This window comes from Streptomyces katrae (assembly GCF_000717655.1).
Classification (GTDB): domain Bacteria; phylum Actinomycetota; class Actinomycetes; order Streptomycetales; family Streptomycetaceae; genus Streptomyces; species Streptomyces katrae_B.
In genome coordinates, this window is the sequence record NZ_JNZY01000006.1 from 1 (window position 1) to 115343 (window position 115343).

The 115343-nt window shown below is 71.3% G+C and carries 84 protein-coding genes and 1 pseudogene (1 of these 85 running past the window's edge); 51 read left to right on the top strand and 34 right to left on the bottom strand.

Features of this window, described 5'->3' with window-relative positions; all coding sequences use genetic code 11:
- The 11 genes from IF09_RS0109135 to IF09_RS0109185 form a co-directional block, all read left to right on the top strand.
- Nucleotides 1-1530, top strand: a 1530-nt coding sequence (locus IF09_RS0109135) for a type I polyketide synthase (protein WP_030293805.1), incomplete at its 5' end; no start/stop codon positions are given.
- Nucleotides 1531-1581: 51 nt separating this feature from the next.
- Complete coding sequence (locus tag IF09_RS46865) at nucleotides 1582-12075, top strand: type I polyketide synthase (protein ID WP_030293807.1); 10494 nt, start codon at nucleotides 1582-1584, stop codon at nucleotides 12073-12075.
- Nucleotides 12033-12866, top strand: a complete 834-nt coding sequence (locus IF09_RS0109145; RefSeq protein WP_199920419.1) for an arylamine N-acetyltransferase — start codon at nucleotides 12033-12035, stop codon at nucleotides 12864-12866. Before IF09_RS46865 ends, IF09_RS0109145 begins: the two co-directional genes overlap by 43 nt.
- Before the next feature lie 79 nt (nucleotides 12867-12945).
- Complete coding sequence (locus tag IF09_RS0109150) at nucleotides 12946-14289, top strand: NAD(P)/FAD-dependent oxidoreductase (RefSeq protein ID WP_030293811.1); 1344 nt, start codon at nucleotides 12946-12948, stop codon at nucleotides 14287-14289.
- A gap of 7 nt (nucleotides 14290-14296) precedes the next feature.
- Nucleotides 14297-15370, top strand: coding sequence for a 3-dehydroquinate synthase family protein (locus IF09_RS0109155; protein WP_030293813.1), 1074 nt, complete (start codon nucleotides 14297-14299; stop codon nucleotides 15368-15370).
- Nucleotides 15367-16659 (top strand): 3-deoxy-7-phosphoheptulonate synthase, encoded by a 1293-nt coding sequence (locus IF09_RS0109160; protein ID WP_051832280.1) that lies wholly within the window; start codon nucleotides 15367-15369, stop codon nucleotides 16657-16659. The genes IF09_RS0109155 and IF09_RS0109160 overlap by 4 nt, the downstream gene beginning before the upstream one ends.
- Nucleotides 16656-17477 (top strand): shikimate dehydrogenase family protein, encoded by an 822-nt coding sequence (locus IF09_RS0109165; protein ID WP_030293815.1) that lies wholly within the window; start codon nucleotides 16656-16658, stop codon nucleotides 17475-17477. The genes IF09_RS0109160 and IF09_RS0109165 overlap by 4 nt, the downstream gene beginning before the upstream one ends.
- 231 nt (nucleotides 17478-17708) lie before the next feature.
- Nucleotides 17709-18869, top strand: a complete 1161-nt coding sequence (gene rifK, locus IF09_RS0109170) for a 3-amino-5-hydroxybenzoate synthase (protein ID WP_030293816.1) — start codon at nucleotides 17709-17711, stop codon at nucleotides 18867-18869.
- Nucleotides 18866-19948 (top strand): Gfo/Idh/MocA family protein, encoded by a 1083-nt coding sequence (locus IF09_RS0109175; RefSeq protein WP_030293818.1) that lies wholly within the window; start codon nucleotides 18866-18868, stop codon nucleotides 19946-19948. Before rifK ends, IF09_RS0109175 begins: the two co-directional genes overlap by 4 nt.
- 164 nt (nucleotides 19949-20112) lie before the next feature.
- Nucleotides 20113-20745, top strand: coding sequence for an HAD-IA family hydrolase (locus tag IF09_RS0109180; RefSeq protein WP_037634462.1), 633 nt, complete (start codon nucleotides 20113-20115; stop codon nucleotides 20743-20745).
- A gap of 15 nt (nucleotides 20746-20760) precedes the next feature.
- On the top strand, nucleotides 20761-21660 hold the full coding sequence (locus IF09_RS0109185; RefSeq protein ID WP_030293822.1) for an ROK family protein: 900 nt from the start codon (nucleotides 20761-20763) through the stop codon (nucleotides 21658-21660).
- Nucleotides 21661-21674: 14 nt separating this feature from the next.
- Here the strand turns inward: IF09_RS0109185 and IF09_RS0109190 are convergent, their stop codons facing one another.
- Complete coding sequence (locus tag IF09_RS0109190; protein ID WP_030293823.1) at nucleotides 21675-23312, bottom strand: bifunctional 3-(3-hydroxy-phenyl)propionate/3-hydroxycinnamic acid hydroxylase; 1638 nt, start codon at nucleotides 23310-23312, stop codon at nucleotides 21675-21677.
- Between the two features lie 231 nt (nucleotides 23313-23543).
- Nucleotides 23544-23741: a ferredoxin gene (locus IF09_RS0109195; protein WP_030293825.1), complete on the bottom strand. Its 198-nt coding sequence runs from the start codon at nucleotides 23739-23741 to the stop codon at nucleotides 23544-23546.
- A gap of 244 nt (nucleotides 23742-23985) precedes the next feature.
- Between IF09_RS0109195 and IF09_RS0109200 the strand changes: the two genes are divergently transcribed.
- Together IF09_RS0109200 and IF09_RS0109205 are read left to right on the top strand one after the other, a co-directional pair.
- Nucleotides 23986-24774, top strand: coding sequence for a thioesterase II family protein (locus IF09_RS0109200; RefSeq protein ID WP_030293827.1), 789 nt, complete (start codon nucleotides 23986-23988; stop codon nucleotides 24772-24774).
- A 149-nt stretch (nucleotides 24775-24923) separates the two neighbouring features.
- Complete coding sequence (locus IF09_RS0109205) at nucleotides 24924-25784, top strand: metallophosphoesterase family protein (protein ID WP_030293828.1); 861 nt, start codon at nucleotides 24924-24926, stop codon at nucleotides 25782-25784.
- 29 nt (nucleotides 25785-25813) lie between these two features.
- On the opposite strand, the gene IF09_RS0109210 is transcribed toward IF09_RS0109205, so the two are convergent.
- A complete protein-coding gene (locus tag IF09_RS0109210) occupies nucleotides 25814-27130 on the bottom strand; it encodes a LuxR C-terminal-related transcriptional regulator (protein WP_051832283.1) in 1317 nt (438 codons plus the stop codon).
- A gap of 409 nt (nucleotides 27131-27539) precedes the next feature.
- Here IF09_RS0109210 and IF09_RS0109215 point away from each other — a divergent pair, with 409 nt between their 5' ends.
- A complete protein-coding gene (locus IF09_RS0109215; RefSeq protein ID WP_030293833.1) occupies nucleotides 27540-27986 on the top strand; it encodes a type II 3-dehydroquinate dehydratase in 447 nt (148 codons plus the stop codon).
- 21 nt (nucleotides 27987-28007) lie between these two features.
- Here IF09_RS0109215 and IF09_RS0109220 read toward each other — a convergent pair whose 3' ends face one another.
- A complete protein-coding gene (locus tag IF09_RS0109220) occupies nucleotides 28008-28805 on the bottom strand; it encodes a VOC family protein (protein ID WP_030293834.1) in 798 nt (265 codons plus the stop codon).
- A gap of 174 nt (nucleotides 28806-28979) precedes the next feature.
- On the opposite strand from IF09_RS0109220, the gene IF09_RS0109225 reads away from it, so the two are divergent.
- A complete protein-coding gene (locus IF09_RS0109225) occupies nucleotides 28980-29834 on the top strand; it encodes a sulfurtransferase (protein ID WP_030293837.1) in 855 nt (284 codons plus the stop codon).
- Between the two features lie 164 nt (nucleotides 29835-29998).
- Here IF09_RS0109225 and sepH read toward each other — a convergent pair whose 3' ends face one another.
- Nucleotides 29999-31015, bottom strand: a complete 1017-nt coding sequence (gene sepH, locus IF09_RS0109230; protein ID WP_037634499.1) for a septation protein SepH — start codon at nucleotides 31013-31015, stop codon at nucleotides 29999-30001.
- Between the two features lie 537 nt (nucleotides 31016-31552).
- Between sepH and IF09_RS0109235 the strand changes: the two genes are divergently transcribed.
- Nucleotides 31553-32392, top strand: coding sequence for a hypothetical protein (locus IF09_RS0109235; protein ID WP_051832285.1), 840 nt, complete (start codon nucleotides 31553-31555; stop codon nucleotides 32390-32392).
- A gap of 34 nt (nucleotides 32393-32426) precedes the next feature.
- On the opposite strand, the gene IF09_RS0109240 is transcribed toward IF09_RS0109235, so the two are convergent.
- Nucleotides 32427-33764: a D-arabinono-1,4-lactone oxidase gene (locus IF09_RS0109240; RefSeq protein WP_030293843.1), complete on the bottom strand. Its 1338-nt coding sequence runs from the start codon at nucleotides 33762-33764 to the stop codon at nucleotides 32427-32429.
- The gene (locus IF09_RS0109245; protein ID WP_030293845.1) at nucleotides 33706-34971 is read right to left on the bottom strand and encodes an MFS transporter; all 1266 of its coding nucleotides are present in this window, start codon (nucleotides 34969-34971) and stop codon (nucleotides 33706-33708) included. The genes IF09_RS0109240 and IF09_RS0109245 overlap by 59 nt, the downstream gene beginning before the upstream one ends.
- 173 nt (nucleotides 34972-35144) lie before the next feature.
- Between IF09_RS0109245 and IF09_RS0109250 the strand changes: the two genes are divergently transcribed.
- Together IF09_RS0109250 and IF09_RS0109255 are read left to right on the top strand one after the other, a co-directional pair.
- Complete coding sequence (locus IF09_RS0109250) at nucleotides 35145-36314, top strand: ferrochelatase (RefSeq protein WP_030293847.1); 1170 nt, start codon at nucleotides 35145-35147, stop codon at nucleotides 36312-36314.
- A 77-nt stretch (nucleotides 36315-36391) separates the two neighbouring features.
- Nucleotides 36392-37195, top strand: a complete 804-nt coding sequence (locus tag IF09_RS0109255) for an inositol monophosphatase family protein (protein ID WP_418953030.1) — start codon at nucleotides 36392-36394, stop codon at nucleotides 37193-37195.
- A gap of 99 nt (nucleotides 37196-37294) precedes the next feature.
- Here the strand turns inward: IF09_RS0109255 and IF09_RS46305 are convergent, their stop codons facing one another.
- Complete coding sequence (locus IF09_RS46305; RefSeq protein WP_199920421.1) at nucleotides 37295-37462, bottom strand: hypothetical protein; 168 nt, start codon at nucleotides 37460-37462, stop codon at nucleotides 37295-37297.
- Between the two features lie 244 nt (nucleotides 37463-37706).
- On the opposite strand from IF09_RS46305, the gene IF09_RS0109265 reads away from it, so the two are divergent.
- The 4 genes from IF09_RS0109265 (at nucleotide 37707) to IF09_RS0109280 (ending at nucleotide 41233) form a co-directional block, all read left to right on the top strand.
- On the top strand, nucleotides 37707-38360 hold the full coding sequence (locus IF09_RS0109265) for a response regulator transcription factor (RefSeq protein ID WP_030154340.1): 654 nt from the start codon (nucleotides 37707-37709) through the stop codon (nucleotides 38358-38360).
- A 5-nt stretch (nucleotides 38361-38365) separates the two neighbouring features.
- Entirely contained in the window at nucleotides 38366-39610 is a 1245-nt protein-coding gene (locus IF09_RS0109270) for a sensor histidine kinase (protein ID WP_030293851.1), read from the top strand.
- A 384-nt stretch (nucleotides 39611-39994) separates the two neighbouring features.
- Entirely contained in the window at nucleotides 39995-40291 is a 297-nt protein-coding gene (locus IF09_RS0109275; protein ID WP_030154344.1) for a DUF4193 domain-containing protein, read from the top strand.
- A gap of 12 nt (nucleotides 40292-40303) precedes the next feature.
- Nucleotides 40304-41233, top strand: a complete 930-nt coding sequence (locus tag IF09_RS0109280) for a hypothetical protein (protein WP_030293853.1) — start codon at nucleotides 40304-40306, stop codon at nucleotides 41231-41233.
- Nucleotides 41234-41275: 42 nt separating this feature from the next.
- Here IF09_RS0109280 and IF09_RS0109285 read toward each other — a convergent pair whose 3' ends face one another.
- On the bottom strand, nucleotides 41276-41731 hold the full coding sequence (locus IF09_RS0109285; RefSeq protein ID WP_030293855.1) for a DUF3093 domain-containing protein: 456 nt from the start codon (nucleotides 41729-41731) through the stop codon (nucleotides 41276-41278).
- A 58-nt stretch (nucleotides 41732-41789) separates the two neighbouring features.
- On the opposite strand from IF09_RS0109285, the gene IF09_RS0109290 reads away from it, so the two are divergent.
- The 7 genes from IF09_RS0109290 (at nucleotide 41790) to IF09_RS0109320 (ending at nucleotide 48437) form a co-directional block, all read left to right on the top strand.
- Nucleotides 41790-42374: a PaaI family thioesterase gene (locus IF09_RS0109290; protein WP_030293857.1), complete on the top strand. Its 585-nt coding sequence runs from the start codon at nucleotides 41790-41792 to the stop codon at nucleotides 42372-42374.
- On the top strand, nucleotides 42374-42910 hold the full coding sequence (gene dut, locus IF09_RS0109295) for a dUTP diphosphatase (protein ID WP_030293860.1): 537 nt from the start codon (nucleotides 42374-42376) through the stop codon (nucleotides 42908-42910). Before IF09_RS0109290 ends, dut begins: the two co-directional genes overlap by 1 nt.
- Before the next feature lies 1 nt (nucleotide 42911).
- Complete coding sequence (locus IF09_RS0109300) at nucleotides 42912-43691, top strand: DUF3710 domain-containing protein (protein ID WP_030293862.1); 780 nt, start codon at nucleotides 42912-42914, stop codon at nucleotides 43689-43691.
- A 178-nt stretch (nucleotides 43692-43869) separates the two neighbouring features.
- Entirely contained in the window at nucleotides 43870-46554 is a 2685-nt protein-coding gene (locus tag IF09_RS0109305) for a sensor histidine kinase (RefSeq protein ID WP_078613152.1), read from the top strand.
- Complete coding sequence (locus tag IF09_RS0109310) at nucleotides 46551-47237, top strand: response regulator (protein ID WP_030293869.1); 687 nt, start codon at nucleotides 46551-46553, stop codon at nucleotides 47235-47237. Before IF09_RS0109305 ends, IF09_RS0109310 begins: the two co-directional genes overlap by 4 nt.
- Nucleotides 47238-47261: 24 nt before the next feature.
- Nucleotides 47262-47681 (top strand): OB-fold nucleic acid binding domain-containing protein, encoded by a 420-nt coding sequence (locus IF09_RS0109315; protein WP_078613153.1) that lies wholly within the window; start codon nucleotides 47262-47264, stop codon nucleotides 47679-47681.
- Between the two features lie 3 nt (nucleotides 47682-47684).
- On the top strand, nucleotides 47685-48437 hold the full coding sequence (locus tag IF09_RS0109320; protein WP_030293872.1) for a DUF3159 domain-containing protein: 753 nt from the start codon (nucleotides 47685-47687) through the stop codon (nucleotides 48435-48437).
- A gap of 100 nt (nucleotides 48438-48537) precedes the next feature.
- Here IF09_RS0109320 and IF09_RS0109325 read toward each other — a convergent pair whose 3' ends face one another.
- Entirely contained in the window at nucleotides 48538-49200 is a 663-nt protein-coding gene (locus IF09_RS0109325) for a potassium channel family protein (RefSeq protein WP_030293874.1), read from the bottom strand.
- Nucleotides 49197-49865, bottom strand: coding sequence for a potassium channel family protein (locus IF09_RS0109330; RefSeq protein WP_030293876.1), 669 nt, complete (start codon nucleotides 49863-49865; stop codon nucleotides 49197-49199). Before IF09_RS0109330 ends, IF09_RS0109325 begins: the two co-directional genes overlap by 4 nt.
- A gap of 197 nt (nucleotides 49866-50062) precedes the next feature.
- On the opposite strand from IF09_RS0109330, the gene IF09_RS0109335 reads away from it, so the two are divergent.
- Together IF09_RS0109335 and IF09_RS0109340 are read left to right on the top strand one after the other, a co-directional pair.
- Nucleotides 50063-52111, top strand: coding sequence for an APC family permease (locus IF09_RS0109335; protein WP_030293877.1), 2049 nt, complete (start codon nucleotides 50063-50065; stop codon nucleotides 52109-52111).
- A 104-nt stretch (nucleotides 52112-52215) separates the two neighbouring features.
- On the top strand, nucleotides 52216-53547 hold the full coding sequence (locus IF09_RS0109340; protein ID WP_030293879.1) for a class I SAM-dependent RNA methyltransferase: 1332 nt from the start codon (nucleotides 52216-52218) through the stop codon (nucleotides 53545-53547).
- Nucleotides 53548-53959: 412 nt separating this feature from the next.
- Here the strand turns inward: IF09_RS0109340 and IF09_RS0109345 are convergent, their stop codons facing one another.
- Both IF09_RS0109345 and IF09_RS0109350 read right to left on the bottom strand, forming a co-directional pair.
- Nucleotides 53960-55408, bottom strand: coding sequence for a nucleobase:cation symporter-2 family protein (locus IF09_RS0109345; RefSeq protein ID WP_078613154.1), 1449 nt, complete (start codon nucleotides 55406-55408; stop codon nucleotides 53960-53962).
- A 340-nt stretch (nucleotides 55409-55748) separates the two neighbouring features.
- A complete protein-coding gene (locus tag IF09_RS0109350; RefSeq protein ID WP_051832287.1) occupies nucleotides 55749-56468 on the bottom strand; it encodes a helix-turn-helix domain-containing protein in 720 nt (239 codons plus the stop codon).
- Nucleotides 56469-56848: 380 nt separating this feature from the next.
- On the opposite strand from IF09_RS0109350, the gene IF09_RS0109355 reads away from it, so the two are divergent.
- The 3 genes from IF09_RS0109355 to IF09_RS0109365 all read left to right on the top strand — a co-directional run bounded on the left by IF09_RS0109355 (nucleotide 56849) and on the right by IF09_RS0109365 (nucleotide 61089).
- The gene (locus IF09_RS0109355; RefSeq protein WP_051832289.1) at nucleotides 56849-58300 is read left to right on the top strand and encodes a nucleobase:cation symporter-2 family protein; all 1452 of its coding nucleotides are present in this window, start codon (nucleotides 56849-56851) and stop codon (nucleotides 58298-58300) included.
- A gap of 578 nt (nucleotides 58301-58878) precedes the next feature.
- Nucleotides 58879-59355, top strand: a complete 477-nt coding sequence (locus IF09_RS42755; protein WP_158709938.1) for an ATP-binding protein — start codon at nucleotides 58879-58881, stop codon at nucleotides 59353-59355.
- Between the two features lie 690 nt (nucleotides 59356-60045).
- Entirely contained in the window at nucleotides 60046-61089 is a 1044-nt protein-coding gene (locus IF09_RS0109365; protein ID WP_030293887.1) for a beta family protein, read from the top strand.
- Nucleotides 61090-61590: 501 nt separating this feature from the next.
- Here IF09_RS0109365 and IF09_RS46870 read toward each other — a convergent pair.
- Nucleotides 61591-61962 (bottom strand): annotated as a pseudogene (locus IF09_RS46870) (AAA domain-containing protein); the annotation flags it as partial.
- 150 nt (nucleotides 61963-62112) lie between these two features.
- Between IF09_RS46870 and IF09_RS0109375 the strand changes: the two are divergent.
- A complete protein-coding gene (locus tag IF09_RS0109375) occupies nucleotides 62113-63552 on the top strand; it encodes a hypothetical protein (protein ID WP_158709939.1) in 1440 nt (479 codons plus the stop codon).
- Between the two features lie 46 nt (nucleotides 63553-63598).
- On the opposite strand, the gene IF09_RS0109380 is transcribed toward IF09_RS0109375, so the two are convergent.
- From IF09_RS0109380 to IF09_RS0109415, 8 genes are all read right to left on the bottom strand, one after another.
- Nucleotides 63599-65758 (bottom strand): DEAD/DEAH box helicase, encoded by a 2160-nt coding sequence (locus tag IF09_RS0109380; RefSeq protein ID WP_030293893.1) that lies wholly within the window; start codon nucleotides 65756-65758, stop codon nucleotides 63599-63601.
- A complete protein-coding gene (brxD, locus tag IF09_RS0109385) occupies nucleotides 65758-67092 on the bottom strand; it encodes a BREX system ATP-binding protein BrxD (RefSeq protein WP_030293895.1) in 1335 nt (444 codons plus the stop codon). The genes IF09_RS0109380 and brxD overlap by 1 nt, the downstream gene beginning before the upstream one ends.
- A gap of 38 nt (nucleotides 67093-67130) precedes the next feature.
- Complete coding sequence (locus IF09_RS0109390; RefSeq protein WP_051832291.1) at nucleotides 67131-68879, bottom strand: AIPR family protein; 1749 nt, start codon at nucleotides 68877-68879, stop codon at nucleotides 67131-67133.
- A gap of 40 nt (nucleotides 68880-68919) precedes the next feature.
- Nucleotides 68920-71838: a BREX-2 system phosphatase PglZ gene (gene pglZ / locus IF09_RS0109395; RefSeq protein ID WP_030293899.1), complete on the bottom strand. Its 2919-nt coding sequence runs from the start codon at nucleotides 71836-71838 to the stop codon at nucleotides 68920-68922.
- A complete protein-coding gene (pglY, locus tag IF09_RS0109400; RefSeq protein WP_030293901.1) occupies nucleotides 71835-75737 on the bottom strand; it encodes a BREX-2 system ATPase PglY in 3903 nt (1300 codons plus the stop codon). Before pglY ends, pglZ begins: the two co-directional genes overlap by 4 nt.
- A gap of 125 nt (nucleotides 75738-75862) precedes the next feature.
- Complete coding sequence (locus IF09_RS0109405) at nucleotides 75863-77734, bottom strand: DUF2075 domain-containing protein (protein ID WP_030293903.1); 1872 nt, start codon at nucleotides 77732-77734, stop codon at nucleotides 75863-75865.
- Between the two features lie 186 nt (nucleotides 77735-77920).
- Nucleotides 77921-78148 (bottom strand): hypothetical protein, encoded by a 228-nt coding sequence (locus tag IF09_RS0109410; protein ID WP_030293905.1) that lies wholly within the window; start codon nucleotides 78146-78148, stop codon nucleotides 77921-77923.
- The gene (locus tag IF09_RS0109415; RefSeq protein ID WP_030293907.1) at nucleotides 78145-78471 is read right to left on the bottom strand and encodes a hypothetical protein; all 327 of its coding nucleotides are present in this window, start codon (nucleotides 78469-78471) and stop codon (nucleotides 78145-78147) included. The genes IF09_RS0109410 and IF09_RS0109415 overlap by 4 nt, the downstream gene beginning before the upstream one ends.
- A 198-nt stretch (nucleotides 78472-78669) precedes the next feature.
- Here IF09_RS0109415 and IF09_RS0109420 point away from each other — a divergent pair, with 198 nt between their 5' ends.
- A complete protein-coding gene (locus IF09_RS0109420) occupies nucleotides 78670-79512 on the top strand; it encodes a helix-turn-helix domain-containing protein (RefSeq protein ID WP_030293908.1) in 843 nt (280 codons plus the stop codon).
- Nucleotides 79494-79703, top strand: coding sequence for a DUF397 domain-containing protein (locus IF09_RS0109425; protein WP_030293910.1), 210 nt, complete (start codon nucleotides 79494-79496; stop codon nucleotides 79701-79703). Before IF09_RS0109420 ends, IF09_RS0109425 begins: the two co-directional genes overlap by 19 nt.
- 62 nt (nucleotides 79704-79765) lie before the next feature.
- Here the strand turns inward: IF09_RS0109425 and pglX are convergent, their stop codons facing one another.
- The 6 genes from pglX to IF09_RS0109455 all read right to left on the bottom strand — a co-directional run bounded on the left by pglX (nucleotide 79766) and on the right by IF09_RS0109455 (nucleotide 94379).
- On the bottom strand, nucleotides 79766-83377 hold the full coding sequence (pglX, locus tag IF09_RS0109430) for a BREX-2 system adenine-specific DNA-methyltransferase PglX (RefSeq protein ID WP_030293912.1): 3612 nt from the start codon (nucleotides 83375-83377) through the stop codon (nucleotides 79766-79768).
- On the bottom strand, nucleotides 83374-88041 hold the full coding sequence (pglW, locus tag IF09_RS0109435; RefSeq protein WP_030293914.1) for a BREX system serine/threonine kinase PglW: 4668 nt from the start codon (nucleotides 88039-88041) through the stop codon (nucleotides 83374-83376). The genes pglX and pglW overlap by 4 nt, the downstream gene beginning before the upstream one ends.
- A gap of 426 nt (nucleotides 88042-88467) precedes the next feature.
- Nucleotides 88468-90684, bottom strand: coding sequence for a protein kinase domain-containing protein (locus tag IF09_RS0109440; protein ID WP_051832293.1), 2217 nt, complete (start codon nucleotides 90682-90684; stop codon nucleotides 88468-88470).
- Between the two features lie 5 nt (nucleotides 90685-90689).
- Complete coding sequence (locus IF09_RS0109445) at nucleotides 90690-91640, bottom strand: serine/threonine protein kinase (RefSeq protein ID WP_051832295.1); 951 nt, start codon at nucleotides 91638-91640, stop codon at nucleotides 90690-90692.
- A gap of 131 nt (nucleotides 91641-91771) precedes the next feature.
- Complete coding sequence (locus IF09_RS0109450; RefSeq protein WP_030293918.1) at nucleotides 91772-93877, bottom strand: serine/threonine-protein kinase; 2106 nt, start codon at nucleotides 93875-93877, stop codon at nucleotides 91772-91774.
- A gap of 46 nt (nucleotides 93878-93923) precedes the next feature.
- Nucleotides 93924-94379, bottom strand: a complete 456-nt coding sequence (locus IF09_RS0109455) for an Lrp/AsnC family transcriptional regulator (protein ID WP_030293919.1) — start codon at nucleotides 94377-94379, stop codon at nucleotides 93924-93926.
- 132 nt (nucleotides 94380-94511) lie between these two features.
- Between IF09_RS0109455 and IF09_RS0109460 the strand changes: the two genes are divergently transcribed.
- On the top strand, nucleotides 94512-95516 hold the full coding sequence (locus tag IF09_RS0109460) for an asparaginase (protein WP_030293920.1): 1005 nt from the start codon (nucleotides 94512-94514) through the stop codon (nucleotides 95514-95516).
- Nucleotides 95517-95631: 115 nt separating this feature from the next.
- Here IF09_RS0109460 and meaB read toward each other — a convergent pair whose 3' ends face one another.
- The 3 genes from meaB to IF09_RS0109475 are packed head-to-tail and all read right to left on the bottom strand — an operon-like array spanning nucleotide 95632 to nucleotide 100721.
- A complete protein-coding gene (gene meaB / locus IF09_RS0109465; RefSeq protein ID WP_030293922.1) occupies nucleotides 95632-96624 on the bottom strand; it encodes a methylmalonyl Co-A mutase-associated GTPase MeaB in 993 nt (330 codons plus the stop codon).
- A gap of 9 nt (nucleotides 96625-96633) precedes the next feature.
- Entirely contained in the window at nucleotides 96634-98838 is a 2205-nt protein-coding gene (scpA, locus tag IF09_RS0109470; protein WP_030293924.1) for a methylmalonyl-CoA mutase, read from the bottom strand.
- Nucleotides 98835-100721 (bottom strand): methylmalonyl-CoA mutase family protein, encoded by a 1887-nt coding sequence (locus IF09_RS0109475; protein ID WP_030293925.1) that lies wholly within the window; start codon nucleotides 100719-100721, stop codon nucleotides 98835-98837. Before IF09_RS0109475 ends, scpA begins: the two co-directional genes overlap by 4 nt.
- 789 nt (nucleotides 100722-101510) lie before the next feature.
- Between IF09_RS0109475 and IF09_RS0109480 the strand changes: the two genes are divergently transcribed.
- The 6 genes from IF09_RS0109480 (at nucleotide 101511) to IF09_RS0109505 (ending at nucleotide 107297) form a co-directional block, all read left to right on the top strand.
- Entirely contained in the window at nucleotides 101511-102446 is a 936-nt protein-coding gene (locus IF09_RS0109480; protein WP_030293927.1) for a TauD/TfdA dioxygenase family protein, read from the top strand.
- Between the two features lie 78 nt (nucleotides 102447-102524).
- Nucleotides 102525-103088, top strand: a complete 564-nt coding sequence (gene ssuE / locus IF09_RS0109485; protein WP_030293929.1) for an NADPH-dependent FMN reductase — start codon at nucleotides 102525-102527, stop codon at nucleotides 103086-103088.
- 40 nt (nucleotides 103089-103128) lie between these two features.
- Nucleotides 103129-104160: an ABC transporter substrate-binding protein gene (locus IF09_RS0109490; protein WP_030293930.1), complete on the top strand. Its 1032-nt coding sequence runs from the start codon at nucleotides 103129-103131 to the stop codon at nucleotides 104158-104160.
- 5 nt (nucleotides 104161-104165) lie between these two features.
- Entirely contained in the window at nucleotides 104166-105008 is an 843-nt protein-coding gene (locus IF09_RS0109495; protein WP_030293932.1) for an ABC transporter ATP-binding protein, read from the top strand.
- Complete coding sequence (locus IF09_RS0109500; RefSeq protein ID WP_030293933.1) at nucleotides 105005-105934, top strand: ABC transporter permease; 930 nt, start codon at nucleotides 105005-105007, stop codon at nucleotides 105932-105934. Before IF09_RS0109495 ends, IF09_RS0109500 begins: the two co-directional genes overlap by 4 nt.
- A gap of 31 nt (nucleotides 105935-105965) precedes the next feature.
- Nucleotides 105966-107297 carry an LLM class flavin-dependent oxidoreductase gene (locus IF09_RS0109505; RefSeq protein ID WP_030293935.1) on the top strand — a complete coding sequence of 444 codons (1332 nt, stop codon included), beginning with the start codon at nucleotides 105966-105968 and terminating at the stop codon, nucleotides 107295-107297.
- A 63-nt stretch (nucleotides 107298-107360) separates the two neighbouring features.
- Here IF09_RS0109505 and IF09_RS0109510 read toward each other — a convergent pair whose 3' ends face one another.
- Complete coding sequence (locus IF09_RS0109510; protein ID WP_030293936.1) at nucleotides 107361-108281, bottom strand: NADP-dependent oxidoreductase; 921 nt, start codon at nucleotides 108279-108281, stop codon at nucleotides 107361-107363.
- 36 nt (nucleotides 108282-108317) lie between these two features.
- The gene (locus tag IF09_RS0109515; protein ID WP_030293938.1) at nucleotides 108318-109031 is read right to left on the bottom strand and encodes a DUF2470 domain-containing protein; all 714 of its coding nucleotides are present in this window, start codon (nucleotides 109029-109031) and stop codon (nucleotides 108318-108320) included.
- 162 nt (nucleotides 109032-109193) lie between these two features.
- Between IF09_RS0109515 and IF09_RS0109520 the strand changes: the two genes are divergently transcribed.
- The 4 genes from IF09_RS0109520 (at nucleotide 109194) to IF09_RS0109535 (ending at nucleotide 111957) form a co-directional block, all read left to right on the top strand.
- Nucleotides 109194-109589, top strand: coding sequence for a cell division protein SepF (locus tag IF09_RS0109520; protein WP_030293940.1), 396 nt, complete (start codon nucleotides 109194-109196; stop codon nucleotides 109587-109589).
- Between the two features lie 67 nt (nucleotides 109590-109656).
- Nucleotides 109657-110973, top strand: a complete 1317-nt coding sequence (locus IF09_RS0109525) for a biotin transporter BioY (RefSeq protein ID WP_078613156.1) — start codon at nucleotides 109657-109659, stop codon at nucleotides 110971-110973.
- Nucleotides 110970-111350: a nucleotide pyrophosphohydrolase gene (locus IF09_RS0109530; protein ID WP_030293944.1), complete on the top strand. Its 381-nt coding sequence runs from the start codon at nucleotides 110970-110972 to the stop codon at nucleotides 111348-111350. The genes IF09_RS0109525 and IF09_RS0109530 overlap by 4 nt, the downstream gene beginning before the upstream one ends.
- 121 nt (nucleotides 111351-111471) lie before the next feature.
- Nucleotides 111472-111957 carry a DUF6099 family protein gene (locus IF09_RS0109535; RefSeq protein ID WP_030293946.1) on the top strand — a complete coding sequence of 162 codons (486 nt, stop codon included), beginning with the start codon at nucleotides 111472-111474 and terminating at the stop codon, nucleotides 111955-111957.
- A gap of 71 nt (nucleotides 111958-112028) precedes the next feature.
- Here the strand turns inward: IF09_RS0109535 and IF09_RS0109540 are convergent, their stop codons facing one another.
- Complete coding sequence (locus IF09_RS0109540) at nucleotides 112029-112304, bottom strand: hypothetical protein (protein ID WP_063607346.1); 276 nt, start codon at nucleotides 112302-112304, stop codon at nucleotides 112029-112031.
- Between the two features lie 231 nt (nucleotides 112305-112535).
- Here IF09_RS0109540 and IF09_RS0109545 point away from each other — a divergent pair, with 231 nt between their 5' ends.
- From IF09_RS0109545 to IF09_RS0109555, 3 genes are all read left to right on the top strand, one after another.
- Entirely contained in the window at nucleotides 112536-113459 is a 924-nt protein-coding gene (locus IF09_RS0109545) for an LLM class F420-dependent oxidoreductase (RefSeq protein ID WP_030293949.1), read from the top strand.
- A 16-nt stretch (nucleotides 113460-113475) separates the two neighbouring features.
- Nucleotides 113476-114411, top strand: a complete 936-nt coding sequence (gene mmuM, locus IF09_RS0109550) for a homocysteine S-methyltransferase (RefSeq protein ID WP_030293951.1) — start codon at nucleotides 113476-113478, stop codon at nucleotides 114409-114411.
- A 316-nt stretch (nucleotides 114412-114727) separates the two neighbouring features.
- A protein-coding gene (locus tag IF09_RS0109555) for a 3' terminal RNA ribose 2'-O-methyltransferase Hen1 (protein ID WP_030293952.1) crosses the window boundary here: on the top strand, nucleotides 114728-115343 show its start. Its footprint extends 848 nt past the window's final position; only the first 616 of its 1464 coding nucleotides appear in the window; it begins with the start codon at nucleotides 114728-114730; the stop codon falls past the right edge of the window.

Sequence of the window (115343 nt, forward strand, 5' to 3'; positions counted from 1 at the left end):
CGTGCCGCCCAGGCCGAGAACCCCGACCGGATCGTCCTGGTGGACACCGACCCCGCTGCCGAAGACGCCGCGGAGCTGGTGCTGGGTGCGGTGCTGGCCGGCCGTGAGCCGCAGATCGCGGTGCGTGGAACCACCTTCTCCGTGCCCCGGCTGGCCCGTACCACCGGTGAAGTCCCGGACGGTCCGGCGGTCTTCGGGCCGGAGGGAACCGTCCTGGTCTCCGGTGGCGGTTCGTTGGGCGAGCTGATCACCCGGCACCTGGTCTCCCGGCATGGCGTGCGGCACCTGGTGCTGGCGAGCCGCCGGGGTCCGGCGGCCGAAGGCGTGCAGGAGCTGGTCGCCGAACTCACCGAACAGGGTGCGACGGTCACGGTGGCGGCCTGCGACATGTCCGACCGCGGCCAGGTCGAGGCCCTGCTGGCATCGGTGCCGGCCGAGCACCGCCTGACCGGTGTCGTGCACACCGCCGGCGTATTCGACTCCGGCCTGATCGATGCGCTGACCCCGGAGCGGCTGGCGGGCCTGTTCGCGCCGAAGGTGGACGCGGTGCGGCACCTCGACGAACTGACCCGGGGCCTGGACCTCGACGCCTTCGTCGTCTACTCCTCCGCCTCGTCCGTCTTCATGGGCGCGGGCAGCAGCGGGTACGCGGCGGCCAATGCCTTCCTGGACGGGCTGATGGACACCCGCCGGGCGGCCGGTCTGCCCGGGCTGTCGCTCGCCTGGGGCACGTGGGAGTACGCCACCAACATGACCACGCACCTCACCATCGACGACCAGGTGCGCATGAGCCGGCGCGCGAGCCGTGACGGAGTCGTGGCGCTCAAGCCCGCAGAGGGCATGGAGCTGTTCGACGCCGCCGTGGCGTCCGCACAGTCGCTGCTGGTACCGGTGAAGCTGGACCTGCGGGGCGTGCGCGCAGGCGCAGCGGCCCGTGGCGGCGTGCCCCACCTGCTGCGCGGCCTGGTGCCGACAGGCCGGCAGCAGGCGCGAGCGGGGTCCGCGAGGGAAGGCGATCTGGCCCGTCGGATCGCGGGGCTCGCAGAAGCGGAGCAGGAGGCTCTGCTCCTCGACCTGGTGCGTGGTCAGGCCGCGCTCGTGCTCGGGCACACCGGGCCGGAGGGCGTCCGGGCGGAGACGGCGTTCAAGGACGTCGGGTTCGACTCGCTGACGTCGGTGGAACTGCGCAACCGGATGCGTGAGGCGACCGGTCTGAAGCTTCCGGCCACGCTGGTCTTCGACTACCCGACCCCGCTGACCCTCGCCCGCCACCTGCGCGACGAGCTCGGCATGAGCGAGGACGCGCTCTCCCGCGTGAACGCAAAGATCGAAGACGTCGAGGCGCTGATCAGTGGCCTGATGCTCGATGAATCCATGAAATCCAGTATCGCGCTTCGCCTTCAGGGCTTGGTGGCCAGGTGCAACGGAGTGCTCGAGGACGTGGACGCTTCCACGGTGGCGGAGCAGTTGGAATCCGCGTCCGCCGATGAGGTCCTCGCATTCATTGACGGTGAATTCGGACTCATCTGAAAAACAGGTCATGGCATCGCGGTTCCATCAAACTTCGTAAGGATTCAGAGAATGGCCACGGACGAAAAACTCCTCGAGTACCTGAAGCGCGTCACGACCGAGTTGCACCACCTGAAGAAGCAGGGCTCGAGCCACGCTGACGAGCCGATCGCCATCGTGGGCATGGCGTGCCGCTTGCCGGGTGGCGTCGCGGGGCCGGAGGACTTGTGGCAGTTGGTGTCCGAGGGCCGGGACGCCGTCTCCGGGTTCCCCGAGGACCGCGGCTGGGACCTGGAGGGCCTGTTCGATCCGGACCCCGACCACGCGGGTACGTCATACACCGACCAGGGCGGCTTCCTGCACGGGGCCGGCCAGTTCGACGCGGGATTCTTCGGGATCTCGCCGCGTGAGGCGCTGGCGATGGACCCGCAGCAGCGGCTGCTGCTGGAGACCTCCTGGGAGGCACTCGAAGGGGCCGGCATCGACCCGGTCTCGCTGAAGGGCACCGACGTCGGGGTGTTCTCCGGCGTGTGCAGTCAGGGCTACGGGGCCGGCGCCGGTGCGATCGCGCCGGAGCTGGAGAGTTTCACGGGCACGGGGGTGGCGCCGAGTGTGGCGTCGGGCCGAGTGTCGTACGTGTTCGGTTTCGAGGGTCCTGCGGTCACGGTGGACACGGCCTGCTCCTCGTCGCTGGTGGCGATGCACCTTGCGGCCCAGGCGCTGCGGCAGGGCGAGTGCTCGGTGGCGCTGGCCGGCGGCGCGATGGTGATGTCGACGCCTGGCACGTTCGTCGCGTTCTCCCGGCAGCGGGGCATGGCCACGGACGGCCGGTGCAAGGCGTACGCGGACGGCGCCAATGGAATGGGTCTGGCCGAGGGCGCCGGCGTGGTGGTGCTGGAGCGGCTGTCGGTGGCGCGGGAGCGCGGCCACCGGGTGCTGGCCGTCCTGCGTGCCAGTGCCGTCAACCAGGACGGCGCCTCGAACGGTCTGACCGCGCCGAACGGACCGTCGCAGCAGCGGGTGATCCGCAAGGCGCTGGCCAGCGCCGGGCTCGTCTCGGCGGACGTCGACGTGGTGGAGGGTCACGGGACCGGTACGGCCCTGGGCGACCCGATCGAGGCGCAGGCGCTGCTGGCCACCTACGGCCAGGGCCGCGACGCGGACCGGCCGCTGTGGCTGGGCTCGCTGAAGTCGAACATCGGTCACACGCAGGCGGCTGCCGGTGTGGCCAGCGTGATCAAGATGGTGCAGGCGCTGCGCCACGGTGTCATGCCCCCCACCCTGCACGTGAACAAGCCCTCGACCGAGGTGGACTGGACGGCAGGTGCCGTCGAGCTGCTGACCGAGGCCCGCGAGTGGCCGCAGACCGGCCGGACCCGCCGGGCCGGCGTCTCCTCGTTCGGCATCAGTGGCACGAACGCCCACCTGATCCTCGAGGAGGCGCCGCAGGAGGAGGCGGAGCCCGACACGGAAGAGGCGCAGCCTGCCGGTGCGGTGCCGCTGGTGGTGTCGGCGCGCAGCGCCGGGTCGCTTTCGGGCCAGGCCGGTCGGCTGGCCTCCTACCTTGAGTCCGGTGCCGGTGGAGCCTCGCTGGCGTCGGTGGCCCGGGCGCTGGTGTCGGACCGCGCCGTCTTCGGTGACCGTGCGGTCGTGGTGGCCGACTCCGCCGAGGAGGCGCTGACCCGGCTGGAAGCACTCGCTCAGGGGGAGAACGCGGCCGGAGTCGTGGCCGGCCGTGCCGCTGCGGCGCCGGGCAGGACCGTGTGGGTGTTCCCGGGCCAGGGCTCGCAGCGGGTGGGAATGGGCCGGGAGCTGTACGCCCGGTACCCGCTCTTCGCGCAGGCGCTGGACGAGGCGTGCGAGCAGCTGGACGCGCGGCTGGCCGGGTGGGTCGACCATCCGGTACGCGACGTGGTTCTGGGCAGGGTGCCGGGCGGTGCTGCCCTTCTGGACCAGACGGTGTTCACACAGGCGGGGCTGTTCGCGTTCGAGAGCGCTCTGTTCCGGCTCGTGGAGTCCTGGGGTGTGCGGCCCGACGTGGTGATCGGGCATTCGGTCGGCGAGATCACCGCCGCATATGCGGCGGGGGCCCTGTCGCTGCAGGATGCGGCGCGGGTCGTCGCGGCCCGGGGCCGGCTGATGCAGGCGCTGCCGCAGGGCGGGGCGATGGTCGCCGTGGCTGCCACCGAGGAGGAGGTCGCCGGGCTGCTGGGCGAGGGCGTGGAGGTCGCGGCGGTCAACGGCCCGTCCTCGGTGGTGCTCTCCGGTGAGGAGGACGCGGTCCTCGCGGCAGCCGGCCGGTTGCGGGAGCAGGGACGCAAGACGAAGCGGCTGGCGGTGTCACACGCCTTCCATTCGCTGCGGATGGAGCCGATGCTGGCCGAGTTCGCCGCCGAGCTGGCCGACGTGGCGTGGCAGCCGCCGGTGATTCCGGTGGTCTCGAACGTGACCGGGCGGCTGGCCGGGCCCGATGAGCTCGCCGACCCGCAGTACTGGGCCGGGCACGTGCGCCGGCCGGTGCGGTTCGCCGAGGGGATCGCGGCCGCGGTGGAGTACGGCGGCACGCTGTTCGTGGAGATGGGTCCGGGCGCGGCCCTGACCGGCCTCGTCGAGGAGACGGCCACCGCCGCAGCCGCCGACGTGGCATGCGTCGCGGCCCTGCGCGACGGCCGCCCGGAAGAGCAGACCCTGCTGACGTCGGTGGCCGAGCTGTTCGTCCGCGGTGTGGCCGTGGACTGGAGCCGTGTGCTGGGGCGGACGGCGAAGCCCGGGCGGGTGGCCCTGCCCACGTATGCCTTCGACCACCAGCACTACTGGCTGAGGGACTCCGGGTCGGCGACGGATGCGACGTCGCTGGGCCAGGCGGCGGCCGATCACCCGCTGCTGGGCGCGGTGGTGCAGTTGCCGCAGTCCGACGGTCTGGTCTTCACCTCGCGGCTTTCGCTGCGGTCCCACCCCTGGCTCGCCGATCACGCGGTGAGCGGCGTCGTGCTGGTCCCGGGCACCGGGCTGGTGGAGCTGGCCGTCCGGGCCGGCGACGAGGCCGGCTGCGGCGTGCTGGAAGAGCTGGTGATCGAGGCGCCGCTCGTGGTGCCCGAGCACGGCGGCGTACGGGTGCAGGTCGCGGTCGGCGCACCGGGCGAGAACGGTTCGCGCACGGTGGAGGTGTACTCCCAGCGTGAGGACACCGCCGGCGACGGTGGCGCGGACGTATGGACGCGGCACGCCACCGGCATGCTCGCGGCCGCGGGCCGGCCGGCCGGCGGCGGCACCGGGTTCGACTTCGCCGCCTGGCCGCCGCCCGGCGCGCAGCCGGTGGACATGGTCCCCGGCGAGTTCTACGGCGACCTGGTCGAGCGCGGTTACGGTTACGGGCCGGCGTTCCAGGGGCTGCGGGCCGTGTGGCGGCGCGGCGAGGAACTCTTCGCCGAGGTGGCCCTGCCCGAGGAGCAGAGCAAGGACGCCGACCGGTTCGGACTCCACCCCGCGCTGCTCGACGCGGCCCTGCACACCGGGATGTTCGGCGCCCCGGCGGATGCCCCGGCGCAGGAGACCGCAGAGGCGGTGCTGCCGTTCGCGTGGAACGGGCTGGCGCTGCACGCCGCGGGTGCCTCGGTGCTGCGGGTTCGGCTGGTGCCCGGCGGGCCCGGCGCGGTGTCGCTGCAGGCGGCGGACGAGACCGGCGGCCTGGTGGTGACCCTGGACTCGCTGGTGTCGCGTCCGGTGTCCGCCGAACAGTTGGGCGCCGCGGCGGACACCGCGGTCGCCAACGCGCTGTTCCAGGTGGAGTGGACCGAACTGCCTCCGGCTCCGGGGGCGCAGGCTCCACCTGCGTGGGCACCGGTGGCCACCGCCGACGAGGTGGCGGCCCTGGCCGGCGGCGCAGTAGTCCCGGCCGCGGCCGTCCTGGAGGCCGTCGGCGGTTCCGGCGAGGATGCCGTGCTGGCGCTGACCTCCCGCGTGCTGGAGGCCGTACAGGCGTGGCTGGCCGGGACCGGGCTGGAGGAGTCGCGCCTGGTGGTCGTGACCCGGGGCGCGGTGCCCGCCGGTGACGGCGCGGTGACCGACCCCGCGGGCGCCGCCGTGTGGGGTCTGGTGCGGGTCGCCCAGGTCGAGAACCCCGACCGGATCGTACTGATCGACACCGACCCGGCGTCCGGCGACGGAGCGGGAGCCGTGCTGGGCGCGGTGCTGGCCGGCGGCGAACCCCAGGTCGCGGTGCGTGGCACGGCCCTCTTCGCCCCGCGGCTCGCCCGTACCAACGGTCAAGTCCCAGAGGCTCCGGCAGTGTTCGCGCCGGAGGGAACCGTCCTGATCACGGGTGGCACCGGCTCGCTGGGTGCTCTGGTGGCCCGGCACCTCGTCTCCCGGCACGGCGTACGGCATCTCCTGCTGGCCAGCCGTCGCGGCCCGGCCGCCGACGGAGTGGAGCAGCTGGTCGCCGAGCTGACCGGGCAGGGCGCCGCGGTCTCCGTGATGGCCTGTGATGTGGCCGACCGTGGCCAGGTCGAGGCGCTGCTGGCGTCCGTGCCGGCCGAGCACCGGCTGACCGGTGTGGTGCACACCGCCGGTGTGCTCGACGACGGGGTCATCGGGGCGTTGACCCCGGAGCGCTTGGCGGGGGTGTTCGCGCCCAAGGTGGACGCGGTACGGCACCTCGACGAGCTGACCCGGGGCCTGGACCTCGCCGCCTTCGTCGTCTTCTCGTCCGCCTCGGGCGTGTTCGGCTCGGCCGGCCAGGGCAACTACGCGGCGGCGAACGCCTTCCTGGACGGGCTGATGGCCAACCGCCGGGCGGCAGGCGTGCCCGGTCTGTCGCTGGCCTGGGGCCTGTGGGAGCAGACCACCGGCATGACCGCCGACCTCAGCACCGTCGACCAGGCGCGTATGAGCCGTGGCGGTGCGCTGGCGATATCGGCAGTGGAGGGCATGGAGCTGTTCGACGCCGCCGTGGTGTCCGGACAGGCGCTGCTGGTGCCGATCAAGCTCGATCTGCGGGGCGCCCGTGCCGGCGCGGCGGCCGGTGGCGGTGTGCCGCACCTGCTGCGCGGCCTGGTCCGCGCGGGCCGACAGCAGGCGCGCGCCGGATCCACCGGCGACGGCGGCCTGGCCCACCGGCTGGCCGGGCTCGCCGCGGAGGAGCAGGAGGCCCTGCTCCTCGACCTGGTGCGTGCTCAGGCCGCGGTCGTGCTCGGGCACAGCGGGTCGGGCGCAGTCCGGCCGGAGATGGCGTTCAAGGACGCCGGGTTCGACTCGCTCACGTCGGTGGAACTGCGGAACCGGGTGCGTGAGGCGACCGGCCTGAAGCTTCCGGCGACGCTGGTCTTCGACTACCCGACCCCGCTGGCCCTCGCCCGCTACCTGCGCGAGGAGTTCGGGGACGCGGAGGCCGGTACCCCCGCCTCGGCCGTGGCCGTCGTCGCGGATCCCGACGAAGCGATCGCCATCGTCGGTATGGCGTGCCGGCTGCCGGGCGGCGTGGCGGGTCCCGAGGACCTGTGGCGCCTGGTCCACGAGGGCCGTGAGGGCATGTCCTCCTTCCCCGACGACCGGGGCTGGGACCTGGACGGCCTGTTCGACCCGGACCCCGACAGCGCGGGTACCTCGTACACGAGCCAGGGCGGCTTCGTACGCGGCGCAGGGCTGTTCGACGCGGGGTTCTTCGGGATCTCGCCGCGTGAGGCGCTGGCGATGGACCCGCAGCAGCGGCTGCTGCTGGAGACCTCCTGGGAGGCGCTGGAGGGGGTCGGCATCGACCCGTTCGCGCTGAAGGGCACCGACGTCGGCGTGTTCTCCGGCGTGTCCAGCCAGGGCTACGGGGCGGGCGTGGTCGCGCCGGAGCTGGAGGGCTTCGCGAGCACGGGCACGGCGGCCAGTGTGGCCTCGGGCCGCGTGTCGTACGTGTTCGGCTTCGAGGGCCCCGCGGTCACGGTGGACACGGCCTGCTCGTCGTCCCTCGTGGCGATGCACCTGGCCGCGCAGGCGCTGCGGCAGGGCGAGTGCTCCATGGCACTGGCCGGCGGCGCGACCGTAATGGCGACACCCGTCTCCTTCGTGGAGTTCTCCCGGCAGCGGGGCCTGGCCGGGGACGGCCGGTGCAAGGCGTTCGCGGACGGCGCGGACGGTACGGGCTGGGCCGAGGGCGTGGGCCTCGTCGTACTCGAGCGGCTGTCGGTGGCGCGTGAGCGCGGGCACCAGGTGCTGGCCGTACTGCGTGGCAGCGCGGTCAACCAGGACGGCGCGTCGAACGGCCTCACGGCACCGAACGGCCCCTCGCAGCAGCGGGTGATCCGCAAGGCCCTGGCCAGCGCCGGACTTTCCCCGTCCGACGTGGACGTGGTCGAGGGGCACGGTACGGGAACCGCTCTGGGCGACCCGATCGAGGCGCAGGCGCTGCTGGCGACGTACGGCAAGGGCCGGGACGCGGAACAGCCGCTGTGGCTGGGCTCGCTCAAGTCGAACATCGGTCACACGCAGGCGGCTGCGGGAGTGGCCAGTGTGATCAAGATGGTGCAGGCGCTGCGCCACGGCGTCATGCCCCCCACCCTGCATGTGGATGCGCCCACGAGCCAGGTGGACTGGTCCGAGGGTGCCGTCGAGCTGCTGACCGAGGCCCGCGAGTGGCCGCAGAACGGTCATCCGCGCCGGGCCGGTGTGTCCTCGTTCGGTATCAGCGGGACGAATGCGCACCTGATCCTGGAGGAAGCGCCCGCCGAAGTGGCGCAGCCCGTCCCGGCAGAGGCGCAGCAGCCGCCGGCGTCCGTTGGTGTGGTGCCGTTGGTGGTGTCGGCGCGGAGCGCCGGTTCGCTCGCGGGCCAGGCCGGGCGGCTGGCGTCGTTCGTGGAGAGCAGCGAAGGGGTGTCGCCGGCGGAAGTGGCCCGAGCGCTGGTTTCGGACCGGGCCGTCTTCGGTGAGCGTGCGGTCGTGGTGGCCGGCACGGGTGACGAGGCGCTGGCCGGTCTGCGCGCGCTGGCGCGGGGCGAGAGCACGGCCGGTGTCGTGATCGGCAGTGCCGGCTCGGCGGCCCCGGGCAAGGTCGTGTGGGTGTTCCCCGGCCAGGGCTCGCAGTGGGCCGGCATGGGCCGGGAACTCCTCGACTCCTCGCCGGTCTTCGCCGAGCGGATCGCGCAGTGCGCTGCCGCACTCGAGCCGTGGATCGACTGGTCTCTGATCGACGTGCTGCGCGGCGAGACCGAGCCCGAACTGCTGGAGCGGGTCGACGTACTCCAGCCGGCGAGCTTCGCCGTGATGGTCGGTCTGGCGGCGGTCTGGGCTTCCGCCGGCGTCAGGCCCGATGCGGTGCTCGGTCACTCCCAGGGTGAGATCGCCGCCGCGTGTGTGGCGGGGGCGCTCTCCCTCGAAGACGCGGCACGCGTGGTGACGCTGCGTAGCCGGGCCATTGCCGAGGAGCTGGCCGGCCGCGGCGGTATGGCGTCGGTCGCACTGAACGTCGACGACGCGGTTGCGTGGCTGGAGCCGTGGGCGGACCGTATCGAGGTCGCTGCGGTCAACGGCCCGACCTCCGTGGTGATCGCCGGTGACGCCGAGGCACTGGATGAAGCGCTGGACGCGCTGGCCGGTGAAGGCGTTCGGGCACGTCGGATCGCGGTGGACTACGCTTCGCACACCCGGCATGTGGAAGCGATCCGCGACACGCTCGCCGAAACCCTGGCCGGCGTCACCGCGCAGGCCCCGACGGTGTCGTTCTACTCCACGGTGACCGGTACGTGGGTGTCGGACGCCGACGTCCTGGACGGCGCGTACTGGTACCGCAACCTGCGCGGCCAGGTGGGCTTCGGTCCCGCCGTGGCCGACCTGCTCGAGCAGGGCCACGGGGTGTTCGTCGAGGTCAGCGCCCACCCGGTGCTGGTCCAGCCGATCACCGAGACCGTCGACGCCACCGACACTGATGGCGTGGTGACCGGCTCGCTGCGGCGGGAAGACGGCGGCCTGCGACGGCTGCTGGCCTCGATGGCCGAGCTGTTCGTACGCGGCGTGGCCGTCGACTGGAGCAGTCTCCTGCCGACCCGGGCCGGGTCCGCGCGACTGGCCCTGCCGACCTACGCCTTCGACCACCGGCACTACTGGATCCAGTCGACCGGGTCGGCCACCGACGCGGCGTCGCTGGGACTCGCCGGGGTCGATCACCCGCTGCTGGGTGCGGTGATGCACCTGCCGCAGTCCGACGGTCTGGTCTTCAGCTCGCGGCTGTCGCTGAAGTCGCACCCCTGGCTGGCCGATCACGCCGTGGACGGTGTGGTCATCGTCCCCGGTACCGGGCTGGTGGAGCTGGCCGTCCGGGCCGGCGACGAGGCCGGATGCGTGGTGCTGGAGGAGCTCGTGATCGAGGCGCCGCTGGTGGTGCCGGACCATGGCGGAGTCCGCGTACAGGTCGCCGTCGGCGGACCGGGCGAGACCGGCTCGCGGACCGTGGAGGTCTACTCCCAGCGCGAGGACGCTCCCGGTGACGGCGTGTGGACGCGGCACGCCTCCGGCGTGCTGTCCACCACGGTCCAGCCGGGTGGCGGCGGCACCGGGTTCGACTTCGCCGCCTGGCCGCCGGCCGGCGCGCAGCCGGTGGACATCAGCGGCGGCTACGACCTGATCGCCCAGGTGGGGTACGGATACGGCCCGACGTTCCAGGCCGTACGGGCGGTGTGGCGGCGCGGCGAGGAACTCTTCGCCGAGGTCGCCCTCCCCGAGGAGCAGCGCAAGGATGCCGGCAGGTTCGGCATCCACCCCGCGCTGCTCGACGCGGCCCTGCACTCGCCGCTGCTCAATGCCGCGGCGGAGCCCGGGTCGGCCGACGGCGACGCCGTACGAGAGACCGGTGAACAGGAACTGCGTCTGCCGTTCGCGTGGAACGGGCTGGCCCTGCACGCGGCCGGTGCCTCGGTGCTGCGCGTGCGCCTCGCACAGCCCGAGCGCGACGCACTGTCGCTGGAGGCGGCGGACGAGGCGGGCCGCCTGGTGGTGACGATGGACTCCCTGGTGTCCCGGGCGGTGTCCGCCGAGCAGTTGGAGACCGCGGCGGGCACGGCGCGTACCGACTCGCTGTTCCGCGTGGAGTGGACCGAACTGCCCCACGCCCAGGGGGCGGAGCCTTCGCCGTCGTGGCTGCCGGTCGACACCGCGGAACAGGTGGCGACGCTGGCCTACGACGTGCTGTCGGGGGCGGCCGCCGCCCCGGCGCTGGCCGTCCTGGAAGCCGCCACCGGCGGGACCGGGGGTGCCGCGGGCGAGGATGCGGTGCTGGGCCTGGCCACCCGGGTGCTGGATGTGCTGCAGTGCTGGCTGGGCGGGGCCGGGCTGGAGGAGTCGCGGCTGCTGGTCGTGACCCGGGGTGCGGTGCCCGCCGGTGACGGTGCGGTGACCGACCCGGCCGGATCGGCGGTGTGGGGTCTGGTGCGTGCCGCCCAGGCCGAGAACCCCGACCGGATCATCCTGGTGGACACCGACCCCGCTGCCGATGAGGGCGCGGAGCCGGTACTGGGTGCGGTGCTGGCCTGCGGGGAGCCGCAGCTCGCGGTGCGCGAAGGGACCCTGTTCGTGCCCCGGCTCGCCCGTACCACCGGTCACGCCGCAGACGCTCCCGCTGTCTTCGGCCCGGAGGGGACCGTCCTGGTCTCCGGCGCCGGGTCCTTGGGCGGCCTGGTCGCCCGGCACCTGGTCTCCCGGCACGGCGTACGGCATCTGATGCTGGCCAGCCGTCGGGGTCCGGATGCCGAAGGCGTGCAGGAGCTGGTCGCCGACCTCACGGAGCAGGGCGCTGCGGTGACGGTGGTGGCCTGTGACATGTCCGACCGTGGCCAGGTCGAGGCGCTGCTGGCGTCGGTGCCGGCCGAGCACCGCCTGGCCGGCGTCGTGCACACCGCCGGCGTGACGGACGACGGGGTGATCGGAACACTGACCCCGGAGCGGCTGGCGAGGGTGTTCGCACCCAAGGTGGATGCGGTGCGGCACCTGGACGAGCTGACCCGGGGCCTGGAGCTCGAGGCGTTCATCGACGACATCGTCAAGGCGCGGCTCAACCGTCGTGGCGGTCTGCAGGCCATGTCGCCGGCGGAGGGCATGGAACTGTTCGACGCCGCAGTCCGCTCCGGTCAGGCTCTGCTGGTCCCGGCCAAGCTGGACCTGCGCGGTGTCCGGGCCGGTTCGGCGGCCGGGGGCGGCGTACCGCACATGCTGCGCAGCCTGGTCCGGGCGGGCCGGCAGCAGGCGCAGGCGGCGGACACCGCCGACGAGGGCCGCAAGCTGTACGACCGGCTGGCCACGCTGACCGCCGCCGAACAGAAGAAGGTCCTGCTCGACCTGGTGCGGGCCCAGGTGGCCGCTGTACTGGGCTACAGCGCGACGTACCACTTCGAAGCGGACCAGGGGCTCTTCGAGATCGGCTTCGACTCCCTCACCGCCATCGAGCTTCGCAACCGGCTCCGCAACATCACCGAAACGAAGCTCTCTCCGAACCTCGTCTTCGACTATCCGACGCCGGGAATGCTCGCCGCGTACCTGCACGAGCTGACGTGCGGCGAACGGGCCGCGAATCCAGTAGCGATCTCCGTCTGAAAGAGGGTGATGATATGTTCGACGTGGACAAATATCTGCAGCGGATCGGCTGCGGCGGAGAAACCGGTGTGGACCTCGCGACGCTGCGAAAGCTGCACAAGAATCACCTCATGGCGATTCCGTACAACGGCATCACCGAGGAATACCGCGACGGAGTACACCTCGTCGACATCGACGAGGACGCCACCTTCGAGACGACGATCGTCAACGGGCAGGGCGGCACGTGTTTCCAGCTGAACCGCCTTTTCTTCCGGCTTCTCCGTGAGCTGGGCTACGACGTCACGCTGATGGCGGCGAGGACCGCCGAAGGCCAGGACGCCTTCGGGCTCGACGTCGAGCACATGTTCAGCCGTGTCGCCCTGAACGGCAACGAGTGGCTGGTGGACGTCGGATACCCCGGCCCGTCCTTCATCGAGCCGTTGCAGATCTCCGACGCGGTACAGAACCAATACGGGTGCCAGTACCGGCTGGTCGAGAGCGGATCGGAGATCGCTCTGCAGCGCCGTGGAGCGGTCACCCGGTGGAGTGTCGTCTACACCTTCACGATGGAATCCCGGCAGTGGACCGACTGGAAGGAAATGGAGGACCTCCTCCGGGACATCCTTTCGCAGCCGCGGTCGAACGACGGCCAGGAAATCCTGTGCGGCCGGAGTTTCGAGAACGGCCAGGCAGTACTCAAGGGGCGACGGTACCTGACGGTCCGTGACGGCCGTGAGCAGGCCCGCACGATCACGGACGACGACGAGCACCGGATGCTGATCGCCGGCGTTCTGTCCGGTCAGCTCGGCTGAATTCGCACCATCCATCACCCCCGTACGGCAATTCATCGCGGGTGAAACATGAACGAGTTGGAATCAGAAGGGGAATGTGATGACGAACGACACCGCTGACGTGGTTGTGATCGGTGGAGGACCGGCCGGCGCGGTCAGCGCCCTGGTGCTCGCCAAGCAGGGGCACTCCGTGGTGCTGCTGGAGCGGGACGAGTTCCCCCGGTTCCACATAGGCGAGTCCCTGCTCCCCTACATGATGGGCCTGTTCGACCAGATCGGCCTGCGCGAGACGGTCGAGGCCCAGGGCTACGTCCCCAAGTTCGGCGGCGAGTTCATCGACCCGACGGAGAAGAAGTTCTTCGAGGGCGTCTTCCGCGCGGACTTCACCAAGCAGGGTGAAGGCCGGTTCCCCCGCGCGTTCCAGGTCGAGCGCGCCAGGTTCGACAAGATGCTCACCGAGCAGGCCGCCGAGGCCGGGGCGAAGGTCCTCTTCGGCGCGAACGTGAACGAGCTGCTCATGGACGGCGACCGCATGGTCGGCGTCCGCTACGAGCGCGAGGGCGAGACCCACGAGGTGCGTTCGTCCTACGTGATCGACGCGAGCGGTCGGGCGGGCCGGATCGCCAACCGATTCGGATTGCGCAAGACCCTCGAGAAGCTCCGCATGGTGGCCGTGTTCCGCCACTACGACGGACTCGACGAGAGCAACAACCTCGGTGTCGAGGGCGACATCCAGGTCGGCGCCCACGACGACGGCTGGGTCTGGGCGATCCCGCTGTCCACCGACAGCATCAGCGTGGGCACGGTCATGCCGCGCGATGCGCTGCGCGCGTCGACGCCGGAGAAGGCGTTCGAGGAGCACGTGGCCAGGATTCCGCGGATCACCGCGCGACTGACCGGAACCCGTCCCACCACGGACCTCAAGGTCGAGACCGACTACTGCTACCACTCGGACACCGTCACCGGGCCGGGCTGGGTCATGGTCGGAGACGCCGGCTGCTTCGGCGACCCGATGTTCTCCGGTGGTGTGCTGGTGGCGACGACCACCGCCGTCCGTGCCGCCGAGACGATCGGTGCTGCGCTGAAGGACCCCGCGCAGGAGGACCACCTGATCGACAAGTACGCGAGCTTCTTCAAGACCGGGTACGACACCTACATCCGGCTCATCCACGCCTACTACGACGGCGAGCTGGTGGCCATGGCCGCCGACGCCGCGCGCTCCACGGACCGGGACACCCTGGAGAGGTACCTCGTCCGGCTGATCGGCGGCGACTTCTGGAGCGAGCACAACTCGGTCGCCCAGGAGATGCGCAAGCGCACGGAGTGGGACACGTTCGAGCCGTTCCGGCGGGTCTTCGGCTGCCCGGTGTACCCCGAGCTGGACGAGGCCGACCGCAAGGAGCGGGCCGAGGCGCGCGTCCGCAGGGCGACGGCGGGTCGGTAGGGACGTCATGGCTTCCATTCCTCTGCGCCTCAGAGATCATTCGTACGACGTCCTCATCGGCCCGGGGGTGCGCACGTCGCTTGCCGAGGTCATCCGACGGCTGGGCGCCGGGCGGGCCGTCGTCGTGTCGGCCCGCCCGGAGGAATGGGTGCCGGACACCGGTGTGGAGACCCTGCTGCTGCCGGCCCGGGACGGCGAGCAGGACAAGACCCTCACCACGGTGGAGGCGCTGTGCGGTGAGTTCGTACGGTTCGGGCTCACCCGGTCCGACGTCGTCGTCTCCTGTGGCGGTGGCACGACCACCGACGTGGTCGGGCTGGCGGCAGCGCTCTACCACCGGGGCGTGCCCGTGGTCCACCTGCCCACGACGCTGCTCGCCCAGGTGGATGCCAGCGTCGGAGGGAAGACGGCCGTGAACCTGCCGGCCGGCAAGAACCTGGTCGGCGCGTACTGGCAGCCCAGTGCGGTGCTCTGCGACACGGAGTACCTGTCGACCCTGCCGCGGCGCGAGCTGCTCAACGGTCTCGGCGAGATCGCCCGCTGCCACTTCATCGGCGCGGCCGACCTGCGCGGGCTGTCGCTGGAGGAGCAGATCACCGCCAGCGTGAGTCTCAAGGCCCGCATCGTGGAGACCGACGAGCGGGACGCGGGACTACGGCACACGCTCAACTACGGCCACACGCTGGGCCATGCGCTGGAGAAGGCGACCGACTTCGCGCTGCGCCACGGCGAGGGGGTGGCCATCGGAACGGTCTTCGCGGGGCGGCTCGCCGGCGCCCTGGGCCGTATCGACCAGGCGAGGGTGGAGGAGCACCAGGACGTCGTCCGGTCCTACGGTCTCCCCACCGCCCTGCCCGTCGAGGCCGAGCCCGCGGCCCTCATCGATCTGATGCGACACGACAAGAAGGCGATGAACGGACTCTCGTTCGTCCTGGACGGCCCGAACGGCGCGGAACTGGTGAGCGACGTACCGCACGAGGTGGTCGCGCGCGTGCTGGACCGGATGCCCCGAGCGCGCCTGGCCGATCTGGTCGGCGGCGCCGCGCTCGAAGCCTCCACGACCGATGCGGCTCAGAAATGACACGTGCAACTCAGTGGCCGGCCGATCTCGACGGACCGGCCGGCACCGCCCGGCCGGTGGACCGCCGGCTGTTCGACAGGCTGGAGGCGGCGCTCGCCAGGCCGGCCGCGCAGCAGCCGGTCTGGGCAGACCCGGAGCGGGCGAGGGACGCGGTGGCACTGCTGAGCCGCGCCGAGCCGATCGTGACGCCGGCCGAGACGGCACGGCTGCGCAGCCGGCTCGCCGCGGTCGCGCGCGGCGAGGCGTTCCTGCTCCAGGGCGGTGACTGCGCCGAAACGTTCGCGGCGAACACCGAAGCCCATGTGCGCGCCAATCTGTGGACGCTCGTGGACATGGCGGCCGTGCTCGCCCGCCGCACCGGACTGCCCGTCGTCAAGGTCGCCCGTATGGCCGGCCAGTACGCCAAGCCCCGATCCCAGGCCGTCGACGCACTGGGGCTGCCCGTCTACCGCGGCGACATGGTCAACTCCGCCGAGCCCACGCTCGCGGCCCGGACACCCGATCCCCACCGGATGCTGCGGGCCCACGCCGAGGCCGCGCGCGCAATGGCCCTGGTACGCACCTTCGGCGACAACGGCGACGGCAACGGCGACAGCGACATCTACGTCAGTCACGAGGCACTCCTGCTCGACTACGAGCGGTCCTTGCTCCGCGTGGACACCAGCGGGCCCGAGCCCCGGCTGGCCAGTGGCCTGGGGCATTTCCTGTGGATCGGCGAGCGCACCCGCCAGCTCGACGGCGCGCACATCGCGTTCGCGGAACTGCTGTCCAACCCCATCGGACTCAAGATCGGTCCGGGCACGAGCCCGGAGACGGCCGCCGCGTACGTGCGGCGACTCGACCCGCACCGTGAGCCCGGCCGGCTGACGCTGGTCAGCCGCATGGGACACCGGCAGGTCCGGGACGTCCTGCCGCCGATCGTCGCGGAGGTCGCCGCCTCCGGCCACCAGGTGATCTGGCAGTGCGACCCGATGCACGGCAATACGTACACGTCGGCGAACGGATACAAGACACGCAATCTCCGGCACATCATCGACGAGATGGCCGGATTCTTCGAAGTCCACCGGCGCCTGGGCACCCACCCCGGCGGAATTCACATCGAAGCGACGGGGGACGACGTCACGGAATGTCTCGGCGGCGCCTCCGGGATAACGGAAGCCGACCTGCCCGCCCGCTACCACACGGCCTGCGACCCCCGCCTCAATGCGGAGCAGTCGATGGAACTCGCATTCTCCGTTCCGGAGATGGCGGCGGCCGGCATCACCGACCTCGAAGCGGTGCTGCGATGACCGGCAGTCCTCCCGGAACGCCGCCCATCAAAGGCACCACCCGGCTGTACGCCGTGCTGGGGGATCCCATCGCCCAGGTCCAGGCGCCCGGGCTGATGAATCCGCTCTTCGCGCGCCTGCGGAGGGACGCGGTGCTCGTTCCGGTGCACGCGCGGCCGGAGCACCTCGAGCAGATCGTGCGCGGGCTGCAGCGCGTGGAGAACCTCGACGGCATGTTCGTCACGGTGCCCCACAAGGTCGCCGTCCGCCGGCTGGCCGACCGCTGCGGCCCGACCGTGGACATCGTCGGCAGCGCGAACGTGCTGCGACGGGAGGCCGACGGCAGCTGGCTCGCGGAGAACTTCGACGGATCGGGCTTCGTGTCGGGCCTCGTCGGGGCCGGGCACGACCCGCACGGCAGACGGGTGGCGCTCGTCGGCGCGGGCGGTGCCGGCAGCGCGGTCGCCGCGGCGCTGCTGACGGCCGGTGTCGACCGGTTGTCCGTGTACGACACGGACACCGCGAAGCTCGGTGCGCTCGTCACCCGCCTCGGCGCACACTGGCTGGGCCGGGTCCGCGCCTTGACCGGACCGCAGCTGGGCGACATCTGCATCGACATCGCGGTGAACGCCACACCACTCGGCATGCGTGCGGACGATCCGCTTCCGTTCCCTCTGGACTCCCTGCCGCCGGGCTGCGTGGTGGCCGACATCGTCATGAAACCCCGCGAGACGCGGCTCCTGCGTGAAGCAGCCGCACTGGGCCACCCCGTCCATCACGGAATTCACATGCTCGAGGGGCAACTGAATTCCTATCGAGTCTTCTTCGACTTGCACTGAACACAGGGCACGACTACCGAATCTAGGGATGCGGTGTCGCAGACTGAGCTCTATTTTGGACTTGTAATTCAGCCTATTTCTGACTGCACATGACGCTGCACGGGGCGGAGTGTGCGCCTCTTCCGCGATCTCGACGGCGACTGCTCGTGTGCGCGCGTCTTCCTCCGTAGCAGCACAGTGCCCCGCCCACTTCGCACCTCGCGTCGAGTCAGATCCATTCCTTGGAGAAACATGAACGTGCGACAGGCGCCGGAATTCCCCCAGTGGCCGCAGTATGACGAGAACGAGCGCGAAGGACTCGTCCGCGCACTCGAGCAGGGCCAGTGGTGGCGGATGGGCGGAAGCGAAGTCGATTCCTTCGAGCAGGAGTTCGCCGAGCACCACGGCGCCGCCCACGCCCTCGCGGTCACGAACGGAACCCACGCACTCGAACTCGCCCTCCAGGTCATGGGCGTCGGCCCGGGCTCCGAAGTCATCGTCCCGGCCTTCACCTTCATCTCGTCCTCCCAGGCGGCTCAGCGCCTCGGCGCGGTCGCCGTCCCGGTGGACGTCGACGAGCACACGTACAACATCGACGTGGCGGCGGCCGCCGCCGCCGTGACCTCGCGGACCCGGGCGATCATGCCGGTGCACATGGCCGGCTTCCTCGCGGACATGGACGCACTCGCCAAGCTCTCCGCCAACACGGGCGTCCCGCTGCTCCAGGACGCCGCGCACGCGCACGGCGCCCGCTGGCAGGGCAAGCGCGTCGGCGAGCTCGGCTCGGTCGCCGCGTTCAGCTTCCAGAACGGCAAGCTGATGACCGCCGGTGAGGGCGGCGCCGTGCTGTTCCCGGACACGGAGATGTACGAGACCGCCTTCCTGCGGCACAGCTGTGGGCGGCCCCGGACCGACCGCCGGTACATGCACGCGATCGCCGGCTCCAACCTGCGGCTCAACGAGTTCTCCGCGTCGGTGCTCCGGGCCCAGCTGCGCCGCCTGGACGGCCAGATCGCCACGCGTCATGAGCGCTGGGCCCTGCTGTCCCGCCTGCTCGAGTCGATCGACGGGGTGGTCCCGCAGCGCGCCGACGAGCGCACCGACGTCCCCTCGCACTACATGGCGATGTTCCGGGTGCCCGGCATCGGCGAGGAGAACCGCAACGCCCTGGTCGACAGGCTCGTGGAGGCCGGCCTGCCGGCGTTCGCCGGGTTCCGCGCGATCTACCGCACCGACGCCTTCTGGGAGATCGGCGCACCGGACGCCACCCCGGACGAGCTCGCCGAGCGCTGCCCCAACTCCGAGGCCATCAGCCAGGACTGCATCTGGCTGCACCACCGCACGCTGCTCGCCTCCGAGGAAGACATGCACCTCACGGCCGCGATCATCGCCGACGCTGTGAGCGCCGTATGAGCGTCCGGGTGGCCATCGTCGGGCTCGGCTGGGCGGGGCGCGAGCTGTGGCTCCCCCTGCTGAGCGAGCACGGGGACTTCGAAGTCGTGGCCGTCGCCGACACCGAACCGGCGGCGCGTGAGGCGTTCGGCGTGGTGCCGGGCATTCCCGTCCACACGACGGTGGACACGCTCACCGCCCAGTCGGTCGACCTCGCCGTGGTCGCCGTACCCAACTTCATGCATGCCGAGGTGGCCGCGGCCCTGCTCGGCAAGGGCATCTCCGTCTTCCTCGAGAAGCCGGTGTGCCTGACCTCCGCCGAGGCCGACATGCTGGCAGCCGCCGAACGCAGCGGCGGCGCCATGCTGCTGGCCGGCAGCGCGGCCCCCTACCGCAGCGATGTGGGCGCCCTGGCGCGCCTGGTGCCCGACCTGGGCCACATCCGGCACGTCGACCTGTCGTGGGTCCGGGCGCGCGGGATCCCCAAGGCCGGCGGCTGGTTCACCCAGCGCAGCAAGGCCGGCGGCGGAGTGCTGTTCGACCTCGGATGGCACCTGCTCGACACGCTCGCCTCCCTGCTCGGTCCCGCCCGCTTCGCAGAGGTCGTCGGCGTGACGGCGAACGACTTCGTCAACGTCGGTTCCTGGAGCGCGGCATGGCGGCACGACCAGCCCGTCGCCGACGCCGCCGGTGACGTAGAGGACACCGCCCGGGGCTTCTTCGTCCGCGAGGACGGTGTCTCCGTCGCCCTGCACGCCAGCTGGGCGTCGCACGAGGCGCGGGACGTGTCCCGGATCCAGGTGGTGGGCAGCGAGGGAACCGCCGAGCTGAGGTGCACCTTCGGCTTCAGCCCCAACCGCCAGCCCCGGCCGGTGCTGACGCTGACCCGTGAAGGCACCACCACGTCGGTACCGGTGCCGGACGAGCCGATCGGCAACGAGTACCGGCGGCAGTTGTGCCGCCTCGCCGGCTTCCTGGGGGATCCGGGCAACCGCGGCAGGGCCATCGGCGAGGCCCGTACGACGGTCCGCGTCATCGAGGACTTCTACGCGTCGGCCCGCTCCGTCCGCACCGGCCATGCCGTGGCCGCCTACCGCTAGACGGCGCGGAGGACCGGCGGAAGGCCGGCGGAAGGCCGGCGGAAGACCAGTGGGACCTCGGTTCCAAGAGAACGAGCAGACGTACGGGATGGCATGACGTGACAGTTTCAATGGCAGGGACACCGGCGACGGCGACACAGACGCGCCGGTCGGTCAGGCGCGGCGTGATCTTCGACCTGGACGGGGTCATCGTCGACAGCTTCGCGGTGATGGAGGAAGCCTTCGCCATCGCGTACAAGGAGGTCGTCGGGGAGGGCCAGGCACCGTTCGAGGAGTACCGGCGTCACCAGGGGCGCTACTTCCCGGACATCATGCGGATCATGGGCCTCCCGCTGGAGATGGAGGAGCCCTTCGTCCGCGAGAGCTACCGGCTCGCGCACCAGGTGCCGGTCTTCGAGGGCATCGCCGAGCTGCTGGCGACCCTGCGGTCGCGCCGGTTCAAGCTCGCGGTGGCCACCGGCAAGAGCGGGCCGCGGGCGCGGTCCCTGCTCGAACAGCTGGGTCTGCTCCACTTCTTCGACCACGTGATCGGCTCGGACGAGGTCGCCCACCCGAAGCCCGCCCCGGACATCGTGGTGCGCGCTCTCGAGCTGCTGGAGCTGCCGGCCGAGGAGGCGATCATGATCGGTGACGCACCGACCGACATAGCCAGCGCCCACGGCGCCGGCGTGGCCTCGGTCGCCGCGCTCTGGGCCGATGTGGACGACGAGGACGCCCTGCTGGGCGCTCTGCCGGGCGCCGTGCTCTATCGCCCGGACGAACTGCTGGCGCTGTGCCCGTCCGTACCCCGCGGCTGAGGGTCGTCCAAGGGCATGGAGAGGGCACATCACCTCGGTGTCGACATCGGGGGCACCAAGGTCGCCTTCCGGGTGGAGGCCGGCGCGGAGTGCGTCGACGAGTCCGCCTTCCGGTGGGGCCCGCGGCACAGCGCCGACCGGGACCTGGCCCGGCTCGCCCACCACGTGGAGCAACTACGGGCCAGACTCGGAGTACCGCTCCGCGCGGTGGGCGTCGCGATGCCCGGCACCGTCGATCCGGCCGGCCGGGTCACCGCCTGGCCCAGCCGGCCGGAGTGGAACGGGCTCGACCTGGACGCGTCACTGCGCGCGCTGTTCCCCGAAGCGGCCGTCGCCCGCGCGGACGACGGTGACCTCGGTGCGCTCGCGGAGGCCCGGGCGTCGGGCTGCGACGACCTGCTCTACCTCGGGGTGGGCACCGGCATCGGCGGCGGTCTCGTCCTGCAAGGGGCGCTGTGCCCCGGGCTCGGCCGGGGCTCCTTCGAGATCGGGCACGTGATCGTCGCGATGGGCGGCGCGCAGTGTGTCTGCGGCCGCCGGGGATGCCTGCAGGCGATCGCCTCCGGGCCGGCCACCCTGGGCCGCGCGGCCGTTCTGCGGGGAGAGCCCGTCCCCTTCGAGGAACTGCGGCGGGCACTGCATGAAGGGGCGCCGTGGGCGGTCACCGCGGTCGAGGAGACCTCCCGGGCCCTGGCCGCCGCGGTGGCCGGCGTCCAGGAACTGGTCCATCCCCGACTCGCCCTGATCGGCGGCGGCTTCGCGGCCGGTCTTCCCGAGCTCGTCGGCCTGGTGTCGGGCCACCTGGCCGAGCTGGCCCGCCCGGGCCAACCCCCGCTGCCGGTGGAACCGGCAGCGCTGGGGGGCCTTTCCTCGTTGCGCGGCGCGGTGGCGCTCGCCCGCCTGGCCGCGCCCTGAGTGCGTACGACCCGTCAGCCGGCCGGGTGCGGTGCACCGGCCGGCACCGCGGCACGCAACTGGTCCCGCAGGTCGTCGACCAGTGCTTCGGTGCCGGCCGGGCCGCTCGCGGCACCGAAGACGTGGTGGTCCGGACGGACGAGCAGCGAAGTCGCCCCGAACCGCGTCAGATACGGCCCGTAGACCTCGTCCGTGTCCACCACGCCGACCACCGCCGGACCGTGCTCGTCGGATGCCCGTCCGGGCGGCAGCAGCCGCACCACATGGGCTCCGAGGCCGGCGAGGAAGGACAGCCGCTCCTCGTCGAGCACGGTGTGCGGGTCGTCGGTGGTCAGCAGGACGAAACCACGCCCGACGACGTCGTCGAACAGCCCGACGGGACCCTGGCGTGCCACGCGTCCCTGCGGTACGACGGCGCCCGCGGGCGCCTCGACCGCCCCGGCCCCCGGCCGCCGGTGCAACAGCCCGCCCGAGAGCGCCTTCGCCGGCTCCGGTCGGCCCGCCGGCTTGCCGCGCCGGTTGGCGAGCACCGTGGCATCCCGCTCGGCGGCGGCCGCCGGGTCCGTCACACAGATCACCCGGCCCAGCTGGACCGACGCCAGGATCGCCTCCTTGGCCTGTGCGCGGCGCTCCTGCGTGTAGCTGTCCAGTACGGACTCGTCCGCGAGGCCGCGGAGCGTCAGGTCCAGCTTCCACGCCAGGTTGACGACGTCCCGGATGCCGGAGCACATGCCCTGCCCGGCGAAGGGCGGCATGAGATGGGCCGCGTCGCCGGCCAGCAGGACACGGCCCACGCGCCACTGGTCGGCCCAACGGGCCTGGAAGATGTACGTGGTGCTGCGCAGCAGGGTGGCCGTGTCGGGGGTGACGCCGAACGGCGCCAGCAGCCGCCAGGCCGTCTCGTCCCGGTTGAGCTCGGCGGTGCTCTCGCCGGGCAGGCGCATGAACTCCCAGCGCCGGCGCCCGGGGCCGCTGGCCACCACGGTCGTGGGCCGGGCCGGATCACAGATCTGCACGTTGGTGGGGGTGAACTCGCGCGGCTGGCGCAGTTCGACGTCGCAGAGCAGCCACTCGTAGGAGAACCCGAGGTCGGTCACGGACACGTCGAGGTGGTCGCGCACGAAGCTGTTGGCTCCGTCGCACCCCACGACCCACCGCGCGGAGAGGACGCGTGTCGCGTCGTCGTCGGTGGTCGCCGTCACCTCCACGCTTTCCCCGCCGTCGGTGATCTTCACGACCTCGTGCCCGCGCAGCACCGTGATGCCGGGAAGTGCCGCCGCCCTGGCGGCGATCAGCTCCTCCAGGGCCGGCTGGTGCATCGTGTTGGCGTCCGGCCAGCCGTACGGTCCGGACGTCGTGAACTCGATGTCCAGCAGCGCCGCGCCGGAGGGGGTCTGCCACTGGTAGCCGTTGGCCGGCTCCGTGACCCGGCCCAGCTCCGGGCCGATCCCGGTGGCCGCAAGGAGCCGCGCGGTCTCCCCGTCGAAGCTGGTCGCCCGGGGAAGCCGGTACGGCCGGGCGCGGCGCTCGAGCACGGTCACCCGCCAGCCGCGTTGGGCGAGCAGCACCGAGAGCGTGGCACCGATCGGCCCGTTGCCCACGATGACGACGTCCGTGTCCGTCGGATTGGCGTACGTGTCGTGAGTTCGCATGGTTGGCATCGTGCCCCTCATCGCATGCTGTGGGCAGATCAGCGCGCACTTCGAAAAACGGCGTCAAGGAAGACTTCACAGGTCCGCGCTGTTTGAAGGGCTGAATTCCGCCACGCCGGAAAATTGCCAGAATGGTAATCAGGCCGTTCGGGGCGTGTCAAGGAGCAGGAAAACCTATCAGGTCGGGGGATGTCCAGTCGGCGATTTCTGCGCTAAGCAGGCCCGCCCGGCTCATTCCACCAGCGAGATGGCCCGGCCCGGACAGACGTAGGAAGCCTCCCGGGCCTTCTGCGCCAGGAGTTCACTCTCGAGCTCGGAAATCAGCACGACGACCGTGCCGTCATCCTCGTTCTGGTCGAACAGCTCCGGCTCGGTGAACATGCATTGACCTGCACCGATGCACTTGTCGACGTCCGCGATGATCTTCATGGTGATTGCCTCCTGCGCGTTCGGGAAACCACAGCCTGACACATGCCGGGGCGCCTTCGAAGCGGAGCGCGTCATTTTCCGGAGGCGCTATCAGATCGAGGGATGTCCGGCCGGTCGCGCCTGCCCTACCCTCCAGAACGAAGATAAAAATCTCGGGATCGCACGGTTCCCACCGTCGATCGTTGGTCGGTCCGCGGTGGGGCAGCAGCGCGCCAAGGGTGATTCCTGAAAGGAATTTATTTCCGTGCCTCAGTCAGCGGAGCAATTCGAAAAATGGGTACGCCGAACTCATCCGGCGCCGGACAGTGAAGTCCGCCTCGTATGCCTGCCGCACGCAGGAGGATCGGCGAGCTTCTACTTCCCGTTGTCCAAGGCGCTCGCTCCCGCGGTGGAGGTGCTGGCGATCCAGTACCCGGGGCGGCAGGACCGCCGCCACGAGCCGAACATCCCCAGCATCCCCGACCTGGCGGACCAGATCTTCGCGGCCGTGCGCCATCTCGACGATCTGCCCCTGGCGTTGTTCGGGCACAGCATGGGCGCCGTTCTCGCCTACGAGCTCGCGCTGCGCATGCAGGACGCCGGCCTCCCCTCGCCCGTGCGCTTCTTCGCGTCCGGCCGGCGGGCCCCCTCCCGCTACCGCGACGACGTGGTCCACCTGGGGTCGGACGCACAGATGGTGGCCGAGCTCCGCAAGTTGAGCGGAACCGACGCGGCCATGCTGGCCGACCCGGAACTGCTGGAAATGATCATGCCGGCCATCCGCAGCGACTACCGTGCTGTCGAAACGTACCGGTACGAACCCGGCCGGAAGCTGGACTGTCCGGTGACGGTGCTCACCGGAGACAGCGATCACCGGGTCTCGATCGACGAAGCGGCGTCCTGGGAAGCGCACACCACCGGCCCGACGGAGCTCCACGTGTTCCCCGGAGGTCACTTCTTCCTCGCCGATCAAAACGAGGCCGTGACCGGACTGGTGGCGGAGAGACTGCTCCGCCGGAGCGTACCCGTCGCCGCCCTCGATCGCAGGGCTTGACCGGCACTCGACGAGTGCCAGGAGGAGAGAAACATGACTTCCAGTTCGCCGCAGCACGCGGCCGCCGTCCCCGCGCGGACGGCTGCGTGCGCGAAGCAGGCGGATAGCTCCCTCCTGGCACCCGTCGTGTGCACCGAAGAGGAGGCGGGATGACCGGGAAAGCCGGTGGTACGGGCGGGGGACGGTTGCTGGCCATCAGCGACCTCCACCTCAACCACGCCGAGAACCGCGCCCTGGTCGAGCGGATGACACCGGACTCGCAGGACGACTGGCTGCTGGTCGCCGGGGACGTGGGCGAGAACGTGGCCGACATCCGCTGGTGCCTGGAAACCCTCGCGAGCCGCTTCCGCAAGGTCGTCTGGGTCCCCGGCAACCACGAACTGTGGACCCACCCGAGCGACTCCCTCACCCTGCGCGGTGTCGCCCGCTACGAGCACCTGGTCGAGCTGTGCCGCGAACTGGGCGTCACGACGCCCGAGGACCCCTACCCGATCTGGGAGGGGCCGGACGGCCCCGTGGCCGTGGCACCGCTGTTCCTGCTGTACGACTACTCCTTCCTGCCGGCCGGCTGCACCACCAAGGAGGAGGGACTGGCCTACGCGCACAGCACCGGAGTCATCTGCAACGACGAGTACGTCCTGCACCCCGACCCCTACCCGAGCCGCGAGGCCTGGTGCCGGGCCCGGGTCGCCGAGACCGAGCGCAGGCTCGCCGAACTCCCCGACGGCCTGCCCACCGTCCTCGTCAACCACTACCCGCTCGACCGGCACCCGACGGACGTCCTCTGGTACCCGGAGTTCGCCATGTGGTGCGGGACCGGACTGACAGCCGACTGGCACCGCAGGTTCAACGTGGCCGCCATGGTCTACGGCCATCTCCACATTCCGCGGACCACGTACCACGAGGGCGTCCGCTTCGAAGAGGTGTCCGTGGGATATCCCCGCGAGTGGCGCAAGCGCCAGGGCCCGCCGGGGAGGCTGCGCCGGATACTGCCCGTGGAGGCCGGGTGACCGGGTGACCGCGTGACCGGCGTCGGACGTCAGCCGACCTGAGCGAGCTCGGGAGCGGCACTGGAGATACGGCTCCACGTCCGCGTCAGTTCCACACGGGAGGCCACGTTCATCTTGCGGAAGATCTTCTTCAGATGGAACGCCACGGTGTGACCCGAGATGAACAGGTGTTCGCCGACCTGGGAGTTGGTGAACCCCTGGCTCACCAGCTCGGCCACCGCGGCCTCGGTGACGGTGAGGGAGCCGGCGCTCACACCGTCCTGGCCGGCGTACTGCGGATAGCGGCCGCGGCGCACACCGAGCGAGCGGAGCTTGCTCACGACCCTGCGGGCATCCCGCGGGGCCGCGGAATGCGCATACCCTTCCACCGCCCGTTCGAGGATCTCGACGGCCCGGTCCCGCTCCTGGCCCAGCTCGGAGAGGAGAGTCCCGGCATCCTCGTAGGCGGACGCGCCGGCCCACAGGTCCAGATGCGCTTCGGCCGCAGCGATGACCCGTTCGGGGTTCTCCTCCAGCAGCCCGTCGGCGTGCACCGCCGCCGCCTCTATCGACCGGAGCCCGCGGTTGCGGGCGGCGAGCCCGGCAGCCTCGGAGGCCGCCCGCTCGGCGAGGGATTCGTCGCCCAGCTTCCGAGCGGTCCGGACGAGCCAGGCGGCAGCGGCCGGCTGCGAGGCCAGGAGCTCCAGGATGAGCTGGTCGTCCGTGATGATGCCCGCGATGAGATGAGCAGCACTCTTCGCGCCACCCTGTACTTCCAGGAACTGGGCCGCGGCCCAGGCGCACTGACTGGGCCTGTCGACCGTCCGGCCGAGAAGGGCGTCCTGCCGCAGCTGATCGACGAAGTCCAGGCTGACGCTCATGTTGCCCTGGCGCAGGGCGCTCAGTGCCAGCATGGTGTGCGCGTCGGGAAGCAGGGAGTTGAGGTCGGCCTGCTGCGCCCTGCGCACGCCCCTGCCCGCCAGATCGGCAGCGGAGTCGACATCCCCCCGGTTGAACGCGAGTTCTGCCGCACAGATCAGCGAAGCCGCCACCAGTCCGCCGGTTTCCCCGGCGCGGGCCGTCAGTTCCTCCACGCCGGCGAGCACCCGTGCCCCGGAGGCGAGTTCGCGGACCCGGACGAGCAGGACGGAATGCCAGACCATGGCCGGCCCCACGCAATGGCCCGCGCATTCGGGGTCGGTCCGGGCGGCCAGGGCCGCCAGGCGAATCGCCTCGACGAGTTCGCCGCGCGACCAGGCGGAAAACGAGAGCTCGGACCACCTGACCGTCTCGCAGGAGTTGCTCTCGCAGGTGCGCATGACGGAAAAAACCGGGGGCGTCTGCAGGCGAATCAGAGAGTCGAGCATCACATCTCCTGTCATCGGATCATCAGTCGCGCCGCTTCGTCCGAGTGGTGGCGGTGGACGTGCCAGTCATGATTCAGCACCGCGCTCCGGGGGGCCGGAGTGCTCCAGCCGGGCTCAAGTGCAGATCAAGACAGCTGCCGGAAGGCAGAAGTTCGGTTGACGAGGCGCGCGCAGCCCCGGTGAACGGAGGCTGCCGCCCACCACGGGCTCTCCCGTCCTGCGCGCCCCGGAGCGTCCTCGGACCGGGCGCACACGGCATCGAGCCGGTCCCCAGCGGTCCTCATGCCGCGGTCCCCGCAGGGACTATCAATTCTGATGATGGCGGACCGCGAAGGGCGCCGACAGTATGGGAGTCGTTCCGGAGCCCTCCGGTGCGGTGAACGGCGTGGAATGAATGGCAGGTGTCCCCTTGAGTGTCGTTCTTCTCTTGAACGGTCCCAACCTGGGCATTCTGGGACGACGCGAGCCGGAGATATACGGCACGGACACGCTCGCCGACATCGAAGCGGCGGTCGCCCGGGAAGTGAGCGTCAAGGGGTGGGAGGTCCTCTCCGTCCAGCACGACTCGGAGGGCGACCTCGTCGGCGCCCTTCACAGGCATTCCGACAGCACGGTCGGGGCGATCGTCAATCCGGGTGCCCTGATGATCGCCGGGTGGAGTCTGCGTGACGCGCTGGCGAGCTATTCACCGCCGTGGATCGAGGTGCACCTCAGCAACGTATGGGCCCGCGAACAGTTCCGGCACGAGTCGGTGATCGCCCCTCTGGCGAGCGGTGTCGTGGTCGGCCTGGGCGCTTACGGCTACCGCCTCGCCGCCCAGGCGCTGATGCACCTGTCCGAGGCGAAGCCCTCGTAGCCCGCAGACGAGGGCCGCCGGTCAGTGGCCGTTGCCGGGACGCGACTCCAGGAGGGTGAAGACCGCGCCCTCCGGATCGGTGACCGTGGCCACCCTGCCGGCCAGCCCCTCCCGGGGCGGCTGGACGACGCGCCCGCCGAGCCGGCGGACCAGGGCCGTGGCCGTGTCGGCGTCCTCGACCTCGAAGTACGTCATCCAGTGCGGGCCCCGGTCGTGCGGGAGCGAGCGCCCGACCCCGTGCACCGCGGCGACCGGACGCCCGTCCAGCAGCAGCGTCACGTAGTCGAAGTCCGCGGAGGCCGTGCCGTGCGTCTCGGCCTCGTGGCCGAAGACGTGCTCGTAGAACTTGCCGACGGTCGACGTGTCCTGCGTGACCAGTTCGTTCCAGACCGGCGTGCCGGGGACCCCGGGCTGCCGGGTCCCGATCTGTTCCTCGGCCTGCCAGAGGCCGAAGATCGCCCCCAGCGGGTCGGAGCAGATCGCCAGGCGCCCCGCGGCGCCCGCGTCCAGCGGGCCCACCGCCACCGTGCCGCCGCAGGAGCGGATCGTCTCGGCCGTGGAGTCCGCGTCGTCGGTGGCGAAGTACGTCGTCCAGGCCACCGGAAGATGCCGGTCCGGCGGCATCTCCCCGATGCCGGCCACCTCCTGGCCGTCGAGCAGCGCGCGGACGTACGGGCCGAACGGCTGGGGGCCGGGCTCGTACTCCCAGCCGAACAGATCGGTGTAGAAGGCCTCGGTGGTCCCGAGGCCGTGCACCATCAGACTCGACCAGCACGGTGTGCCGGGCGGGCGCCGCGTTGCTTCCGGTGCCTCGGTCATGTCAGCCGTCTCCTCGTCGTCGCTCATCCCGGACCAGATGCTTCCACTCCGGGGGGTCCGGCGCGCCCCGACCGGCCGGGTTTCGCCGGAGCGGGGAGAGATGACCGAATCAGGGCGGCCTGTCGATGTCGGGCTTGTTACACGGGCTGCGGAGCGGGGAGGAAGATGGGCCGTATGACTGCGAACTCCACGACTTCCGCGATCCTCTCCGCGTCCGAACTGAGGGACGAGCTGGCCGGTTCCCGGCCGCCGGTGCTGCTGGACATCCGCTGGCAGCTGGGTGGCCCGAACCTGCGGTCCGAGTACGAGGCCGGACACCTGCCGGGTGCGGTGTACGTGGACCTCGACCGCGAACTGGCAGGTCCGCCGGGGGCGGGCGGCCGGCACCCGCTGCCGCAGCCGGAGGAGTTCGGGGCGGTGATGCGCAGGGCCGGGGTCTCGGCGGACGTCCCGGTGGTCGTGTACGACGGAGGCCAGGGGTGGGCCGCCGCCCGGGCGTGGTGGCTGCTGCGCTGGACGGGTCACACGGACGTGCGGGTACTGGACGGGGGACTGGCCGCATGGACGGCGGCGGGCGGGCCGGTGACGGCTGACGCGGTGACCGTGGAGGAGGGTGATTTCAAGCCAAACCCGGGGGCGGTGGGGCTACTGGACGCGGACGCCGCGGCGGCGCTCGCGCGGAGCGGGATCCTGCTGGACGCGCGGGCGGGGGAGCGGTACCGGGGCGAGGTCGAGCCGATCGACCGGGTCGGCGGGCACATTCCGGGAGCGGTGTCGGCGCCGACGACGGAGAACGTGGGCGCGGACGGGCGGTTCCTGGCGGCGGATGCGCTGCGCGCCAGGTTCGCCGGGCTGGGTGTCTCCGGCGAGGCGCCGGTCGGGGTCTACTGCGGTTCGGGGGTCTCGGGGGCGCACGAGGTACTGGCGCTCGAGGTGGCGGGCGTCCCGGCCGCCCTGTACGCAGGCAGCTGGTCGGAATGGTCTGCGGACCCGACCCGCCCCGTGGCCACGGGACCGAACCCCCAGTAGCCGGCCGGCCCGGGTGCCGAACCGGCCCCGGGCGGGAAATCCGGCCGGGCCGCACCCACCGGCCCGCCGGCGTTCGAGGCGCGGGGCCTGGGGTGAGTCCCGGAAGAAAGCCGGGCGCGGCCGGGGCCCGCTTGCGCAGGGGCGGCGCAGCCGGGCCGGGGCGGCTACTCCTGTTTCTTGCGGCGCGTGCCGAAGACGATCTCGTCCCAGCTCGGGACCGCCGCCCGGCGGCCCGGGCGGACGCCGTCGGCCTCCGCCTGGCGGTCCGTGGTGCCCGTCAGGCGGTCCCGGTGGCCCGCCACGGTCCGCGGCATCAGGACGTCCGCGTACGCGGCGCCGGCACCGGCGCTCGCCGAAGCCGCCGGGGGCTCCTCCGCCTCCGGTTCCTCCGACGGCGGCTCGGGGCGTTCCGGGACCACCAGGTCGCCGCGGAAGCTCGGCACCGCCTCCAGCAGGCTCGTCAGCGTGTCCCGCTCCTCCTCCGGCTCCGGAGCCGGAGTGACCGGGCGGTCGAGCTGGCGGTCGAGCGCGCGGTCCAGCGGCCGGTCCCGCGGCAGCCGCGCGATCCTCGGCACGAACGGAAAGCTCGGCTCCGGCGTCGCCGGAAGGTCGTCCGCCTCGCCGATCAGGGAGCGGGCCTCGTCGTCCACGGCCACGACCAGCCGGCGCGGCGGGTCGTACGTCCAGCTGGCCGAATGCGGTTCGCCCGCGACCCGGTAGACCAGCAGGACCTCCCAGGTGCCGTCGTCACGGCGCCAGGAGTCCCACTGCACGGACTCCTTCTCGGCCCCGCGCAGCGTGAGCCGCTCCTGCACGGCCTCGCCGAGCTGGGGTCCGGTGTTCTCGCCGGGGCGGCGTACGGGGGTCTTGCGGGCCCGCTCGGCCATGAACGCGCGCTCGGCCAGCACCGGGCCCTCGAAGCGGCGTACGCGGTCGACGGGGATGCCGGCGAGTTGAGCGACCTCCTCAGCGGAGGCACCGGCCCGTATGCGGGCCTGGATGTCGCGGGGGCGGAGGTGGCTCTCCACCTCGATCTCGATCTGGTTCAGGCGCGCGCGGTCGTTGCGCACGGCAGCGCGCAGCCGCTCGTCGATCGGAAGCGTGTACTCCGTGCTGTCCGCAGCCTTGAGCACCAGTCGTGTGCCGTCATTTGAGACGGCCACGACACGCAGTTCGGGCATGGGGACCTCCCGGGTGGTGCCTGCCGACGTCACGTGCGTCGCTGCTTCCGCTAGTCGAGTGTGGCCTGCCCGGGTGCAGCCTGCCACAACCTTGCCGAGTTCAACCGGCGTGTCGGGCATGCGCCCTTGATCGCCGTTATGGCACGGTTACCTGTTGGGCACACACAGTGACCGAACGGTTACTGTGCGCAGCAGGAACCCGTGCAATGCCGCGGGATCACCGGTCTCGAGTGCCGTTTCTCCATCAGTCGGCCCCCTCTCCCGAGTCCGGACATCCGTAAGGAAGGACGGCCCCAGGGCTCGCCACAGTACTCCATTCGGGCCACCTGGGTGGACCGCCGCGCCGCCGAACTTGTCGGGGGCGGCGGGAGTTGGGCTGCCCTGAATCGGGCCGGACCTGCGACCGCGTCCGTTTTCGAGTGTCTTGCTTCACAGAATCCCCAGAAACGGAACTATCCCTTTCGCCCGGCGGTCGGTAACTGCTGAGAGCGGTGAAGCGCGAGAGGTCGCGAGAGGCAGCACACGCAGGGGATGAGGATGGGTCAGAAGGCCGCGCCGGCAGCCGAACCGGGGTCCGGGACGGAGGGGACGGCGGGGACGGACGGGACGGACGGGACGGAAAAGAAGAAGCTCGATCTGAGCGTGGCCCAGATCGCGGGTTCCTCCCTCGCCACCGTCGCGGCGGCCCTGCTCGCCTCGCAGCTCGGCGTCTACGGGACCATCCTCGGCGCCGGCGTGGTGAGCGTGGTCGCCACCGCCGGCGGCCCCGTCATCCAGCACCTCTTCAAGCGCACCGGTGACCAGCTTCGCGAGAGCGCCCGTCCCAGGGCCCGTCAGGTCCCGGTGCCCCGCGGGGAGGAGGGGGCCGACGGCACCCTGCTGCTCCGTGCGGTTCCGCCCTGCGAGGAGTTCGGCGAGGCCACCGTGCACGGCACCCGCGTACGGGGCTGGAAGCGCACGGCGGTGGCCTCGGGCGTGGCCTTCGCCATCACGCTCGGCGGCCTCGGCGCGTACGAGGCCCTCTCCGGTACGGCGATCAGCCAGGGCGGCGGAACCATCTGGTCCGGCGGCACGCGCAAGGTGGACGACGAACGGCCCGCCGGCCCCGGGAAGGAACCCGGCACCGGCGGGAAGGGCGGCGGAGCCTCCGAGTCCGGGACCTCCCCGAGCCCTTCGGCTCCGCACGGCGGCCGCGGCCCGGGCGAGAGCCCCGGCCCCGGGCCGTCGACCCCGGACTCCTCGGGCTCCCCGGGCCCGGACTCCGGGCGCCCGACGCCGAGTCCGAGCCCGCCGACGCCGAGCCCGAAGCCCACCCCGACCCCGACGCCCACACCCACGCCCACCCCGGGCGGAACGGGAAAGCCGGACTCCCCATGAGCGCCGGGCGCTGAGCGCTGAGCAGGGGCAGGGGCTAGTCGCCCAGCACCCGCCGCAGGTAGTCGTTCCCGAACAGCCGCTCCGGGTCCAGCCGGTCCCGCAGCGCGGTGAACTCGCCGAAGCGCGGGTAGACGCGGGCGAAGTACTCCGCGTCCCGCGTGTGCACCTTGCCCCAGTGCGGCCGTCCGCCGTGCGCGGTGAAGATCCGCTCGGCGGCCGTGAAGTAGGCCTGGTACGGGGTGCCCTTGTACATGTGCACCGCGATGTACGCGGTCTCCCGCCCCGAGGCCGTCGACAGCGCGATGTCGTCCGCCGGAGCCGTGCGCACCTCCACAGGGAAGCTGATCCGCAGCCCGGAGCGGTCGACCGTCGCCTTGAGCTCCCGCAGCGCCTCGACGACCTGCTCGCGTGGGAGGGCGTACTCCATCTCCACGAAGCGCACCCGGCGCGGGCTGGTGAACACCTTGTACGGGATGTCCGTGTAGGTGCGCGCGGACAGGGCGCGGCTCGCGATCCGGGCGATGGAGGGGATGGTGGCCGGGACCGCGCGGCCCAGCGAGTTGACGGCCTGGAAGAGGCCGTTGGACAGCAGTTCGTCCTCGACCCAGGCGCTCACCGCTCCGGGCGGGGCGGCGGGGCCCTGACTGCGGTTGTTGCGCTTGGTGTTGCAGTTGCCGGTGTGCGGGAACCAGTAGAACTCGAAGTGCTCGTTCTCCGCGAAGTGCTGCTCGAACTCTGCAGTCACGCGGTCGAAGCCCATGGGCTCCTCACGGGCGGTCAGGAAGAAGATCGGCTCCACGGCGAACGTGATCGCCGTGACGATGCCGAGGGCTCCGATGCCGATCCGGGCGGCCGCGAAGACCTCCGGATTCTCCTTCTCGGAGCAGGTGAGCACGCGGCCGTCCGCCGTGACCAGCTCCAGACCGCGGATCTGGGCGGCGATGGAGGCGGAGTCCCGGCCGGTGCCGTGGGTGCCGGTGCTGGTGGCGCCGGAGACCGTCTGCTCCATGATGTCGCCCATGTTCGTGAGCGACAGGCCCTCCCGGGCCAGGGCCTGGTTGAGGTCCTTGAGCACGGTGCCCGCGGCCACCGTCACGGTGCCGGCGGTCCGGTCGATCTCCCGGATCCCGGCCAGCGCCTGCGGGCGTACGAGCAACCCGTCGGTGGCGGCGGCCGCGGTGAAGGAGTGGCCGCTGCCGACCGCCTTCACCTTCAGCCCGTCCTCGGCGGCCCGGCGGACCGCCTCCTGAAGCTCCCCGACCGAGGCCGGGGTCACCACCCGGGCGGGTGCGGCCGTGACGTTGCCCGCCCAGTTATGCCACGCGCCCGCCGTCGCCGGCCCGTTCTTCCCTGCTGCTGTCGCCGTCCCCATCGCTAGAGGGCTCCTCCCCTTGCGCCGGCCTCGTCAGCCGGCGATAACCCGCGAACGCCACCGCCGCCGCGGCGGTCCCCGCCGAGACCGAGACGACGAACCCGCGCTGAGCCCCGGCCGCGTCGATGACCAGACCGGTCACGGAGGAGCCGACCGCGATACCGACGGCGAGGCCGGTGGTGATCCACGTCATGCCCTCGGTGAGCTTCGCGCGTGGTACGTGCGCCTCGATCAGGGCCATCGTGGTGATCATCGTGGGAGCGATGGCGAGGCCCGAGACGAAGAGCGCCACGGCCAGAAACGGAAGGCTCCCGGCCAGTAGGAGGGGGATCATACTCACGGCCATCGCACAGATGCCCAGTACCCACCTGCGTTCGGTCCGGCCCTTGAGATGGAGCAGGCCGAAGACGATGCCGGCCAGACAGGATCCGGCCGCCCAGATGGCCAGGATGAAACTGGCGGCGGACTTCTGGCCCTGCTCCTCGGCGAAGGCCAGGGTGGACACGTCGATGGACCCGAAGATCGCGCCGGTCGCCACGAACGTGGCCGTCAGCACCTGCAGGCCGGGGGAGCGCAGCGCGGAGGTCCGGTCGCCGTCCTGGCTGCGGGGGTGCGGCGGCGGCTCAGTGCCGCGCTGCGCGGTGAGCAGCCAGACGCCGACGAGCAGGCAGCCGGCCGCGATCACCGGCCCGGCTTCCGGGAACCAGGTCGTGGACAGCCCGATGGCCAGGATCGGGCCGAAGATGAAGCAGACCTCGTCCACCACGGACTCGAAGGAGTACGCGGTGTGCAGCTCGCGCGGGGCGTCGTGGTAGAGCACGGTCCAGCGGGCGCGGATCATCGAGCCGACGCTCGGAACGCAGCCCGCGACGGCCGCGAAGACGAAGAGGGTCCAGTCGGGGAGGCCGTTCGCCGCGGCCAGCACCAAGGCGATGACGGAGGCGACGGAGATCAGGGTCGCGGGGCGCAGCACCCGCCGCTGCCCGTACTGGTCCACCAGCCGGGACACCTGCGGGCCGATGAAGGCCGCGGCCAGGGCCAGGGTGCCGGTGAGGGCGCTGGCCATCGCGTAACGCCCCGTGATCTCGGAGATCATCGTGAGGATGCCGACGCCCACCATGGATATCGGCAGCCGGCCTATGAGGCCGGCGGCACTGAAGGCCTTGGTGCCGGGCGCTGCGAAGATCGCGCGGTAGGGACTGGGCAAGGGCTCTCCGTAAGGGACGTCATGGGCCCATACAGGTTACGACCGCCGACAGGGCACCCGCACGGGGAAAGAATCGAACACTAGAACTTAGGGTTACCTTACCTGTGTCGAGGTGTGGGACGCCCGGCCGGGCCGGTTCCCCGGCGCGGACGCCGGGTGGCAGGATTCGAACCATGTCAGACCAGCTCCGCGCCGCCGCCCCGCCCTCGGCCGAAGGCCTCGCCGGCCCGTACGACGCCCTCCTGCTGCTCTCCTTCGGCGGCCCCGAGGGGCCCGACGACGTCGTGCCGTTCCTGGAGAACGTCACGCGCGGGCGCGGCATCCCGCGCGAGCGGCTGAAGGAGGTCGGGCAGCACTACTTCGGCTTCGGCGGGGTCAGCCCGATCAACGGGCAGAACCGCGAGCTGCTGGACGCGCTGCGCAAGGACTTCGCCGAGCACGGACTGGACCTGCCCGTGTACTGGGGCAACCGGAACTGGGCCCCGTACCTCACCGACGTGATGCGGGAGATGGCCGCCGACGGGCGCCGCCGGATCGCGGTGCTCGCGACCAGCGCGTACGCCTCGTACTCGGGCTGCCGCCAGTACCGCGAGAACCTCGCGGACGCGCTGGCGGCGCTGGCCGAGGAGGGCGTCGCCGAGCTGCCGAAGGTCGACAAGCTGCGGCACTACTTCAACCACCCCGGCTTCGTCCGGCCGATGATCGACGGGGTGCTCGCCGCGCTGGAGTCGCTGCCGCAGGAGGTGCGCGCCGGCGCGCACCTGGCCTTCACCACGCACTCGATCCCCGTCGCGGCCGCGGACACCTCCGGCCCGGTCGAGGAGCACACCGCCGACGGCGAGGGCGGGGCCTACGTCAGGCAGCACCTGGACGTGGCGCAGGTGATCGCGGCCGCGGTGCGGGCCGAGACGGGCACGGAGCTGCCCTGGGAGCTCGTCTACCAGTCGCGCAGCGGCGCCCCGCACATCCCGTGGCTGGAGCCGGACATCTGCGACCACCTGGAGGCCCTGCACGGCGCCGGGGCGCCCGCGGTGGTGATGGTGCCGATCGGGTTCGTCTCGGACCACATGGAGGTCCTGTACGACCTCGACACGGAGGCCACGGCGAAGGCGGCGGAGCTCGGGCTTCCGGTCGCCCGGTCGGCCACGGTCGGGGCCGACCCGCGGTTCGCGGCGGCGGTACGCGAACTGGTGCTGGAGCGCGCCGCGGCGGAGCGGGGCGAGCCGGTGGAGCGGTGCGCGCTCGGGCTGCTCGGGCCCAGCCACGATCTGTGCGCGGTGGGCTGCTGCCCGGCGCGCGGCCCCCGGCCGGCGGCCGCGGGCGTCGACAGCCCGTACGCCTAGGGTGTGTCTCGAAGTAGTCCCGTCCGCCCGTGCCGGCCGGACGGGAGTTCGACGGCACCCCCCAGGAAAGGGCGAGCGTGATCTCCGAACAGCTGAAGGCCGAACTGCTGGACGTGGGCCTGGACGCCGCCCGGCAGGCCGGGGAGCTGCTGCGGGACGGCCGGCCGGCCGATCTCGCGGTGGCGGCGACGAAGAGCAGCCCGATCGACGTGGTGACCGAGATGGACATCGCGGCGGAGAAGCTGATCACCGGCATCCTCGCGCGGCGCCGGCCCGAGGACGGGCTGCTGGGCGAGGAGGGCGCGGACAGTCCCGGGACGAGCGGGGTCCGGTGGGTCGTGGACCCGCTGGACGGCACCGTCAACTACCTGTACGGGCTGCCGAGCTGGAGCGTGTCGATCGCCGCCGAGTACGAGGGCAGGACCGTCGTCGGGGTCGTGGCGGCCCCGATGCGGGGCGAGACGTACCACGCGGTGCTCGGCGGCGGGGCCTGGCTGGGGAAGGTCCGGCTGGCCTGCCGGGCGGCCGCTCCGCTGGACCAGGCGCTGGTCGCGACCGGGTTCGCGTACCTCCAGGCGCGCAAGGAGCAGCAGGCGGACGTCGCGCAGCGGGTGATCCCGAAGGTGCGGGACGTCCGGCGGGCCGGATCGGCGGCGCTGGACCTCAGCGACGTGGCCGCCGGGCGGCTGGACGCCTACTACGAGCGGGGGCTCAACCCCTGGGACCTGGCCGCGGGCGAGCTGATCGCCCGGGAGGCCGGGGCGCTCACGGGCGGGCGGCCCGGCCGGCCCGCTTCGGGGGAGCTGGCGCTCGCCGCCACCCCGGCGGTCTTCGCCTCGCTGCAGCCGCTGCTGGAAGAGGCCGGGGCCTGGCACGACTGAAGGGCCGCACCACGACGGACGGGCCGGGCAACAGGGAACCCCGGCTGCCGCGTGCGGTCGCCGGGGTTCGGGTCGGACTGGTGGGGTCAGGGAGGTACGTCAGCAGGCGGAGACGGGGACTCCGTGCTCCGCGGCGAGGCGCTGGAGATCTTCCAGTTCCGCCTGCTCCACTTCCACGAGGAAGTCGTCGCCCGTCTCGCGGGCCTGGTTGAGGTCCGACTGCGTGGCCCGGATGCGCTGCAGGAGACCCGCGGTGAATGCGTCCATGGTGGGTTCGCCCCCTCTTCGTGGGTCGGCGGCGGCACGTGGCAGTCCGCCGTCAGGGAGTGGTTGGGGTGTGCTGACGTCCTCCCCGGCACCCTGGGCCCAGAAACCTCGAGAGACGAGGGAATCCACACTTCCGGCCCGCGCAGGCCCCCGAGCGACGCCTTACAGCCGGTTTACGGCCGAAACGTGCAGGATGGACGACGCAATACACGTGTGCCCTCAGGGCTCGATGGAAGGAAACGACGTGCGCGTACTCGTCGTCGAGGACGAGCAGCTGCTCGCCGATGCGGTGGCCACCGGGCTGCGCCGGGAGGCCATGGCCGTGGACGTCGTGTACGACGGCGCTGCGGCCCTGGAGCGCGTCGGGGTGAACGACTACGACGTGGTCGTGCTCGACCGGGACCTTCCGCTCGTGCACGGTGACGACGTCTGCCGCAAGATCGTCGAGCTCGGCATGCCCACCCGCGTGCTGATGCTGACGGCGTCCGGAGACGTGAGCGACCGGGTGGAGGGCCTGGAGCTGGGCGCGGACGACTACCTGCCCAAGCCCTTCGCGTTCAGCGAGCTGACCGCCCGCGTGCGCGCCCTGGGGCGGCGCACCACCGTGGCCCTGCCCCCCGTACTGGAGCGGGCCGGCATCAAGCTGGACCCGAACCGGCGGGAGGTGTTCCGTGAGGGCAGGGAGGTACAGCTGGCGCCCAAGGAGTTCGCGGTGCTGGAGGTCCTCATGCGGAGCGAGGGGACCGTCGTCTCCGCCGAGCAGCTGCTGGAGAAGGCATGGGACGAGAACACCGACCCCTTCACGAACGTGGTGCGGGTGACGGTCATGACCCTGCGGCGCAAGCTCGGGGAGCCGCCGGTCATCGTGACCGTGCCTGGCTCCGGATACCGGATCTGACGCGGGTGGCGGCGACCCCGGCACCACCGACGGTGCCGCCGAGACCGACCTGGGACCCCGGCCAGCCCGAGGGTCCCTTCCCTTGGCTGCGACCGACCATCCGCATACGCCTCACGCTGCTGTACGGCGGGATGTTCCTGATCGCGGGCATCCTGCTGCTGTCGATCATCTACCTGCTGGCGGCGCAGGCGCTGCGCGAGGGCAACGGACTGCCGTTCAAGATCGTGGGCGGTACGGACATCCAGGTCACCAGCACCTGCCCCGGCGTGGTCGGCAAGGGCCAGATGTACGACCAGTTCAACGCCGCGATCAACACCTGCATCCTGGAGCAGCGCAGGCACGCCCTGGACGACCTGCTCAGCCGGTCGCTGATGGCCCTGCTCGGCCTCAGCATCATCGCGTTCGCCTTCGGCTACGCCATGGCCGGCCGGGTGCTCATGCCGCTCGGCAAGATCACCCGGACCGCCCGCCGGGTGGTCGGGTCCGACCTGACCCGGCGGATCGAGCTGGACGGGCCGGACGACGAGCTCAAGGAGCTCGCCGATACGTTCGACGAGATGCTCGACCGGCTCGAGCGGGCCTTCACGGCCCAGCAGCGGTTCGTCGCGAACGCCTCGCACGAGCTGCGCACCCCGCTGGCGATCAACCGGACGCTGCTGGAGGTGCACCTGTCGGATCCGGGTGCGCCGGTGGAGCTCCAGCAGCTGGGCAAGACGCTGCTGGCCACCAACGAGCGCAGCGAGCAGCTCGTCGAGGGCCTCTTGCTGCTCGCGCGCAGCGACAACCAGATAGTCGAGCGCAAGCCCGTGGACATGGCCGAGGTCGCCTCGCGCGCCATCGACCAGGCGCGCGGGGAGGCGGCGGCGAAGGGCGTGGAGATCCGCGGCGAGCGGGCGCTCGCGGTGGTCCAGGGCAACGGCGTCCTGCTGGAGCGGATCGCGCTCAACCTGGTGCAGAACGCCGTCCGGTACAACGTGCCGGAGGACGGCTGGGTCGAGGTCACCACGGAGTCCCAGCACGGCCAGGCGGTCCTCCTCGTATCGAACACGGGTCCCGTCGTTCCCGCGTACGAGGTGGACAACCTCTTCGAGCCCTTCAGACGGCTGCGTACGGAGCGCACGGGCAGTGACAAGGGTGTGGGGCTCGGTCTGTCGATCGCGCGCTCCGTGGCGCGCGCCCACGGCGGGCGGATCTCGGCGACGCCCCGCGAGGGCGGTGGCCTCGTGATGCGTGTCACTTTGCCCCTCTGACGCCCCTCGCAGTTTGTTCGCTGTTGGCTGAATAACCGGAGGGCGGAGAGGATGGCGGCTGTGTGATCGATCACATTGTCGAGTGTTGGGTCATGTGCGTTCAGTGACCCCGGAAGAGGCCGGAAAGCCCGGGAAGTCCGGGTTTCCCGCCCCTCGAACGGCGGGAAATACACGGGGTGGCGTTTGTGCAAGACGGCCCCCGGACCGTGTACGGTCCCGGTCGTCATCCCAGCCAATCGCTCCTTCAGGTGGGCGGCTGGGTGTCGATTGAGTAACAGACCTTGATGTGAGGCAAAATCTCCGCCTCAGGTCGGGCACAAGTCCGGCCTCTCGCGCGTTACGTGCGCTGAGACACCGCTAAATCCCAGAGGGGGAGAGCGAAAAATGGCAACGGACTACGACACCCCACGCAAGACCGACGACGACGTCGACAACGACAGCATTGAAGAGCTGAAGGCCCGGCGCAACGAGAAGTCGTCCTCGAGCGTCGACGTCGACGACTTCGACGCGGCGGAGGGCATGGAGCTCCCCGGCGCGGACCTCTCCAACGAGGAACTGGCCGTCCGTGTTCTGCCCAAGCAGGCCGATGAGTTCACCTGCATGAGCTGCTTCCTGGTGCACCACCGCAGCCAGCTGGCACGAGAGAAGAACGGTCAGCCGATCTGCCGCGACTGCGACTGAGAGGCGTCGGCCGTGACCGGCTCGACACCGTTCCGGAAGCGCCGCTTCCGGAAAGCTGGTGATCCGGCGGAGACGCAGGCGGGAGCCACGGGCCCGGAAACGGGCCCAGGAGCCCCCGGCGTAGCCGACGTGTCCTCCGGCGCCGCCGCGGCGGTGCCGTCGGCCACAGAGTCCGACGAGGCGGCCCGGCGCAGGTCCGGGGCTCGTCGGCTGCAAGCGGTCAAGAGTGTCAAGAGTGGTGTGCGCAAGGGCGGCGAATATGTCAGGGCCGCCGTCCTGCACATCGCGGACCGCATCATCGAGAACGCACCGCGCGTTCCGGTTCGGGACCTCGCGACCCTGCGCGCGCAGTTCCCGGGCCTCGGTCCCGATCAGCTTGCCGACAAGCTGATCGCGGGCGCCTCGTACGGCACCTCCACCGTGGGCGCGGGCATCGGAGCCGCGGCCATGCTGCCGGTGCCGCCCGCGATGCCGGCCGAACTGGCCGCCGAGGTCACCGGAGTCGCGATGATCGAGCTGAAGCTCATCGCGGAGCTCCACGAGGTGTACGGCCTGCGGGCCCCCGGCAACCTCAAGGAGCGCAGCCTCGCCTACCTGACCTCGTGGACGGAGGAGCGCGGGGTGGACCTGACGAAGCCGACGACGCTGAACATCGCGCTCGGCGGTCAGATGAAGCGCGAACTGCGCCAACAGATCCTGAAGCGGACGTTCCGCAACCTGCCGAACCTGATGCCCTTCATGGTGGGCGCCGCCGTCGGCGCGGTCATGAACCGCCGGGACACCCGCAAACTCGCCGAGAAGGTCCGTGCCGACCTGCGGAGCCGAGCCGTGGCCTGGGACTCGCTGCCGCAGCTCCCGCCCCTTGAGCAGCCCTCCGAGCCCCTTCCCGAGGCCACCAGGGCCATGCTCGAAGGGCCTGCCGGCGACCCGCCCCCGATCTGACCCGCGGCCCGGCCGCGGATCCGGCGCCCGGCCCCGGTCCGGTCAGCCCTTGGCCGACCGGATCGCCGAGGCCAGGGCCTGCGGCTCGCGGGTGGAGACGTACGCGTACGGGGTCGGGTCCTCGGGATCGGTGATCGGGATGCGCACCGCCGTCGGGACGTAGCTGCGCAGCAGCATGAAGGCGCGCGTGTCCGCCTTGTACGTGCGCCAGGCGCGCGCCTCCTCCGGCTCCAGCACCTCGGGCTCGCCCAGGGCCGCCACCGGGATCCGGGCCTCGCCGGCCGCCAGCGCACCGTTCACCACGCGCACGCGCGCGGAGCCGTACGAACTCACCAGCATCCCCGCCAGCGCGGTGCCCCCGACCAGCCCCGCCAGCAGCGGCAGCGTGCCCAGCGGCAGCAGCATCAACGCGCACGCGAGACCGATGAGTACGGCGATGGCCCACCACGAGCGGGGGGCGGTCAGACGTTCGTCGTGGTGCGCGGGGGAGAGCTGCATGGCACCAAGCCTGCCACGAGGCGACCCACGGGTAGCGGCGCGGGTAAGGTCAGCGGCTGTGAGTGGACGAAACACAACGTTGACGCCCCCGGCCGATGCCGCCGCGCCGGTCCGGCACCCCGACGCCCCGGCACCCGGCGAGCTGCTCGGTGCGCACTACGAGCACTGCTTCGGCTGTGGCGAGGGCCAGCCCCACGGACTCCACCTGGAGGCCCGTGCGGGTGAGGGCGTGCGCGTCACCGCCGAGTTCACCGTCAAGCCCGCCCATCAGGGCGCACCCGGCCTCGCCCACGGCGGCGTGCTCGCCACCGCCCTCGACGAGACGCTGGGCTCCCTGAACTGGCTGCTGCGCGTCATCGCGGTGACGGGACGGCTGGAGACGGACTTCGTACGGCCGGTGCCCGTGGACACCGTGCTGTACCTGGAGGCCGAGGTGACCGCCGTCGCCGGACGCAAGATCTACTCCACCGCGGTCGGCCGGATAGGCGGGCCCGAGGGCCCGGTCGCCGTGCGCGCAGAAGCGCTCTTCATCGAGGTGAAGGTCGACCACTTCATCGACAACGGTCGGCCCGAGGAGATCCGGGCGGCGATGTCCGACCCGGACCAGGTCAGGCGCGCACGCGCCTTCGAGGTGAACCCCTGATGTCTGACAGCAACCACGCGCCCGTCGACGTGCTGATCCGCCGCGTCGACCCCGAGGTGCCCCTGCCCGCCTACGGCCACCCCGGCGACGCCGGCTGCGACCTGGTGACCACCGAGGCGGCCGTGCTGGAGCCCGGCGAGCGCACCGTACTGCCCACGGGCGTGTCCATCGCCCTGCCCGACGGGTACGCGGCGTTCGTGCACCCGCGCTCGGGCCTGGCCGCCCGCTGCGGGCTCGCGCTCGTGAATGCCCCGGGGACGGTGGATGCCGGGTACCGTGGGGAGATCAAGGTGATCGTGGTCAATCTCGACCCGCGCGAGAGCGTCCGGTTCGAGCGCTTCGACCGCATTGCCCAGCTGGTTGTCCAGAGGGTCGAGAAGGTGCGCTTCCACGAGGTGGCGGAACTTCCCGGCTCGGCCCGGGCCGAGGGGGGTTTCGGCTCCACCGGCGGTCATGCGGCCGTGGCCGGATCCGGCGCTGGTCAGCAGGGTGGGAATGGCTACGCTTCGGTCGTATCCGACCGGGAAGGACAGTGACGTGTTCGGACGTCGCAAGAAGAACGACTCCGCCAAGGACGGCGGCGCGGCCGAGCAGGTCGTGGACGGCGTGGCTGCCGATGAACAGGACGGCGGCGAGGAGCAGGACTCCGCGCCCCGCAGGGTGAATCTGCCGCCCGCCCCGCGGCCCGACGGCCCCTGGGACGTCTCCGAGGTGCCCGGTGCGCCGGAGGAGGGTCGCGTCGACCTGGGCGGCATTCTCGTACCGGGTGTCGAGGGCATGGAGCTGCGCGTCGAGGTCGCCGGTGACGCGATCGTCGCCGCGACGGTCGTCCTCGGCGACAGCGCCGTACAGCTGCAGGCCTTCGCGGCGCCCAAGAAGGAAGGCATCTGGGGCGAGGTCCGCGAGGAGATCGCCACGGGCATCACCCAGCAGGGCGGCATCATCGACGAGGTCGAGGGTCCGCTGGGCTGGGAGCTGCGCGCCCAGGTGCCCGTACCCATGCCCGACGGCCAGACCGGCGCCCAGCTGGTCCGCTTCGTCGGCGTCGACGGCCCGCGCTGGTTCCTGCGGGGCGTCATCTCCGGCCAGGGCGCCGTGCGCCCCGAGTCGGCGGGCGTGCTCGAGCAGATCTTCCGGGAGACCGTCATCGTGCGCGGCGACGGCCCGATGGCCCCGCGCGACCCGATCGTGCTGAAGCTGCCGAACGACGCGCAGATGGTGCCGGACGGCGTGCAGACCGAGGACCAGGAGGGCTCCCGCTTCTCCGGCGGCATGGGCCAGCTGGAGCAGGGTCCGACGATCACCGAGGTCCGCTGACCCGGCGGACCCCCGGCTGATTCCCGGGCGCGCCTCTCGGCGACACTTTCAGGCCGCGGGCCGTACTCCTTCGGGGTACGGCCCGCTGTCGTACCCGCGGGTGTCAGGGATCCGTCAAGGATGGGCGGACGGCCGGGAAAAGTGCGTGATCGGCGGAAACGTCCCGGAGAATGGGCGCATGGGACGCGGCACGCTACGGATCTACCTCGGCGCGGCACCCGGTGTGGGCAAGACGTACGCGATGCTCTCCGAGGGCCACCGCCGGGTGGAGCGGGGCGGCGACTGCGTCGTCGGCTTCGTCGAGCACCACGGGCGGCCGCGCACCGAGGTGATGCTGCACGGGCTGGAACAGGTGCCGCGCCAGGAGCTCAGGTACCGGGGCGCCGCCTTCACCGAGATGGACGTGGACGCCGTACTGGCGCGCCGGCCGGCCGTAGCGCTCGTGGACGAGCTCGCGCACACCAACGTGCCCGGCTCGCGCAACGCCAAGCGCTGGCAGGACGCCGAGGAGCTGCTGCAGGCGGGCATCGACGTCGTGTCCACCGTGAACATCCAGCACCTGGAGTCGCTCGGTGACGTGGTGGAGACCATCACCGGCGTGCGGCAGCGGGAGACCGTGCCGGACGAGGTGGTGCGGCGGGCCGGCCAGATCGAGCTCGTCGACATGTCCCCGCAGGCGCTGCGCCGGCGGATGGCGCACGGGAACATCTACCGGTCCGACAAGGTCGACGCGGCCCTGTCGAACTACTTCCGGCCCGGCAACCTCACCGCCCTGCGGGAGCTGGCGCTCCTGTGGGTGGCCGACCGGGCCGACGAGTACCTCCAGCAGTACCGGGGCGAGCACGGCATCCGCTCCACCTGGCAGGCCCGCGAGCGGATCGCCGTCGGGCTCACGGGCGGGCCCGAGGGCCGTACGCTCATCCGCCGCGCCTCCCGGATGGCCGCCAAGGGGTCCGGCAGCGAGATCCTGGCCGTCTACATCGCCCGCAGCGACGGGCTGACCGCGGCCTCACCGAAGGAGCTCGCGGTCCAGCGGACGCTGGTCGAAGATCTTGGCGGAACGTTCCACCATGTGATCGGCGACGACATCCCCGACGCGCTGCTCGCATTCGCCCGCGGGGTCAACGCCACCCAGATCGTGCTCGGCTCCAGCCGCCGCAAGGCCTGGCAGTACGTCTTCGGCCCGGGCGTCGGCGCCACCGTGGCCCGCGACTCGGGCCCCGACCTCGACGTGCACATCGTCACGCACGAGGAGGTCGCCCGGGGCCGCGGCCTGCCCGTGGTCCGTTCGGCGGCCCGGCTCGGACGGACCCGGATCATCGCCGGCTGGGTCGTCGGGATGCTCTTCCCCGTCCTGCTGGCCGTGCTGCTCACGCACGTGAACGCCGACCCGGGCCTGGCCAACGAGATGCTGCTGTTCCTCTCGCTGACCGTGGCCGCCGCGCTGCTGGGCGGGCTCTCGCCGGCGCTGGCCTCGGCGGCCTTCGGCTCGCTGCTGCTGAACTACTTCTTCGCCCCGCCCGTGCACCGGTTCACCATCTCCGACCCGAAGAACATCGTGGCCATCGCCGTCTTCTTCGGGGTGGCCGTCTCCGTGGCCTCGGTGGTGGACCTGGCCGCCCGGCGCACCCACCAGGCCGCACGGCTGCGCGCCGAGTCCGAGATCCTCTCCTTCCTGGCCGGCAGCGTCCTGCGCGGCGAGACCACGCTGGACGCGCTGCTGGAGCGGGTGCGCGAGACCTTCGCCATGGAGTCCGTGGCCCTGCTGGAGCGCGCGAGCGACGTCGATCCCTGGCAGCCGGCCGGCAGCGTCGGCCCGAGTCCGGTCGGCCGCCCCGAGGACGCCGATGTGGACATGCCCATCGGGGACCACATGGCGCTGGCCCTGTCCGGCCGGGTGCTGCCCGCCGAGGACCGCCGCGTGCTCGGTGCGTTCGCCGCGCAGGCAGCCGTGGTCCTGGACCGGCAGCGGCTGGTCGGGGAGGCCGAGGAGGCCCGCCGGCTGGCGGAGGGCAACCGGATCCGGACCGCGCTGCTGGCCGCCGTCAGCCATGACCTCCGTACGCCGCTGGCCTCCATCAAGGCCTCGGTGTCGTCCCTGCGCTCCGACGACGTGGACTGGTCCGAGGAGGACCGGGCCGAGCTCCTCGAGGGCATCGAGGACGGCGCCGACCGGCTCGACCACCTGGTGGGCAACCTGCTCGACATGTCCCGGCTCCAGACCGGCACCGTGACCCCGCTGGTCCGGGAGATCGACCTCGACGAGGTGGTCCCGATGGCGCTGGGCGGCGTACCGGAGGACAGCGTGGTGCTGGACGTCCCGGAGACGCTGCCGATGGTGGCAGTGGACCCGGGTCTGCTGGAGCGCACCGTGGCCAACGTGGTGGAGAACGCCGTCAAGTACAGCCCGGCCGGGGAGCCGGTGGTGGTCGCCGCCAGCTTCCTCGGCGACCGGGTCGAGGTGCGCGTCGTGGACCGCGGGTCCGGGGTGCCCGACGAGGCCAAGGACCGGATCTTCGCCCCCTTCCAGCGGCACGGGGACGCCCCGCGAGGCGCCGGGGTGGGCCTCGGCCTCGCGGTGGCCCGGGGCTTCGCCGAGGCCATGGACGGCACCCTGGCGGCCGAGGACACCCCGGGCGGCGGACTGACGATGGTGCTCACGCTGCGGGCCGTGACGCGCGACAGTGGGCCGGCGGAAGGCGCGGCGGAAGGCGCGGCGGACGGCGCGGCGGACGGCGAAGGACGCGCCGCCGTGCCGGAGACGGCCGGCGACCCGCCCGATGGCCGCCGTACCCCCGGCGCCGCCGACGGCAGCGACCTCTTGGATCTCGACCCGATACGACAGAAGGCAGGACCTCAATGACCCGGGTGCTCGTGGTGGACGACGAGCCGCAGATCGTCCGAGCCCTCGTGATCAATCTGAAGGCACGCAAGTACGAGGTCGACGCCGCCGCGGACGGGGCCGGAGCCCTGGAGCTGGCGGCCGCCCGCCACCCCGACGTGGTCGTCCTCGACCTGGGCCTGCCCGACATGGACGGCGTCGAGGTGATCAGGGGCCTGCGCGGCTGGACCAGGGTGCCGATCCTGGTCCTCTCCGCCCGGCACAGCTCCGACGAGAAGGTCGAGGCCCTCGACGCCGGGGCCGATGACTACGTCACCAAGCCCTTCGGCATGGACGAGCTGCTCGCGCGGCTGCGCGCCGCCGTCCGCCGGGCCGAGCCGTCCGCGGGCGCCGGCGAGGACGGGGTGATCGTGGAGACCGGCGGCTTCACGGTGGACCTGGCGGCGAAGAAGGCCGTGCGCGAAGGGCGCGACGTACGGCTCACGCCCACCGAATGGCACCTGCTGGAGGTGCTCGTCCGCAACGGCGGCAAGCTCGTCAGCCAGAGGCAGCTCCTCCAGGAGGTCTGGGGGCCCTCGTACGGCACGGAGACGAACTACCTGCGCGTCTACATGGCGCAGCTGCGGCGCAAACTGGAGGCGGACCCCTCGCACCCGCGGCACTTCATCACGGAGCCGGGCATGGGATACCGCTTCGAGCGGTAGCGGGGGCGCCGGTACGCTTCCTGTATGAGTGCTGAACCGCGTCCCGAGAAGTCCGCCAAGCCGGTCAGGCCGGCGGGCCGGTTCCGGCGGATGATAGAGCGGCTGTCCACCTCGCAGGAGGAGCTGCATTCGGCGGAGCTGCAAGAGGACGCAGAAGCCGCGGGGTGCACGCGGATCTGCGACTCCCACGACCGCCAGATAGTCAAGGTGACGGGCACCCTGCGTACCGTCACCCTCCGGCCGCGTGCGGGGGTGCCCGCCCTGGAGGCGGAGCTCTTCGACGGCTCGGCCGGGCTGGACGTGGTCTGGCTCGGTCGTCGCTCGATCGTGGGAATCGAACCCGGCCGGCGCATGATCGCCTCCGGGCGGATCTCGATGAGCCACGGCCGCCGGGTCCTCTTCAACCCGAAGTACGAACTCCGACCGCTCGGACAGGAGCACTGACCGGTGACGTCATTCGACAAACCGACCACCCCGGACCCCGAGGGCGGGCCGTCCCCCGATCCGGCCTCAGACCAGGCGGCCGTGACCCAGGCGGCGCTCTTCGACGCCTTCGGCGGAGTCCGGGGCACCGTGGAGACGATGCTCCCCGGGCTGCTCTTCGTGATGATCTACACGGTCAACAAGGACGTGAAGATGTCCGCGATCGCGGCGGGCGCGGTCGCGGTCCTGCTCGTGATCGTGCGGCTGCTGCGCAAGGACACCGTGAAGCACGCCTTCAGCGGGGTCTTCGGCGTGGGGGTCGGCGTGGCCTTCGCCCTGTTCACCGGTACCGCCAAGGGCTTCTACCTGCCCGGCATGATCTACGGCGCCGGGCTGGGCGTGGCCTTCACGGTGTCCGCGCTCGTGGGGTTCCCGCTGCTGGGCGTGATCCTGGGCCCGGTGTTCAAGGAGAACCTGTCCTGGCGCACCCGCAACCCCGGGCGCAAGAAGGCGTACACGAAGGCCAGTCTGGCCTGGGGCCTCATCTTCCTCGCCAAGTACGCGATCCTCTTCCCGCTGTACTGGTGGGGCGACGCGACGCAGCTGGGCTGGGTGCTCATCGCGCTGAAGCTGCCCCCGATGGTGCTCGCGGTGTACTTCACGTGGGTGTTCCTGGCGAAGGCACCGCCGCCGATCGACGTGATCGCGGAGTGGGAGGCCAAGGACGCTGCCGCCGAGGCCGCCAAGGCCGCTGCCGCCCGGGAACGCGGGGCCTGACCGCGCCCCGTCCGCTACCGGGTTCCTCCCGCCGTGACGCGAAAGGGGCGGGGCCGGCCATCCGATGGCCGGCCCCGCCCCTTCGTCGTGTCGCGTGCGGTCAGCGACGGGCCTGGAGGAGTTCTTCCAGCTGTTCCTCGCGGGCCTGGGCGGCCACGAAGAGCAGTTCGTCGCCCGGCTCGAGCGTCTCCTCCCCGTGCGGGGTCAGGACCCGGTTGCCGCGGATGATCGTGACGAGCGAGGTGTCCTCGGGCCAGGTGATCTCGCTGATCTGGGTGCCGGCGACCGAGGAGTCGGCGGGCAGGGTCAGCTCGACGAGGTTGGCGTCGCCGTGGCTGAAGCGGAGCAGCCGCACCAGGTCGCCGACGCTGACGGCCTCCTCGACCAGGGCCGACATCAGACGCGGCGTGGAGACCGCGACGTCGACGCCCCAGGACTCGTTGAAGAGCCACTCGTTCTTCGGGTTGTTCACGCGCGCCACGACCCGGGGGACCCCGTACTCGGTCTTGGCCAGGAGGGAGACGACCAGGTTGACCTTGTCGTCGCCCGTGGCGGCGATGACCACGTTGCAGCGCTGCAGCGCTGCCTCGTCGAGCGAGGTGATCTCGCAGGCGTCGGCCAGCAGCCACTCGGCCTGGGGCACCCGCTCCACGGAGATGGCGGTCGGCGCCTTGTCGACGAGCAGCACCTCGTGCCCGTTCTCCAGCAGCTCGCCCGCGATGGAACGGCCCACCGCGCCGGCCCCGGCGATCGCGACCCTCATGCGTGTGCCTCCTCGGGGCCTTCGGCGAAGGCCGCCTCGACCTTGTCGATCTCGTCCGTACGCATCATCACGTGGACGAGGTCGCCCTCCTGCAGCACCGTCTGGGACGTCGGCAGCATGGCCTCGCCCAGTCGGGTGAGGAAGGCCACGCGGACACCCGTCTCGTCCTGCAGCTTGCTGACCTTGTGCCCGATCCAGGCGGCGGAGGTGTGCACCTCGGCGAGCTGGACCCCGCCGCTCGGGTCGCGCCACAGCGGCTCGGCCCCGGACGGCAGCAGCCGGCGCAGCATCTGGTCGGCGGTCCACCGCACGGTGGCCACGGTCGGAATGCCCAGACGCTGGTAGACCTCGGCGCGCTTCGGGTCGTAGATGCGGGCGGCGACGTTCTCGACACCGAACATTTCGCGCGCCACGCGGGCGGCGATGATGTTGGAATTGTCACCACTGCTGACGGCTGCGAAAGCGCCCGCCTCCTCGATCCCGGCCTCGCGGAGCGTGTCCTGGTCGAAGCCGACCCCGGTGACGCGGCGGCCGCCGAATCCGGCTCCCAGCCGGCGGAATGCGGTGGGGTCCTGGTCGATGACCGCGACCGTATGCCCCTGCTGTTCCAAGGTCTGCGCGAGGGCGGAGCCCACCCTTCCGCAGCCCATAATGACGATGTGCACGGCCGTCCTTCCGGCTGTCAGCGCTCGCTGGTTCCCAGCCTCATTGCATGCTCTGGCTTCACAGGGTCTCAGACCATGGCCCAAGCTACACACGGGCGGTCCCCGTTGTGACCTTTGCGGTGCAGACGGCGACTCATTGCCCCGGAATACCGGCGGGGGGTTCGTCAGCCGGATTTCGAACGCATACGATCCTCTGCGTGTCCAAACTGACCGACGTGCCCAAACGGATCCTGATCGGCCGGGCGCTGCGCAGCGACCGCCTCGGGGAAACGCTCCTCCCCAAGAGGATCGCCCTCCCTGTCTTCGCTTCCGACCCGCTCTCCTCAGTGGCATATGCCCCCGGCGAGGTCTTGCTGGTTCTGTCGATCGCGGGTGTGTCGGCGTACCACTTCAGCCCCTGGATCGCCGCCGCGGTCGTCGTGCTGATGTTCACCGTGGTCGCCTCGTACCGCCAGAACGTCCACGCGTACCCGAGCGGCGGCGGCGACTACGAGGTCGCCAACACCAACCTCGGGCCCAAGGCCGGACTCACGGTGGCGAGCGCCCTGCTCGTCGACTACGTCCTGACCGTCGCGGTGTCGATCTCCTCCGGCGTCGAGAACCTCGGCTCCGCCGTGGATTTCGTCATCGAGCACAAGGTGCTCTCCGCGGTGATCATGATTCTTCTGCTCACGCTGATGAATCTGCGCGGCGTGAAGGAATCCGGAAAACTCTTCGCGATCCCGACGTACGTGTTCGTCGGCGCCGTCTTCGTGATGATCGCCTGGGGCGCCTGGCGCGGCCTCGTCAGCGGCGACACCATGGAGGCCCCGACGGCCCACCTGGAGATCAAGGCCGAGCACCAGGGGCTGGCCGGCTTCGCGCTGGTCTTCCTGCTGCTGCGGGCCTTCTCCTCCGGATGTGCCGCCCTGACCGGCGTCGAGGCGATCAGCAACGGCGTCCCCGCCTTCCGCAAGCCCAAGAGCAAGAACGCCGCCTCCACCCTCGCCCTGATGGGCGCGCTGGCGGTCACCATGTTCTGCGGGATCATCGGCCTGGCCATGGCCACCGACGTGAAGATGGCCGAGGCGCCCGCGACCAACCTGCTGGACAACGGCGTCCCCGTCGGCCCCGAGTTCGTCCAGCACCCGGTGATCTCCCAGGTGGCCGAGGCAGTCTTCGGCAACGGCAGCTTCCTGTTCATCGTGCTGGCGACCGCCACCGCGCTCGTCCTGTTCCTGGCCGCCAACACCGCGTACAACGGCTTCCCGCTGCTCGGCTCGATCCTCGCGCAGGACCGCTACCTGCCGCGCCAGCTGCACACCCGCGGTGACCGGCTCGCGTTCTCCAACGGCATCGTGCTGCTCGCGGGCGCGGCCATCCTGCTCGTGTGGATCTACGACGCCGACTCCACCAAGCTGATCCAGCTCTACATCGTCGGCGTGTTCGTCTCCTTCACGCTGAGCCAGATCGGCATGGTCCGGCACTGGAACCGCCACCTGCGCACCGAGAAGGACCAGGCCTCGCGGCGCCGGATGCACCGCTCCCGGGCGATCAACACCTTCGGCGCGATCTTCACCGGGCTCGTCCTGGTCGTCGTCCTGGCCACCAAGTTCACGCACGGCGCCTGGGTCGCCCTGCTGGGCATGGTGATCTTCTACGGCACGATGACCGCGATCCGGAAGCACTACGACCGGGTCTCCGCCGAGATCGCCGCCGCCGAGGGCCCCAGCGACGACAGCGTGCGGCCCTCCCGGGTCCACTCGATCGTCCTGGTCTCCAAGGTGCACAAGCCCACGCTGCGCGCCCTGGCCTTCGCCAAGCTGACCCGCTCGGACACCCTGGAGGCGCTCAGCATCAGCGTCGACGCGGCCGAGACCAAGGCGCTGAGGGAGGAGTGGGAGCGGCGCGGGATCAACGTACCGCTCAAGATCCTCGACTCCCCGTACCGCGAGATCACCCGCCCGGTGATCGAGTACGTGAAGGGCCTGCGCAGCGAGAACCCGCGCGACGCCGTCAGCGTGTACATCCCGGAGTACGTCGTCGGCCGCTGGTACGAGCACCTGCTGCACAACCAGAGCGCGCTGCGGCTCAAGGGCCGCCTGCTGTTCACCCCCGGCGTGATGGTCACCTCGGTGCCGTACCAGCTGGAGTCCTCGGAGCTCGCGAAGAAGCGGGCGAAGAAGCGGCAGGAGTGGAACGCCCCGGGCGCGGTGCGCCGCGGACCGGTGGACACCCCGCGCCCGAAGGACCGGGCGGGCAAGTAGCGCGCGGCGCTGCTGTCGGTGTGGCGAACGGCCGGACGAGATCCACGTAAACTGGTGGGTCGGTCGTCCGGCCGTTCCCATTTATGTTTTGGAGTCTCCCCACCATGACCGAGCAGAACGAGAAGCAGTCCTTGGTCGGGGAGGAGTACGAGGTCGAGGTCGGCCCCGTCGCGCACGGCGGCATCTGCATCGCCCGTACCTCCGACGGACGGGTCCTGTTCGTCCGGCACACCCTCCCGGGGGAGAAGGTGATCGCCAAGGTCACCGAGGGCGAGGCGGACTCCCGCTTCCTGCGCGCCGACGCGATCACCGTCCTCGAGGCCTCCAAGGACCGCGTCGAGGCCCCGTGCCCGTACGCCGGCCCCGGCAAGTGCGGCGGCTGCGACTGGCAGCACGCCAAGCCGGGCGCCCAGCGCCGGCTCAAGGGCGAGGTCGTCGCGGAGCAGCTGCAGCGGCTCGCCGGGCTGACCCCGGAGGAGGCCGGCTGGGACGGCACGGTCATGCCGGCGGAGGGCGACAAGCTCCCGGCGGGCCAGGTCCCGCAGTGGCGCACCCGCGTCCAGTACGCCATCGACGAGACTGGCCGCGCGGGCCTGCGCAAGCACCGCTCGCACGACATCGAGCCGGTCGACCACTGCATGATCGCGGCGCCGGGCGTCAGCGAGCTCGGCATCGAGAAGCAGGACTGGCCCCAGATGGCCACGGTCGAGGCGATCGCCGCGACCGGCTCCCAGGACCGCCAGGTCGTCCTCACCCCGCGCCCGGGCGGCCGCCTCCCGCTGGTCGAGCTGGACAAGCCGGTCTCGGTACTCCGGGTCGAGGAGAAGGACGGCGGGGTCCACCGCGTCCACGGCCGCCCCTTCGTCCGCGAGCGCGCGGACGGCCGTACGTACCGCGTCGGCATGGGCGGCTTCTGGCAGGTCCACCCGCAGGCCGCGGACACCCTGATCAAGGCCGTCATGCAGGGCCTGATGCCGCGCAAGGGCGAGATGGCCCTCGACCTCTACTGCGGCGTCGGCATCTTCGCGGGCGCCCTCGCCGAACGCCTGGGCGAGACGGGCGCGGTACTCGGCATCGAGTCCACGAAGCGCGCGGTCGAGGACGCCCGGCACAACCTGGCGGACTTCCCCCGCGTCCGCATCGAGCAGGGCAAGGTCGAGACGGTCCTCCCGAAGACCGGCATCACGGAATGCGACCTGGTCGTCCTGGACCCGCCCCGCGCGGGCGCGGGCAAGCAGACGGTCCGCCACATCGCCGGGCTCTCGGCCCGCCGCATCGCGTACGTGGCCTGCGACCCGGCGGCCCTGGCCCGAGACCTGGCGTACTTCAAGGAGGCCGGCTACAAGCCCCGCACCCTCCGAGTCTTCGACCTCTTCCCGATGACGCACCACATGGAGTGCGTCGCGATCCTTGAGCCCATCGCCAAGGGCGCCTGACCTGCAGGTTTCCCGGTGTGCGTTATGTGCATTGTGGGCGTTACGGGCGATGTCTTGACGCTGAAATGACGCCCGTGACGCTCATTTGACGCTCGTTCTGATGGGTCGTCAGGCCCTTGATCGAGCACGTCACGGGCGGTGTCAGCTCTGCCCCCAAGCGGGGATGTAGTCGTACCGAGGGATCCTGACCCAGGAGTGCTTCTCGGCTTCTGCAAGCTCTTTCTGGTGCTGTTCTACGCCGTCGTCCTGATGGGTCAGTACGCGGCCTCGGCCGCCTGGTTCCTGCTTCTACCACCCAGCTTCGGAGGGGGCGCCGGGCAGCTTGCGACGCTGCCCTCCCTGGCTGCACTCCACCTGGACGCGGGTGGGGTGTGCGCCCCGAGGGAGCGAACACCCCACCCGCTGTCCGTGGTCAGTGCACGTGTGTGGCCGCAGCCGGCTCCGTTTGCGGGGCGGTGCCGTTCAGGGTGGCCGTGTCGGCGGTGTCGTTCTGGCCGCCGCGGCCGATGTGGTTGAAGGCGAGGTTGAGCAGTACGGCGACGATGCAGCCGGTGCTGATGCCGGAGTCGAGGACGATGCGCATGCTCTCGGGGAAGGCGTGGTAGAAGTTCGGCGCGGCCATGGGGATGACGCCGATGCCGAGGCTGATGGCCACGATGAGGATGTTGTCGCCGCGTTCGAGGCCGGCCTGGGTGAGGGTCTGGATTCCGCTGGCGGCCACGGTGCCGAACAGGGCGAGGCCGACGCCGCCGAGGACGGGCTGCGGGACCAGGGCGACGACCGAGGCGAGGAACGGGCACAGGCCCAGCAGGAGGAGGATGCCGCCGCCCGCGGCCACGACGTAGCGGCTGCGGACCTTGGTGATGGCGACCAGGCCGACGTTCTGCGCGAAGGCGCTGGCGGCGAAGCCGTTGAAGATCGGGCTCAGCGCGGTGCCCAGGCCGTCCGCGCGCAGCGCTGCGGCGAGGGTCTTCTCGTCCGCGGGCTTGTCGACGATCTGGCCGAGGGCGAGGACGTCGGCGGTGGTCTCGGTCATGGAGACGATCATCACGATGATCATCGAGATGATGGCGGCGGCGGCGAATTGCGGGGCGCCGAAGTGGAAGGGCGTGGGGAAGCCGATGATGTCGGCATCGGTGACGGCGCTGAAGTCCGCGAGGCCGAGGGGCAGGGCGATCAGGGTGCCGGCGACGAGTCCGAGCAGGATGGAGATCTGCTTGAGGAAGCCGCTCAGCACTCTGCGGAGCACCACGGTGATCAGGAGTGTCACGGCGGCGAGGCCGATGTACTTGATGTCTCCGTAGTCCGGGGCCTGCGGGTTGCCGCCCTGCGCCCAGTTGAAGGCGACGGGGAGCAGGGACACTCCGATGAGGGTGATGACGGTACCGGTGACGACGGGCGGGAAGAACCGGATGAGTTTGCAGAACCAGGGGGCGAGCAGGAAGCCGAACACTCCGGCCACGATCACGGCGCCGTAGATCACGGGCAGTGCGTCGTCGGGGCCCTCGGCCTTGGCGATGGCCAGCATCGGTGCCACGCCGGCGAAGGAGACGCCGTTGACGAAGGGGAGACGCGCGCCGACCTTCCAGAAGCCGATGGTCTGCAGGAGGGTGGCGATACCGGCGGTGAAGAGGCTGGCGCCCATCAGAAACGCGATGTCTGCCGTGCTCAGTCCCACGCCGATGCCGACGATCAGAGGCGGGGCGACGACACCGGCGTACATGGCCGCCACGTGCTGGAGACCGGCGCCGAGGAGCTTTCCGAACGGAAGGGTCTGGTCGACGGGATGCTTCGCGGCGGGGTCCGTGGCCGGGTCCGGCACGGGGGCCGGGGCGGGGCTGGGGGTGGCGCTGGGCGACATCGGAGGTACCTCCTGGGATGCTGCGGTACGGCGATCGCCGGGGAGGGGCGCGCTGGGGAGCGGCCGATGCCTCGGAGGCCGTGTGGACTGGTTCGATGACGCAGTCGAGCGGGCGGCGAGAGGGCCCGAGGGCATAGGAAGTGCCCTGAGGAACGAGGAACGTGGGAGCTCCCCGAGCCGGGGTGTCGCGGGGTGAGCGAGCCCCGATTGGCCCTGCCGAAGACTGCTTGAAACGAATCGTCCACGATGCGGAAAGCAGCTTCCGTTATTGCTTGGGTGGCTCTATTGCCGCACCTGAAGTCGAGCGTGTCAAGAGCTCCTCTCCGGGAGGCGGGTGGGGTCAGGCTTCCTGGGGGCGCAGCCGCTGCCACAGCTGTTCGTCGACCCGGTCGAGGAAGGCCAGGGCCTCGCGCTCGACCGCTTCGGCGCCGGCTCCGGTCCGGCCGTGGTTGTCGATCCGCTGGTAGGCCATGTGGAGCTGTTCCAGGGCTCCGCGGATCTCCGCCGGCGCCACGGGGACGATCTTCGCGACGGGCCGTACGTAGTTCGGCCACCACCCGGTGACCGCCTCGCGCAGCAGCACGCGCAGTTGCCCCGTCCTGCCGCATGCGCCGACGAAGCAGGCGGGCGGCGGCCGCAGGACCTCGAACAGCGCCTGGGTCTGCCCACCGGACCCACGCCAGCGGTTGCGCCGCTCCGCCTCGGCGTAGCGGTCGCGGGTCATGCCGACCATGGTGGCGACCTGTTCCACCGTCAGCCCGAGGAGCGTGCGGCACTGCAGGAGCGTGGCCGGCTCGCCCAGCAGATCACCCGGTGAACACCACAACGCGGCTGCCAGCGCGTTGATCTGGCGGGCCGTCGGCGCCTCGGTGCCCCGCTCCCAGGCCAGGAGCGCATCGGGGTGCAGGGGGTGCCCATGGAAGGCCGAGACGGCCCAGGCGACCTGGCCGTGAGTGAGTCCGAGCTGCTCGCGCACGCGGACGGCGAGGCGGGGATCGAACGGGGGATAGGCGGAGTTTTCGCCCTCGGAGAGGCTGTCGAGATCGTCTTGGGATGGCATAGCGGGACACCGTAGGGGCCGCGGCCGCCCCGGCCAAGACCTGCGGATTGCGCAGGCGCTCGGGGAGGCCGGTTGACGCGCGTTGATCGCCCCTACAGGTGACGGTTGTGCGTACCTCCAAAGAATCCCAGCAATCAAATGGCCCGCCTGGAGGAGTTGACGACCGGGGGGCCCGTTCGTAAGGTCAAGGCCGTCCACAGTGGAAAGCAAATTCCGCAATAAGGAAATCGTGGCATTCTCCGTATCCCGGAATCCGGCGCGATTTCCGCATCCCTCCGGGCAGGTCCGTCCACCTGTCCGGCTCGTCCGGCCGTGCTTCGCTCTCAACCGTCCCCGCCGTGCGCCGGCCGGGCGGTCGGTCTCTCGGAGGGACTGTCCCCATGCGCGCCCCTAGGCCCTTCACGCACGACCGCTCCACCCCGCCCCTCCCCGTCCATCCCGCGGACGAAGTGCTGCCGATGAGGCGGATGTTCCCCGCGGCCCTGCAGCACGTGGCCAGCATGTACGCGGGCCTCGCGGCGCCACCGCTGATCATCGGCGGCGCGCTCGGCCTGACCGCGGCACAGCTCACCACTCTGCTGGCCGCGAGCCTGGTCGTCGCGGGCCTGGCCACCGTCGCCCAGACCCTGCGCATCTGGGGTGTCGGGGCCGGGCTGCCCGTCACCAACGGCGTCTCGTTCGCCGTGGTTTCACCTGTCCTGGCCGCTTCCGTGTCACGGGGGCAGGACACCCTGCCCCTGGTGTTCGGTGCGACCCTCGTCGCCGGGGCCGTCTGCTTCCTCCTGGCGCCGGCTTTCTGCCGGCTCCTGCGCTTCTTCCCGCCCGTCGTCAGCGGTTCCGTCATCGCGCTGGTCGGCCTTTCACTGCTGCCGGTGGCCGGGCAGTGGGCCCGGGGCGGCGACCCCACCTCCCCCGGCTTCGGCTCACCGTCCAACCTCGCGCTCGCCGCCGGAACCCTCGCCTTCACCCTCCTCCTCCACCGGCTCCTCAGCGGACGATTCCTGCAACGGGTGGCGATCCTGCTCGGCCTCATCGCCGGCACAGCCGCCGCGGTGCCGATGGGCAAGGTCGACTTCCACCACCTCTCCCAGGCGCCGCTGTTCGCGCTCCCCGAGCCGTTCGCCTTCGGCGCCCCGCAGTTCGAGGCGCCGGTCATCGCCACCATGCTCGTCGTCACGCTCGTCTCCATGACGGAGTCCGCCGCCTCCCTGATCGCGGTGGGAACGGTCGTCGACAGGCCGGTCGACGACCGCGTCATCGCGGGCAGCCTGCGGGCCCAGGGGCTGGGCACCGCACTCGGCGGCGCCCTGGGAGCTTTCGTGAGCTGCTCCTACGCACAGAACGTCGGCCTGGTCGCCATCAGCCGCATCCGCAGCCGGTACGCGGTCACCCTGTGCGGCGCGATCCTGGTCCTCATGGGCCTCGTGCCGGCCCTGGGCTCGCTGGTCGCACTCGTACCGCTGCCCGTACTCGGCGGCGCGGCAGTCGTCTTCTTCGGCTCGATCACCGTCGCCGGAATCCGCACCCTCGCCAAGGCCTCCCTCGCCACCGGGCACAACGGCATCATCGTGTCCGTCGCCCTCGCCTTCGGCCTCATCCCCGTCGCATCACCCGACTTCTACGACCGCCTCCCCGCGCCCGTCACCTTGGTGCTCGGATCGGGCATCACGGCGGGATGCCTCGTCGCCGTCCTCCTCAACCTGCTCCTCAACCACTTCGGGCGCGGCAGCGAAGCCAACGAGAGCCACATCCCCACCGCACACGTCAACGCCTTCGACGGCATCGACAGTCACTTGCACGTCCCCCCACGTTCAGTCCGACGGCGCCGATGAATCAGGGCATGCCGCGCGACCCGTTCCCGCGGCATGCCCACAGGCGCGGGACCGCGCCGAGCCCGCTCTTCAACGGCTTCGCCGCGTTCTGCGGCCTGGCCGTCGGCCTGAGTCGGAAGCCACCAGGCGGGGCCTGAGTGGCTGACGGCGCGGCCAGTGGGGATCCGCGGGCCTTGTGCGCGCAGGACGAGGAAGACGGATGCGCTGCGCCGGAGCCTCTCGGGAGCGATGCCGGTGAAGACCTGCGGGCCTCGGTCGGCCAGGCCTCCGGGGGGCAGCATCCAGGCGCCCTGCGCTGAGCGGAATTGGAGGAACCTCCGGAATCCACCCCCATGCACGTCGATCGACTGATGGCTATTGACGAATCAAGCGGCGTTTTCTACCTTTTTAATACTCCGTGAATGGAATAAAGATTCCGCATCATGGAATTATGGGCCGGACCCGCTCTCGCGGGCTCCGGCGGGTGGGCGACGGCTCCGCCGTCCGCCAGGATCGTCCCAGTGTCACCGTGCTCGTCTTGCATCTCGGTCGTCGCTCCCGGGTCCGAAGCCACCGGCAGGTGCGTGGAGGGCCCGCACATGAACCGTCAGACAGCACTTTTGGAACCTGAGGCGTCACGGCACGTCACGGCTTCGATCACCCAAGACCCCACAACGGTGTCAGCCGGTGTGGAGATCCCCAGCGACATGAAAGCCGCCAGTGCCGCCCGCCGCTTCGCCGCCGCCAAGCTCGACGAGTGGGGCTGCACCGAACTCGAGGACGACGCCCTCCTGATCTGCAGCGAGCTGGCCACCAACGCCGTCGTTCACGGCCGCACGAAACCCGAAGGTCACAACGAGCACATCCGCCTCGACCTGACATGGCGGCCGGGCAACGCCCTCATCATCCAGGTCGAGGACAACTCCACCGCCCAACCCACACCAAGCAACTCGGCGCCATCAGCCGAATCCGGCCGCGGACTTGGACTGGTGGCCTCACTCGCCGATCAATGGTCGTTCTGGCTGAACAGGGACGGAAGAGGCAAGAGGGTATGGGCCTGCCTCCGCCCTCAGTGATGCGACGCGCACCGGCAACGCCGGGTGGCCCTGGTGTCGTTGCTGTCCGATCCCGTGCCCGATGACGTCAACTCGCCTGCCCGGTCGTGTGACTGCCTTGCGCACGATTACGACAACGCCGGCCGATCCCTCGGTCTGGATGAGCAGGGCCAGGAAGACATGGCTGCGAGTGGCCTCGGGAGTCGTCGCCGCGGTGCTCGGGCGGGTGAGAAGCGTCAGGCCGCTGCGCATAGTGCCCACTCTGCACGTAACGCGCACCGGCAGCCTGTCTGAATTGCGCTACACGGGCCTTTGACCTGTGGTTTCCTTTCACCCGTTTTGGCTGGATTCTATTTCAGGGACCCACCACATGGAGTGCGTGGCCATCCTGGAGCCCATCCGCGACGACGCCTGACCTGTGGCATCAGGTTGGGTTCGCGTTCACGTATTGCGTCAGGCTGTCGCCCAACTGGGCGGCAGCCTGACGTGATCGGCTTCACGGCGGCCGGCCGTCGTTCTTGCCGATGCCCTGACGACCAGCGCCATCGCATGGCGGGCACGGCGAGGTTGCGGGGCTGACCTGCCCGAGTGACCGGCAGCCTGGGTCTTTTCGGCCAATCGGGCTGGAAGCGCGCTGTTTCGGGGTGTCCGGAAACAGGAGAACCTGGGGGCGAGGGAAGAGGGCACGGGCAGAGCCGAGGGGGAGCCGCCATGTCCGGACCGCTGTACGTTCCCGTCCTGCCGGCCAAGCCGCACGCCCTGGCCGCTTACCAGCAACTGGACCCGGCCGTCCAGTCAGCCGTCGCACCACTGTGGAACTTGCCTCCGCGATCGGGCCTTCCCCCGGACGTCCTCCGCGCGGAGACCCGGCGTGACGCGCACGCCGTGAGCAGGAGGCAGCGCCACCACCCTGCCTGGCTCGACGCCCCGTTCGCCGACGCGGCACAGCTGACCGCCCTCGCGGCCGTGCTGGCGGAACTGGGCGAACTGGGCCCACTGCGGCCGGTCACGGGCCCTGACCGTCCCGTTTCACACCAATCAGCTTGCCTGGTCCATGCCCAGGCCTGCGGGAACGGCCTCGGCATACGGGTTGCCATGCCCCGGGAGTGGGACGGCGCCGCCGCTCTCGCCGTGGCCGATCTCCTCGCACGGGTGGATCCAGCCGTCGAGACTGACCTCCTGCTCGACCTGGCCGCCGTGCAGGCAGACCGGGCCGAGGCCACGAAGGAGGCACTGCGCGCCCTCGACTTCCTGATGCCCCTGATCCCGTGGCGCACCGCCGCCGTGCTCAGCGGCGCGTTCCCGCAGGTGACCGCCGAGAAGCTGGAGCACGGTCTGCACGCCGAACCCCGGATGGACTGGCACACCTGGCGCGAGCTGTCGGACAGCGGCCGCGGCTATGCACGGTGGCTCAGCCACGGTGACTACGGGATCCAGTCCGTCCGGGCCCTTGCGCGCGAGACGTCCCAAGGAGGCGGCCCACCCTGGGGAACGCTCCGCTACACCACCGAGGAGTCGTTCGTCCTCGCCAAGGTCCTCGCCCGCGGCGAGGACCGTATCACCGTCAACCGGGCGGCAGCCCGGCAGCTCACCGAGCTGCCGGACTTCCGGGGCGCGGCGGCCGGCGCGGGGGAGAGCTGGCTGCGGGACTGCGCGCACGGGCGGGGTCCGTCCGGGACGGGCAACGCGACGGTCTGGCTCCGCGTGGGAAACGTCCAGCACATGTCGTACGTCGTCCGGAGCCTGCGCACCTGACCCGGGCCCCCGGCAGCCCCCGTCCCGCACGGGAGCGGTCAGGCGAGGAGCGGATCCAACACCGCCTCCCCGGCCGGCACCCACCCGCCAGGCCGGCAGCCGCACAGACCGGGTCACCGGCGCGGGCTTCGCTCCCCGGCCTCCTGAGGGCAGCCCGATCAGCAGGTCACCGCGCGCGTGGATGAGCCGCAGATGGCGGGCGGGATCCTGCCCGGGCAGGGGGCCCGTGTCGATGAGCACCGCCGTGTTCTCCCCGTCCACGGTGAACAGCAGGTCCACCGTGTGCCCGCCGACCGCTGCCGCGCGTTCCAGGTCGGTGACGCCACGAGTGCCGAGGTACTTCTGGAGCCGGTCGGCGAGCTCCTCGCGGAATCCGGGCGGCGTCGCGGGACCGGTGACCGTGTCCTGGTCTGCGGAGGCCCCCGCGCACAGCACCGTTGAGCGCTCCGCGAGCAGGGACGGCAGCCCCGCCTGCCCCTGCCAGAAGCGATGGCTCCCCACCGTGATCAGCTGGGACTTCGCACGAGTGACCGCGACGTTCCACAGGTTGACCTGGCTCGCCACCCAGTGCGTGGTCCTCGGCGGGGTGTTGTCCGTGACCACCGGGCTCAGAACCATGACGTCGCGCTGACCGCCCTGGAAGGCGTGCACCGTACCGACCCGGACCCGGTCGTCACCGGCCCACACCCGGGCCAGCGCCTCCTTCTGCGCGCGGAAGGGTGTCACGACCCCGACCGTGGCGTCCCCGGGCAGCCGTGCCAGCAGCTCGCCCACCGTCCGCCGCACCTGGTCCGCCTCGGCCTGGTTGCGCCAGGACAGGCCGCCGCTGCCGGCCGCGGACTCGCCGTACGGCACGTCCACCCAGCCGAGCACCGGAGCCGGATCGGCCGCCCCGTCCAACCGGCGCCCCGACCCGCGGCGCCAACCGCCCGTCGCTGCGCGAGGGCGGCTCTGACCGATGAGCGGGCGACGTCCCTGCGGGACAAGGAACAAGGAGAAGAGGGAAATGGATGACGGCCTTCATTGAGCGGACCGAAGCAGCAGAATGACGGCATGGTAGCGATCATCAAGTGTCGGGACTACGAGCTCGACGACCTCAGGTGGCTCGAGGAGCTGCATCAGGCTCGGCGCCTTGAGTGGGAGTGGACGGTTACCCGCCCGCTGGAGTTCTGGCCCAAGGGGCGGCATCTTTTGCTGATCGCTTCCGCAGACAGGTACGGACAGTTCTGTATCACCCACGTGGGCAAGTCGAGGCGGGGCAAGCGGGCAGCGGACAAGGAACAGCAGCTCCGCATCACCCAAGTGCGGCCGCTTCGCCGCCCACTTGCACTGACCGAGCTCTTGGACGCAGTTCCCGGCAACTTGCAGCGACACTTGGTGGAGGAGGGACAGCAGACCAAGGGAACCGGTGAGGCGCTGCGCGCAATGCTGCTTCGGCTGCGACCCGAGCTGCGAGAGGTCGTCGACCTGATCGAAGGTTCCACAGAGCCCTGGAATTTCGGTTCCTCGGCAGCAGGACAGGCCATTTCTCTGCAGCGTGACGCGACGATCGGCGCCACCCGCATGGCAGGCTTCAAAGCACAGACCCTGGCCGAGTGGGACCCACCGGCCGAGGAACTGTACGACGACTCGGTGCCGTTGCAGTTCCTCGACCTGGTGCCCGCGGTTCGTGGGTCGGGCAGGCCCTTAGATGCCCCTGACGAGTCTGCCTCGCTCGCCTTCGAGGAAGAGCCACTGCATACGCATCCGGCTCTGGAAGACCACCTGGTGGCCCACGATGCCGAAGGCATGCTCGGCTGGCTGACCGAACGCACCAGCCACGTCGCATGGCGCAAATTTCATGAGCATGGCCGCACCCTCCTGGTGGCCAATGCGAACAGGACCCCGGTGGAGAGCCTCCTCGGTTGCGACATCATCTTCTACAACGTCGCCCGCCAGAGCATGGTGCTGATCCAGTACAAGAAGCTTGACGCGGAACGAGGAGGCTTCTACTACCCGAACAGCGACCGAAACCTCCAGAAGGAGCTGAACCGCATGGCGAGCCTGGATCGCTATGCGGAGCTGAACCGCGGCGTCGGTAACGAGCAGCGGCTTGACCCCAGCCCCAGTTGGATCAAGCTGTGCCACCCACGTTCCTTGCTGCCCCACACCTCGGAAATGATCCACGGCATGTACTTCTCCAGGCGCCAGTTCGAATCCCTGAGGCGCGACGCACGTCTGAAGGACGGCAGGGGTGGCGCCGTCCGCTTCGGCTACAAGAATGTGCCGGGATACCTGGACAACACGCTGTTCACCCGGCTTGTCGAGACGGGGCAGATCGGAACGACAGGAACGAGCACTGACCTGGTCCGTCAGCAGGTCATTCGGAGTTTCCGGGGCGAGCGCAGCCACGTGCTCGCTGCCCTGCATGGCGACGAACCGCCCCAGGCCCAGCGCAACGCTCAACGTCGTGAGGAGCGCTGAGGCCCCACCTGTCCATGCCGGGCGGCGCGCTCTGGCGGGTTGGGGGTCACATAGTGAAGAACCGTACCGGTTCTGCCAGGGCGGCACGTGCTCCGTCGAAGTCGGCCAGCCTGGCGGCGACGGTCGCTGTCGCGAGCCGGGGCGGCAGAGCGGCGGAAAACTTCAATCCGTGAACAGCTCGCTGGTCAACGTCCGGAATCACCAGCGTCGAACCGGGTCCGGCGGCCTTTCGGGCGGTGCGCCACATGTCCGGCGTCAGATCCTCTCGCAGTCGGACGTAGCAGTCGGTCGGCCTTTGTACCGGGTCGGTGATCGACGGTAGCGTCGCCCCCAGTGTGGCATTGGCGCGATAGCCGGCCCAGGTCCACCAGCGGACGTCGTCGCCCCGTCGTGCCACGATTGTCCCACCGGGGTGGACGAAGTGAGGTGCCTCCTCCTCGCGCCACTCCCGCAAGCACGCATCCGCTCTCCCGGTGCGGGAGACCAGTGGATCGGCGCCAAGCAATACCTCGCGCATGGCGCGGGTGAGTGAGTAGGACAAGCCGGTGAGCATGCCGCTCGACCACTTGGCGATGCCTCCCCCGTCGACGGGCTCCACGAAGGCCCGCTTGCGGCCCCAGTCGATAAAGGTCACCTGCCAGCTGCGACCGGCGAGCAGCAGGCGGCGGGGCTCAGGTCGCTCCTCGGTCAGCACGGTGGGATCCATCTGTCCGATCTCTGTGCGCCCGGACAGAACGGTGAACTGCGGGGGAGCGGTGAACGAGGCGGTCAGCTCGATGAAATGACGCCGCCCGAAACGACGTTCTGCCTCGGGGCCGATGAACATCAGGCCGCCATCGGAGTCCAGGAACCCCTCGTCCACGAGGTGTCGCAGGATGGGAGCTGCCGAACGGTCGAACGGGGCCAGCCCGTTCCATTGGTCCGGCCACACCTGATCGCCCAGCTTGTGCTGCTGCAGCGTGGCGGCGAGGAGCTGTTGCGCGACGAGGTGCCGCGGCTCGGGCGGCGCGACGACCGGTTCGACCCAGCCTCGGCCCCAGAGCAGGAGCAAACCCGCGGCTTGTAGTAGGGCCTCCTTGCGCGTGGCCAGGAACAGACAGTTGCGGGTGGACCCTGCCCTGCGTCCGGTACGGCCGACGCGCTGGAGAAAGGACGCGACCGTGCCCGGGCAGTCGATCTGGATGACTCGGTCCAGGTCGCCGACGTCGATGCCCAATTCCAAGGTCGACGTGGAGACGATGACGCAGTCGCGGGCCTCGGCGAACGCCTGTTCCGACCTGGCCCGCTCGTCCGCTGAGAGCGAGGCGTGCGACAGGAACACCGTGACCTCACGCGCCCGCAGCGCCGCGCCGAGCTCCTCCACCTGGCGCCTGGAATCGCAGAACACCAGACGCTTCTCGCCCTTGTGCAGCGCCGCGATGACCTTGGCGGCGTTGGCGAGGGACCCCACGTAGTCGAGTTCGATGTCTCCGGGCGGCGGGTCGTCGGTCTCCGTGGATCCCGGGAGACCGGCAGGCTTCGGCCCCCCCGGGTGGAGTTCGGGCACGATGACCTGACCGGGGCGTCGTCCCGCCCCCGAGCCTTGCAGCCAGGAGAGCAGCTGCTGGGGATTTCCGACGGTTGCCGAGAGTCCGATCCGCTGGATCGGACGTCCTGCCACCCGCTCGAGACGCTCAAGCACTGCCAGCAGGTGCCAGCCCCGATCGTCGCCGGCGAAGGCGTGTACCTCGTCTACGATGACGGACCTGATGCCGCCCAGGAGGTGGGCGTGATCCGTCTTTACACCGATCAGCATTGCTTCGAGCGATTCCGGCGTGGTCAGCAGGACGTCGGGCAGATCGGTCCGGATTCGCCGTCGTTGCGATTCCCTGGTGTCCCCGTGCCAGAGGGACGCGGTGCGCCCGAGCCATTGGGCGTACGAGTCCACGCGGGCGACGAGGTTGTTGAGCAGTGCTTTGAGCGGGCAGAGGTACAGGACTGAAGTCCCCGTCCAGCCTTGGGCCGACATCGCCGAGAGGATCGGCAGACAGGCGGCCTCGGTCTTCCCTCCGGCCGTCGGGGCGAGGAGGATCACATCCTCGCCGTCCATCACGGGATGGATCGCGGCCCGTTGCAGCGGACGCAGGTCCGGCCAGCCAAGCGTGTTGACCACGTGATGGAGGATAACGGGGTCGAGCCGGTCGACGGGGTCCGCGGAGGAGCCCATCACAGGTCCAGATCGATGTCTGCGGCTGTCGGGGTGCCGGCCAGATTCCGTTCCACGTCCGTGAGTTCCTCGTTCGTCACTGTCAGCCGATAGTGCCGGCGAGGGTCGAAGTCCTCGAACTGGTCGATCCGGTCCAGGACATCGCCAACAAGCTTCTTGAGGAAGAGTCGCGGTGCAACTCCGGTTCTCCCGCTGAGTGCCCCGCCCACGGCTCTGGCCAGGTCGGAGATGTACGCGTCGTCGGCCAGAGCCTTGATCCGGTCGGGGGCGGTGGCGCCGGCCGCGTACAGGCTGCGGATGTTCACCCCGAGGTCCGTCAGTGACTCCTGGGTGAAGCCGCTCAGCCGTACCTGGACGGCCCGGGGGTTGTCGAAGCGAGGGTCCGTCGTAAAGTCGGTGGCCAGTCGCTGGGCCAGCGGCGCGAGCCGCTGCACGCCCTGCTGGCCATCGTAGAAGGCGGGCGTTCCCGTGATGACCAGGTACAGGCCGGGAAACCGTCCCGAGTGGATCTCGTCGATGAGTTGGCGCAGCGCATTGAGTGCCTTGTCCCGGGCGTCGGACCGTACCCGCTGGAGGGTTTCCACCTCGTCCAACACGACGAACAGCCCCCGGTGCCCGGAGTCCCGTAGGACGGTCAGCAGGCCCTGTAGGAAGCCCAGGGCCCCGAAGTGGTCAAGATCCCCGCGGACGCCGGCGGACCGACGGGCAGCGGAGGCCACGTGGGGCTGCCCCCCGAGCCAGGCGAGGACGGCCGCTGCCGTCGCTTCGTCGCCCTCGGCGAGCGCAGTCCGGTATCCGCGCAGCGCCGTGGCGAACGAGGGGGCATGCCGGGACACCTCGCTGAGCCGGGCAGCGAGCAGCAGTTCCACCTCACCGCTCAGCTCGTCCTCGCTCGCCCCGGCGGCCAGGGCGTCCTCTTCCAGCGCGTAGAACCAGGCGTCCACCACCGGCCGGAGTGCACTGGGCGGAAAGCTCGTTGTGGTGAGCCGCTCGGTGAGACGCCGGTATACGGTCTCCAGCTTGTGCAGCGGGGTTTCCGTCTCCGAGATCTGGATCTCCGCCACGGCGAAGTTGCGCTGCTTGGCGCGCTCACCGAGCCAGCGGGTGAAGAAGGTCTTGCCGGACCCGTACTCGCCCCGGACGGCCTTGAACACCGAGGCACCGGAGGCGACCGCGTCGAGTTCCGCGTCGAGCGCGGACTCGAAGCGGTCCAGCCCGGTGGCGAGCAGGTCCAGACCGCTCTCGGGGACGGCGCCGCGACGCAGTGCGTCGATGGCGGTGCGCCGCCGGGCGGCGGAGACGGCGGAGGTGCGGGGAACGGTCACGGTCCCCATTGTTCCATTCGCGGTCGCACGCCCTTCGTGCCCGGGAATCACCGCTGGCGCAGGGCTCCGTAGCCGAGGTTGGACGTCAGATACGTGACGAAGTCACCGCTCTTCGCGGTCTTGTCCGGCCCCCACTTCTTCTCCTTCTGGAAGGTCTCGAACTGCTCCTTGAGCGCCTGCCACAGGGCTTCGAGGCGGGCAGGGCTCGGGAAGACGCCCTCACGGGCGGCGTTGCCGAGCGAGTCCGGCCTGCTGAACACCTTGCCCAGCAGGTCGATGGCGCCGAGCATCGCCAGGTGGAAGTGGAGGTTGGTGTATTCCGAGCGCGAGATCGGCTCGGACCTCGACTGGAGGAAGTCGTCGACGTGACGCTGGGCCCGGGCGAGCCACAGGTAGACCGGGAGTTCGGTCTTGTCGGAAAAGACCCGTCCGTAGTCGGAGTCGGACTTCAGCAGGCTGGAGGGGCGGGCACGGGCGTAGTCGGGCCGCCCCAGTGCCATGGCCATCACCGACTGTGCCAGGAGCGGGATGCTGACGATGCGGTCGGCAGGCTTCCCCTGGTTCCGGTAGAAGTTCTTGCGGCGGTCGTAGAACCAGTCGTGTTCGAGGAAGTACGACTCGATCTGCCGCTGGATGTCGTCGGTGGCCCGGAGCGAGGCGACCGGCACGGTGGTCTGCCGGTTGGTGGCACGGATCACCGCGTCGCGGGCGGCCTGGTCCGCGGTGACGAGGATGCGTACCTGGACGAGGCGGTCGAACACGGGGTCGGAGGGATCGGCGACGTATCTCTCGCGCAGCGTCTCGTGAAGGGTGTACGAGGTCTGGAGGCCGTTCACGATCTGCACGTCGGAGAGGCTGAGCCGCTTGCCGACCGAGGTCGCCTGCGAACAGACGATGGTGATGCCGTTGTTGAGCCACCAAAACTCGGGGGCCTCTGGATTCTGGAGGGACGCCGTGATCTCACGGTTGACCTCCACGTCGCCCTGGTAGTCACGGACGTTCCAGTCGAAGATGTGGGACTTGATCATCCCGGTCTCGTCGCTCAGGAACTCTATGTACTCGCCCAGGGCGACCAGCGCGACGTGGCTGGTGCCGTGGGTGATGCTTTCCCGGTAGGGGAGCTCCAGGGTGTACGAGGGCAGGGTGCTGGCGCGCTTCCACAGCTCAGCGGGTCCCAGGAACTCGACCTCGCCGGTGGAGATGGCGAAGGCGTTGGTGAACTGGGCCTCCAGGATCTTGGCCTTCGCCAGCACCTTCGGATGTACCTGGTCCGCTTCACCGCGGGTCACGTACGAGAACTTGATCAGGACGGTCGGGTGGCGGGTGAGCAGCCGTGACAGCGCCCTCCTGAACAGGGCGAAGCGGGCGAGCAGGTCGTCGTCGTACAGCACGCTGACGGCGGACTCGTCGACCTCCATGTCCAGAAGGTTCGAGCAGGTGGACGCCACCTTGTCGAGGGCCACCTCGGAGAAGGCGGGGCTGGTCTTGGCCTGGACGAGCCAGAGCGTGAGCTGCGTCTTTGCGTCGATGCTCGCGACCGAGGAATGCAGCTGGAAGATCTCGCTGTCCTCGTGCAGGAGCCGGCCACCGAGGAAGACGTACGCGCCGTCGATGCCGCCGTCGTCGGCGCCACCGATCACACCGGCCTCGATCTCCTCCTCCGAGAGCCCGAACCCGTGCAGGGCGTGCGCGCACGCGAACCGTTCGAAGGTGGCATCGAAGGAGAGCGGAACGGAGCGGGCGCTGCGCTGTTCCTCGACCATCTGGTTGATCAGTACGCGATCGTTGGCGCTCATGGCTCCTGGCTCATTCCGTGCGGTACATGGCGAAAGGAATTCAGCCTAGATCGAATTGGATGCGGAGCAAGGGGATATCCAGCCGAACGGTCCGGCCGTCGGGCAGCGTCTCCAGGACCTGGACCCCGTCGTAGTTGAGGAGCTGACGCAGCGTCGCGGCGAAGCCGTCCGCGCGGGTCGCCGGGTAGCCGACTCGCTGGGCGAGCGCTGTGACCGGCAGGGTCCCACCCGATTCGAGCAGGACCCGGACGGCGCGGTCTACCTTGTCCATCGGGGGCTTGCGGGCGAGCAGCCCGATCTGGCCCTGGAACGCCTCGGCTGCGAAGAGGGCTGCCACGAGGGCGTCGTCCGGGTCCACCACGGCCGGGGTCAGCAGGGCCGTCGCGTCCTCGCCCGCCGGTACGACCGCGACGTCGAACAGGGCGTCGTGGGTGTCGGCCAGACGTGCCTGAGAGGGTGTGGCCCTGTGCTGCTTCGGCCGCTTCGGTGGAGTAGCCGCCGCGGGCGCGGTTGCGAGGGCAGGGCGCGAGGACTGCTCGTCGAGGAGCCACCATGGCGGCCGTTGCTCACCCAGTTCCCGCCATGCCGGGAGCGGATCCGCTCCGAACGGCAGGAAGGCGAGCACCGGGATGGTGAACTCGGCGAGGGACGCTCCGCCGTGATAGCCGGCCTTGCGGGCCGTGTACCGGGAATCGGCGTCCCACAGAGCGACGATGGAGGCGCCCGGCTCCGGCGCGACTACCCGAGGCCCGCGGAGCAGGACCTCGGCCGGTCCCGCGGGCCCGTCCGAGGTGGCCCGGTGGCGGGCGGACAACGGGGTCGCCGTCTCGGCCTTCGCGCCGTGCCGGTCGACCACATGCCCGTGGTCGCTGGTGATGAGGACGGCCATGCCCTGTCCGGCGGCGATGCGCAACAGGTCGAGGAGGGCGGGGATGTGGTCAGCCCGCCAGGCGCCGTCCCCCAGCTTCCGTTCCTTGGCGAGCCGGTCGTCGATGGCGTTCAGGACGACGGCCACATGGGTGCGACCGTCCATGAGAGCCTCGGTGAGCGCCGGGCCGAAGGTGTTTCCGGCGCTGTCGGCCCGCAGGTCGTCCTTGTGGAACACCGCTGCTGGTGATCCGCCCCACAGTGGCAACTCGGGAAAGAGCTGCGCCTCGTCCTTCTGCGTGCCCTCCATCAGCCTGCCTGCGAACAATGAGGTACGGGAGACCGAGGTCAGGGTCGGGAGTGCGGCGGCCATCGCCCGGCGACGGGGTACGCCCTCGCCCATCGGGTCGTATTCCGCCCAAGAGGCGCGTAGCTCCTCCCCCAGTTCGGTGGCGATGGCTGCGCTCATCCCGTCGAGTACGAGCAGCAGGACGCGTCGCTTTGCCGGACCGCGGACGATCGGCTTGACCACTCGGTCGAGGAAGGTCTCGACGGTCAGCATCGTGCCAGGATCCGTACCCGCGGCCGTCCACGTCGCCAGGGCACCCGCGAAGTGCTCGTCGATCTCGTGCCGCCGTGCGCGGACGCGGATGACGAGCCGGTCGTACGCGGCCTTCAGCGTCGGGTCCGGGTCTCCGCCGGCTTCGATGTGTTCGAGTGCCCGGTCCACCCACCCGGTGCCGGTGAGATGCCGCTCTATGGCGTGGGCCACCGTGAGCGCTTCGACAGGCGGTTCGCCGGTCAGCCAGCGGACGAGCCGCCGGGCCATACGGGTGCGCTCGATCCGGGCTCCCGTGTCCGGCCCGGCCGCCCGCTGGTGGGCGGCGAGCGTGCGGATCGCCGAGGAGAGTGCTTCGTCCGGCTCCCCGGACGACAGGGCCTGTCCTACGGAGGTGAACCGGGCAGCCAGGCCTGCGGGCAGTACGGGGCTTGCCTGCGCGGCTGCCTCCGCACCGAATTGGCGCACCAGCGACGAGGCACGGTCCAGGACCGTGTCAGAGACCCGGCGGGCCTCACGGGCGCCCTCCGAGGCGTCCGCACCACTGGCGGCGGCCGCCACCAGCAGCCCGCACACATACTCCTCCGATGCCCGCCCGAAGGCGGCGGCCAGGGCGTCGAACTGCTCACCTTCCGCCGGTGAGCGCTCTCCGAACCACCGCTCCGCACGACCTCGTGCGGTGTACACGGATGCGTCCGGTTCGGCATGGCACCACAGGGCCGCGCAGACCAGGCCGAAGGCCACGGCCTCTGCTCCGTGGTCGGCCTCGACCAGCGCGAGCAGGGCCCGTCCCGCGAGCCCGGCCTGTTCTTCCTCGCCGAGGAACTCGGCGAGCCCGGAGCGCTCCGGGCCGCGCAGTTCCAGCAGCCGTTCGGGGCCGCCGGGGATCAGGGACCAGCCGAGCAGGCTGGGCGGGTCCAGCCGCTCGGCGGCTGCCGACCGCTCCTGGCCCTCCGCGTCGTCGTCTTCCGCGTACGGGGGCAGCCGCAGCCGCCGCCGCGCCAGTGCGGCCAACGCCGTCTGGCGGGACAGCACCACACCGGGCACCCTGGGCCAGCCACCCTTCGGCGGAGCGGCGTCCAGCAGCGCCTCGGCGGCCCAGTTGGAGTCCTTGAGCCGGGGGTCGACCTGCCGTGTGCCGAACGCGTCCCGGACGAGCTCCCAGCTGTCCAGGGTGTCGATGCGCTGCTTGTGGGCGCGGGCCAGGATGGCCGGGTCGAGTTCGTTCTGCTCGCGGTCGGTGAGGACGACGAGAACGGACGGGCCCTGCGTCCGGCCCTTCGGCGTCAGATGGGCGAGGAGCAGCTCGTGAACTGCGAGAGGGGAGGGCGCCGCCACGATGCGGGCCGATTCCCCGTCTCCCCAGACCGGTTCGGACGGCCCGTCCCACAGGGGTGCCGATCGCAGCAGCACAGCACGCCGCCTTCCGACGCCCCTCAGGGCGTCGGCCAGGGAACCCTGGGCGGACAGGTACTGCGTGATCGTCGAAAGGTTCAGCCGGACCGCGATCCCGCTCGAGGTCGCCGTACTCATGCCTCGACGACCCGCCAGGTGATCTCGACCGTGGCGCCCGGCTCCTTGGCCGCGAGCTCGGCCAGTTCGGCCTGGAGCTCGGCGACGGCCTTGGCCACGGTGGTGCGGCGGCCACCGGAGCGCCGGATCTTCCCCGTCAGGCCCGTGGAGGTGGTGGTGGGCCCGTCGACGGGGACCTTGGGGTGACGGCTCGGCGTGTCCAGCGGTACGTCCTGCGGACGAGGCGCCGGGGGTGCGGGCGGCGCCGGCGGGGTGGGCGTCGCCCGGTTCCGCTTGACCAGGGCCAGCACCTCGCGCTGCGTCCGGTCCAGGGCGTCCCTCAGGTCGTTCGTCCGCTGGTCGCTGCGGGCGGCATTGCGCAGTGACTCCAGCAGCGCGTCTCCTTCGGGGCCTTCGGAGGAGGCCAGGTCGAGGGTGGTCCACGGCGCGGTGTCCAAGGCCTGCGCCACGGCTCGTGCCTGCTTGACCGAGGTCCCGAACCGGTCCGCGCCGACCGGGCCGAAGTCGAAGGTGGCCAGTGCCTCGACGGTCTTCTTCGCCGCGGCGCCGCCCTGGCCGGCGGGCTGCGTGATTGCGTCCAGGAGGGCGACGGCGCGTCGCGCGATGGCGAGGCGGCCCGTCTCCACGGTCTCGTCGAGCCGGAGGAAGGCGGCGTGCCGCTCCAGCTGCGTGACCAGCTCGGCAGCGGATTCCCGGTGGGAGCGGGCCAGTTCCGCGATCCGGCGGGCGAGCTGGTTGACCATCCTGCCCCGGCGCAGCGTCGGTGCGGGCTCACCGAAGACGGTCTGGAAGCGCTGGCGGGCCTCTTCCCAGTGCTCCTCGGAGGGCAGCGGCTGGCTGCGCAGGACGTCCTGGTCCTTGATCTCGTGGAGCGCGGGCGCGGGGTCGAGCGGGGTGCCGCCCCGTACCCACACCCGGTCGTCCATCTCGGCGAAGGACGCGACCACGAGCCGGGAGAGGAAGACCGGCAGGCCACGCGGCGCCGGCCGGTCGGTCCAGTCGGTGAGGGTGATGAGGCTGAGGTCGCCGGTCACGCCCTCCTCGCGGGCGAGCCGGCGGAAGTGGTCCGCCCAGAAGTGGGACAGCTCGAAGTACGCCTCCTTCTGCTGGCCGAGCCGCAGCGGACCGGCGACCTTGCGCATCAGGTTCCGGTCGGCGGCCGGCACCTCGGTGCGCCCGTCCCGGGCCTCCGCGGCGGCGCGGACGTGGCCGAAGACCTTCTTGGCGTCGGTCGGCTTGACGACGGTCTGGTTGCCGTCCGCGTCCAGGTCGGGGTGGTCCGGGAACTGCGAGGCGAGCAGCTTGCCCGCAACGTGCCGGATCCCGTCGTGGAGGGACTGGCCGAAGGACAGGGTGAGCCCTTCGACCTCGCGCAGCGACACCAGGTGGTCGTCGAAGCCCAGTTGCACGTCGGTTGGCTTCTTGTCGGCGAGTCCGTACGCCTGCTTGAAGGCGGCCCTGGCCCTCGCCAGCAGGGCCTCCCGCTGGGTCTCCAGGAGGCCCTTGGCCCGCGCCCGGTTGTCGGCGCTCAGGTGTCCCGCGTACTGGCCGTCGAACCGCTGGTCGTCGGCGAGGGCCTTGTCGATGACGACGAGGCGGCGGAAGTCAGTGAACCGCTGGCTGGCGAGGTGGGTGGGCAGCCAGGCGACCGTACGGGACGGTTCCCCCTGCTTCTCCCGGAGGCGCTGCATCCGGTGGACGTCGTCGATGGGGCCGTGTTCGGTCTGGTCGTTGAAGGGGAGGTCGATCACGATGCGCCAGCGGCCGTCCAGCTGGGGCATCAGGTCGTGGTCGGGCAGCTCATCCTCGTCGGCGACATTGCCGAAGGTCACCTCGACGGCCCGGTCGGTGCCCCGCCACACGAAGTCCAGCTCGGCGATGATCGGACCGTGCTCGATGCCCAGTTCCTCGGCCAGGAGCCGCTTGGCGAGGGCCTGCCGGTTGCCGGGGTTGTCGTTGACGTTGGCGTTGGCGATGACCGAGTCCACGTCGACGCCCGAGAGTTCGAGCCGGACACCCGGATTGGCCTCCGTGCCGGTCTTCTTGATCTCGGGGAAGCGGGCAGCCCAGTCCTCCACCTTGTTGCTCAAGATGCCGTACTCACGGCCGGGGATCGGGGCGACCACCGAGCCGTAGTTGAGGGCCGACAGACGTCGGATCGTCAGGTCCGCCAGGGCCGGCACGCTCGGGGCGAGCGCCGACAGCAGCAGGGTCCCGATGATCCGGTTGTCGCCCCGGAACCGCTCGATCCGGGCCCGCAGTTCCTGGTCGGTGATGCTGTCGGGGCGGTTGACGTACTGCTCGATGTCCTCCTCCGACACGTTGTGGGTGAGGAGGAGGTAGGGGCGCAGTTTGGTCCGGTACAGCTTGTCCGCGGCCTCGAAGACCACCTTCAGGCTGTCGGTGAACGGCTTGTCGCCGCCCGCCGTGATCAGCGGGTAGAGGTCGCCGACCGGGATCAGGTCGCCCAGGCGCAGTTCGCCCCGGTGGTCGGCGAGCAGCTGCCCCATGAGCTTCATGCCGGTCCGGTTGCGCTGGAGCGCGGAGGAGACGTGGACGAGGGTGTCCATGAAGGCAGGCGAGAAGGGGTAGGTCAGGCGGAAGGAGTCCTCGTCCGCGCCGACGCCGTCCGCGCCCCGGTCGGAGCCGAGGAGGGTGTCCCACACCTCCTGGCGGACCTTGCGGGTCTTGTCGAACTCGGCCTTCACCAGGGCCGCGGCTTCCGCGTCCTTCGGGGTCAGCAGACGGGCGTGCGCCACCTGCGGAAGGTTCCGGTCCTCCAGCGTGATCTTGTCGAACCGGCCGGAGGCGAGGTTCAGCGTGTCCTGGATGGATGCCTCCGCCGCCCCCGACACCTCCTCGCCGACCAGCTCGCGCAGGTCACGCTGGCGGGCGATGAAGGAGACCACAGGGATCGCGCGGCGCTCGTCGCCGCCCTCCACGAAGTTTGTGATCTTCCCGGCCTCGCGGGCCACGAACTTCTGGTCGTGGATCAGTGTGGCCAGCCACAGGATCAGCTCGTCCATGAAGAGGATCAGCCCGTCGTACCCGAGCGACTTGGCGTGCTCGGCCAGTACGGACAGGCCGACGTCGAGCGAGATGAAGCCGTGCTCGTCCTCGGCGGCGTTCTGGGCGAAGCCCGGAAGGAGGTTCGTGCTCGCGTCCTGCACCAGCCGGGCCCGCAGCTCGGCAGGGGTGGAGGGGCTCACCAGGTTGAGGGCCCGGCCCGCCTCGTGGACCTCCTCGGCGGCGAGCGCCGTGTCGAGCAGCGACGGAGTCCAGGTGAAGGACTCGCCCCACTCGTCGTCATCGTCGGAGCTCCCGTCTGCCGGGTCCAGAGAGCCGAGACCGTTGATCACGGCCTCGTCGCCCATCCGCGCGCGCATGGCCCGGATGTCCGTGAAGAGGGCGTCGGTCCGGTACACCTGCGGGGTCGGCGCCTCGGGGTGCAGCTTCTTGAGGTGCGTGACGTACCCGCCGAGTACGCGCTGCTCCAGGGCCTTGGCACCGAGCATGTGGTACGGCACGAGCAGGAACCGCTTGCCGTCCGTGCCGAGCCACTCGTGCTTGGTCAGCACCGGGTCCAGGTCGTCGCGGGAGCGGGCCGCCGGACTGCCGCTGAGCAGCGCGTGGAGCACCGCCATGAAGTGCGACTTACCGGAACCGAACGAACCGTGGAGGTAGGCCGCCTTGGAGGTGTGGCCGTCGAGCGCCGCCCTGATCAGACCGAGGGCCTCGTCGAAGTTCTCCAGCAGCCGCTCCGTGACCACGTAGTCCCGCAGCGCCCGCTCCGCACCTTCGGGGGTCGTCGCCTCCGAGAGCCGCAGGACGAAGTCCGAGGTGGAGATGGACTCCTTGATGTCGATGACATCGCGGAGCAGGGGCGGCTGCTGGGCCATGGGCGGTCTCACTCTCCGGCGGGCGCGTGCAGAGGCTGGGCTGGTCCGATCGTATGGTGTGGCTCTGACAAGCGATGACCGTATTTCGCCCCTGCCGTACCACGCGAGAGCATCCGCCGTACTTGTTACGCAGGCGGAATGAGGGAGCGCAGCTTCTCCCGGGTCTCGGGATCGGTCGAGTAGACGACGGTGCCCACCATGCCCCGGGTCAGCAGCACCTTGTAGGTGTTGCGGACGAGGCGGTCGATGTCGTCGTCGTGAATGGCCTTGGTGAAGGCCGGATCCTTCGAAGCCGTGCGGTCCACCACCCAGCGGTCGGTACGCCACACCAGGTCCGGCCCCATGATCACGCCTGACCAGTCGTACTCGAAGCCCTGCGCGGTGTACACGCAGCCCACTTGGCCGAAACCGGCCGGATCGGTGGCCCAGAGGGATGACGGCGGGGCACCGAGCCGTGCTCGGTCGCCGGCCAGGTTCCAGGGCCGCGCCCAGTCGCCGATGGAGACGTCGGCGGGGAGTTCAGACATGTCCAGGGTGATGTCGGTCGTCCACTTCCAGCAGTATCCGGCCGCCATCCGCGCACCGTAGTCGTCCTGTTCCCGACGGGCGGTGAGGAATGCCTCCATCTCCTGCGGGCTGTCGGCGGCCCGCAGCTCCACCTTGCCGTCCGGCTCCCAGTCGATTGGACCGTCGCCCTCCAGGCCCAGCAGGGCGGCGACCCACTTCACGTACGCGTCGCTGCCGCCGCAGCGGAACTGGCTGTCCAGCTCCACCACCGTGCAGTCGAGGCCCTGCTCGGCGGCGGCCCGTTCGATCTCCTCCTTCGTTCCCATCTCGCCGGGTCGCACCACCTGGTGCTGGTCCAGCAGGAACACCGGCACCCGGGCCGCGTCGATCAGTTCCGCCACCTGCGGGCGGCCGGTGCGCAGAGCAGCCTTGGTGTACCGGTCCGCGGAGGTCTTGCGCAGGCGGTGGGCCTCGTCGCAGATCAGGACGTCGAGATCGTTCGGCTCGGCGTCCATGAAGCTGTTGAAGTACTTGAACAGCTTCTGCACCTCGGGCTTGCGGAAGCCGGCGACCTTGCGCATCGTCTTGGTGAACGACGCCGAGCCGGTCGCGTGCAGGGCGGGCACCCCGCGGCGGTACAGCTCGCCGAGGACGGACAGGGCGATCACGCTCTTGCCCGAACCCGGTCCGCCGGTCACCACGATCACCTGCTTGTGGTTGCCTCGCTTCGCCTTGCGGACCGCGGACAGCACCAGTTCGTAGGCGACCCGCTGCTCGTCGAGCAGCACGAACTGCTCACGGTCGCGGATCTCGGCCGCGGCGACCTTCATCAGCTGCTTCGAGGGCCGCACCTTGCCCTGGAGCAGCAGGTCGGCCGCGGGGGCACCGGACTTCGGCGCGAGCCGCGAGCGGAGGAAGTCGAGGAACGCGCCGCGCTGGTCCCCGGTGTACATGCGGCCCCGGACGTCCTCCGGGGTGCTGCGCAGCGAACCGACGCCGAACTCGGTCGCGTTGTGCAGGAACGCCACTCCGGCCAGGGACTGCGGGATCCGCTCCAGCGCCCCGTTGAAGGAGACGAGGTACTCGCAGTAGCCGCGGACCTGCTCGATCGGGTTGAGCACCGGGCGCTTGCCGTACGCCGGAACGGTGCACAGCAGCGGCTCGTCTTCCAGCGAGTGGGCCTCGCTCCACTGCTTGAGCTCCACGACCACGTACGAGGGCTCGCCGGTCCGGGGGTGTACGCCGGCCAGCAGGGCGTCGGCGCGCTTGCTGGTCAGCGGCAGGGTGTACTCGATCAGCACCTCGACATCGCCGAGCCCGGCGTCGAGCAGGGCGTTCGTGAGGGCGGGGAGGCTCCGTTCCCAGGACCGGATCTCGGAATCTGCGGGCCGACGGCCGTGCGCGTGCACGAAGTTCTCGGTCAGGTGCAGCGCCAGCGACCCTTCGAGGATGCGGGCGGCCACGGATGCCGCGGACTCACGGAACAGCAAGAAATGCCCCCAGGCAGCACGAAGTGACTCGTGCGGGTGGGGGCATGTCCTCCAGAGGTCCGCGCATGCGGAACGGAAGCCCGGCGGGCCGCTGAGATGATCCCGATCATTCTAGGACAGCGTGTGGATCACGCAGAAGGGTTGGGGCGGATCTCAGTCAGGTGGGGAGGTGGTCTGTGGCGCGGCTCAGAGCCGTTGCCTGCTCCGGGCGTTCACTGCTCGCAGGTGCGCGAGCAGTTCCTCGGCCGGCCCGAGGGGTCGGACGGCGGCCGGGTCGGCGTCCCAGTACCTGCCGCCGTTGATCGGGCAGAGCCGGAGGTGTGGTCCCTCGTGGCCCATGACGACTCCGATCCGGTCGAGGGCGGTGTCCCGGACGGTGTCCCCGACGGCCGGGACATGCCGCCCGTCCGTCACCGGGTGAGCCCCTTCGTGATGACCTCGGCGAGGGAGTGCGCCACCGGGGCGGAGACGACCCCGAGGTGGACGAGCGCGTAGCGGGTCTCGGCGGGGCGGGCGGACGTGTGGTCCGGTCCGTGGCCGTCGTTGTCGTCGTCATCCGGCCATGGGGTACGGACGTCCATGGCTGGGATTTGGATGCCGGCCCGGGTGAGGGCGGTGGCGAGCGCGTCGCGGGCGGCCAGGGCCTCCTTGATCTTGGCGGTGGGTGGTCGCGGGGTGGACCTGGAGGTGGTGCCGTTGCCGTCGTCGTGCGGGGGCGGCTGAAGCGTCGAGGTCATGGTGGCGCCCTCTCTTTGTGGGGGGTTTCGGCTGGTTCCCTCACCCGGAGACGCGTGGCTGGATTACCGTGCGTAGTCCGGGCGCTACGAGCATGAGTCCGGACGGGGCCGCCCACGCTGTGGGAGGCGGAGTGCTTCCCCGCCCCACGGCGCCGGTTCCACACCTTCCACACCGTCTTCGTCCCGGAGGGGCGCGCCATGCCGCAGCGACGAGTGATCACCGGCCGCAGCCAGGAGCCGCGCCAGCGGTTCGCGGAGGAACTGCGGACCCTCCGGACGGGCAGCGGAGCGAGCCTGCGGCAGCTCGGCGAACGTCTGGGCTGGGACTGGTCCTTGTTCGGCAAGATGGAGAAGGGCGAGACGTTAGGCGGTCCCGAGGTCGTCCAGGCACTGGACCAGCACTACGGGACGCCTGGGCTGCTGCTCGCATTGTGGGAGCTGGCAGCGGGGGACCACACGCAGTTCCGTGAACGGTACCGGCGGTACATGGCGCTGGAGGCGGAGTCGGTGAGCCTGTGGCATTTCGCGGTAGGTGTGCCGCCTGGGCTGCTTCAGACGGCCGGATATGCGAGGGAGGTGCTGACAGCTGGTCGCCTGAAGGGCGACGAGATCGACACGCAGGTCAAGGCCCGGCTGAGTCGCCAAGATTTACTGGAGGGCGACGAGGCGCCACACTTCCGCTGCATCCTCTCCGAGACCGTGCTACGCACGCCCTTGCGCGATACGGGCGCATGGCGAGAGCAGTTGGCGCATCTGGCGAACATGTCTCAGCGTCCGAAGGTGGCACTCCAGGTGCTTCCGCACAGTGCGGGGCCGCACAGCCTCTCGCACACGGACGTAATGTTCCTGCGAATGCCGGACGGCCGTACCGTGGCCTACGTGGAGAGCGCTAGTCACGGCGAGCTCATCGAGACAGCTAGCCAAGTTGAGTACCTACAGCAAATGTACGATGCGGTACGCGACTTGGCCTTGTCCCCGGACGGGTCGCGGCAGTACATCCTGCGTGTGTTGGAGGAGGTTCCATGCGATCCATCGACCTGAGCACCGTTGAGTGGCGCAAGAGCAGCTACAGCAACTCAGACGGTGGCCAGTGCGTGGAAGTGAGTGACAGCCTTCCCGCTATCGTCCCTGTGCGGGACAGCAAGAACCCCAACGGCCCGGTGCTGATCTTCCCGGCCGGTGGCTGGTCCTCTTTCGTCGCGGCAGTCAAGGACGGGCTGCTGCTCGTGTGAAGGTAAGCCAGACGGCCCCGCGAAACGAATGGAGCGCGGGGCCGTCTGCGTGTTCGCGCAGGCTACTTCGTTGTCGCCACGCGCCCACGGGTGGCGGCGGCCGGGCGCCAGGCGCGGAGCTCGTCGTCAGTGAGGCCGTGCTTGCCCTGCTCCATCTGCCGGTCACTGCGGAAGAACGCGGCCGGGGAGGCGCCGAACGCGGAGTCGATCTCGTTGTGCCACTGGTCAAGCCAGGGCTGGAGTTCCAGCAGTCCCGCCAGGAACGGCGTGACCTCCTCGGAGGTCAACGCCTCGTGGGTGGCGATGTAGGTGTCCAGCGCGAACGCCTGCTCCCGGTGGTCCCAGCCGGCCCAGCCATAGAGGGTGGGGGTGGCCGCGTTGGTCTGCCCGTAAGAGATGAACCGCTCCTTGGGTACGTCCAGCTTTCCGCGAGCCCGCCAGTAGGAGGGGCGCAGGAAGTCGGCGGAGGTGTACTTCGGCGGTACCGGGATGCTGTCCCTGATCTTCCGCTTCGCCGGCTCGTCTTCGGTGGCGTCCTCCTGCCTCTGGAGGTCCCAGACGTGCTCCCAGTCCGCCCGCTTCTTCAACCCGGAGGGCTTGTAGCGCAGGGCGGAGAGGAACGGCACGTGCTCGTCGGCCATCAGCTCGGCGACGACGGCGGGCAGTTCCTTGCGGGGTGCGTAGATCTTGGCGACGGAGACGAAGTCCTCGTCGCGGGAGAGGTTGTCGGTGAGCCGGGAGAGCGTGACGAGGGTGGGCTGGTCGTTCTCGAACCAGTGCGCGCGGTCCTCGATCCGGTCGAGCAGCCAAGCCTTGAGGGCCTTGTCCTGAAGCGCGTCCCACCCTTCGGTGGCCCAGCGCCGCTTGTACTCGGGCCGCTCGATCATGCCGATGGCGCGGGACGACTCGATGGCGTCGATCCGCTTCTGGACGATCGCGCGGTAGGCAGCGGGCCAGTGGGCGGGGATCTCGGTGATGGGCGTGGATCCGTGCCGCTTGAACCACTCGTCGCTTGCTTTGCCCGCGGCAACGCGACGCGCGAGCACGATCTCGAAGGCGCGCTCACCGAGGGCGAGCTCGGGGATGTCTGGCGAGTCAGGGTCTTCGGAGACGCGCAGGTCCTCGGGGTGCAGGTTGTAGAGCGAGTAGACCTGCCAATCCAGCTCCTCTTGAAGCGCAATCATGCGAGAGCGGGTGGTGTTCCAAATATGGTGGGCTTCCCTGAGGGCCTGGGGTGTCGGAGTAAAACCGACTGTTAGGGCTGATGGGGTGGCTTTCGAGAATTTCTGAGCCAGAGTGTCTAGTGCAGTGGCGAAGATTGTAGGTTGCACGGCGGGCAAAGGGAATTCTTGAAGCTTGGTTCCTGTGAACTCGTAAAACTGTTCCCAGAGTTCGGTCTTGATGCCGGACTGATGGCCCTCGGTTCCCTTGCTGTGGCTTACCATCTTGAGCCAGACTCCAGCAGTAGAGCTGTTGAGCAAGCCCAGAAGGCGCAGATATGCTTCCTCTTTCGCCTCCTGGAGTTTAATTACCGGGGCGTGGCGATTGAATACAGTATCGCCGCGGCCGATCCAGAAGTGGTTGTGTGTCGCAACGAAAGGGAACGTAATCAATAGGTCTGATTCGAGCCTTCCGGTGTGGTGGTAGGCGTAGTTGGACCACGGTAGCCCTCGCTGCTCCTTGGTAGTAGAGAACATAAGACCGCTTCGCAGGATCTGGCGGCCAGGCCAGAGGGTTCGTTGTTCCAATGTGGCCCGCTCCGCTGCCGTTGCGGCAGAGGGGAAGATTGCCTCAGCGGTGCGGAGGCAATCCCAATCGCGTACCTGGTCGCCCGTGACGAAGATTCGACGTGGTACGGGGCGCTCCTGAATCCAGCTGGCTAGCGGGCGCGGGAGGACAAAATACTCGTCATCTCCGGTGATCGCGGCGAAGCCGATCGAATCGGATACCTCCGACAGTTTACCCGCGGAATCGAGATTGATTTGCTCAACCAGCTCAAGCCCGCCATCTGCAAGAATCCACGGTTGCTTTCCAAAATTACGTCTGCGTTCTAGGTCATTCACGGAAACCCACTGGCTTCGCGACCCAGGGTCATCGATCTGTCGAACAATTGCGGCCCAGACGAACCCGTCTTCCCCCGTTTCTGGTACGGCAGGCTCGCCTTGAACGCTTCGAACGGTGCGAATCGACTCGGAGCGGAGGTTTCCTCCGCGCCGCTTACCAATCAGGATGACCGTTGGTGTTCCGTGGCCTGGGATGTATGCCCCTGAGGTGTCGATGACTTCGGTTAGTTCAACCTCATGCCCAAAATATGTCTGGATGAGACGCGTACCGAACTCCCGCTTCATGAACGAGTTCGCCGTGATCTGGCCGACCATGCCGTAGCCGCGCCCGCTTTCGGCGTCGCCCACCATCGCCAACTCGAAGAACCGTTGCGCGAACGGCACCGACAGCGCGTACTTCCCGGAGCACGCGTCGTACAGCCCCCGATACAGCTCGTTGAGCTTCTTGTCCTTCACCGTGATGTACGGCGGGTTGCCGACCACCACGTGGTATCGACCCGGCAGGAGGATGTCCTTGTGCTCGTGGATGTCCTCCGTCTCGTACTTGAAGTCCGCCAGCTCGTCCGCGCCCTCTTCCTCCAACTCGTCAAACAGATTGCCCTGCTTGTGGCGGTGCTTGATGAGGGAGTCGCCCACCGCCAGGTGGATCGGCCACTCGTACTTCGCGGCCTGTGCCAGCGTCCGGACCCCGCTCGCTGCCATCGCGGCGACGAGCAGACGGAACCGCGCGATGGCCACCGCGAAGGGGTTCAGGTCGACGCCGTGGACCGAGTCCAGGGATGCCCGTACGCGCTCGTGCAGATCGCGGCCCGGCTGGCCGTTGGCCCACAGGCGGACCAAGCGCCGGAACGCGCCCAGGACGAAGTGACCCGACCCGCACGTCGGGTCGATCATCTTCAGTTCCGCGTAGCCGAACTCCCGGACCGCCGGGTCCATGGTCCGGTCGAGGATGAACTCCTCCACGAACTCCGGGGTCTGGAGCAGCGCGTACGTCTTCCGAGCTGCTTCGCTCAGGTCCTGGTACAGGTCGCCCAGGAAGCGGGTGTCCCAGCCCTCCGTGCCGTCTCCGTCCTCCTTCAGCGGGTCCGTGAAGTCGTGGACGAGCGCGCCCGACTCGTCTCGCGCGCGCCAGAAGTCGACCAGGTCCCGCGCTCCGTCGTGCGACAGGGGGATCTGGTACAGGGGGTTGTGCCGCTGGTCGAACAGGAGCCGGCCCGCTTGCCCCGCGCCCAGTTCCGCGAACGCCTGCTCCAGCCAGCCGCGGTACGTCGGGTCCTCGGAGTTGGCCTGGTACTCGTCGTACCGCGCCAGCGCCAGGTCGCGGCGGTCCGCCTCCGGGGCCGCCAGGTACGGCTCCGGGATCAGGCCGTTGTCCTCGGTGAAGCGGACGAAGACCGTGCCCAGTACCCAGGCCACCGCGACCTGGGTGATCCGCTCGTCCAGCCAGGAGTTCCAAGTGGCGGCCGTACGGCCCAGCTTGCGGGCGCGGTCGTACTCGGCCTTCAGCTTGGCGCCGACCTCCGTGACCGCCTTCACCTGCCGTCCGAGGTCCGCCTCGACCGCCTTGACCTGCCGCTTCAGGTCGTCCAACAGGGCCTTGCGGTCGATCACTTGGTGTCTCCCTCGGTTTCGTCAACAGCACCGGCCGCCCGGTGGGCGTTCTGCACCCACGAGTCCGGAAGTTCGATCCATTCGCCCAGCCCGGCCTGGTACGCCACCGCGACCGGACCGAGCCTCGGCTCCCGTGCCGGATCCGGCTGCGGCACCAGCAGCCACAACCCCCGTCCGCCCTGCCGGGCGGCCTCCGCCAGCCGGTCCAGGACGCCCATGGCGTCGTACCGGGCGAAGACGGCCGTGTCCGTGAGCAGCACCGGCCCCGTACCGGCCCCGGGGGACAGCAGCTCGCGTACCTGCGGTTCCACCGCGCCCCAGGCCGTCCGCGTGTACTCGGCGAACTTGAGCGCGCCCCGCGAACCGGGCTCGGCCACGTCCGCCTTCAGCAGGGTTTCCCACGTCGGCTTGGTGGCGGGCGGGACCAAGGCGTGCAGGGACTCCAGGAGGAGCTCGGTCACCGACACCGGCTGGGCGGATATCCGGTCGGCCGAGAGTTCCCGTACCGCATCGACCGTACGGGCGTGGTGCACGGTCAGGACCCGGTAGCCGTCCCGGCGGGCCGAGGCGAGCAGGCGTTCGTCCGCGCGGACCGCGCCCGCCAGCATCGGGTCGTCCGAGTAGCGGGTGACGGCGCCGACGTCGGTGGCCTGGCGCCAGGCGCCGCCAGTGAGGTAGCTGGAGGCGCTGTCCATGCGGGTGGGCAGGTAGCGCGGGGTCTTGGTGCCCTCACGGGTCGACAGGGTGAGGTCGAAGCCGGCGTCGCGCAGGGCCTTGGTCAGAGCGGGGCCGACGGGAAGTTCGTGCGTACCGGCGCCTTGGTCGTCCGGGACGAGCAGCTCCGGGAAGCGGGCCCGCACCCGCTCGTGGATGTCGGCGCCGGTCAGGCCGGGCTGGCGGTTCTCGGGCACGCCGGGGATCAACGGGACGAGACCGGCCTGGGTCAGCCGCAGGGCCCGGACGAGCGGCAGATCGCGCGGGTAGATCTCCAGGCGGGGGGTGGCGGCCGCGTTCGCCGAGGCGGCCGCGGCCAGTTCGACCAGGCGCCGCTCGTCCCACTCGATCAGGCCGGGCGGCAGGGTGAGCGCGCCCAGTTCGCCGATGACGGTCGTCGCGGTCGGCAGGGTCTCCAGGCGGGTGAGGCGGTCGGCGGTGCGGCCCAGCCGTGCCGCGTAGTCGAGGAGCCCGGGCGCGGACGGGGTGTTGGGAGCATCGCCCTCGCGGACGTCCAGCGCGAGCAGGCCCGCCGTCAGCGAGTCCTCGGCTGCCTTGCGGTTGGCCTGGTGCTGGAACTCGGCCTCGGCCGGTTCGAGTTGCTCCACCTCGACCACGGCCCGGACCGCCGCGAGCGCCAGCGCGCGCCGCTGGTCGCGGCCGGCCAGCTGGGTGCCGCGCCGGACGGCCAGGGCATCGGCGATCTCCGCGGCGGGCGCGACGCGGCCCAGCCCCGCGAGGAGGTCCATGATCTCCTCGCGCAAGGCCTGTACCGCCGGATGCTTCTTCCAGCGCTTGCGCTCCTCCTTCAGCATCTGCGGGATGCGGCCCGCCGAGAGCCCGAGGGCCTGCGCCACGTCTTTCTGCTTGGGCCAGGCGCCGATGTCGGGGAGTTCCCCGTGCTCATCCGGAAGGCGCAGGAGGAGCCGCACCATTTCGACCTTGTTGCTGTTGGAGCGGTTGTTGTTGAGTTCCGGCACGAGGATCGTGGCGAGGGCGTCGAGGCTGACTGCGCGCAGGGCGGTCCCGGTCAGTCCGCCGGCCCCCTCGGCCGTGGCCAGCGTGCCGAGGACGGCCGTTTCGGCCGCGGACAGCTGGGCCAGTTCTTCCCTGGCCTCGGCCCGGCCCTTGGGGGTGAGCGGGGAGAGCGGCGCCTCGCGCAGCAGCTTGCCCCACTGCCGCTGGCGGCGCTGCACCTCGGTACGGGTCTTCGTGCCGAGGCCGGGCTCGTTGGGGAGCTTGCTGCGGCTGTAGTCGAGGAGCCCGCCGACGGTCGTGATCCCGAGGCCGTACAGGAAGGACTCGGCGGCGGGGGTGAGGCCCGCGGCCGAGAGGTGGGTGTCCCGGGTGACCTGCGCGGCCAGCTGGTCGCGCTGTTCGTCGGCGGTGAGCGGTTCGGCGTCCGCGATGGAGGGACGGCGGGTCGTGTCCTCGGCGGATGCCGGTTCGATGGCCGGCTCGGGGTGGCGCGAGCGGTGGCTGGACGGCGGCGCCTGCGTCGCGTCGAGGAAGACCTTCCGCCAGGCGTCCCGCATCGGCTTCAGCTCGGGGAAGCGCTTGGCCGCGTCCCGGTGCAGGGCTTTGCGGAAGAAGGCCACCAGGCCGTCGCGGATCAGGGGCTCGAAGGCGTCCGCCGCCAGGTGCGGGTACGGGAAGTCCTTCGGTTCGGTCATCCGGGGCGGAACCGACCCGTCGCCCCACTTGGGCAGTTCGCCCGAAGCCATCTGGTGCAGGGTGACGGCGACGGCGTACCGCTCGGCGTGCGAGTCGTACGCGGTGCGGGTCAGCGTCCCGATGAACGGGTCGAGGTAGCCGTCCGTACCGGCGTCGTACTCCTTCGCCGGGTAGCCGGCCAGCGAGAAGTCGATCAGGACGAGTTCGCGGGTGCGGTTGGGGCGGATGCGGATGGCGATGTTGTCGGGCTTGATGTCGCGGTGCCAGACGCTCTCGCCCTCCAGGAAGTCGACCGCGCCGAAGAGGTAGTCGCCGTACGCCTCCAGCTGGTCCATCTTGAGCCGGCCGACTTCCCGGAGCTGGCGGGCGACCGTCTCCGCGCGGTGGCCGGTCCGGGTGCGGGTGGGTTCGCCGTCCTCAGTGCTCTCGTCGCGCTCGTCACCCACGTACTCCAGGGCCAGCACCGTACGCCCCGCGACGCGCAGCGGCTCCGGCTCGACGAGCCGGATCACCCGGGAGTCGGCGCGGAGCCGGCCCATCACCTCGGCCTCGCGGGCGAGTACCTCGCCGCGGCTGTCGGAGAGGGCCACCTTGAGCACGGCGAGCGGACGCGTCCGGCGGGCTTCGGCCTCCAGGTCGCGGACGAGGAAGGCCCGGCTGGTGGACCCCGTGCCGAGGCGTCGGCGGACCTCCCAGCGCCCGGCGACGACGTCGCCGGCCGCTGCCTCCAGCGGGTCCTTCTCCGGGGCCGCCGCTTCGGGCTCGCCCTCGGGAACGGTGGCCGGTGCGGTAAGGGTGTCCTCGACGAGCTCCAGCATCTCCAGGAACTCGTCCACGGAGGACAGCCGCCGGCCCGGCCGATAGGCGGTGGCCGCCTGCACGAGCTCGTCGATGTCCTCTGACAGGCCGTCGACCAGGGAGCTGGGGCGCAGGCCCTCGCCCGCCTCCAAGCGGGCCAGCAGCTCGGCCTGGCTCGCGGCCGGCGCCTTGCCCGTGACGAGCAGGTACGTGAGGACACCCAGGCCGTACACGTCCAGGTGGACCGGGTCGGCGTTGAGCGCGGTCAGCTCGGGGGCGAGGTACGGGTCGGAGCCCTCGGCGATGTGCACCGCGGACAGGGCCGTCGGCGCGAAGCGGGTCATGCCCGGTCCGGTGCCGCCACCCGAGCCGGAGCCGCGCTGGGTGGCGATCTGCCAGTCCGAGATCTCCAGGCGGGGGGTGAGCCAGGCAGCCTCTTCGCCGACGGTCTGGCCCTGAGCTCCCCGGTTGCGCGGGATGACGTGCACGGAACGGGCTGCGAGAGCCCGGTGGTGGATCCGGCTGGAGTGCGCGGAGCGCATGGTCTCGGCGAGCTGGCGGACGAGCGCCATGCGGCCGAGGATGTCGAGGCCCTTGCCGTACTGGAGGAGGTACTCCTCCAGGCGCAGGGTGTGCGGGTGGTAGTCGAAGATCAGCGCGGGGCCCGCAGAGTGCCCCGACGGGAAGTACTGCTTGAGCTGGACCACACCCGGGTGGCGGAAGCGCTGGAGCACGGCGGCCTCGCGGCGCGCGGCGTTCTCGACGGACCGGCGCAGGGAGGCGTCCGAGCCGCGCTCGCTCAGGTAGATGCGGACGCGGGCCAGCTCGGGCAGTTCGGTGTGCTCGGCCTGGTAGTCCGCCCAGGTCTCGCCCGAGTCGAAGGCGTTGCCGCGCAGCGTGTACGGACCGACCCGCTGGTCCGCCTCACTGCGCCGGATGCCCACCTGTTCCAGTGCGGACTTGATCTCCCGGGAGTCGATCGCGGTGATCCGGCGCCGCTCGTCGCGCGGGGGCGTCTTCAGCATGGTCATCAGTTCGGCGAGGGTGTGGACCCCGTTCTGGTCGTGCGCGGGGAGCCGGATGCGCAGTGAATCGTCTGTGAAGCAGACCGCTTCGCCGACCCACACGCGCTTTCCGTGCTGGCCGAGCAGTCCGGCCAGCTCCTTGGCCTTCCGGTTGACCAGGTGCAGGGGATTGCCGTGGGGCTCGCGGCGCCCGTTGGGCTTGGTCTGCACCCAGGTGCCGTTCTCACTGGTGAGCGAACCGCGCCAGTGCTTCAGCTCGATCATGCACACACCGGCGGGGGTGACGACGAGGAGGTCAACCTCGCGGACGTGACCGGTGTTCGCGGTGAAGGTGAAGTTCGACCAGGCCCGCCAGGGGTCGGAGTCCGGCAGCTGCTCGCGGACGGCCTCCAGAGCACGGCGCTCGTGGTCGTACTCGGACTCGGTGACCGTGGTCCACCGGCCTTCCCGCATCTGCTGTCCCCACCTCTGGCTTCACTGCCGGGCGTGCTGCCCGCTCCCGACCGTCCGCATCTCTTCCGACCAGGCCGCGGACCTGGTGAATCCTATCCGGGGGGACTGACCGTGCATGGGCTGTCGCGCGAAGACCGAGATGATCTGTTCACTGCGTCCACTCCTTTTGTGTCAAATCTGCAGAATCACGCTTTCTGTGATGCCGGTGGCTGTTCGGCGGTCGCAGCCGTTGAGCAAGGAATGCACATTAGAAGAAGGCGGGATGCTGGCGGACATCGGGCCTGACCTGCTCGTTCTCCGGAGATCGAGACCTATGGCACCTTCCCGATGACCCACCGCATGGAGTGCGTGGCGATCCTGGAGCCCATCCGGGACGACGCCTGAGGTCCGCCGACGGTCTGTTCGTGAGGGTGGCGGTTCGTGGCTTCAGTCGGTCGGGAGGGACGTCATTCTGCCCTTTTCGCGGACGTGCAGGCGGGTGCCGGACGGGTCCGCCGTGAGGGTGGTGGCCTTGGTCTCGTAGCGCCAGACCGGGCGGTGCGTGCGGAGGTCTACGGCTCGGACGCCCAGGGTGTCCAGGAAGTAGATGTGGTTCGGCGTGGCCACCGGGGCCACGTCGCGGTTCGGGGTGGACTCCCCTGCGGCGGACTTCTTCGGGGTGGTTTCGCGCCAGCGTTCCGCTCCGGTGCGGGCGTCCAGGGCGACGAGGCCGTGGGTGCCCTCGACGGCGTAGACCACGCCGTCCCGGACCGTGGGGAGGCCGTAGCGGCGTTTGCCCGCGACCGGGCCCACGTCACGGCCCTCGCCGAAGGACCAGGCGGGTTTGCCGTCCGAGAGGCGGAGGGCCTGGACCGCGGCCGCGCCGAGGTAGACGTGGTCGTCGTCCGTGGCCGGCTGGTCCGGGGTCGCGCCCGGCGCCGCCAGGGTCGCGGACCAGCGTTCGGTGCCGTTCGCCGCGTCGTGGAGGGAGACCCGCAGGTCGTCGCCGAGTTCGGCCCGCTGCCACAGCAGTATCCCGCCGCGTACTGCCTTGAGCCGCAGCACAGTCGGGTACTCGAGCTTGAGCTGGTGCGGGGTGGGGCCCGCCGCCGGCCGGCGCCAGAGCTCCTTGCCGGAGGTCAGGCTCGCGGCCACCACCCACCACTCCTCGCCCCCCGCGGCCTTCGCGTGCAGGAAGGCCGTGTCCCCGCTCGCGCCCAGGATCTGGGTCAGGCGGTGGGCGCCGTCGAACGCGGGCAGGCGAACCAGGGGCGGCGCCTCCTTGCCGCGTTCCACGTACTCCATGGGCAGGACGGAGACCGCGACCGCCTTGTCGGGTGCGGTGTCGGGGTCCCGCCTCCCGAGCCCGTACAGGACCTTGCCGTCGGTGCCGACCCGCCAGCGGTCCGCGTAGCCGAGGAACTCCGTCTTGTCGCTGCCGGTCCGCGAGTCGAAGGCCCCGACCGTGCTGTCCGCGACCGCGACCAGGGCATCGCCCACGCACAGGGGCTCGGGGAGGACCGGGGGGATCGCCGCGTCGACCCACCACAGCGGGTCGGGCGGCGGCTGGAGGACGGGGTTCTTCTTCGCGGCGCCGGCCGGCCGGCTGCTGCGCCAGGCCCACCAGCCGCCGCCCGCAGCAAGTACGGTCGCGGCGGCCGCCGCGCCGCCGCCCAGCGTCAGGAGCCGGCGCCGCGACATGCCGGTCCGGGCCGTAGCGGCGGTCTCCGGCTCCCCGGCGGGCGCCGCGAGCCGGGCCGGCGGCGGCTGCCACACCGCCGCGGCCCGCCGGGCGATGTCCGCGAGGACCGGCTGCGGCAGCCCGTCGGCGAAGACGGCCGGCTCGCCGGGGGAGAGGAGCTCCGCCAGCTCGCCGGTGCCCGGCCGCAGTGCCGGGTCCTTGCTCAGGCAGCGGGCCAGCAGCGGGGCCAGTCCGGCCGGTACGCCGCCGAGGTCGGCCTCCGCGTACCGCACCCGGTAGAGGAGGTCCGCGGCCTGGCCGCCGCCGAACGGGCCGTGCCCCGTGGCCGCGAAGACCAGGACGCCCGCCAGCGCGAACACATCGCCGGCCGGGGTGTGTTCGAGGCCTCCGGCCTGCTCCGGCGACATGAAGGCGGGGGTGCCGGCCGCGGCCCCGGTGCTGGTCAGCCGTTCGTCGCCGAGGGCGCGCGCGATGCCGAAGTCGATGACCTTGGGCCCGGCGGCGGTGACCATGATGTTGGAGGGCTTGAGGTCGCGGTGCACGACGTCCGAGCGGTGCAACTGGCCCAGGGCCCGGGCGAGATCGGCGCCCAGCGACCGGACCGACGCCTCGGGCAGCGCACCGCCGAGGCGCACCGCCTCGTCGAGCTGGGGGCCGATCACGTACTCGGTCGCCAGCCACGGCGTCGGCGCCAGCGGGTCGGCGCCGAACACGCGCGCCCCGTACCGGTCGCCGATGACCCGGGCCGCGTCCGACTCCAGCCGGAACCGGGTGCGGAAGGAGGCGTCGGCGGCGATCCGGGTGTGCACGGTCTTGAGCGCGACCGTACGCCCGCCCGCCGACCGGGCCAGGTAGACCGTGCCCATGCCGCCGCTGCCGAGCCGGGCCAGCAGCCGGTGGTCACCGAGGTGTACCGGGTCGTCGTGCGTGAGCGGTGCGAGCGGGGTCGGGAGGGGAGGCATCGGGGTCAGCGCACTTTCTGCGGTGATGCGGACGAGGTGAACCGCTCCTGTACCGAAGGGAGTTCGGCGGCCAGCAGCCAAGCGGACTGGGCGGCGAGCGCGGCGACGACACGGCCCGGCAGCACGACCGGCGCAGCGGCGCCGTCGAGGGCCGTGGCGGGCCCGGGCGAGGGCGGCAGCCGCGGGTCCGGGACCCTCGAGGGAGCGGCCAGCCCGCGCAGCAGCTCCCCGGCCGACCCGGGCCGGTCCGCGGGATCACGCGCCAGGCACGCCCCCACCGGCCCGCGCAGCCCGGGCGGCAGTTCGCCCTGCTCGGGCACCGTGTGGCCGGTCGACGCATAGGCCAGTACGGACCCCAGGGCGAAGACGTCCCCGAGCGGCCCGGGCGCTCCGCCCGAGGCCTCTTCCGGAGCCAGGCAGCCCGGGTCGATCCCCGGCAGCCCCGCCCGGTGCACGCCGTCGGGAGCGGCGGCCCGCACGGCGCCGAAGCACGACAGCACCGGCCCGCCGGCGGTGACCAGCACGGCGGCCGGCGACAGCCCCGCGTGCGCCACCCCGCGGGCGTGCGCGGCGGCGAGCCCTTCCGCGAGGGCGGCACCGAGCCCGCGCACGACCTCCTCGGGCAGCGGACCGCCGTAGGCGGCGAGCACCGCCGGCAGCGGCAGCATCGGCTCGTACGGGGTCGCGTACCAGGGGAAGCCGGCCGTGCCGCCGACCTCGGCGACGTCGAGGAACCGCGGCAGCCGCAGCCGCCGGGCGCCCTCGGCCTCGACCGCCCACCGGGAGGGATCGGCCCCGGCCCGCGGTACGCCGACGAGGACGGTGCGCTCCCCGTCGGCGCTGCGCGCGAGGTACCGGCGTTCGGGGACGGAGCGCTCGGCGGATTCCGGATCGAGCCGCGCCAGGGTCGTGAACGGCCCGATCTGCGGGGGGTCGTCCTGCCGTAGGCGTTCCATGTGCGCGGTCTCCCGGTTCGGTTGCTCGGCCCGTGGCCCGCGCCTCGTGGCCCGGGCTCGTGGCCCGTGGCCCGAGGGCCCGTGGCCGAGCCCGGGGCCCGAGGTCCGAGCCCCCCGAGCCTAGGCGATCGTCAGTCCACGACCGGCAGGGCGGTCAGCTTCCAGCTGTTGACGGTGAACAGGCGGTTCCCGGCGCCGGCCATCGCCCAGACCCCGCGCGATTCGGGCGACCAGGTCCAGTACCGCTTGCCGCCGGAGGCGGAGTACGCCGAGACGCCCTGTCCCTCGCCCTCCACGGCGAAGACCGTACGGGCCTGCACCACGAGGGGGATGTGCGGCAGCGGGCCGTGGACGGCGCTGCCGTGCGAAGTGGGCACCCCGGTCGCGAGCCGCGCCTGGGTCATCGCCGTACCGTCCATGGCCCACAGGGTCTCGCCGTCCCGGACCGGCGGCCCCCAGCCGCCGCTGTCCTCCTTCGGGGGCTCCTTCGCGTCGGTCGGGTCCCACAGCTCGGTGCCCGTCCGGATGTTCAGCCCCTTCAGGGTCCGGCCGCCGAGGTACACCGCATCCCCCACGACGAGCGGTTGAACGGCGGACCGCGCCTGACTGACGACCTCCCAGGCGGTGGCGCCCGTCGCGGTGTCGACGGCGAAGACGGTGCCGTACGCGCCGCAGACCACGAGCCGGTCCGGGCCGGCCTCGGCCCGTGCGCCGGGTGCGGCCTTCGAGCCGGGCGCCCGCAGGGCGGTCTGCTCCAGCGCCACGGTCCAGCGGACCTTGCGGGTGCCGGTGTCCACGGCGCGCAGCCGCCCGTCCCGGGTCACCAGGTACACGGCCGACGCGTCCGCGGCCAGGATGCGGTGGGTGTCGGCGGCCACCGTCCACAGCCGCTTGCTGGTGGAGGCTTCGAAGCAGAGCAGCCCACCGCCGGGACCGCCGGTGACGAACCGGTTGCCGGGCAGGGCGACCAGGCCGGCCGCGGGGACGGTGCCGGGCAGCCGCCACTTCTCCTTGCCGTCGGCCGTCAGCCGCGCCGCCAGGCCGCCCTCCTTCGCGGCGAAGACGACCACGTCGAGCAGCGGGAGCGGGGTGGTGACCACACCGTCCACCGCCTGCGCCGCCACCGGCAGCGGCCCCCACAGCGGGTCCGGAGGCGTGCCGGACTGCACGGAGAGCGGGGACAGGGGCTGCGCGTTGTGGGCCGTGCCGGCCGGGGGGAGGGATTCGCCGCGCATCAGCCACCAGGCGCCCGTCGCACCGCCGGTGGCGGCCAGGGCCCCGCCGGCCGCGAGCGAGGCGCGCAGCACCCGCCTGCGGGAGGGGCCGGTCCCGGGCCCCTGGCCGATGACCGTGGCGGCCTGCCGCTCGGCCTCGCTCCCTCGGCGCGCGATGTCCTGGGCGAGCGGCCCCTTACGCCAGACGCGGTCCGCTCCGCGCGGCGGTCCGAAGGCGCCCGCGATCTGCTCGGGGGTCGGGCGCAGTGCGGGGTCCTTGGCGAGGCAGGGTTCTATGAGCCGGCGCAACTCATCGGGCACACCGTTGAGCCGGGCCTCGCCGTGGACCACCTCGTACTGCACGGCGGCCACGTGCGTCCCGTCGAAGGCGCGCTGCCCGGTCGCCGCGTACGCGAGCACCGCGCCCAGCGAGAAGACGTCCGCGGCGGGGCCCACGCGCCGGCCGAGCACCTGCTCGGGGGCGCCGTAGCCGGGGGTGGCCGGGACCTGGCCGGTGGTGGTGAGCGTCAGCCCGTGCTCGGGTCGGGCGATGCCGAAGTCGATGACGCGCGGCCCGCCGGACGTGAGCACGATGTTGGCCGGCTTCAGGTCGCGGTGGACCAGTCCCGCGGCGTGGATCTCGCCCAGGGTGGCGGCGAGCGAGGCGGCGAGCGCGCGGACCCCGTCGGCGCCGAACGGCCCGTACCGGCGGACGGCGTCGTCGAGGGTGGGCCCGGTCAGGAACTCGGTGGCGATCCAGGGCCGGTTGCCGTCCTCGCTCATCGCGTTCAGGACGCGGGCCACGCCGGAGCTGGTGACGGCCTGCGCGGTGTGCGCCTCGCGGACGAACCGCTGGGCGAGGTTCGGGTCGTGCGCGAGCTCCGGCAGCAGCACCTTGACCGCCGCGGTCCGGCCGCCGTCGTCCCGCCCGAAGTAGACCTTGCCCATGCCGCCGGCGCCGAGGACGCCGAGGAGTCGGTACGGGCCCAGCCGGAGCGGGTCGCCGGCGCCGAGAGGTTCCATGGGGTGCTGCTTCCTTCGTTTGGTCCGGTACGTCTGGGGGGCGGCGTCAGCGCTCGACGGGCAGGCCCGTCGGTTCCTTGATGCGCTTCATGATGATCTGCGAGTTGACCTCGGTGATGCCGGAGAGGGCCGTCAGCCTTTCGATCCAGAGGCGTTCGTACGCGCGCAGGTCCGCGACCGCGATGCGCAGGAGGCAGCCGGGGCTGCCGAAGAGGCGGTACGCCTCGATGACGTCGGGGATGTCCTGGAGGGCCGCCTCGAAGGCCTCGACGGCGGCGCGGTCGCGGCGCACCTCGACCGAGACCAGCACCTCGAAGCCGCGGTCGACCGCCTCGGGGGAGATCACGGCACGGTAGCCCTGGATCACCCCGTCCTGTTCGAGCTGGCGCACCCGGCGCATACAGGGGGAGGGGGTCAGACCGACGCGCGCGGCGAGCTCCTGGTTGCTGAGGCGGCCGTCCGCCTGGAGCTCGCGCAAGATATCCCGGTCAATCGAGTCCATTGCGCAATTATCACCTACCACGTAGCCAGTGGTGGGGCTGAAGAGGCAATCACATTGCGCGTTGATGTCCGTATCATTGCTGCTTTCAGCACATGTGTACGAGAGACACGCGAGAGAAGGGCGGCCGCGGCCATGGGACGGATCGTCGTCATCAGCACCGGCGGGACCATAGCCAGCCGCTGGCAGGGCTCCGGCTTCGCGGCCGACGCCGACGGCAGCGAGGTCATGGCCACCGCTCCGCTGCCCGAGGACATCACCGTCGAGGTGGTGGACCTGTTCAGCGTGAACAGCCCGCGGCTCACCACCGCCCACCAGCTCACCCTGCTGCGCACCGTGCACGAGGTGCTCGCCGACCCGGGCGTGGACGGCATCGTCGTCACGCACGGCACCGACACCCTCGAGGAGTCGGCCTTCCTCGTCGACCTGCACCACCACGACCCGCGCACCGTGGTGTTCACCGGCGCGCAGCGCCCCATGGGCACCGCGGACGGGGACGGCCCGGGCAACCTGTACGACGCGCTGCTCACCGCGGCGAGCACGCGCGGGCTCGGCGTGCTGATCGCCTTCGGGGGCCGGGTCCACGCGGCCCGCGGCACGGTGAAGACCCAGGCGGTGGCGCTGGACGCGTTCGCCGACCCCTCGAAGGAACTGCTCGGGAAGATCGGCTTCGGCAAGGTCACCATGCTGCGCGCCCCGCAGCGCCCGGAGCCGCTGCCGCTGCCCGCGATGCCGGAGCTGCCGCCGCGGGTGGACATGGTGATGCACCACGCCGACGGCGACCCGGTGCTCCTGAACGCGGCGGTCGCGGCGGGTGCGCGGGGGATCGTGCTCATCGGCACGGGCGCGGGCAACGCCACGCCGGAGATCGTGGCCGCGGTGAAGGACGCCGTGGCGCGGGGCGTGCTGGTGGCGCTGACCACGCGGGTGGCCGCCGGGCCGGTCACGGAGATCTACACGCACGGCGGTGCGGTGGACCTGGTGGCGGCGGGCGCCGTGGCGACGGGGACCCTGCGGGCGCCGCAGGCGCGGATCGCGGTGCTTTCGGCGCTGCTGGCTGCCACGGATCCGGCGGAGCAGGGGCGCATCCTGCAGCGCTCCCTGGCCGCGACGGACCCGGCCACCCTGGTCACCGCCTGACCCTGACCGGTTGCCGCCGCACGGTGCCGCTCCCCGCCCCGCCCTTCACCGTTTCCCGGGCGGGCCCCAACCCCCGCCGCGGGGGCGCCGCCCCTGCGTCCCGCGTTCCCGCGTCTCATACGCCGGCGTTGCCGAACGCCGAGAGGATGCGGTCCGCCGCCGAGGTGGGGGTGACCGTGCCCGCGCGCACTGCAGCCTCCAGGTCCGGCGCCAGGTCGCGGACCGACGGGTTGGCGCGCAGCCGCTCCAGGAGCTCGTCCCGGACCATCGACCAGGTCCACTCCACCTGCTGCGCCGCCCGCTTGGCCGCCAGCCGGCCCCCTGCGTCCAGCAGTCGCCGGTGCTGCTCCAGGCGGTTCCACACCTCGTTCAGACCCGCCGACTCCCGCGCGCTGCACGTCAGCACCGGCGGGGTCCAGGCCGCGTCCGCGGGGTGCATCAGGCGCAGCGCGCCCGACAACTCCCGCGCCGCCGCCTTCGCGTCGCGCTCGTGCGGGCCGTCCGCCTTGTTCACCGCGAGGACGTCCGCCAGCTCCAGGACGCCCTTCTTGATGCCCTGGAGCTGATCCCCCGTACGGGCCAGGGAGAGCAGGAGGAAGGAGTCGACCATGCCGGCGACCGTCGTCTCCGACTGGCCCACGCCGACCGTCTCGACGAGGACCACGTCGTAGCCCGCCGCCTCCATCACGATCATCGACTCGCGGGTGGCCTTCGCCACCCCGCCCAGCGTCCCCGCCGAAGGCGACGGGCGTACGAACGCCGCCGGGTCCACCGACAGGCGCTCCATCCGCGTCTTGTCACCCAGGATCGAGCCGCCCGTACGGGTCGAGGACGGGTCCACGGCCAGGACCGCGACCCGGTGGCCCAGCCCCGTCAGCATCGTGCCGAACGCATCGATGAACGTGGACTTGCCGACGCCCGGCACCCCGCTGATACCGATCCGCCGGGCCCGCCCCGCATGCGGCAGCAGCTCCGTCAACAGCCCCTGCGCGAGCGCCCGGTGAGCGGGCAGGGTGGACTCGACGAGCGTGATCGCGCGCGCGATGAACGCACGCTTCCCGTCGAGCACCCCCTTCGCGTAGGCCTCGATGTCGATCTTCGGAGGCATCGGCCGCGCCTACAGCTCGTGGCCCAGATCCGCGGCCAGCCGCGTCACCAGGTCATGGGCCGCGTCGGGGATCACGGTGCCGGGCGGGAACACCGCCGCAGCGCCCATCTCCAGCAGCGTCGGCACGTCGGCCGGCGGGATCACCCCGCCCACCACGATCATGATGTCCTCGCGCCCCTCCTCCGCCAACTGCTCGCGCAGCGCCGGTACGAGGGTCAGGTGGCCGGCCGCCAGCGACGACACGCCCACCACGTGGACGTCCGCCTCGACGGCCTGGCGGGCCACCTCCGCCGGGGTCTGGAACAGCGGGCCGACGTCCACGTCGAAGCCCAGGTCGGCGAAGGCGGTCGCGATGACCTTCTGGCCGCGGTCGTGCCCGTCCTGGCCCATCTTGGCGACCAGCACGCGCGGACGGCGGCCCTCCGCCTCCTCGAACCGGTCGACCAGCGCACGCGTGCGCTCCACGTTCGGGGACTCGCCTGCCTCGGTGCGGTACACACCCGAGATCGTACGGATCTGGCTCGCGTGCCGCCCGTACACCTTCTCGAGTGCGTCCGAGATCTCACCCACGGTCGCCTTGGCCCGCGCCGCGTCCACCGCAAGCGCGAGGAGGTTGCCCTCCATGCCCTGCCCGGCGCCCCGCTCGGCCGCGTTCGTCAGGGCCCGCAGCGCGTCCTGCGTGACCGCCTCGTCGCGCTCCTCGCGCAGCCGCCGCAGCTTCTCGATCTGCTGCGTGCGCACCGAGGAGTTGTCGACCTTGAGCACGTCGATCTGCTCGTCGTTCTCCACCCGGTACTTGTTCACGCCGATCACCGGCTGGCGCCCCGAGTCGATCCGCGCCTGCGTACGGGCGGCGGCCTCCTCCACGCGCAGCTTCGGGATGCCCGCGTCGATGGCCTGCGCCATGCCGCCGGCCGCCTCGACCTCCTGGATGTGCTGCCAGGCCCGGCGCGCCAGGTCGTACGTCAGCTTCTCGACGTACGCGCTGCCGCCCCACGGGTCGATCGACCGGCAGGTTCCCGACTCCTGCTGGAGCAGCAGCTGGGTGTTGCGGGCGATGCGCGCCGAGAAGTCCGTCGGCAGGGCGAGCGCCTCGTCGAGGGCGTTGGTGTGCAGCGACTGGGTGTGCCCCTGGGTCGCCGCCATCGCCTCGATGCACGTACGCGTCACGTTGTTGAAGACGTCCTGGGCGGTCAGGGACCAGCCGGAAGTCTGCGAATGCGTACGCAGGGAGAGGGACTTCGCGTTCTGCGGGTCGAACTGCTTCACCAGGCGCGCCCACAGCAGGCGCGCGGCGCGCAGCTTCGCGACCTCCATGAAGAAGTTCATGCCGATCGCCCAGAAGAACGACAGGCGCGGCGCGAAGGCGTCCACGTTCAGCCCGACGGCCTGCCCGGCGCGCAGGTACTCCACACCGTCCGCGAGGGTGTACGCGAGCTCCAGGTCGGCCGTGGCCCCCGCCTCCTGGATGTGGTACCCGGAGATCGAGATGGAGTTGTACCGCGGCATCTTCTGCGAGGTGAACGAGAAGATGTCGGAGATGATCCGCATCGAGGGCTTGGGCGGATAGATGTAGGTGTTGCGGACCATGAACTCTTTGAGGATGTCGTTCTGGATGGTCCCGGCGAGCTTCTCGGGGGAGACGCCCTGCTCCTCCGCCGCCACGATGTAGAGGGCGAGGACCGGCAGCACCGCGCCGTTCATCGTCATCGACACCGTCATCTTGTCCAGCGGGATGCCGTCGAAGAGCTGGCGCATGTCGTAGATCGAGTCGATCGCCACACCCGCCATGCCGACGTCGCCCGTGACGCGCGGGTGGTCGCTGTCGTAGCCGCGGTGCGTGGGCAGGTCGAAGGCGATCGACAGGCCCTTCTGGCCGGCCGCGAGGTTGCGCCGGTAGAAGGCGTTCGACTCCTCGGCCGTGGAGAAGCCCGCGTACTGGCGGATCGTCCAGGGCTGGTTGACGTACATGGTCGGGTACGGGCCGCGCAGGTACGGGGCCACGCCCGGGTAGGTCCGCAGGAAGTCCAGGCCCTCCAGGTCGCGCCCGGTGTACAGCGGCTTCACGCCGATGCCCTCGGGGGTCTCCCACAGCAGGTCTCCGGCGGCGGTCCCGGTGGACTCCTTCACCGCCGCACGCCACTGGTCCTCGGAGCCGGCCGCGGAGGCGCCGCCGCCCAGCGCGAGCGAGGTGAAATCGGGGATGCTGCTCACAGAGCGACTCCCATCCGGTCGAGTACGGAGGACAGCACGGCGACCGCATCGCAGCCGGCGAAGACGTACTCGTCCACGGCGCCGGCCGAGGTGCCGGGCTTGCCCGCGAGGAACACGGTCGTCGCACCGGCCGCGCGCAGGGCCCCGGCCACCGCCTCGGCCTGCTCCTCGTACAGCGCGTCGCTGGAGCACAGCACGGCCATGCCGTCCGCGCCGCTCGCGGCGTAGGCCTCGGCGGCCGTCGCCGCGTCCACCGACACCGGGTCGTGGACCGCCTCGACGCCGCCCGCCTGGAACAGGTTCGCGGCGAAGGTGGCGCGCGCGGTGTGCGCGGCCGCCGGGCCCAGCGCGGCGAGGAAGATCCGCGGACGGTTCCCGGTCGCGGCCAGGTGCGCGTCGCTGCGGGCGCGCAGTGCCTCGTACGCCTCGTCGCGCCGTACGCGGGGCAGCCCGCCGGCGGGACCCGCCGGGGCGGGCTCGCGGTCGAGGGGCTTCTCCGAGAGCAGCGGGAACTCGCTGACTCCCGTGATGGGTTCGCGGCGCTTGGCGAGCTTCTTGGAGCGCTCGGCCCAGGTCGCGGCGAGCCGCTCGGCGACGAGGCCGGAGCGCAGGGCGGCGGCCAGGCCGCCGGCCTTCTCGATCGTCTGGAAGAACTCCCAGGCGGCGTGGGCCAGTTCGTCGGTGAGCTGCTCGACGTAGTACGAGCCGCCGGCCGGGTCGATGACGCGGGCCAGGTGCGACTCCTCCAGCAGGATGGTGGAGGTGTTGCGGGCGATGCGGCGCGCGAAGGCGTCCGGCAGGCCCAGCTCGTGGTCGAAGGGGAGCACGGTGACCGAGTCGGCCCCGCCCACGCCCGCCGCCATGCAGGCGACGGTGGTGCGCAGCATGTTCACCCAGGGGTCGCGGCGGGTCATCATGACCGGAGAGGTGACGGCGTGCTGGCGCTGGGCGCCGGCGTCGGGGGCCCCGCAGGCCTCGGCGATCCGGGCCCACAGACGGCGGGCGGCGCGGAACTTCGCGATGGTGAGGAACTGGTCGGCGGTCGCGGCGTAGCGGAACTCGAGCTGGCCGAGGGCGGCTCGGACATCGAGGGCGCCGGCGGCTCCGGTCTCGCCGTCGGCTTCGGTGAGGGCGCGGAGGTAGGCGACGCCGGTGGCCAGGGACAGCCCCAGCTCCTCGGCCGCGCTACCGCCGGCCTCGTGGTACGGCAGGGCGTCGACGGCGAGGGCGCGGACGCCGGGCCAGCGTGCGGCCGCCTCCCGGGCGAGCCCGACGGCGCCGGCCAGGTCCAGGACTTCACCCGTACGGGCCTCGTGGCCCAGCGGGTCGGCGCCGAGGCTCGCGCGGGCGGCCTCGGGGGTCACACCGCGCTCGGCGTACAGGCGGAGCAAGGCGCGGGCGGCCTCGGCGTATTCGGCTCCGGCGTCCAGGGAGACGGGCGCCAGGTCGAGGTAGACGCCGTCGAGGACGCGCGGGAGCGCGTCGACGGGGAGTCCGCCCGGTCCGCCCAGGGACAGCCAGAGGGAGGTGACCCCGTTCTCGAGGTCGGTGAGAACGGCCTCGTTCACCCGTGCGGCATCGCTGCCGAGGTACCGCTGCCGCACGTCCCAGCCGCCGGCGGCACCGCCGGCGGGGCTGCCGCCCCGGACGAACGGTGCGAACCCGGGGAAACCGGTTTCGTCGGCCGTTTCGGGCGCGGTGTACAGCGGGCGGGTGGTGAGCCCGTCCTCGAGCTTTGTGGACAACGCGTCTTCTGCAGCATCGCCGGATACGTCCTTGCCGGACTTGCGTAGAACGCCCTCTACCAGGCGCTGCCACTGCTCATGCGTCGCGTCAGGGAACTCGGCGGCCAAGGAGAGCCCGTCATCAGGCAGGACCGTCATGGCTCGAATGCTAGGGGGGTCACCTTGGGAACCACTATAACGACAGGGTGTGATCTCGCCCTCTCATGTGAGACGGGTCGGGTCACGAAAGAGCGCCCCGAACGGGCGGGCACCTGGCGGGGGCGGGTCCGGCCCTGAGGGCGTCCGACAGGCGGCAACGGACGGCGGTCTCGGCGAACGCGTGGCGGTCGCGTTGCGGGGGCATGAAATCCGGCCACGGTTTCCGGCCGTCGCGGGGTGTTCTGCGGCGGGTTCCCGGCACGGCATAGGGCCAGCTCAGAGCCAGTGTGCCGCGGTGGGTGCGAGCTTCGGGCAGGAGCCGTTACGGCGTGCCGGACGGGGCTTGACCCGTACTCGGGCCGCTGACAGTCTCCGAGCCATGTCCGCGTTCGAGCTTCCCGCCCCGCGGCTCCACACCCCCGGCTCCTGTACCGCGCCGGGTTCGTGTCCGGGCCGCTGTCCGGCCACGCGCCGCGCTTAAGCGCCGCCCCGGGCCCCGACCGATGACCGTTCGGCCTTGCGCCGAACCGGCCGTCGGCCACCCCACCCGGAACCGCCCGGCTCCGCGCCGGCCCCTCCGCCCTCTCGCCGACCGCCTTCCGGCCGTGGTCCACGTGCGTCCGGTCTGACCGGCCGTGGCCTACCGGCCTGCGGCCCGGAGCCGACCCGGTCTCCCGCTCACCGGCTTCCGGTGCCGACCCGGCCCGCCCTCCGGTCAAGCGGCCCCGGTCAGAGGTTCGCCCGTGCGCCCCATTCCTCCACTGCGGAAACCAACCCAAGGGAGTTCCCATGAGCACTGCCACCCGTACCCAGCTCACCGTCACCCGGATCGGCGGGCGGATCGGTGCCGAGATCGGCGGTGTGCAGCTCGGCGGGGGCCTCGGTGACGATGTCGTCGCCGAGATCCGTGCCGCGCTCCTCGCCCACAAGGTCGTCTTCTTCCGCGACCAGCACCACCTCGACGAGACCGGCCACGAAGCCTTCGCCCGGCTCCTCGGCACGCCCGTCGCCCACCCCACCGTGCCCTCCGCCGACGGCCGTTACGCCCTCGGCATCGACTCCCACCACGGCGCCCGTGCCAACCAGTGGCACACCGACGTCACCTTCGTCCCCGCCTACCCCGCCTTCTCCATCCTCCGTGCCGTCACGGTCCCCCCGTACGGCGGCAACACCCTCTGGGCCAACACCGCCAGCGCCTACGCGAACCTCCCCGAGCCGCTGCGCAGCCTCGCCGACGGCCTGCGCGCCGTGCACTCCAACGCGTACGACTACGCCGCCCTCAGGCCCGACGCCGTCCCCGAGGCGCTGGCCCAGTACCGCGAGGTGTTCACCTCCACCGAGTTCCTCACCGAGCACCCCGTCGTCCGCGTCCACCCCGAGACCGGCGAACGCGCCCTGCTCCTCGGCAACTTCGTCCAGCGGATCAAGGGCCTCACCGGCCGCGACTCCCGCGCCCTCCTCGACCTCTTCCAGGCGCACATCGAGAGCCCCGAGAACACCGTCCGCCGGCAGTGGCGGGCCGGCGACGTCGCGATCTGGGACAACCGGGCCACCCAGCACTACGGCGTCGACGACTCCGACGACCACGAGCGCACCCTGCGCCGCGTGACGGTGGACGGCGACGTCCCGGTCGGCCCGGACGGGGTCCCGTCCCGCCTGATCAGCCCGGAGACCGTGCCCGACCCGTCCTTCGGCATCCCCTCCGGCGCATCCGCCGGCGCCTGACCGCTCCCGGCCCCGGCCCGCCCCCAGCCCTCGCCCCCGCCACGCCCGCCCCCTCGTACGACGCCCCAAGGAGGCCCCGTGCCCACCCTGCTCGCCCTCTCCGGCAGCCCCTCCCCGCACTCCCGTACCGCCGTCGTCGCCGACCACGTCCTGCGCCGGCTCTCCCACGCCGGGTACGACACCGCCCACCTCGCCGTACGGGAGCTCCCCGCCGCCGACCTCCTCTCCGCCCGCCGCGGCGAGCCGGAGATCCGCCGGGCCCTCGAAGCCGTCGTCGAGGCCGACGGGATCATCGTCGCGACGCCGGTCTACAAGGCTTCGTACACCGGCCTGCTCAAGGCCTTCCTCGATCTGCTCCCGCAGGACGGGCTGGCCGGCAAAACGGTCCTGCCCATCGCCACCGGCGGCAGCCTCGCCCATGTCCTCACCCTCGACTACGCCCTGCGCCCGGTACTCGCCGCCCTCGGCGCCCGGCACGTCACCGCCGGCCGGTTCGTCCTGGACTCCTCCGTGGAGCGCGGCACCGGCCCCGACCGGCTGCGGCCCGAAGCCGAGCTGGACCTCTTCCAGGCCGTCGACGAGTTCGCCGACGCGCTGAACGCCCGGGCCTCCGCAGCGCCCCTCGCCACCACCGCCCCGTAGCGGCCCCGAAACCACCCCATCCCGAACAAGGACCCCTTCCATGCCCGCAGCCCTCGCCTCCACCTCCACCACCCGACGCCAGTTCCTCACCCTGCTCGGCATCTCGGCGGCCGCGGTGAGCTGCGGCACGGCCACGGCCACCGGCGGATCCGCCAAGCAGGTCACGACCCTCAAGTACCAGGGGTCCGTCGGCGCGGTCCTGCTCCCCGAGCTGGCCGCGGACCTCGGCTATCTGGGCGGCCTGACCCTCGACTGGGTCGGCAACACGATCAGCGGCCCCCAGGACATCCAGTCCGCCGCCACCGGCCAGACCCACTTCGGCGGGGCCTTCAACGGCGCGATCGTCAAACTCGCCGCGAGCAAGGCCCAGATCCAGTCCGTCATCTCCTACTACGGCTCCGACAAGGACACCTACCTCGGCTACTACGTCCTGGAGGACAGCCCGATCCGCTCGCCCCGCGACCTGATCGGCAAGAAGGTTGGCATGAACACGCTGGGCGCCCACGCCCAGGCGCTGCTGGAGATCTACCTGGAACGCAACGGCCTCTCCAAGGCCGAGGCGGCCAAGGTCGAGTCCCTCGTGGTCCCGCCCGTCAACACCGAACAGGCGCTGCGCCAGAAGCAGATCGAGGTCGGCGTGCTCAGCGGAGTCCTGCGCGACAAGGCCCTCGCCGCCGGGGGCATTCGCCCGCTGTTCAAGGACTTCGAGCTGCTGGGCGCCTTCAGCGCCGGGTCGTACGTGATGACCCGGCGGTTCATCAAGGAGAACCCCGACACGGTACGGACCTTCACGACCGGTGTCGCCAAGGCCATCGAGTGGTCCCGGACCACCCCGCGTGAGGAGGTCATCGCCCGGATGACCGAGATCGTCAAGAAGCGCGGCCGCAACGAGGACACCTCCACCCTCCAGTACTGGCGCTCGTACGGGGTGGCGGAGACCGGCGGCCGGATCGCCGACAAGGAGTTCCAGCTGTGGATCGACTGGCTCGGTGAGCGCGGCGAGGTCAAGAAGGGCCTGCTGAAGCCCGCCGACCTGTACACGAACGAGTTCAACGACCAGGGGAAGGGCTGAGCACCATGGCGAAGATCGTGTTCGAGTCCGTGACGAAGACCTTCCCGAGGAAGCAGGCCAAGGGCAGGAAGGCCGGGGCCCCCGGGGAGGGGAGTTTCACCGCCCTCGACGGCGTGGACCTGGAGATCGGGGCCGGGGAGTTCGTGGTGGTCGTCGGCCCCAGCGGCTGCGGCAAGTCCACCCTGCTCGACCTGCTGGGGGGCCTGACCCGGCCCACCTCCGGCCGGATCCTCCTCGACGGGGAGCCGGTCGCCGGACCCGGCCTGGACCGGGGCATCGTCTTCCAGCAGTACGCCCTGCTGCCCTGGCGCACCGCGCTCGGCAACATCGAGTTCGGCCTGGAGGCGACGGGAGTCCCCCGGCGTGAACGCACCGAGCGGGCACGGGAGTTCCTCGACCTCGTCGGCCTCACCGGCTTCGAGGACCGCCACCCGCACGAGCTGTCCGGCGGCATGCGCCAGCGCGTGGCCATCGCCCGGTCCCTGGCCTACGACCCGGACGTCCTGCTGATGGACGAGCCGTTCGCCGCGCTCGACGCGCAGACCCGCGAATCCCTCCAGGACGAGCTGCGCCGCATCTGGCAGCGCACCGGCAAGACCGTCGTGTTCATCACGCACGGGATCGAGGAGGCCGTGTACCTCGGGCAGCGGGTGGCCGTGATGACCTCCCGCCCCGGCCGGATCAAGGAGGCCGTCCCCGTCTCCTTCGGCGACCGGGCCACCGGCGCCGGCGGGGAGGAGCTGCGCTCCAGCCCGGAATTCGCCCGCTACCGCCACGAGATCTGGACCCTGCTCCACGACGAGGTGGCCCGTGCCCAGCAACTGGAGAAGGAGGAGGCCACCGTATGAGCACCGCAGCCGATACGAAGACCACCGCGGCCGAGGCGGAAGCCGTACGAGCGGGCGGGGTGCGCACCCCGGCGCCTGCGCCCGTACGGGAACCCGCACCGGCACGGGAACCCACCCCCGCGGCCCCCTCCCCGGCTCCGGCCGGCCCGCCCGCCCTGCGCGCCCTCGCCCGGTGGCTGCGCGCGGCGGCACTGCGTTCGGCGGCGGTCCTCGCCCTGCTCGCGGTCTGGGAGGCGGCGCCCCGGCTCGCACTGGTGGACTCCACCTTCCTCCCGCCGGTCAGCGAGGTCGCGGCGGCATGGTGGGAACTGGCGGGCAACGGACAGCTCGCCGAGCACACCCGGGCCAGCCTGGTCCGCTCCTTCGGCGGCTTCGCCATCGCCGTCGCCGTCGCGGTCCCGCTCGGTCTGCTGATCGGCTGGTACCGCCCCGTCGCGGTGCTGCTCGGCCCGCTGCTGGAGGTGTTCCGCAACACCGCGGCCCTCGCGCTGCTGCCCGTGTTCGTCCTGCTGCTCGGCATCGGCGAGACCTCGAAGGTCTCCATCGTCGTCTACGCCTGCGTCTGGCCGGTCCTGCTGAACACCATCAGCGCCGTCGGCGACGCCGACCCGACGCTGGTCCGACTGGCCCGGTCCATGGACCTGTCCACGCCGAGGCTGTTCCAGAAGGTGATCCTCCCGGCCTCCGTACCGGCGATCTTCACCGGTATCCGGCTGGCCGGCGCCGTCTCGATCCTGGTCCTCGTGGCCGCCGAGATGATCGGCGCCAAGGCGGGGCTCGGCTATCTGATCAACGCCTCGCAGTTCAACTTCGCGATCCCGGAGATGTACGCGGGCATCGTCACCATCTCCGCCATCGGCGTGGCCTTCAACCAGCTCCTCGTCAGCGTCGAACGCCGCCTCAGCCTCTGGCGCGTCCCCGCCTGACACCCGTCTCTCCCACCCGAGGAACACCATCATGACCGCACCCCGGACCCTCCACCTCAACGCCTTCCTCATGAACGCCGGGCACCACGACGCCGCCTGGCGGCACCCCGGCAGCAGCCCCGAGCGGGTCACCGACCTGCGGTACTTCCAGGAGCTGGCGCGGACCGCCGAGCGCGGGCGGCTCGACTCGGTCTTCTTCGCCGACGGGCTCGCCCTCTGGGGCAAGGCCCGCTACAACGCCCTCGGCGGGTTCGAGCCGCTCACCCTGCTCTCCGCCATCGCCGCCGTCACCGAGCACATCGGGCTCATCGCCACCGTCTCCACCACCTTCAACGAGCCGTTCCACCTCGCCCGCAAGTTCGCCTCCCTCGACCACATCAGCAACGGCCGCGCCGGCTGGAACATCGTCACCTCCGGCACCGTCGACGAGGCCCGCAACTTCGGCCAGGACGAGCACCTCGAGCACCGCCTCCGCTACGACCGCGCCCGCGAGTTCCTCGACGTCGCCACCAAGCTCTGGGACAGCTGGGAGGACGACGCGATCGTCCTCGACAAGGAGCACGGCATCTACGCCGACACCGACAAGCTCCATCCCGCCGCCCACCGCGGCACGTACTTCGGCGTGGCCGGCCCGCTCAACGTGCCCCGCTCCCCGCAGGGCCACCCGCTCCTCGTACAGGCCGGGTCTTCCGAGGACGGCAAGGAGTTCGCCGCCCAGTACGCCGAGGCCGTCTTCACCGCCCAGCAGACCCTCGCCGACGGGCAGACCTTCTACAAGGACCTCAAGTCGCGCCTCGCCAAGTACGGCCGCACCGGATCCGACCTGCTCGTCCTCCCCGGCATCGCGCCCGTCATCGGCTCCACCGAGGCCGAGGCGAAGGCCCTGGAACAGGAGCTCACCGACCTCCAGGTGCCGGAGTACGGGCTCGCCCAGCTCTCCGGCATGCTCGGTACCGACCTCACCGGCCATCCCCTCGACGGCCCGCTGCCCGAGCTCCCCGAGGAGCGGGACATCAACGGCAACAAGAGCCGCTTCACCCTCGTCGCCGAACTGGCCCGCCGCGACGGCCTCACCCTGCGCGAACTGATCGCCCGCCTCGGCGCCGGCCGCGGCCACCGCGTCTTCGCCGGCACGCCCGAGCAGATCGCCGACCAGCTGGAGGAGTGGTTCACACAGGGCGCCGCCGACGGCTTCAACATCATGGCGCCCGTCCTTCCGACCGGGCTGACCGCGTTCGTCGACCACGTCGTGCCGATCCTCCAGGAGCGCGGCCTGTTCCGTACGGAGTACACCGGCACGACCCTGCGCGAGAACTACGGTCTCCCGCGCCCGGCGAACCGGTATGCGGCGGCCGCCTCGTGACGGGCCCCTGCAGTTGAGCGAGCGGCCGCCGGAGTCTCGTACTCCGGCGGCTTCCGCGTGTCGTCAGACCGTCAGGACGATCTTGCCGCGCGTGCGGCCCGCCGCGCTGAGTTCCCAGGCCTTCGCGGCCTCGGCGAGCGGCAGTGCGTGCTCCACGTTGACCGTGAGCTTCCCCGCATCGGCCAGTTCCCCGAGGAACGTCAGGCCGGCGGTGTCCGGGCGCACCCACAGCTGGTGCGCACCCTTGGCCGCGGCCTCGTAGTCGGCGATGGAGACCACCCGGCTGCGCTCCTTGACGAGCGACTGGAGGACCTCGACGGCGCCCTCCCCGAAGAAGTCCAGCCCCGCGTCGATGCCTTCGGGGGCCAGCGCGCGGATCCGGTCCGCCATGCCCTCCCCGTAGAGGACGGGCTCGGCGCCGAGCGAGCGCAGGTAGTCGTGGTTGTGCGCGCCGGCCGTGCCGATGACGCGCAGGCCGAGCGCGACGGCGATCTGCACGCCGAGGGAGCCGGTGCCGCCGGCCGCGGAGTGGATGACGACGGTCTCGCCGGCCTTGAGGCCCACGCGGACGAGGGACTGGTACGCGGTGAGGCCGGCCAGCGGGATGCCCGCGGCCTGCTCGAAGGTCAGCCCGTGCGGCTTGCGGGCCAGCGTCCGGACGGGGGCGGCGACCAGTTCGGCGTAGGTGCCGAGCTCGACCCACTCCTTGCGGACGTACCCGTAGACCTCGTCGCCGACGGCGTAGTCGAAGGTGTCGGGGCCGACCGCCTCGACGACTCCGGCCACGTCCCAGCCGGGTATGACGGGGTAGCGGACCTCGAGGATCGGGTCGAGATATCCGGCGGCGAGCTTCCAGTCCACCGGGTTCACGCCGGCGGCCTTGACCCGGACCAGCACCTCGCCCGGGCCGACCTTGGGCTGCGGTACGTCAACGAGCGTGAGGTTCTCGGAAGTTCCGTATGCGCTGTACGTGATTGCCTTCATGATCGTCGCCAACGGAAGTCCGCGGGGACGTATTCCTCACGCGGGCAGGCTGTTGCGGTGCGAGCTCCGCCGGGCCGCGCTGAACAGGGCCTGGATCTGCACCCCGGACTGCTCGACGTCGTCGAGCGGCGAGGGGAACGGCAGCCGCACGTCGCGGTGCCCGCCCCGCTGCTCCAGGCGCAGGGTGATCCCGTACCGGTCCATGGCGAGCGGCAGTACGCGGAAGATCGGGCCGGCGGGCAGCGGCCGGACCAGTCGCAGCAGGAGGGTGACGAGTTCGGCGTGGTCGTCGAGGAGGTGCGTGAGCATCCCGCCCTCGAACGGCGCGAGGGGGTCGGGGCAGGCCGCGTCGAGCTCTTCGAGGCCGACGTACGAGCGGCCCTCCGCGGTCTCGAGGACGGCGCGGCCGAATTCCATGCAGGTGGAGTCGGCGCCTCCGTCCGTGTAGGGCGAGAGCAGCCGGCCGAGGATCGTGACGCGGGCACGCACCCGGTCCCGTACGGGGGTGGGGGCGATGTCGGTGAACTCCAGCCGGATCGACGGCCGGTACTCGCCGTCGCCTCCGGGCTCGGCGGGGTGCAGGTGCAGCCGCCCCATCGGGTCGGACCCGTCGAGGTGGCGGACCTCGCTGCGCAGCCCGTCGGTGACGACGGTCATGGAGTGGGCGGCGACCAGGACCGACCGGACCCGCTCGGCGTCGGTGGGCCGGCCGGCGGCCGGGGTGGCAGGGGCAGCACCGGACATGCGCATGCGGATCTCTCCATCGTCCTGGGCGAATGACTTAGGTATGCCTAACCTAACCTATTCGCTTTTGCAGGAGTACCCCGCGTCGCTCGTGTCGTTGTTGGGCTGAACGGGTGAAACGCGAGAGGATGGCGGGATGCACATGAAGCGCACGGCCGAGGCGGCCCGGTGAGCAGGTACGACGTCACGGACGAACAGTGGGAGGGGCTCGCGCAGGTGGTCCCCCTGCGCAGTCGCAACGAGTGGCCCTCCCGGGTGGACCACCGCACGATCCCCACGGCGCCGGGAGCCGCCGCGGCGGAGCAGCGGCGCTTCGTCGTGATCCGGGTCCAGATCTTCGCCGATGCCCGGGAGGTGGCCGAGTACCTGATCGCGCAGATCCCGGTGCTGCTCGACCTCACCGGCGCGGACAGCGAAGTGGCCAAGCGGATCCTCGACTTCAGCAGCGGCGTGGTCTTCGGACTCGGCAGCGGGATGCACCGCGTCGACCGGAACGTATTCCTGCTGGCGCCCGTCGGGACCGAGGTCGAGGGGATCGCGGCCGCCGCCGTCCCCCGATCGTAGGAAGGTCGCCGGGGCGGAACGGTTCGCCGAGCCCACCGGGGGTCCGGCGGGCCGTACCGTCCGGCGCATGGACGCCACCTTGGACGCGGCGGAGGCCTCTGCGCCCGCCGCGTTATCCGATGCCCCCGCCGGCCCGCCGGTTCACGATGCTCCGCCGGCCGAGGACGCCGTGCCGCCCGGCACCTCGCTGGCCGACGCCGCCTTGCCGTCCGATCGCGACGTGCCGCCCCACCCCGCCGAAGGGGCCGCGCGGCCCCTCGTGCACCACCGGCCCGCCGTCACCGAGTTGCGGCTCTCCGCCTTCGGGGCGCACCGTGCGGCCGTCTTCCCGCTCGGGCCCGTGACCTTCCTGACCGGCTCCAGCGGCAGCGGCAAGACCCAGGCCCTGGCCGCCTACGAGGCCCTGGCCGGGCTCGGAGCCGGTGCCACCCTCGAGGAGGCGTTTCCCGACCCGCGGGCCCGGATCCCCGACCGGGCCCTGCCCGACGGCGACGGGCGGCGCGGATTCCGCATCGGCTGCACCGTCGACGGCCCGGCCGGGCCCGTCCGCCTCGACCTCGCCGTCCAGGCCGAGCCCGTACTGCGGATCGTCGGCGAACGGCTCTCGGTGGACGGGCAGGTCCTGCTCGGCACCGCCCTGCGCGACCCCGGCCGGCGCTCCGTACAGGCCTCCTGGCTGACGGGCGGGGCCGTCGGCGTCACCCGGGCCCCGCTGCCCGACGACCGGCTCGGCACCGCCCTGCTCCCGCTGCGCGTGGCCGGCGCCACGGCCGGACAACGGCAGGTCCTCGCCGCCGCCGAGCAGGTCGTGGTGGCCCTGCGCTCGGTGTTCCCCTGCGACCCGCGGCCCGAGCGGATGCGGGCCCCCGTCCCGCCGGGTGCGGGCCGGCTGCTCGGCGACTGCGCCAACCTGGCCGACGTCCTGCGCCGGACCCGCCACGAGTGCGGCACCCGCCATGCACTGCTGGCCGCGGCGGCGCGGACCGGCTGTGCGGGCCCGGTGGAGGGGCTGGACGTACGGGCTCCCGCGCACGGCCCGGTCACGGCGCTGCTGGACCGCGGCTCCGCGGGGCCCGCCACCGAACTGGGCCGGCTCGGTGCGGGCGAGCTCCGCTTCCTCGCGCTGGCGCTGGTCCTGCTGACCGGCCCGGGAGTGCTGGACATGGACCCGGCCGCCGAACTGCTGTCCGCCCGGCAGGCGCTGACCGTCCTCGCCGACGGCTTCGACCGCGGCCTGGACCGGCGGCAGAGCGCCGAGCTGCTGCGGCTGGCCCTGCTGTGCTGCGGCCGCGGCCATGTCCGCCTGCTCGCCGCGGTGGGGGAGGAGACGGCCGCGGCGGCCCGTGTGACCCCGGGGGTCACGGTGGTAGACCTGGGGCCATGAGCGATGCCCACGACACAGAGCACTCCGAAGAGCGGCTGCACCAACTGCAGCGGCGGCTGGCCGAGTTCGCCGCGGCGCGCGGCTGGGAGCCGTACCACACGCCCAAGAACCTGGCCGCGGCGGTGAGCGTGGAGGCTTCCGAACTGGTCGAAATCTTCCAGTGGCTGACCCCGGAACAGTCGGCGGAGGTCATGGAGAAGCCGGAAACCGCGCACCGCGTGGCCGACGAGGTGGCCGACGTGCTGGCGTATCTGCTGCAATTCTGTGAGGTTCTCGGGGTGGATGTGCTGGATGCGCTCGCCGCGAAGATCGAGAGGAACGAGCTCCGGTTCCCGGTGACGGGGCCTCCGGCATCGAATTGTCACTCTTCGGAGTGATGGCGTCGTCCACAACCATGTTTGTGTCCATAGATTTCCGAATACCCCTGGCTTTACTGGCCCATTGCCCTCACTCTGGGTAGTGGTGAGAACGGGATGTCGTGCGGACGGGGGACGGCATATGGATGCGGTACGGCTCATCGCGGCCGGCCGGCACGCGCTGGCACAGAGCGGGGCGGCGATGGACATCGTGGGCGAGGCCTGGCAGGCCCAGGCGCTCGCGCAGGGGATAGGGAGCTGGCTGGCGGTCACCGGGCCGCCAGAGCTGAGATCGGAGGCACGGGGACTGGGTGAGGCAGGGAGCAGAGGCTGCGGGGTGCTCGACAGAGCCGCCCTGTGCAGCGAGGGCAGCGCGCCCGACTATCCGCCGAGAGCGGCGCAGCTGACGGAGGTGGCGGATGTCCGCCAGGCTCTGCTCGGACTGCAGGCGTTGCTGGGCGAAGTGGGGATAGCCCTGGTCGGGGTGGCCTGCGCGACGGACGACGAAGGCCTGTACTGGCAGTGCATAGAGTCCATCGACGCGGCCGACGAATCGAGCGACCGGGTCCGGGCCGTCCTGCGGCGCCTGGCGGTGCGCGAACGGGGATCCGCCTCGGGCGTGGCCTGACAGGAGCGGGAGAACGGCGGAACGGCGGCATCGGGTCTTGGGTCCCGCCGTGCGCGACGGGACCCGCACGGTCAGTACGACCGGTAGGACGGGCGCTCGCTCTCGGGGGCACGGCCGCCCGGGGCCGGAGGTGTGCCGGGGGCGCGGTCCGTGGAGTTCTGGAGGTCGGCGTCGAGCTGCGACAGGTCGGCGTTCAGCGCCGCCATCAGCTCTTCCATCTGCTGCAGCAGGCCCTTCGGTGCGCCGCCCTGGCCGGCCGTCGCGGGCTCCTGACGTGCGTGGTCGTGTGCTGCCTGTCCGGTCTGTCCGTTCTGTTGGCGGGTCTCCGGCACGGCCTCGTGGGACATGGCGGCCTCCTCGGCCCTGGCCCTTCCACGACGGAAGGGGGCGGTGGACGCACCGGCGGTGGGCCGCCGGCGCGCGGGCCGGGCGGTCCGGCTCCGTCCGAGCCAACGATCTCCGTCCGGGCTGGTCACTGGCCCGACGCGGGGCGGACCGCCGGGTTGACGCAGATTCACCCTGCCGGGGTGGGACGGGGCCGCCTGCCGGAGGTGGCCCGGCGAGGCAGGATGGGAGGCATGGATCTCCGTATTTTCACCGAACCCCAGCAGGGCGCCAGCTACGACACCCTCCTGACCGTCGCCAAGGCCACCGAGGACCTGGGCTTCGACGCGTTCTTCCGGTCCGACCACTATCTGCGGATGGGCTCGGCGGACGGCCTGCCCGGGCCCACCGATGCCTGGATCACGCTCGCGGGCCTGGCCCGGGAGACGCGGCGGATCCGGCTGGGCACGCTGATGACGGCCGGCACCTTCCGGCTGCCCGGTGTGCTCGCCATCCAGGTGGCCCAGGTCGACCAGATGTCCGGAGGCCGGATCGAACTGGGGCTGGGCGCGGGCTGGTTCGAGGAGGAGCACAAGGCGTACGGCATTCCCTTCCCGGCGGAGCGGATGGCCCGGCTGGAGGAGCAGCTGGCCATCGTCACCGGCCTGTGGGCCACCGGTCCCGGAGCCACGTTCGACTACGCCGGCACCCACTACCGGGTGGAGAAGTCCCCCGCGCTGCCCAAGCCGGCCCAGGTGAAGGTGCCGGTGCTCATCGGCGGCCACGGCGCGAAGCGCACCCCGCGCCTCGCCGCCCGGTACGCGGACGAGTTCAACATGCCGTTCGCGTCGATCGCGGACAGCGAGCGGCAGTTCGGCCGGGTGCGCCGGGCAGCCGAGGAGGCCGGGCGGGGCGCCGACGACCTCGTCTACTCCAACGCCCTCGTGGTGTGCGTCGGCAAGGACGACGCCGAGGTCGCCCGCCGGGCCGCCGCCATCGGCCGCGACGTGGACGAGCTCAAGGCCAACGGCCTGGCCGGCTCCCCGGCCGAGGTCGTGGAGAAGATCGGCGCCTACGCGGCCGTCGGCAGCTCCCGCGTCTACCTCCAGTTGCTCGACCTCGACGACCTGGACCACCTGGAGCTGATCTCGGCCCAGGTGCTGTCCCAGCTCGGCTGAGGGAGGCGAACGTCCGATGCCCCGCGCGTCCGGCCCGCTCGCCGAAGCCCTGGCCCGCAGGGCCGTGCTCCTGGACGGCGGGCTGAGCAACCAGCTCACCGACCAGGGCTGCGACCTGTCCGGCGGCCTGTGGTCGGGCCGGGTGCTCGCCGAGCGGCCGGACCAGGTGGAGGCCGCCCACACGGCGTACGCGCGGGCCGGCGCCGAGGTGCTGATCACCGCCAGCTACCAGGTGGGGTACGAGGCCTTCGCCGCCCACGGCCACGACCGGGCCGCGACCACCGCCCTGCTGCACCGCAGCGTCGCTCTCGCCGCGCGGGCGGCAGAGGCCGCGGACCACGAAGTCTGGGTCGCCGCCTCGGTCGGCCCGTACGGGGCGGTGCTCGCGGACGGCTCCGAGTACCGCGGGCGGTACGGGCTGAGCGTGCGCGAGCTCGCCGCCTTCCACCGCCCGCGCATCGAGGCGCTGCTCGAGGCGGGCCCCGACGTCCTGGCCCTGGAGACCGTCCCGGACGCCACCGAGGCCGAAGCCCTCCTCACCGCCCTCGCCGGGACCGGCGCCCCCGCCTGGCTGAGCTACACCGTGGCCGGCGCCCGCACCCGCGCCGGCCAGCCCCTCCCCGAGGCCTTCGCCCTCGCGGCCGGGATCCCGGAGATCATCGCCCTCGGCGTCAACTGCTGCGACCCGGCGGACGTGCTGCCCGCCCTCGAGGCGGCTGCCACCGTCGCCGCCACACCGCTCCTGGCCTACCCCAACGACGGCTCCGTCTGGCACGCGCCCACCGCCACCTGGCAAGCCCCCGCCCGACCCGCCCCCTGGCCCGTCGGGGCCTGGCGCACGACGGGTGCCCGCCTGATGGGCGGCTGCTGCCGCATCGGCCCGCCCCGCATCAAGGAACTGGCCGCCGAAATCCAGGAGGGCGGGAGCAGTCAGCGGCGCCAGCGATCCTGACCGGGACCCTTGCAGGTACAGACGCTGCCGTTCTTGCCGATGCCGGTTGCCCCGGACGGGGAGCAGAACGCCCCCGGTGTGACGGTGCCCGCGCCTGCGCCGCCGCTGCCGGAACCTCCGGAGGACCCCCCCGGAGGACGAACCCCGCGACGGGGGCACTGGACAGGACACGGGGAACGACGTGGGCCGGGGACCGTACAGCGCCGGACGTGCGGGCGCCGGGTACTTGCCCGGATCGGTACCGGCGGGCGGGGCGGCAGGTGGAGGGGGGAAATCCAGTGGCCCCCGCCATCGGGCGACAGGCATGCTGAGCTGCATGTTCTTGACGATCTCCACCACTGGCAGTGCTGAGCACCCGGCCACCGATCTGGGCTTTTTGCTGCACAAGCACCCTGGGAAGGTGCAGGCGTTCTCCACCTCCCATGGCACCGCCCACGTCTTCTACCCCGAGGCCACGGATGCGCGGTGCACGGCGGCTCTGCTGCTCGAGGTGGATCCCGTCGCGCTCGTGCGGCGCGGGCAGGGCAAGGGGCGGGGCGGGGCGCCCGACGCCGCGCTCGCGCAGTACGTCAACGACCGGCCGTACGCGGCCTCCTCGCTGCTCGCCGTCGCGCTCAGTTCCGTCTTCCGCAGCGCGCTCAAGGGCCAGTGCACCGCCCGGCCCGAGCTGCCGGAGCAGGCCCGTCCGCTGCGGATCGAGATCCCGGTGCTGCCCGCCCGGGGCGGGGCGGCCCTGGTGCACCGGCTGTTCGACCCGCTCGGCTGGGACCTCGTACAGGCCGAACCCGTGCCGCTCGACGAGCAGTTCCCGGAGTGGGGGGACTCCCGGTACGTGCGGCTCGTCCTGGAGGGCGGGCTGCGGCTCGCCGACGCGCTGCGGCAGCTCTACGTCCTGCTGCCCGTGCTCGACGACGCCAAGCACTACTGGGTCG

Coding starts and splice junctions, on each gene's coding strand:
- IF09_RS46865 (WP_030293807.1), top strand. CDS start 1,582: ATGGCCACGGACGAAAAACTCCTCGAGTACCTGAAGCGCGTCACGACC.
- IF09_RS0109150 (WP_030293811.1), top strand. CDS start 12,946: ATGACGAACGACACCGCTGACGTGGTTGTGATCGGTGGAGGACCGGCC.
- IF09_RS0109155 (WP_030293813.1), top strand. CDS start 14,297: ATGGCTTCCATTCCTCTGCGCCTCAGAGATCATTCGTACGACGTCCTC.
- IF09_RS0109160 (WP_051832280.1), top strand. CDS start 15,367: ATGACACGTGCAACTCAGTGGCCGGCCGATCTCGACGGACCGGCCGGC.
- IF09_RS0109165 (WP_030293815.1), top strand. CDS start 16,656: ATGACCGGCAGTCCTCCCGGAACGCCGCCCATCAAAGGCACCACCCGG.
- rifK (WP_030293816.1), top strand. CDS start 17,709: ATGAACGTGCGACAGGCGCCGGAATTCCCCCAGTGGCCGCAGTATGAC.
- IF09_RS0109175 (WP_030293818.1), top strand. CDS start 18,866: ATGAGCGTCCGGGTGGCCATCGTCGGGCTCGGCTGGGCGGGGCGCGAG.
- IF09_RS0109185 (WP_030293822.1), top strand. CDS start 20,761: ATGGAGAGGGCACATCACCTCGGTGTCGACATCGGGGGCACCAAGGTC.
- IF09_RS0109190 (WP_030293823.1), bottom strand. CDS start 23,312: ATGCGAACTCACGACACGTACGCCAATCCGACGGACACGGACGTCGTC.
- IF09_RS0109195 (WP_030293825.1), bottom strand. CDS start 23,741: ATGAAGATCATCGCGGACGTCGACAAGTGCATCGGTGCAGGTCAATGC.
- IF09_RS0109205 (WP_030293828.1), top strand. CDS start 24,924: ATGACCGGGAAAGCCGGTGGTACGGGCGGGGGACGGTTGCTGGCCATC.
- IF09_RS0109210 (WP_051832283.1), bottom strand. CDS start 27,130: ATGCTCGACTCTCTGATTCGCCTGCAGACGCCCCCGGTTTTTTCCGTC.
- IF09_RS0109220 (WP_030293834.1), bottom strand. CDS start 28,805: ATGACCGAGGCACCGGAAGCAACGCGGCGCCCGCCCGGCACACCGTGC.
- IF09_RS0109225 (WP_030293837.1), top strand. CDS start 28,980: ATGACTGCGAACTCCACGACTTCCGCGATCCTCTCCGCGTCCGAACTG.
- sepH (WP_037634499.1), bottom strand. CDS start 31,015: ATGCCCGAACTGCGTGTCGTGGCCGTCTCAAATGACGGCACACGACTG.
- IF09_RS0109235 (WP_051832285.1), top strand. CDS start 31,553: ATGGGTCAGAAGGCCGCGCCGGCAGCCGAACCGGGGTCCGGGACGGAG.
- IF09_RS0109240 (WP_030293843.1), bottom strand. CDS start 33,764: ATGGGGACGGCGACAGCAGCAGGGAAGAACGGGCCGGCGACGGCGGGC.
- IF09_RS0109250 (WP_030293847.1), top strand. CDS start 35,145: ATGTCAGACCAGCTCCGCGCCGCCGCCCCGCCCTCGGCCGAAGGCCTC.
- IF09_RS46305 (WP_199920421.1), bottom strand. CDS start 37,462: ATGGACGCATTCACCGCGGGTCTCCTGCAGCGCATCCGGGCCACGCAG.
- IF09_RS0109275 (WP_030154344.1), top strand. CDS start 39,995: ATGGCAACGGACTACGACACCCCACGCAAGACCGACGACGACGTCGAC.
- IF09_RS0109285 (WP_030293855.1), bottom strand. CDS start 41,731: ATGCAGCTCTCCCCCGCGCACCACGACGAACGTCTGACCGCCCCCCGC.
- dut (WP_030293860.1), top strand. CDS start 42,374: ATGTCTGACAGCAACCACGCGCCCGTCGACGTGCTGATCCGCCGCGTC.
- IF09_RS0109305 (WP_078613152.1), top strand. CDS start 43,870: ATGGGACGCGGCACGCTACGGATCTACCTCGGCGCGGCACCCGGTGTG.
- IF09_RS0109310 (WP_030293869.1), top strand. CDS start 46,551: ATGACCCGGGTGCTCGTGGTGGACGACGAGCCGCAGATCGTCCGAGCC.
- IF09_RS0109315 (WP_078613153.1), top strand. CDS start 47,262: ATGAGTGCTGAACCGCGTCCCGAGAAGTCCGCCAAGCCGGTCAGGCCG.
- IF09_RS0109325 (WP_030293874.1), bottom strand. CDS start 49,200: ATGAGGGTCGCGATCGCCGGGGCCGGCGCGGTGGGCCGTTCCATCGCG.
- IF09_RS0109340 (WP_030293879.1), top strand. CDS start 52,216: ATGACCGAGCAGAACGAGAAGCAGTCCTTGGTCGGGGAGGAGTACGAG.
- IF09_RS0109345 (WP_078613154.1), bottom strand. CDS start 55,408: ATGTCGCCCAGCGCCACCCCCAGCCCCGCCCCGGCCCCCGTGCCGGAC.
- IF09_RS0109350 (WP_051832287.1), bottom strand. CDS start 56,468: ATGCCATCCCAAGACGATCTCGACAGCCTCTCCGAGGGCGAAAACTCC.
- IF09_RS0109355 (WP_051832289.1), top strand. CDS start 56,849: ATGCGCGCCCCTAGGCCCTTCACGCACGACCGCTCCACCCCGCCCCTC.
- IF09_RS42755 (WP_158709938.1), top strand. CDS start 58,879: ATGAACCGTCAGACAGCACTTTTGGAACCTGAGGCGTCACGGCACGTC.
- IF09_RS0109365 (WP_030293887.1), top strand. CDS start 60,046: ATGTCCGGACCGCTGTACGTTCCCGTCCTGCCGGCCAAGCCGCACGCC.
- IF09_RS0109380 (WP_030293893.1), bottom strand. CDS start 65,758: ATGGGCTCCTCCGCGGACCCCGTCGACCGGCTCGACCCCGTTATCCTC.
- brxD (WP_030293895.1), bottom strand. CDS start 67,092: ATGGGGACCGTGACCGTTCCCCGCACCTCCGCCGTCTCCGCCGCCCGG.
- IF09_RS0109390 (WP_051832291.1), bottom strand. CDS start 68,879: ATGAGCGCCAACGATCGCGTACTGATCAACCAGATGGTCGAGGAACAG.
- pglZ (WP_030293899.1), bottom strand. CDS start 71,838: ATGAGTACGGCGACCTCGAGCGGGATCGCGGTCCGGCTGAACCTTTCG.
- pglY (WP_030293901.1), bottom strand. CDS start 75,737: ATGGCCCAGCAGCCGCCCCTGCTCCGCGATGTCATCGACATCAAGGAG.
- IF09_RS0109415 (WP_030293907.1), bottom strand. CDS start 78,471: ATGACCTCGACGCTTCAGCCGCCCCCGCACGACGACGGCAACGGCACC.
- IF09_RS0109420 (WP_030293908.1), top strand. CDS start 78,670: ATGCCGCAGCGACGAGTGATCACCGGCCGCAGCCAGGAGCCGCGCCAG.
- IF09_RS0109425 (WP_030293910.1), top strand. CDS start 79,494: ATGCGATCCATCGACCTGAGCACCGTTGAGTGGCGCAAGAGCAGCTAC.
- pglW (WP_030293914.1), bottom strand. CDS start 88,041: ATGCGGGAAGGCCGGTGGACCACGGTCACCGAGTCCGAGTACGACCAC.
- IF09_RS0109440 (WP_051832293.1), bottom strand. CDS start 90,684: ATGCCTCCCCTCCCGACCCCGCTCGCACCGCTCACGCACGACGACCCG.
- IF09_RS0109445 (WP_051832295.1), bottom strand. CDS start 91,640: ATGGAACGCCTACGGCAGGACGACCCCCCGCAGATCGGGCCGTTCACG.
- IF09_RS0109450 (WP_030293918.1), bottom strand. CDS start 93,877: ATGGAACCTCTCGGCGCCGGCGACCCGCTCCGGCTGGGCCCGTACCGA.
- IF09_RS0109455 (WP_030293919.1), bottom strand. CDS start 94,379: ATGGACTCGATTGACCGGGATATCTTGCGCGAGCTCCAGGCGGACGGC.
- IF09_RS0109460 (WP_030293920.1), top strand. CDS start 94,512: ATGGGACGGATCGTCGTCATCAGCACCGGCGGGACCATAGCCAGCCGC.
- meaB (WP_030293922.1), bottom strand. CDS start 96,624: ATGCCTCCGAAGATCGACATCGAGGCCTACGCGAAGGGGGTGCTCGAC.
- IF09_RS0109475 (WP_030293925.1), bottom strand. CDS start 100,721: ATGACGGTCCTGCCTGATGACGGGCTCTCCTTGGCCGCCGAGTTCCCT.
- IF09_RS0109480 (WP_030293927.1), top strand. CDS start 101,511: ATGAGCACTGCCACCCGTACCCAGCTCACCGTCACCCGGATCGGCGGG.
- IF09_RS0109490 (WP_030293930.1), top strand. CDS start 103,129: ATGCCCGCAGCCCTCGCCTCCACCTCCACCACCCGACGCCAGTTCCTC.
- IF09_RS0109495 (WP_030293932.1), top strand. CDS start 104,166: ATGGCGAAGATCGTGTTCGAGTCCGTGACGAAGACCTTCCCGAGGAAG.
- IF09_RS0109500 (WP_030293933.1), top strand. CDS start 105,005: ATGAGCACCGCAGCCGATACGAAGACCACCGCGGCCGAGGCGGAAGCC.
- IF09_RS0109505 (WP_030293935.1), top strand. CDS start 105,966: ATGACCGCACCCCGGACCCTCCACCTCAACGCCTTCCTCATGAACGCC.
- IF09_RS0109510 (WP_030293936.1), bottom strand. CDS start 108,281: ATGAAGGCAATCACGTACAGCGCATACGGAACTTCCGAGAACCTCACG.
- IF09_RS0109515 (WP_030293938.1), bottom strand. CDS start 109,031: ATGCGCATGTCCGGTGCTGCCCCTGCCACCCCGGCCGCCGGCCGGCCC.
- IF09_RS0109525 (WP_078613156.1), top strand. CDS start 109,657: ATGGACGCCACCTTGGACGCGGCGGAGGCCTCTGCGCCCGCCGCGTTA.
- IF09_RS0109530 (WP_030293944.1), top strand. CDS start 110,970: ATGAGCGATGCCCACGACACAGAGCACTCCGAAGAGCGGCTGCACCAA.
- IF09_RS0109535 (WP_030293946.1), top strand. CDS start 111,472: ATGGATGCGGTACGGCTCATCGCGGCCGGCCGGCACGCGCTGGCACAG.
- IF09_RS0109540 (WP_063607346.1), bottom strand. CDS start 112,304: ATGTCCCACGAGGCCGTGCCGGAGACCCGCCAACAGAACGGACAGACC.
- IF09_RS0109545 (WP_030293949.1), top strand. CDS start 112,536: ATGGATCTCCGTATTTTCACCGAACCCCAGCAGGGCGCCAGCTACGAC.
- mmuM (WP_030293951.1), top strand. CDS start 113,476: ATGCCCCGCGCGTCCGGCCCGCTCGCCGAAGCCCTGGCCCGCAGGGCC.